Source organism: Pandoraea horticolens, assembly GCF_902459555.1.
Classification (GTDB): Bacteria; Pseudomonadota; Gammaproteobacteria; order Burkholderiales; family Burkholderiaceae; genus Pandoraea; species Pandoraea horticolens.
This window is the reverse complement of sequence record NZ_CABPSM010000007.1, coordinates 115,343-230,685: the sequence shown is the minus strand read 5'-3', so window position 1 is coordinate 230,685 and position 115,343 is coordinate 115,343. Positions and strand designations below refer to the sequence as shown.

General features: G+C 59.9%; 98 protein-coding genes and 1 tRNA gene (1 of these 99 cut by a window edge). 61 read left to right on the top strand and 38 right to left on the bottom strand.

Annotated features, from left to right (window positions below):
• Positions 1-364: the 3' portion of a hypothetical protein gene (locus PHO31112_RS13935; protein ID WP_150621044.1), read on the top strand. The gene continues 818 nt to the left of window position 1, outside the view; 364 of the gene's 1,182 nt are visible here — the last part of the coding sequence; its start codon lies off the left edge, out of view; it ends in the stop codon at positions 362-364.
• Positions 365-686: 322 nt separating this feature from the next.
• Here PHO31112_RS13935 and PHO31112_RS13930 read toward each other — a convergent pair whose 3' ends face one another.
• Genes PHO31112_RS13930 through PHO31112_RS13920 form a run of 3 tightly spaced genes read right to left on the bottom strand, consistent with a single transcriptional unit; the run spans position 687 to position 3,752 of the window.
• Positions 687-1,850, bottom strand: a complete 1,164-nt coding sequence (locus tag PHO31112_RS13930) for a hypothetical protein (protein WP_150621043.1) — start codon at positions 1,848-1,850, stop codon at positions 687-689.
• 18 nt (positions 1,851-1,868) lie between these two features.
• Positions 1,869-2,768, bottom strand: a complete 900-nt coding sequence (locus tag PHO31112_RS13925; RefSeq protein ID WP_150621042.1) for a hypothetical protein — start codon at positions 2,766-2,768, stop codon at positions 1,869-1,871.
• 51 nt (positions 2,769-2,819) lie between these two features.
• Positions 2,820-3,752, bottom strand: a complete 933-nt coding sequence (locus PHO31112_RS13920; protein ID WP_150621041.1) for a hypothetical protein — start codon at positions 3,750-3,752, stop codon at positions 2,820-2,822.
• Between the two features lie 382 nt (positions 3,753-4,134).
• On the opposite strand from PHO31112_RS13920, the gene PHO31112_RS13915 reads away from it, so the two are divergent.
• The 4 genes from PHO31112_RS13915 (at position 4,135) to PHO31112_RS13900 (ending at position 8,637) form a co-directional block, all read left to right on the top strand.
• Positions 4,135-4,299: an LD-carboxypeptidase gene (locus tag PHO31112_RS13915; protein WP_150621040.1), complete on the top strand. Its 165-nt coding sequence runs from the start codon at positions 4,135-4,137 to the stop codon at positions 4,297-4,299.
• A 487-nt stretch (positions 4,300-4,786) separates the two neighbouring features.
• Positions 4,787-5,923, top strand: a complete 1,137-nt coding sequence (locus tag PHO31112_RS13910) for a GNAT family N-acetyltransferase (protein ID WP_150621039.1) — start codon at positions 4,787-4,789, stop codon at positions 5,921-5,923.
• Between the two features lie 165 nt (positions 5,924-6,088).
• Positions 6,089-8,188, top strand: a complete 2,100-nt coding sequence (locus PHO31112_RS13905) for an NAD(+) synthase (protein ID WP_150621102.1) — start codon at positions 6,089-6,091, stop codon at positions 8,186-8,188.
• Between the two features lie 110 nt (positions 8,189-8,298).
• Positions 8,299-8,637, top strand: coding sequence for a P-II family nitrogen regulator (locus PHO31112_RS13900; RefSeq protein ID WP_010805431.1), 339 nt, complete (start codon positions 8,299-8,301; stop codon positions 8,635-8,637).
• Positions 8,638-8,741: 104 nt separating this feature from the next.
• Here PHO31112_RS13900 and PHO31112_RS13895 read toward each other — a convergent pair whose 3' ends face one another.
• From PHO31112_RS13895 to trxB, 3 genes are all read right to left on the bottom strand, one after another.
• A complete protein-coding gene (locus PHO31112_RS13895) occupies positions 8,742-9,362 on the bottom strand; it encodes a trimeric intracellular cation channel family protein (RefSeq protein WP_425495198.1) in 621 nt (206 codons plus the stop codon).
• Between the two features lie 110 nt (positions 9,363-9,472).
• Positions 9,473-10,150, bottom strand: a complete 678-nt coding sequence (locus PHO31112_RS13890; RefSeq protein ID WP_150621037.1) for a Smr/MutS family protein — start codon at positions 10,148-10,150, stop codon at positions 9,473-9,475.
• 98 nt (positions 10,151-10,248) lie between these two features.
• On the bottom strand, positions 10,249-11,205 hold the full coding sequence (trxB, locus tag PHO31112_RS13885; protein WP_150621036.1) for a thioredoxin-disulfide reductase: 957 nt from the start codon (positions 11,203-11,205) through the stop codon (positions 10,249-10,251).
• Positions 11,206-11,601: 396 nt separating this feature from the next.
• Here trxB and PHO31112_RS13880 point away from each other — a divergent pair, with 396 nt between their 5' ends.
• The 5 genes from PHO31112_RS13880 (at position 11,602) to PHO31112_RS13860 (ending at position 17,770) form a co-directional block, all read left to right on the top strand.
• On the top strand, positions 11,602-13,923 hold the full coding sequence (locus PHO31112_RS13880) for a DNA translocase FtsK (protein ID WP_150621035.1): 2,322 nt from the start codon (positions 11,602-11,604) through the stop codon (positions 13,921-13,923).
• A gap of 5 nt (positions 13,924-13,928) precedes the next feature.
• Positions 13,929-14,579: an outer membrane lipoprotein chaperone LolA gene (gene lolA / locus PHO31112_RS13875; RefSeq protein WP_150621034.1), complete on the top strand. Its 651-nt coding sequence runs from the start codon at positions 13,929-13,931 to the stop codon at positions 14,577-14,579.
• A 123-nt stretch (positions 14,580-14,702) separates the two neighbouring features.
• Positions 14,703-16,109: a replication-associated recombination protein A gene (locus PHO31112_RS13870; protein ID WP_150621101.1), complete on the top strand. Its 1,407-nt coding sequence runs from the start codon at positions 14,703-14,705 to the stop codon at positions 16,107-16,109.
• A 164-nt stretch (positions 16,110-16,273) separates the two neighbouring features.
• Complete coding sequence (gene serS, locus PHO31112_RS13865; protein WP_150621033.1) at positions 16,274-17,578, top strand: serine--tRNA ligase; 1,305 nt, start codon at positions 16,274-16,276, stop codon at positions 17,576-17,578.
• Positions 17,579-17,679: 101 nt separating this feature from the next.
• Positions 17,680-17,770 (top strand) — tRNA-Ser (locus tag PHO31112_RS13860).
• 33 nt (positions 17,771-17,803) lie between these two features.
• Here PHO31112_RS13860 and PHO31112_RS13855 read toward each other — a convergent pair.
• The 3 genes from PHO31112_RS13855 to PHO31112_RS13845 form a co-directional block, all read right to left on the bottom strand.
• Entirely contained in the window at positions 17,804-18,733 is a 930-nt protein-coding gene (locus tag PHO31112_RS13855; RefSeq protein WP_425495197.1) for a tyrosine-type recombinase/integrase, read from the bottom strand.
• Positions 18,622-18,903, bottom strand: a complete 282-nt coding sequence (locus PHO31112_RS28185; RefSeq protein ID WP_425495196.1) for a hypothetical protein — start codon at positions 18,901-18,903, stop codon at positions 18,622-18,624. The genes PHO31112_RS13855 and PHO31112_RS28185 overlap by 112 nt, the downstream gene beginning before the upstream one ends.
• Before the next feature lie 135 nt (positions 18,904-19,038).
• Positions 19,039-19,350, bottom strand: a complete 312-nt coding sequence (locus PHO31112_RS13845; protein WP_150621030.1) for a hypothetical protein — start codon at positions 19,348-19,350, stop codon at positions 19,039-19,041.
• A gap of 161 nt (positions 19,351-19,511) precedes the next feature.
• Between PHO31112_RS13845 and PHO31112_RS13840 the strand changes: the two genes are divergently transcribed.
• Positions 19,512-20,117, top strand: coding sequence for a DJ-1/PfpI family protein (locus tag PHO31112_RS13840; protein ID WP_150621029.1), 606 nt, complete (start codon positions 19,512-19,514; stop codon positions 20,115-20,117).
• 207 nt (positions 20,118-20,324) lie between these two features.
• Here the strand turns inward: PHO31112_RS13840 and PHO31112_RS13835 are convergent, their stop codons facing one another.
• Positions 20,325-20,987 (bottom strand): helix-turn-helix domain-containing protein, encoded by a 663-nt coding sequence (locus PHO31112_RS13835; protein ID WP_217427029.1) that lies wholly within the window; start codon positions 20,985-20,987, stop codon positions 20,325-20,327.
• A gap of 288 nt (positions 20,988-21,275) precedes the next feature.
• Here PHO31112_RS13835 and PHO31112_RS13830 point away from each other — a divergent pair, with 288 nt between their 5' ends.
• From PHO31112_RS13830 to PHO31112_RS13800, 7 genes are all read left to right on the top strand, one after another.
• Positions 21,276-21,920 (top strand): TonB family protein, encoded by a 645-nt coding sequence (locus PHO31112_RS13830; protein WP_150621028.1) that lies wholly within the window; start codon positions 21,276-21,278, stop codon positions 21,918-21,920.
• Between the two features lie 89 nt (positions 21,921-22,009).
• A complete protein-coding gene (locus PHO31112_RS13825; protein ID WP_150621027.1) occupies positions 22,010-22,924 on the top strand; it encodes a MotA/TolQ/ExbB proton channel family protein in 915 nt (304 codons plus the stop codon).
• A 6-nt stretch (positions 22,925-22,930) separates the two neighbouring features.
• The gene (locus PHO31112_RS13820) at positions 22,931-23,362 is read left to right on the top strand and encodes an ExbD/TolR family protein (protein ID WP_150621026.1); all 432 of its coding nucleotides are present in this window, start codon (positions 22,931-22,933) and stop codon (positions 23,360-23,362) included.
• 14 nt (positions 23,363-23,376) lie between these two features.
• Positions 23,377-23,802: an ExbD/TolR family protein gene (locus tag PHO31112_RS13815; RefSeq protein WP_150621025.1), complete on the top strand. Its 426-nt coding sequence runs from the start codon at positions 23,377-23,379 to the stop codon at positions 23,800-23,802.
• Between the two features lie 35 nt (positions 23,803-23,837).
• Positions 23,838-25,010 (top strand): tetratricopeptide repeat protein, encoded by a 1,173-nt coding sequence (locus tag PHO31112_RS13810; RefSeq protein WP_150621024.1) that lies wholly within the window; start codon positions 23,838-23,840, stop codon positions 25,008-25,010.
• A 29-nt stretch (positions 25,011-25,039) separates the two neighbouring features.
• The gene (locus PHO31112_RS13805) at positions 25,040-26,218 is read left to right on the top strand and encodes a M20 aminoacylase family protein (RefSeq protein WP_150621023.1); all 1,179 of its coding nucleotides are present in this window, start codon (positions 25,040-25,042) and stop codon (positions 26,216-26,218) included.
• 31 nt (positions 26,219-26,249) lie between these two features.
• A complete protein-coding gene (locus PHO31112_RS13800) occupies positions 26,250-27,056 on the top strand; it encodes an aminoglycoside adenylyltransferase family protein (protein WP_150621022.1) in 807 nt (268 codons plus the stop codon).
• 78 nt (positions 27,057-27,134) lie between these two features.
• On the opposite strand, the gene PHO31112_RS13795 is transcribed toward PHO31112_RS13800, so the two are convergent.
• Together PHO31112_RS13795 and PHO31112_RS13790 are read right to left on the bottom strand one after the other, a co-directional pair.
• Positions 27,135-28,070 carry an alpha/beta hydrolase gene (locus tag PHO31112_RS13795; protein ID WP_150621021.1) on the bottom strand — a complete coding sequence of 312 codons (936 nt, stop codon included), beginning with the start codon at positions 28,068-28,070 and terminating at the stop codon, positions 27,135-27,137.
• A gap of 69 nt (positions 28,071-28,139) precedes the next feature.
• Positions 28,140-29,756: a serine hydrolase domain-containing protein gene (locus PHO31112_RS13790; protein WP_150621020.1), complete on the bottom strand. Its 1,617-nt coding sequence runs from the start codon at positions 29,754-29,756 to the stop codon at positions 28,140-28,142.
• A gap of 359 nt (positions 29,757-30,115) precedes the next feature.
• Here PHO31112_RS13790 and PHO31112_RS13785 point away from each other — a divergent pair, with 359 nt between their 5' ends.
• The 5 genes from PHO31112_RS13785 (at position 30,116) to PHO31112_RS13765 (ending at position 38,889) form a co-directional block, all read left to right on the top strand.
• Positions 30,116-31,486 (top strand): MFS transporter, encoded by a 1,371-nt coding sequence (locus PHO31112_RS13785; RefSeq protein ID WP_150621019.1) that lies wholly within the window; start codon positions 30,116-30,118, stop codon positions 31,484-31,486.
• 34 nt (positions 31,487-31,520) lie between these two features.
• Positions 31,521-33,845: a TonB-dependent receptor gene (locus tag PHO31112_RS13780; protein ID WP_425495195.1), complete on the top strand. Its 2,325-nt coding sequence runs from the start codon at positions 31,521-31,523 to the stop codon at positions 33,843-33,845.
• A 140-nt stretch (positions 33,846-33,985) separates the two neighbouring features.
• On the top strand, positions 33,986-36,064 hold the full coding sequence (locus PHO31112_RS13775; protein WP_150621017.1) for a prolyl oligopeptidase family serine peptidase: 2,079 nt from the start codon (positions 33,986-33,988) through the stop codon (positions 36,062-36,064).
• 9 nt (positions 36,065-36,073) lie between these two features.
• A complete protein-coding gene (locus PHO31112_RS13770) occupies positions 36,074-37,537 on the top strand; it encodes a M81 family metallopeptidase (protein ID WP_150621016.1) in 1,464 nt (487 codons plus the stop codon).
• A 116-nt stretch (positions 37,538-37,653) separates the two neighbouring features.
• The gene (locus PHO31112_RS13765) at positions 37,654-38,889 is read left to right on the top strand and encodes an NAD(P)/FAD-dependent oxidoreductase (RefSeq protein ID WP_150621015.1); all 1,236 of its coding nucleotides are present in this window, start codon (positions 37,654-37,656) and stop codon (positions 38,887-38,889) included.
• A gap of 172 nt (positions 38,890-39,061) precedes the next feature.
• Here the strand turns inward: PHO31112_RS13765 and PHO31112_RS28180 are convergent, their stop codons facing one another.
• Complete coding sequence (locus PHO31112_RS28180; RefSeq protein ID WP_150621014.1) at positions 39,062-40,084, bottom strand: NAD-dependent epimerase/dehydratase family protein; 1,023 nt, start codon at positions 40,082-40,084, stop codon at positions 39,062-39,064.
• Between the two features lie 844 nt (positions 40,085-40,928).
• On the opposite strand from PHO31112_RS28180, the gene PHO31112_RS13755 reads away from it, so the two are divergent.
• The 3 genes from PHO31112_RS13755 (at position 40,929) to PHO31112_RS13745 (ending at position 45,543) form a co-directional block, all read left to right on the top strand.
• Complete coding sequence (locus tag PHO31112_RS13755) at positions 40,929-43,262, top strand: TonB-dependent receptor (protein ID WP_246178174.1); 2,334 nt, start codon at positions 40,929-40,931, stop codon at positions 43,260-43,262.
• Between the two features lie 13 nt (positions 43,263-43,275).
• Complete coding sequence (locus PHO31112_RS13750; RefSeq protein ID WP_150621013.1) at positions 43,276-44,745, top strand: M81 family metallopeptidase; 1,470 nt, start codon at positions 43,276-43,278, stop codon at positions 44,743-44,745.
• A 132-nt stretch (positions 44,746-44,877) separates the two neighbouring features.
• On the top strand, positions 44,878-45,543 hold the full coding sequence (locus PHO31112_RS13745) for a helix-turn-helix domain-containing protein (protein WP_150621012.1): 666 nt from the start codon (positions 44,878-44,880) through the stop codon (positions 45,541-45,543).
• Here PHO31112_RS13745 and PHO31112_RS13740 read toward each other — a convergent pair.
• Positions 45,540-46,283, bottom strand: coding sequence for an SDR family oxidoreductase (locus PHO31112_RS13740; RefSeq protein WP_150621011.1), 744 nt, complete (start codon positions 46,281-46,283; stop codon positions 45,540-45,542). The genes PHO31112_RS13745 and PHO31112_RS13740 overlap by 4 nt on opposite strands.
• A 37-nt stretch (positions 46,284-46,320) precedes the next feature.
• A complete protein-coding gene (locus PHO31112_RS13735; RefSeq protein WP_150621010.1) occupies positions 46,321-46,614 on the bottom strand; it encodes a DUF1330 domain-containing protein in 294 nt (97 codons plus the stop codon).
• A gap of 94 nt (positions 46,615-46,708) precedes the next feature.
• Between PHO31112_RS13735 and PHO31112_RS13730 the strand changes: the two genes are divergently transcribed.
• Complete coding sequence (locus PHO31112_RS13730; RefSeq protein WP_150621009.1) at positions 46,709-47,644, top strand: LysR family transcriptional regulator; 936 nt, start codon at positions 46,709-46,711, stop codon at positions 47,642-47,644.
• Positions 47,645-47,799: 155 nt separating this feature from the next.
• Here PHO31112_RS13730 and PHO31112_RS13725 read toward each other — a convergent pair whose 3' ends face one another.
• Positions 47,800-49,587 (bottom strand): ABC transporter ATP-binding protein, encoded by a 1,788-nt coding sequence (locus PHO31112_RS13725; protein WP_150621008.1) that lies wholly within the window; start codon positions 49,585-49,587, stop codon positions 47,800-47,802.
• Positions 49,588-49,641: 54 nt separating this feature from the next.
• Positions 49,642-50,628: an alpha/beta hydrolase family protein gene (locus tag PHO31112_RS13720; protein ID WP_150621007.1), complete on the bottom strand. Its 987-nt coding sequence runs from the start codon at positions 50,626-50,628 to the stop codon at positions 49,642-49,644.
• A 150-nt stretch (positions 50,629-50,778) separates the two neighbouring features.
• Between PHO31112_RS13720 and PHO31112_RS13715 the strand changes: the two genes are divergently transcribed.
• The gene (locus tag PHO31112_RS13715) at positions 50,779-51,372 is read left to right on the top strand and encodes a TetR/AcrR family transcriptional regulator (RefSeq protein ID WP_150621006.1); all 594 of its coding nucleotides are present in this window, start codon (positions 50,779-50,781) and stop codon (positions 51,370-51,372) included.
• A gap of 296 nt (positions 51,373-51,668) precedes the next feature.
• On the top strand, positions 51,669-53,303 hold the full coding sequence (locus PHO31112_RS13710) for an ABC-F family ATP-binding cassette domain-containing protein (RefSeq protein WP_150621005.1): 1,635 nt from the start codon (positions 51,669-51,671) through the stop codon (positions 53,301-53,303).
• 151 nt (positions 53,304-53,454) lie between these two features.
• On the opposite strand, the gene PHO31112_RS27625 is transcribed toward PHO31112_RS13710, so the two are convergent.
• Together PHO31112_RS27625 and PHO31112_RS28175 are read right to left on the bottom strand one after the other, a co-directional pair.
• On the bottom strand, positions 53,455-53,841 hold the full coding sequence (locus PHO31112_RS27625; protein WP_246178171.1) for a tyrosine-type recombinase/integrase: 387 nt from the start codon (positions 53,839-53,841) through the stop codon (positions 53,455-53,457).
• A complete protein-coding gene (locus PHO31112_RS28175) occupies positions 53,814-54,224 on the bottom strand; it encodes a phage integrase central domain-containing protein (protein WP_425495189.1) in 411 nt (136 codons plus the stop codon). The genes PHO31112_RS27625 and PHO31112_RS28175 overlap by 28 nt, the downstream gene beginning before the upstream one ends.
• 74 nt (positions 54,225-54,298) lie before the next feature.
• Between PHO31112_RS28175 and PHO31112_RS27620 the strand changes: the two genes are divergently transcribed.
• Positions 54,299-54,487, top strand: a complete 189-nt coding sequence (locus tag PHO31112_RS27620) for a hypothetical protein (RefSeq protein WP_246178168.1) — start codon at positions 54,299-54,301, stop codon at positions 54,485-54,487.
• Positions 54,488-54,745: 258 nt separating this feature from the next.
• Here the strand turns inward: PHO31112_RS27620 and PHO31112_RS13695 are convergent, their stop codons facing one another.
• Positions 54,746-58,276 (bottom strand): autotransporter domain-containing protein, encoded by a 3,531-nt coding sequence (locus PHO31112_RS13695; protein WP_150621004.1) that lies wholly within the window; start codon positions 58,274-58,276, stop codon positions 54,746-54,748.
• Positions 58,277-58,445: 169 nt separating this feature from the next.
• Here PHO31112_RS13695 and PHO31112_RS13690 point away from each other — a divergent pair, with 169 nt between their 5' ends.
• Positions 58,446-59,279, top strand: coding sequence for a helix-turn-helix transcriptional regulator (locus tag PHO31112_RS13690; protein WP_150621003.1), 834 nt, complete (start codon positions 58,446-58,448; stop codon positions 59,277-59,279).
• On the opposite strand, the gene PHO31112_RS27615 is transcribed toward PHO31112_RS13690, so the two are convergent.
• Positions 59,263-59,592 carry a tyrosine-type recombinase/integrase gene (locus tag PHO31112_RS27615; RefSeq protein WP_246178183.1) on the bottom strand — a complete coding sequence of 110 codons (330 nt, stop codon included), beginning with the start codon at positions 59,590-59,592 and terminating at the stop codon, positions 59,263-59,265. The genes PHO31112_RS13690 and PHO31112_RS27615 overlap by 17 nt on opposite strands.
• Before the next feature lie 101 nt (positions 59,593-59,693).
• On the opposite strand from PHO31112_RS27615, the gene PHO31112_RS13680 reads away from it, so the two are divergent.
• Positions 59,694-59,960: a DUF1214 domain-containing protein gene (locus PHO31112_RS13680; protein ID WP_343042740.1), complete on the top strand. Its 267-nt coding sequence runs from the start codon at positions 59,694-59,696 to the stop codon at positions 59,958-59,960.
• Between the two features lie 239 nt (positions 59,961-60,199).
• Here PHO31112_RS13680 and PHO31112_RS13675 read toward each other — a convergent pair whose 3' ends face one another.
• The 8 genes from PHO31112_RS13675 to PHO31112_RS13640 form a co-directional block, all read right to left on the bottom strand.
• Positions 60,200-61,846: a fatty acid--CoA ligase gene (locus PHO31112_RS13675; RefSeq protein WP_150621098.1), complete on the bottom strand. Its 1,647-nt coding sequence runs from the start codon at positions 61,844-61,846 to the stop codon at positions 60,200-60,202.
• A 146-nt stretch (positions 61,847-61,992) separates the two neighbouring features.
• Positions 61,993-62,844, bottom strand: coding sequence for a 3-hydroxybutyryl-CoA dehydrogenase (locus PHO31112_RS13670; protein WP_150621002.1), 852 nt, complete (start codon positions 62,842-62,844; stop codon positions 61,993-61,995).
• Positions 62,845-62,884: 40 nt separating this feature from the next.
• Positions 62,885-64,072: a beta-ketothiolase BktB gene (bktB, locus tag PHO31112_RS13665; protein ID WP_150621001.1), complete on the bottom strand. Its 1,188-nt coding sequence runs from the start codon at positions 64,070-64,072 to the stop codon at positions 62,885-62,887.
• A 61-nt stretch (positions 64,073-64,133) separates the two neighbouring features.
• Positions 64,134-65,810: an electron transfer flavoprotein-ubiquinone oxidoreductase gene (locus tag PHO31112_RS13660; RefSeq protein WP_174995710.1), complete on the bottom strand. Its 1,677-nt coding sequence runs from the start codon at positions 65,808-65,810 to the stop codon at positions 64,134-64,136.
• A 14-nt stretch (positions 65,811-65,824) separates the two neighbouring features.
• On the bottom strand, positions 65,825-67,630 hold the full coding sequence (locus tag PHO31112_RS13655) for an acyl-CoA dehydrogenase (protein WP_150621000.1): 1,806 nt from the start codon (positions 67,628-67,630) through the stop codon (positions 65,825-65,827).
• Positions 67,631-67,857: 227 nt separating this feature from the next.
• On the bottom strand, positions 67,858-68,889 hold the full coding sequence (locus PHO31112_RS13650) for an AraC family transcriptional regulator (RefSeq protein WP_150620999.1): 1,032 nt from the start codon (positions 68,887-68,889) through the stop codon (positions 67,858-67,860).
• 117 nt (positions 68,890-69,006) lie between these two features.
• A complete protein-coding gene (locus PHO31112_RS13645; protein ID WP_425495194.1) occupies positions 69,007-70,686 on the bottom strand; it encodes an acyl-CoA synthetase in 1,680 nt (559 codons plus the stop codon).
• Between the two features lie 385 nt (positions 70,687-71,071).
• Positions 71,072-72,760 (bottom strand): 2-isopropylmalate synthase, encoded by a 1,689-nt coding sequence (locus PHO31112_RS13640; protein ID WP_150620997.1) that lies wholly within the window; start codon positions 72,758-72,760, stop codon positions 71,072-71,074.
• A gap of 220 nt (positions 72,761-72,980) precedes the next feature.
• Here PHO31112_RS13640 and PHO31112_RS13635 point away from each other — a divergent pair, with 220 nt between their 5' ends.
• From PHO31112_RS13635 to PHO31112_RS13600, 8 genes are all read left to right on the top strand, one after another.
• A complete protein-coding gene (locus PHO31112_RS13635) occupies positions 72,981-73,850 on the top strand; it encodes an AraC family transcriptional regulator (protein ID WP_343042742.1) in 870 nt (289 codons plus the stop codon).
• Between the two features lie 122 nt (positions 73,851-73,972).
• The gene (locus PHO31112_RS13630) at positions 73,973-74,800 is read left to right on the top strand and encodes an AraC family transcriptional regulator (protein ID WP_150620996.1); all 828 of its coding nucleotides are present in this window, start codon (positions 73,973-73,975) and stop codon (positions 74,798-74,800) included.
• 76 nt (positions 74,801-74,876) lie between these two features.
• Entirely contained in the window at positions 74,877-75,302 is a 426-nt protein-coding gene (locus PHO31112_RS13625; RefSeq protein WP_150620995.1) for a cupin domain-containing protein, read from the top strand.
• Positions 75,303-75,372: 70 nt separating this feature from the next.
• The gene (locus PHO31112_RS13620) at positions 75,373-76,284 is read left to right on the top strand and encodes a LysR family transcriptional regulator (RefSeq protein WP_150620994.1); all 912 of its coding nucleotides are present in this window, start codon (positions 75,373-75,375) and stop codon (positions 76,282-76,284) included.
• A 258-nt stretch (positions 76,285-76,542) separates the two neighbouring features.
• Complete coding sequence (locus PHO31112_RS13615) at positions 76,543-77,685, top strand: porin (protein ID WP_174995709.1); 1,143 nt, start codon at positions 76,543-76,545, stop codon at positions 77,683-77,685.
• Positions 77,686-77,719: 34 nt separating this feature from the next.
• Positions 77,720-79,111 carry an MFS transporter gene (locus PHO31112_RS13610; protein ID WP_150620992.1) on the top strand — a complete coding sequence of 464 codons (1,392 nt, stop codon included), beginning with the start codon at positions 77,720-77,722 and terminating at the stop codon, positions 79,109-79,111.
• Between the two features lie 33 nt (positions 79,112-79,144).
• Entirely contained in the window at positions 79,145-79,825 is a 681-nt protein-coding gene (locus PHO31112_RS13605) for a DUF4286 family protein (RefSeq protein WP_150620991.1), read from the top strand.
• A 43-nt stretch (positions 79,826-79,868) separates the two neighbouring features.
• Entirely contained in the window at positions 79,869-80,897 is a 1,029-nt protein-coding gene (locus PHO31112_RS13600; RefSeq protein ID WP_150620990.1) for a zinc-dependent alcohol dehydrogenase, read from the top strand.
• A 152-nt stretch (positions 80,898-81,049) separates the two neighbouring features.
• Here PHO31112_RS13600 and PHO31112_RS13595 read toward each other — a convergent pair whose 3' ends face one another.
• Entirely contained in the window at positions 81,050-81,682 is a 633-nt protein-coding gene (locus tag PHO31112_RS13595) for a FadR/GntR family transcriptional regulator (RefSeq protein WP_174995708.1), read from the bottom strand.
• A gap of 310 nt (positions 81,683-81,992) precedes the next feature.
• On the opposite strand from PHO31112_RS13595, the gene PHO31112_RS13590 reads away from it, so the two are divergent.
• The 10 genes from PHO31112_RS13590 (at position 81,993) to PHO31112_RS13545 (ending at position 91,850) form a co-directional block, all read left to right on the top strand.
• On the top strand, positions 81,993-83,132 hold the full coding sequence (locus PHO31112_RS13590) for a cupin domain-containing protein (protein WP_246178167.1): 1,140 nt from the start codon (positions 81,993-81,995) through the stop codon (positions 83,130-83,132).
• 11 nt (positions 83,133-83,143) lie between these two features.
• A complete protein-coding gene (locus PHO31112_RS13585) occupies positions 83,144-84,274 on the top strand; it encodes an LVIVD repeat-containing protein (RefSeq protein ID WP_150620988.1) in 1,131 nt (376 codons plus the stop codon).
• A gap of 34 nt (positions 84,275-84,308) precedes the next feature.
• Positions 84,309-84,680: a RidA family protein gene (locus PHO31112_RS13580; RefSeq protein WP_036661961.1), complete on the top strand. Its 372-nt coding sequence runs from the start codon at positions 84,309-84,311 to the stop codon at positions 84,678-84,680.
• 47 nt (positions 84,681-84,727) lie between these two features.
• Positions 84,728-85,324, top strand: coding sequence for a glutathione S-transferase family protein (locus tag PHO31112_RS13575; RefSeq protein WP_150620987.1), 597 nt, complete (start codon positions 84,728-84,730; stop codon positions 85,322-85,324).
• A gap of 83 nt (positions 85,325-85,407) precedes the next feature.
• Positions 85,408-86,259, top strand: a complete 852-nt coding sequence (locus PHO31112_RS13570) for an ABC transporter ATP-binding protein (protein ID WP_246178164.1) — start codon at positions 85,408-85,410, stop codon at positions 86,257-86,259.
• Complete coding sequence (locus PHO31112_RS13565; protein ID WP_150620986.1) at positions 86,256-87,077, top strand: ABC transporter permease; 822 nt, start codon at positions 86,256-86,258, stop codon at positions 87,075-87,077. Before PHO31112_RS13570 ends, PHO31112_RS13565 begins: the two co-directional genes overlap by 4 nt.
• Before the next feature lie 81 nt (positions 87,078-87,158).
• The gene (locus tag PHO31112_RS13560; RefSeq protein WP_246178162.1) at positions 87,159-88,181 is read left to right on the top strand and encodes an ABC transporter substrate-binding protein; all 1,023 of its coding nucleotides are present in this window, start codon (positions 87,159-87,161) and stop codon (positions 88,179-88,181) included.
• A gap of 10 nt (positions 88,182-88,191) precedes the next feature.
• Positions 88,192-89,724 (top strand): aldehyde dehydrogenase family protein, encoded by a 1,533-nt coding sequence (locus tag PHO31112_RS13555; protein ID WP_150620985.1) that lies wholly within the window; start codon positions 88,192-88,194, stop codon positions 89,722-89,724.
• Positions 89,725-89,751: 27 nt separating this feature from the next.
• Positions 89,752-91,425: a GMC family oxidoreductase gene (locus PHO31112_RS13550; RefSeq protein WP_150620984.1), complete on the top strand. Its 1,674-nt coding sequence runs from the start codon at positions 89,752-89,754 to the stop codon at positions 91,423-91,425.
• Complete coding sequence (locus PHO31112_RS13545; protein ID WP_150620983.1) at positions 91,422-91,850, top strand: Rossmann-fold NAD(P)-binding domain-containing protein; 429 nt, start codon at positions 91,422-91,424, stop codon at positions 91,848-91,850. The genes PHO31112_RS13550 and PHO31112_RS13545 overlap by 4 nt, the downstream gene beginning before the upstream one ends.
• 59 nt (positions 91,851-91,909) lie before the next feature.
• Here the strand turns inward: PHO31112_RS13545 and PHO31112_RS13540 are convergent, their stop codons facing one another.
• Complete coding sequence (locus PHO31112_RS13540) at positions 91,910-92,644, bottom strand: aspartate/glutamate racemase family protein (protein ID WP_150620982.1); 735 nt, start codon at positions 92,642-92,644, stop codon at positions 91,910-91,912.
• A gap of 17 nt (positions 92,645-92,661) precedes the next feature.
• The gene (locus PHO31112_RS13535) at positions 92,662-93,657 is read right to left on the bottom strand and encodes an ABC transporter substrate-binding protein (protein WP_150620981.1); all 996 of its coding nucleotides are present in this window, start codon (positions 93,655-93,657) and stop codon (positions 92,662-92,664) included.
• Between the two features lie 362 nt (positions 93,658-94,019).
• Here PHO31112_RS13535 and PHO31112_RS13530 point away from each other — a divergent pair, with 362 nt between their 5' ends.
• The 8 genes from PHO31112_RS13530 to PHO31112_RS13495 all read left to right on the top strand — a co-directional run bounded on the left by PHO31112_RS13530 (position 94,020) and on the right by PHO31112_RS13495 (position 105,256).
• Positions 94,020-96,179 (top strand): hydantoinase/oxoprolinase family protein, encoded by a 2,160-nt coding sequence (locus PHO31112_RS13530; RefSeq protein ID WP_150620980.1) that lies wholly within the window; start codon positions 94,020-94,022, stop codon positions 96,177-96,179.
• Positions 96,176-97,927 (top strand): hydantoinase B/oxoprolinase family protein, encoded by a 1,752-nt coding sequence (locus PHO31112_RS13525; protein ID WP_343042739.1) that lies wholly within the window; start codon positions 96,176-96,178, stop codon positions 97,925-97,927. The genes PHO31112_RS13530 and PHO31112_RS13525 overlap by 4 nt, the downstream gene beginning before the upstream one ends.
• Before the next feature lie 121 nt (positions 97,928-98,048).
• A complete protein-coding gene (locus tag PHO31112_RS13520; RefSeq protein ID WP_425495193.1) occupies positions 98,049-99,200 on the top strand; it encodes a porin in 1,152 nt (383 codons plus the stop codon).
• 60 nt (positions 99,201-99,260) lie between these two features.
• On the top strand, positions 99,261-100,955 hold the full coding sequence (locus PHO31112_RS13515) for a thiamine pyrophosphate-dependent enzyme (protein WP_150620979.1): 1,695 nt from the start codon (positions 99,261-99,263) through the stop codon (positions 100,953-100,955).
• Positions 100,952-102,250 carry a protoporphyrinogen/coproporphyrinogen oxidase gene (locus PHO31112_RS13510; protein ID WP_174995707.1) on the top strand — a complete coding sequence of 433 codons (1,299 nt, stop codon included), beginning with the start codon at positions 100,952-100,954 and terminating at the stop codon, positions 102,248-102,250. The genes PHO31112_RS13515 and PHO31112_RS13510 overlap by 4 nt, the downstream gene beginning before the upstream one ends.
• 257 nt (positions 102,251-102,507) lie before the next feature.
• Positions 102,508-103,506 carry an ABC transporter substrate-binding protein gene (locus PHO31112_RS13505; protein ID WP_246178157.1) on the top strand — a complete coding sequence of 333 codons (999 nt, stop codon included), beginning with the start codon at positions 102,508-102,510 and terminating at the stop codon, positions 103,504-103,506.
• Positions 103,507-103,556: 50 nt separating this feature from the next.
• Positions 103,557-104,345 (top strand): ABC transporter ATP-binding protein, encoded by a 789-nt coding sequence (locus PHO31112_RS13500; RefSeq protein WP_150621090.1) that lies wholly within the window; start codon positions 103,557-103,559, stop codon positions 104,343-104,345.
• Positions 104,345-105,256 carry an ABC transporter permease gene (locus PHO31112_RS13495; protein WP_150620976.1) on the top strand — a complete coding sequence of 304 codons (912 nt, stop codon included), beginning with the start codon at positions 104,345-104,347 and terminating at the stop codon, positions 105,254-105,256. Before PHO31112_RS13500 ends, PHO31112_RS13495 begins: the two co-directional genes overlap by 1 nt.
• A gap of 90 nt (positions 105,257-105,346) precedes the next feature.
• On the opposite strand, the gene PHO31112_RS13490 is transcribed toward PHO31112_RS13495, so the two are convergent.
• Together PHO31112_RS13490 and PHO31112_RS13485 are read right to left on the bottom strand one after the other, a co-directional pair.
• Positions 105,347-105,919, bottom strand: coding sequence for a UbiX family flavin prenyltransferase (locus PHO31112_RS13490; RefSeq protein WP_150620975.1), 573 nt, complete (start codon positions 105,917-105,919; stop codon positions 105,347-105,349).
• Complete coding sequence (locus PHO31112_RS13485) at positions 105,916-107,262, bottom strand: UbiD family decarboxylase (protein WP_150620974.1); 1,347 nt, start codon at positions 107,260-107,262, stop codon at positions 105,916-105,918. Before PHO31112_RS13485 ends, PHO31112_RS13490 begins: the two co-directional genes overlap by 4 nt.
• Before the next feature lie 293 nt (positions 107,263-107,555).
• On the opposite strand from PHO31112_RS13485, the gene PHO31112_RS13480 reads away from it, so the two are divergent.
• Both PHO31112_RS13480 and PHO31112_RS13475 read left to right on the top strand, forming a co-directional pair.
• Positions 107,556-108,695: a helix-turn-helix transcriptional regulator gene (locus PHO31112_RS13480; protein WP_150620973.1), complete on the top strand. Its 1,140-nt coding sequence runs from the start codon at positions 107,556-107,558 to the stop codon at positions 108,693-108,695.
• 262 nt (positions 108,696-108,957) lie between these two features.
• A complete protein-coding gene (locus tag PHO31112_RS13475) occupies positions 108,958-110,385 on the top strand; it encodes an aldehyde dehydrogenase family protein (protein ID WP_150620972.1) in 1,428 nt (475 codons plus the stop codon).
• 88 nt (positions 110,386-110,473) lie between these two features.
• Here the strand turns inward: PHO31112_RS13475 and PHO31112_RS13470 are convergent, their stop codons facing one another.
• Genes PHO31112_RS13470 through PHO31112_RS13460 form a run of 3 tightly spaced genes read right to left on the bottom strand, consistent with a single transcriptional unit; the run spans position 110,474 to position 113,502 of the window.
• On the bottom strand, positions 110,474-110,803 hold the full coding sequence (locus PHO31112_RS13470; RefSeq protein WP_150620971.1) for an AtuA-related protein: 330 nt from the start codon (positions 110,801-110,803) through the stop codon (positions 110,474-110,476).
• Position 110,804: 1 nt separating this feature from the next.
• Positions 110,805-112,172, bottom strand: coding sequence for an acyclic terpene utilization AtuA family protein (locus PHO31112_RS13465; protein ID WP_150620970.1), 1,368 nt, complete (start codon positions 112,170-112,172; stop codon positions 110,805-110,807).
• Between the two features lie 25 nt (positions 112,173-112,197).
• On the bottom strand, positions 112,198-113,502 hold the full coding sequence (locus PHO31112_RS13460; protein ID WP_150620969.1) for a CitMHS family transporter: 1,305 nt from the start codon (positions 113,500-113,502) through the stop codon (positions 112,198-112,200).
• A 99-nt stretch (positions 113,503-113,601) separates the two neighbouring features.
• Here PHO31112_RS13460 and PHO31112_RS13455 point away from each other — a divergent pair, with 99 nt between their 5' ends.
• On the top strand, positions 113,602-114,495 hold the full coding sequence (locus PHO31112_RS13455; protein ID WP_150620968.1) for a LysR family transcriptional regulator: 894 nt from the start codon (positions 113,602-113,604) through the stop codon (positions 114,493-114,495).
• A gap of 73 nt (positions 114,496-114,568) precedes the next feature.
• Here the strand turns inward: PHO31112_RS13455 and PHO31112_RS13450 are convergent, their stop codons facing one another.
• Complete coding sequence (locus PHO31112_RS13450; protein ID WP_150620967.1) at positions 114,569-115,324, bottom strand: 4'-phosphopantetheinyl transferase family protein; 756 nt, start codon at positions 115,322-115,324, stop codon at positions 114,569-114,571.
• Positions 115,325-115,343: the final 19 nt, after the last annotated feature.

The following is a 115,343-nucleotide window of genomic DNA, read 5'->3' as shown; positions in this document are numbered from 1 at the left end:
GTTGCGGACCTGGAAGGCCCTCGGCCAAGCGGGGATTGAGGCTGCGGGCGGGCTCGACGGTGTGGCCAGGCGGGACAATGTCCCGGCCGGGGCACTGAAAAATTACCTTCGTGCCGACGGCCGCCTGACCCAGACCGGCGAAGACCGGCTCAACCCCGGTGGGAAAGCGAAGATCACCGACGCCATGTTACAGGCATGGAAGGCCTTGGGTCAGGCGGAGATTGAGGCCGCCGGTGGGCTCGACGGTGTGGCCAGGCGGGACAATGTCCCGGCTGTGGCGCTGAAACATTACCTTCGTGCCGATGGCAGCCTCACCCCGTTCGGCGAGAACCGGCTCCGCAAGGCTCGCACGCGGCCTATGTGAACGGCAATATCCCCTAGCGAATCATGTGAATGGCCTCTATGCCACCCAAGATGGGGTTTGTAACCCGTTCGGCAACCCAGTGCCTCCAGCGTTTTTTGATCCAGCAATTTGTCCTCCGAACACCGTCTCTATTGGCGTCAGATTAGCAATCGCCATGAAAACGGGCGCCCAAACGACGAAAAACTCGATGAGGCGACGTGCAGCTTCCAGATTGTGAAGTGAAATCGCGCATCACCTGCACACGACAAAGCGGCGCCGCTTTTACAGCGAGTACTTCAGCGGCCTGCCAAGCTGCCCGCCTTACCGCATTGACCAACTCCGTCTATGAGAACTCTGAGCCACCATCGACCGACACTGCCATGTTTGTTTCGTTTACGTTGCCGGTAGTGTCTGTTCCGCCGGTCGTTAGGGCCGACGCCTGGTTAATCCAAAAGAACTTCCCGACTTTTGGTGGCGTCGTGCCTGAAATAGGGTTTCTGAGGTCATCGGTATCAATGAAGAGCACTTCAACGCGCCGGCTTAGCGGGTCCACGACGTAAACATCGGTGTAGTCGTTACTTTGCTCTACGAGAGGGCTGTACGCGTGAGGTGCCGTGGCCATTTGCTTGAATACTGCCTTGCCGCTGCCATCACTCGCTGCCGTCAACACAGGGTAGTCGCCATCAGGAATCGCGGAACCATTTCCCGGCGTAAAAGTTATGGAATAACATGCCAGAATAACCCCTATTGTATTGACGTTCGAGGATTTTATGGAGTGAAAAATGCGTATATATTTCCCTCCGTAGTTGGTTTCTTTGTAAATGATAGTCGGGGAATAATGCGTGAGCGCATTGTTATATACGCTTTTTCTTGGAATTATTACCTGGCTTGTCACGGTTATGTGTGGATCGCCCTCATTGGAGGACGGAAAAGTCAGGGCAGCATAGGCAAGCTGTGGCCCAAGCACTTCTTCGGTCGTCCAAGCCATGTAAGCCTGAAGAGAGTCAATGCGCACGATACTTACAGATCCACTAACCTGCAATTGCGCATTACTATAACTAAGTGGAAAATCGACAAATACCTGTGAATTATCTGTGTCTTTGTAACAGGCGTAATAAAGAAGTCCGGACTTTTGGTATAGCAAATAAATATAACCGTTGTCAGGATAGAAAGGGGTTATGGATCCGTCGGCTGAGAAATTAAGGGGATCGTCCGTTTTTAGGATGGGGATATTTTTGCTTGTACTTATAGCTGTATACCTAAGCGCCGTTCCTTTATTTTTTTTGTTTACGTAGTAAACGTCATATCGGGAATTTCCTCTCCATAGAACCTTTGGTATGCAATCTGACCGGGGATTCCCCGGCTGCCAGACATCAAGATTCTCAAATAAATATGGTTTTCCGTATGATTGATCTGGGAGAGCAAACAAGCTTCTCTGGGTGTTGCGGTTTCTTACCTCCAGGACGCCATTTGTATCAAAATAAACCAATTTGGTATTTTGTGGCATGGTTTTCTTCTCCTGTCTTTATATCAAGAGACCCCACGGACTAGACCCTGCTGCCAAGGGAATGTCAATATTTTGTATGGCCAAGACCTTATAGGCGGAATCATCCTGGATGATTGCCATTTTAAGGTTGCGCGTAGCATCATCATTTACGTAGAATATACCGAGGATGTTGCTTGATCCCCTCTCAAGCAGTACCGTTGACGGTCCGGTATGAATATTAATTCCATCTATAGTCTTGCCATCCCTGTCCTCATATAAGCGTGGGTCACCTGGAAGCCCTCTGAAAAAATTTCGGCCGCTTTCAACAGATGGGTCCAAGGTGCTTGGCCCAAAACTCATACCATTCTGGCCAATATAGTCTCCGTCACCGAGGAAACCATTGTCGTTGAAATTAATAATTTTCAATCTATTGTTGTCATTGAAAAATAAAATTCCTGGATCGGGGCAGTAACCAATTGGACAAATCGTTCCTACATTTTCTTTGGAAATCCAATAATTTTGAGCATTAAAATTCTCATCATACTTTGTGCAGCAAATTGGATTTGGTCCGTCAATCCCGGGATAAAAAATATAAAGGTAACCATTCATAACATAAGGAGTGATGGCGTCGCGCGATCGATCGTTTAGGGTTACAGGATCAGACCAGGATGTTCCATCAAATTTCATTGCCAGTACATGGTCATCGAATCCTCGGCAAAAAAGATAGATCTTTCCTTTGTAATAAACCGCTCGTGGATCGCCGTTGTACACCAAAGGCTCTTTATCGTGCAGCGTCACACTCAGTGTAATTGGATCGCTCCAATTCATCATGACCGTATCGTAGACGCTGTAAGATGGATTGTCTGGTAAATCGTCAGACCTGAAAAAGACGTAAAGGCCAGTGAGTGCATCATTTTGGATAGGGTTATCGCCACTCATTTAGTGCTCCGCCCAAAGTTGAATGACAAGAAAATATCGGTATAATATTAATTATTGCGGTATTAAAATGGCAAAAGGGCTGCAATTATTAGGCGCCAAAGAAATTCCTGTATCCTGCTTGGATAAGACGTTAAAATATAGCCCTTTGGTAACTGCACATCGAAGGTTTCGGGTGGGATTGTTTTCCGCATAGAATACGGCAACAATTCTTTCCTGTGCGGTTTCGCTCTCAAGAAGTGCCGTTGATGGAGCGGTATAAATATTGATGCCATCTATAACATTTCCATCATCATCTTGATACAAACGCGAATCCGTTCCGGTTCCCCTAAAGAAATTTATCACGACTAGAGCATTTGCAGTGTTCGCGTCTAATGTGCTTGGCCAAAGACTTAAATTATACCCACCAATACTCCCTCCGGCGCCGGAAAAACCATTGTCATTGAAGTCAACCATAGACAAGACGCCATTCGAGTTGAAAAATACAATTTGCTGATCGAGAGAAAAACCAACGGGATAGATAGTGCTGGCCGGTTGCGGTGCGACCCACCAATTCAATTGATTAAGATTTTCATCGTACTTATTGCAGCAAATTGGATTTCCACCATCAATGCCAGGATAGAAAACATAAAGGCTATCGTTAAACACGTAAGGCATGACGGCGCTGCATGTTTTGCTAGTGCCCAAGGTAACGGGGTCTGACCAATACTGCCCATCAGCGGATGTCATCACCTGTATGCTATTATCCGGCGCGCGTCCGAAGAGATAAAGCTTGCCCTTGTAGTAAGCCGCCCGTGGATCGGAGTTGTACACACCGTTCTCTTGATCGTGCAAACTCATACTTGGCAGGGTAAAGGGGACGCTCCACATCCCCGTATTCAGGTCTAATCGGATATAGGATGGATGGGTTGGGGAGTCCGATTTCTGGAAAAATACGTAAATATCGCCAGGAACGATGGGTTTTCTGATCATATTTTTCTTGCCCATTGAATATCTCCAATTCAATTGAAGAGCTAATCTCGGATCTGGGATGCGGCAGGTGGGGGAGCATGAAGAAAGCGGTGGTGGTTGGCCGAGAATGTTGCTTTCTCACAATAATAGGCTCAGCAACCGAACTTCACCCCCACGGCAAAACGTACGCAGAAAGCGAACGACGGTCAAGCACCCAAAACAAACTATTGCCGCTATCGAGGCATATTTCTCTGGTACCGATTTGAAGGTCAGCATTCCAGATGGACTGATTCAGCCGACCTCGCCACTGGATGCGGCAAATACCGCCGAGAGCGTGTTGCCTTCATCCAGAAGGCATTGAATTCGGAATCGAAGGCGATCTGGACCATCATGGGCGGTGGTTTGGGGGACAGAACTAATGCATCTTCTCTCCAAACTCAAACGCCAGGCACGGGTCAAACCCGTTATTGGATACAGCGACGTCACCGCGCTTCATCTCTTCTTCAATCATGTTTGGAATTGGCCAACCCTGCACGGCATCGAGCTCTGCGCCAATGGTGACATCGGAGCGGGCTGGAACTAGACCCACATCGTCGAAACGCTCGATGTGCTACGTGGTCGGCAGTCACATCTGAACTATTCGCTCACCCCCCAATACGGTGGCTCGAACCACGGCAGTTCGCCAGAGCTTGCGCGTCTTAGGCGGGAATAGCCTATTGCTATCAGAGATGAACGGCACCGGCAACTTCACCCCCAACACGCGTTCGGCCATCCTGTTTATCGAGTCGGTTGCAATCAACCCGGACATGCGGTCCAGAATCCTAGACGGCTTCCTTTATCGGACTATTGGCCCGGCGAAGCCAGCACAGATGCCTCATGACCATGAAAGCGACTATTCCATGAACCGACTGATTTCCGGACTCACCCGACTTACGTGAGATGCGTGACGCAGGCCATTTTTTGTTGTCCACCTGAAAGCCTCGCCAAGTTCAGCGACAATGGCTGCCAGTTCGGTAGTTCCATACCGGCGGCCGCTGCATCGGTTCGCCGGTTCGCAGACGAGGTGTGATGTGAGCAGCGACGTGGTCATCCGTGTGGTGCAATCGATTGAAGACGTGCCGGCCGACGCGTGGGACGCGCTCGCGGGCGCCAATCCCTTTATGCAACACGCGTTCCTGAATGCCATGCATACGAGCGGATGCGCGTCGAAGCGCACTGGCTGGCAGCCGGCGTATCTGCTCATGCATGCCGGCGACGTGCTTGTGGGCGCCATGCCGCTTTACGTCAAATCGCATTCGCGCGGCGAGTACGTTTTCGATCACGCATGGGCCGACGCCTTTGCGCGCCACGGCCTTAACTATTACCCGAAGCTGCTGTGCGCCGTGCCGTTCTCGCCGGTGACGGGGCCGCGCCTGCTGGCGCGCACGCATGCCGACCGGGTTGCGCTCGCCCGAGGTGCGATTGCCTTCGCGAAACAACTCGAGCTGTCGTCGATCCACGTGCTCTTCACGCATGACGACGATCTGGCGGCGCTCACCGAAGCGGGCTACCTGCTGCGTGAGGGCGTGCAGTTCCATTGGGAGAATCCCGGCTTTGCCACGTTCGACGATTTCCTCGCGCAGATGAATCAGGAAAAGCGCAAGAAGCTCAAGCAGGACCGTCGACGTGTGCGCGATGCCGGGGTGACATACCGGTGGCTGCGCGGCACCGGGATCGACGACGCGGCGCTCGACTTCTTCTACCAGTGCTACGACAACACCTACCGCGAGCACTGGAACGCGCCGTATCTGAGCCGTGCCTTCTTCGGGCAGGTGCATGCGGCGATGCCTGACGCGTTACTGCTCGTCATGGCCGAGCGCGATGGCGCGCCGTTGGCGTGCGCACTGAATGTGGTGAGCGGCGACACGATGTACGGGCGGTATTGGGGCACCACGGATTTCGTCTCCGGCATGCACTTCGAGACCTGCTACGCGCAAGGCATCGAGTATTGCATCGCGCATGGGCTGCGCAGCTTCGAGGGTGGAGCACAGGGCGTGCACAAGATGTCGCGCGGGCTGTTGCCTACCCCAACGTGGTCCGCTCACTGGATTGCGGACCAGCGCTTCGCCGACGCCATTGCCGAGTTTCTCGATTCGGAGACCTCGGCGATGGACGAGCACATTGGCGAGCTGGAAGCGCATACCCCGTTCAAACGCCCGGCGTCCTGACGTTGCGGCAGACGTTGCGCCATCATGTACGGCCCCGGCACGGCGGGGCCTCGCGTAATATACTGGCGAATCTAACGTCCGCCGCTCGCGCCGGGCGGGCGCCAGCCCAAAGCTGCTCCGCCTGCCGACGTAACGGCACATGGGCGATGCATGGTAGCCGCCGACATGACCAACCGATTTCTCAATCTCTACAATCACGATTTCGCGCGTGTAGCCGTCGGGGTGCCGCAATGCCGCGTGGCCGATCCCGTCTACAACGCCGCCCAGACTATCGCCCTCGCGAGGCAGGCCGATGCGGCGGGGGCAGTACTCGTTGCCTTCCCCGAACTGGGTATTCCCGCCTATAGCTGCGAAGACCTGTTCCAGCAGCGCGCACTGCTCGACGCCTGCAACGTGGCGCTGGCCGACATCGTGGCCGCGAGCCGCGAGTTGGGCGCCGCGCTGATCGTCGGCATGCCGGTGCGTGTGCAACAGCGTTTGTTCAATTGTGCCGTGGTCGTCGCACGCGGACGCATTCATGGCGTCGTTCCCAAGACATACCTGCCGAACTACAGCGAGTTCTACGAAGCCCGTCAGTTCAACGCTGCCGATGACGCAGGCGTCGATACCGTGATGTTGCTCGGCGAGGACGTGCCGTTCGGCGCGCTCATCTTCGAAGCGGCCGATCAGCCGTTGCTGCGCTTTCACTGCGAGATTTGCGAAGACGTCTGGGTGCCGGTGCCGCCGTCGTCGTTCGCTGCGCTGGCCGGGGCGACGGTGCTGGTCAACCTGTCGGCATCGAACGTGGTGGTCGGCAAGTCGGCCTATCGGCATCAACTGGTCGGGCAGCAGTCGGCACGATGCCTCGCGGCGTATCTGTACACGTCTGCGGGGCAAGGGGAGTCGACCACTGACCTCGCCTGGGACGGACAGGCGCTCATCTATGAGAACGGCGACATGCTGGCCGAGTCGGCACGCTTCGCCAGCGAGTCGCATCTGATTTATGCAGACGTCGATCTCGAGCGGCTCACACGCGAGCGCATGCATCAGACGACGTTCGGCGTCTCCGTGCGTCGCCATGCCGGCGAGGTCGCTCGTTTTCGCACGATCAAGGTCGATGTCACCGTGCCGCGCGATGCCGAGCTGCCGCTTGTGCGCGCCATCGAGCGCTTCCCGTATGTGCCGTCCGACCCGCGCCGGCGCGACGAGCGCTGCCATGAGGTCTACAACATTCAGGTGCAGGCGCTGATGCAGCGTCTGGCGTCGTCGAAGATTCAGAAGGTCGTAATCGGCGTGTCCGGCGGTCTCGATTCGACACATGCGTTGCTCGTGTGTGCGAAGGTCATGGACCGGCTCGGCCTGCCGCGCACCAATATTCTGGCGTACACGATGCCAGGCTTCGCCACGAGCGAACGTACGCTGCGTCAAGCGCGCGAGTTGATGGAGGCGGTCGGATGCACGGCGCGTGAGATCGACATTCGCCCGAGTTGCATGCAGATGTTGAAGGACCTCGATCACCCGTTCGCGAAGGGCGAGGCAGTCTACGACGTCACGTTCGAAAACGTGCAGGCCGGCGAGCGCACCAATCATCTGTTCCGCTTGGCGAATCATCTGGGCGCGATCGTGATCGGCACGGGCGACTTGAGCGAACTGGCGCTGGGCTGGTGCACATACGGCGTGGGCGACCACATGTCTCACTACAACGTGAATGCCAGTGTGCCCAAGACACTCATCATGCACCTTGTGCGATGGGTGGCGGAGACGGGGCAACTGGGAGGCGCGGCGTCGGTGAAGGCCGTCAGGACGGGCAAAGAGGCGGGGGCGCGTCGCAACGTCCTCATCGATATTCTCGAGACCGAAATCAGCCCCGAGCTGGTGCCGGGCAAGGCCAACGGTGCGCCCGAGCAGCGCACCGAGCATTTCATCGGGCCGTACGAGTTGCAGGACTTCAACCTTTATTACACACTGCGCTTCGGCTATGCCCCGCGCAAGGTGGCGTTCCTCTCGTGGAGCGCGTGGCACGATGCCTCGGCGGGACGCTGGCCCGACGAAGGGCAACTCGCCCACAACGCTTACGATCTGGTCGCGATTAAACGCAACCTTCGGATTTTCCTGGACCGGTTCTTCCGCACGAGCCAGTTCAAGCGGTCGTGTATTCCGAACGCCCCGAAGGTCGGCACGGGCGGCTCGCTCTCGCCGCGCGGCGACTGGCGTGCGCCAAGCGATTCGGAGTCGGTGGTGTGGCTCGCGGATCTGGACAAGGTGCCCGACGACCCGCGCGCCTGAGCGCATCGGGGCAAGGAGGGGGGGCACGTTGTCATCGGCGTGCCGTCCCCGGCCCGGTACAATAGCCCGGCGAATTTTCAGAACAAACCAACCAAGATATCGAGGCGACAATGAAACGCGTAACTGCCATCATCAAACCCTTCAAGCTCGACGAAGTCCGCGAAGCGCTGGCCGAAGTCGGCGTGACCGGCCTGACCGTCACGGAAGTGAAGGGCTTCGGCCGTCAGAAGGGGCACACCGAGTTGTACCGGGGCGCGGAGTATGTTGTCGACTTCCTGCCGAAGATCAAGATCGAAGTCGTGGTGAGCGCGGCGCAGGCCGAGCAGGTCATCGACGCCGTGCTGGGTGCGGCGCGCACCGGCAAGATCGGCGACGGCAAGATTTTCGTGACCGACGTTGAGCGCGTGATCCGTATTCGCACAGGCGAAGAAGGCGAGCAGGCGGTCTGAGGCCGGTTCGGGCGTCGCTGCGAAAGTGGCGACGAACGGGAGGCAGGATCGGGAGGGGGCGACGGCTGCGCTAGCGGCGTCGCCCTTTGACGTTTACCGGATCGTCATGCTTTGAGCCGGACGTCGAATGCGACGGTGATCAGGCGCACGAAAATGACGGAGAACGCACTGATCGACAATGTGTAGACGGGATCGAGATCCGCGTAGGTGAGTGCGATGTAGATCCAGCCACCGATGAAGGCGCACACCGCATAGGGACGCGTGTCTCGCAACACCAACGGCACCTCATTGCAGAGGATGTCGCGCATCACGCCGCCGCCCACGCCGGTAATCACGCCCATCATTACGGACATGAACGCCGACATCTCGGTCTGCAACGCCAGCGACGTGCCCGACGCGCTGAAGAACCCCAGACCGATCGCGTCCGTAATGAGCAACACGCGCTCTGTGGCCACGCGCGAGACGAGCCGCAGCACGCCGGACGTCGATAGCGAGAGCACGAGAATGATGACCGTGTACCACTGGTGCTGCACCCAATAGAACGGGCGGTGGTCGAGCAGCACATCACGCAGCGTGCCGCCGCCGAAGGCGGTTGCGAAGGCCAGCACGAACGCGCCGACCGGGTCGAGGTGTTGCTTGCGGGCTTCGGCGAAACCGGAGATGGCGCACGACAATACGGCGATGGCCTCCATGACGGCCAGTATCGTATGCAGTTGGGCGCTCATCTCGTGAATCATCGGCGAATCCTGTCGGTGAAACGTCGTGATCCGTGGCGAAATTGGCGGTGTGAGGGCGCGCTCGTCGAAGCGATGGCGCCCCCGGAGGCAGGTGTCGATTATCCACGCGGCGCTCTCGTTTGCGCCGCCTGGAGCAATACTACCAGCGCGCCACCTCCGCCGTCGCGCCCTTGTGCCTGGGCCCACGCCAGCACTTCGTTCTTCTGAGCCAGCCAGCCTCGCACCTTGTCCTTGAGCACGGGTTCGCGATTCACCGAGCCCAGGCCTTTGCCATGAATCACCCGCACGCAACGCAGGCCACGCTTCACGGCGTCGTGCAGGAAGGCGGAGAGCGCTTCGCGGGCTTCGTCGCGGCGCATGCCGTGCAGGTCGACCTGTGCCTGAACCACCCATTCGCCGCGTTGCAGCTTGAGCACGGCGTCGTGACTGATGCCGGGGCGGCGATAGGACAGGCGATCGTCGGTGTCGAGCAACGCCTCGGGGTCGAATTCGTCGGAGAGCGATTCGAAGAGTACGGCTGCTTCGTCTTCCTGCGTCTGACGCGCGACGGGCTCGGGGGGCTGGCGCGGATGCTCGACGCGATTGGCCGCGCCCTTGCTGGATAGCGGGGCGATGTCGCCGATGCTGTCGCGGAACACGTTCGCATCGCGCTTGGCTTGCGCGGCGCGTTTGGCGGCGGCCGCGCGTTCGGCTTCGCGCGCAGCGGTTTCCTTGGCGAGCGAATCTCGCAGGCTGGCGAGATCGCCGAGGCTGAGTTTGGGGGGCTTCTTGCTCATGTTCGTGCGAACAAGGACGGTGGAGGGTCAGACGACAACGGCGCCCTGGCCGTATGAAAGCTCACACAGCGAGGGCGCCGCGGCAGGGGGCTCAGCGATTACTGATCGAGATTTTCGAGGTAACGCTGGGCATCGAGCGCGGCCATGCAGCCCGTGCCGGCGCTGGTAATGGCCTGACGGTAGACGTGATCCTGCACGTCGCCTGCAGCGAACACGCCCGGCACGCTGGTGGCCGTGGCGTTGCCGTTCAGGCCGCTGTGCGTGACGATGTAGCCGTTCTTCATTTCGAGCTGACCGTCGAAGATATCGGTGTTCGGCTTGTGGCCGATGGCGATGAACACGCCATGCAACGCGATGTCTTCGTGCGCGCCGGTCTTCACGTTCTTGATGCGCACGCCGGTTACGCCCGAGTTGTCGCCGGTCACTTCGTCGAGCACGCTGTCGTACTTGAGTTCGACCACGCCTTGCTTGGCCTTCTCCAGCAGACGGTCGATCAGGATCGGCTCGGCGCGGAACTTGTCGCGACGGTGGATCACCGTGACCTTGCTTGCGATGTTGGCGAGGTACAGCGCTTCCTCGACGGCCGTGTTACCGCCGCCGACCACGCAGACTTCCTTGCCCTTGTAGAAGAAGCCATCGCAGGTGGCGCAGGCGGACACGCCGCGCCCGGAGAATGCTTCTTCGGTCGGCAGGCCGAGGTACTGGGCCGAGGCGCCGGTGGCAATGATCAGGGCGTCGGCCGTGTATTCGCCGGAGTCGCCGATCAGACGCAACGGGCGCTCGTTCAGACGCACCGTATGAATATGATCGAAGATTATCTCGGTGTTGAAGTGCTCGGCGTGGGCCTGCATGCGGGCCATCAACTCGGGGCCTTGCACGCCGGTGGGGTCGCCAGGCCAGTTCTCGACGTCCGTGGTGGTCATCAACTGACCGCCCTGGGCAATGCCCGTGATCAGCACGGGCTTGAGGTTGGCGCGCGCGGCGTAGACGGCGGCGCTATAGCCGGCGGGGCCGGAACCGAGAATCAGGACTTTGGCATGCTTGGCAGCGGACATGGACGGACTCACCGGAAAGGGGATGGGGGCTGGCGCCGGGGCCCGCACCGCGAGAACGCAGCAGGGGGCGCATGGCGCAAACCGACATTATAAGGGGCCGACGTCGTTTCGTTGATCGAGCCTCGCAATCGACGCGATAGCCTCCGGGCAGTGCGGCCCTGCCGGGCTGGCTGCCGGCGGCGACGCCGGGACGTCTCCTAAATCTGGAGGCTCACGCGCCGGACGCACGGTGTGGCATGCCGGCCGCGCAGCGTCGCCAAAGGCGCCTGAACGAGGCCGGGAGGCCCGGCGTTACTGCTTGTCACCTTTTCGTGCATTGAGCAATGTAATAGTTGTTTACAATGGAGCCTTGCTGCGCGGCAGGCCGCCCGTCTGCCCGCCCAACCGTATGGCTTGATGACGACGAAATCTTCCTACTCTGCAGGTGCCGGATCGTCGTTGCCCAACCGGGTGACGCACCTTTTCCATGAAATCCGCTGGATGGCGCAGGTTGCGCTGATGGTGTTCCTGCTGATGGCGTTGTTCTCCTACAGCCGTCTGGACCCCAGCTGGACACATGCGGCGCACGTGGAGCGCATCGCCAACTGGGCGGGGCGTGTCGGCGCGTGGGTTGCCGATATGCTGCTGCTCATGCTCGGCGTGTCCGCCTACTGGCTGGTGGTCTTCATCGGCCGGCGCGTGATTTCGGGCTACCGCCGGATCTCGGCCAAGCGCGAAGCGCCTCCGCTGCGCGAACGGCTCGCGAGCGGCGGATGGGTGGAGATCGTCTCGTCCCTGATGGTGCTGCTCTCAAGCGCCGGCATCGAATCTCTGCGTCTTTACCGCTTCAAAGCCCAATTGCCGCGTGCTTCGGGCGGCGTGATCGGCGAGACCGTTGGCGGTTTCTTCCAGCACGCGCTTGGCTTTACGGGCGGCACGCTGGCGTTGTTGCTCATCTTTGCCTTCGGGCTGTCGCTGCTGTTCCATTTCTCGTGGCTGTCCGCGGCCGAAAAGCTTGGCACGCTGATTCTCGATACCGGCACCTTGATCCGTCGCCGCCGTGAGGCGCGTCAGGACCGACGGCTGGGCGAGGAGGCGGCCATTGCGCGCGAAGGTGCGGTGGTGCAGAACCGTGTGCGCACGGAGGTTCACGAGCCGGTGCAGATTGTGCCGCCGGTCAAGGTGGTGCCCAAGAGCGAGCGTGTGGAGAAGGAAAAGCAGGCGCCGCTCTTTGCCGATCTGCCGGATTCCATCCTTCCTCCGTTGGCGCTGCTCGATCCTGCGCCGGCTGTGGTGGAGACGGTCTCGGGCGAAACGCTTGAGTTCACGTCGCGTCTCATCGAAAAGAAGCTCAAGGACTTTGGCGTTGAAGTGAATGTCGTGGCTGCCTATCCGGGGCCGGTCATCACCCGTTACGAAATCGAACCGGCGACGGGCGTGAAGGGTAGCCAGATCGTCAATCTGGCGAAGGATCTGGCGCGGTCGCTCTCGCTCGTGTCGATTCGTGTGGTCGAGACCATTCCCGGCAAGAATTTCATGGGGCTGGAGCTGCCGAATCCGCGCCGTCAGACCGTGCGCCTGACGGAGATTCTGGGCTCGGAGATCTACAACGACTCGTCGTCGTTGCTGACGTTGGCGCTGGGTAAGGACATTGGCGGCAAGCCGGTCGTGGCCGATCTGGCGAAGATGCCTCACTTGCTGGTGGCTGGCACGACCGGCTCCGGTAAGTCGGTCGGGATCAACGCGATGATCCTGTCGTTGCTCTACAAGGCGACGGCAGAGCAGGTCCGGCTGATCCTGATCGATCCGAAGATGCTCGAAATGAGCATGTACGAAGGCATCCAGCATTTGCTGTGTCCGGTGGTGACGGACATGCGTCAGGCGGGCCATGCGCTGAATTGGGTGGTGGCCGAGATGGAGCGCCGCTACAAGCTGATGAGCAAGCTCGGTGTGCGTAATCTCGCCGGGTACAACAACAAGATCGACGAGGCCGCGAAGCGCGAAGAGCACATCCCGAATCCGTTCTCGCTCACGCCTGAGGAACCGGAGCCGTTGCAGCGTTTGCCGTACATCGTGGTGGTGATCGACGAGTTGGCCGACCTGATGATGGTGGTCGGCAAGAAGGTCGAAGAGTTGATTGCCCGTATTGCGCAGAAGGCGCGCGCGGCGGGCATTCATCTGATTCTGGCAACGCAGCGCCCGTCGGTCGACGTCATCACCGGGCTTATCAAGGCGAACGTGCCGACGCGTGTGGCGTTCCAGGTGTCGTCGAAGATCGATTCGCGGACCATTCTCGACCAGCAAGGCGCCGAAACGCTGCTGGGCATGGGCGACATGCTTTATATGCCGCCGGGCACCGGGTTGCCGCTGCGTGTGCACGGAGCGTTCGTGGCCGATGACGAAGTGCATCGCGTGGTCGAGCGGCTCAGAGAGCAGGGCGAGGCGAACTACGTCGAAGGGATTCTGGACGGTGTGACCGAAGGTGAAGACGGTGGTGTCGACGGTGCGGCCGGTGGAACTGGCGAGGGCGGTGCAGAGTCCGATCCTCTGTACGATCAGGCGGTGGCTGTGGTGCTCAAGCAGCGCCGTGCGTCGATCTCGCTTGTGCAGCGGCATTTGCGAATCGGCTATAACCGGGCGGCGCGCCTGCTTGAGCAGATGGAACAGTCCGGCGTAGTGTCGGCGATGGCGAGCAACGGTAATCGGGAAATTCTGGTGCCGAATCGCGAAGGAGAATAAGGAACATGCGGGGATTCAAGCGCGGCTTGCCGCTTATCGCGGGTGCCGTCGGCGTGACGCTGGCGGCGCTGGTCGCACCTGCTTACGCAAGTGGCACGGCGCAGCTTAAGGCTTTCGCGGCGCAGGTGAAATCGGCGCGCGGCGAGTTTGAGCAAAAGCAGGTCAAGGGGCAGCAGGACGGCGGGATGAAGGTGACGAACTCGGCATCGGGCATGTTCGAGTTTTCACGTCCGGGCCGCTTCATCTGGCGCTACGTCAAGCCTTACGACCAGTTGCTGCAGGCGGATGGCGAGACGCTGTATATCTACGACAAGGACCTGAATCAGGTGACCGAGCGCAAGCTGGGTACCTCGCTGGGCGCGAGTCCGGCGGCGATCCTGTTCGGCAGCAACGACATCGAGAAGAATTTCACGCTCAAGGATGCCGGGGTGAAGAACGGTATCGACTGGGTGGAGTTGAAGCCGAAGTCGCAGGACACGCAGTTCCAACGCGTGGGCATCGGCTTTCGCGACGGCAATCTGGCGGCGATGGAGCTGTACGACGCGTTCGGCAATGTCACATTGCTGACGTTTGACAAGATCCAGAAGAATCCGCCCATGCCGGCGGACAACTTCAAGTTCACGATGCCCAAGGGAGCAGACCTGATCAAGGGGTGAGCGCGACTCGTCCCCGTTGCTGCGCATGTGCGTTGCGGACGAGCCGGCCGTCGGGCTGGCATAATGGGGGCATCTGATTATCCGAATGTGGCCGGGGATTCCCCGGCCGCGCTGCTTGAGAACATGCCAGACGACGCCCCTCTGTCGGCTTCGGTGCCTTTGGCCGAGCGCCTGCGCCCCCATACCATTGATGACGTGATTGGCCAGCGCCACTTGCTGGGCAAGGGGAAACCTTTGCGCGTGGCGTTTGAGGCGGGACGTCCACACTCGATGATCCTGTGGGGGCCGCCGGGGGTGGGCAAGACGACGCTGGCGCGCCTGATGGCGGATGCGTTCAAAGCGTACTTCATCTCCCTGTCGGCCGTGCTCTCGGGCGTGAAGGACATTCGCGATGCCGTCGAGGCTGCGCAGATTCAGCGAGCGCAGGGCAAGCAGACACTGGTGTTCGTCGACGAGGTGCATCGTTTCAACAAGGCGCAGCAGGATGCATTTCTGCCGCACGTCGAGTCGGGGCTTTTCATTTTCGTGGGTGCGACGACGGAAAATCCGTCGTTCGAGGTGAACGGCGCATTGCTTTCGCGCGCGGCTGTCTACGTGCTCAAGAGCTTGAACGACGAAGAACTCGGCGAGATGATCACGCGGGCGTCGCGCGAGTTGGGCGATCTTGCATTCACCGACGAGGCGCGACAGGGTCTCATCGACTCGGCCGATGGCGACGGCCGTAAGTTGCTCAACAACGTGGAGATCGTCGCGCAGGCGGCGATGTCGCAAAATCTCGACACGATTGACGACGCGTTGCTTGCCAGTGTGCTTGCCGAGAACCTGCGTCGTTTCGACAAGGGGGGCGACGCGTTCTACGATCAGATCAGTGCGCTTCACAAGTCGGTACGCGGCAGTTCGCCGGACGGCGCGCTTTATTGGTTCTGTCGCATGCTCGACGGCGGTGCTGATCCGCGATATCTCGCGCGCCGGATTGTCCGGATGGCGTGGGAGGATATCGGCCTGGCTGACCCGCGTGCGGCGCGCATTGCTCTTGATGCAGCGGAGACGTACGAGCGGCTGGGCACACCGGAAGGCGAGCTGGCACTGGCGCAGGCCATTCTGTATCTCGCGGCGGCGCCCAAGTCGAACGCGGGTTACAACGCTTACAACGAGGCGCGCGCGTTTGTCGGCAAGGACAAGTCTCGGGCGGTGCCGATTCATCTGCGCAATGCGCCGACCAAGCTGATGAAGGAACTCGGCTACGGCCACGCGTATCGCTATGCGCACGACGAGCCCGATGCTTACGCGGCGGGCGAGACGTATTTCCCTGACGATATGCGGGCTCAGAGCTGGTACCGTCCGGTGCCGCGCGGCCTGGAAGGCAAGATTGGGGAAAAGCTGAACTGGCTGAAGTCGCTCGATGCCGAGTGGCGGCGCGCGAATGCGAAGGGGCGTAAGTCCGATGCACCGGCGAAGCCGTCCGGGGGCGGCGCGACGTCCTCCGGCGAGAATCCGACGGCAGAGCCTTCCGACGGCGAGACTGCCTGAGCGCGGACGTTGCCGACATCACAAACGCGTCAAATGGCGAAATCGCGGTGCGCGTTTGGTAAAATCCACGGTTTGATGCTGTATCCGGCGCCATGAGGGCGCGGGGCGGCCAGAACGAATTCCATGGTCCATGACAATGGGCCACTAACGACAGACATCCCACCATGCTCGACATTCAACTTCTTCGCAAGGATCTCGATGGCGTTGCGGCGCGACTCAAGGCGCGCGGCTACACGCTGGATGTAGCGACGTTTGCCGCACTCGAGGCGGAGCGCAAGCAGATCCAGACGCAGACCGAGGAGTTGCAAGCACGCCGCAATGCGCTCTCGAAGCAGGTCGGCATGAAGAAGGGCAAGGGGGAGGACGCCTCTGCCGAGATCGCCGAGGTTGGCGGCATTGCTGATTCGCTCAAGGCGTCGGAGGTGCGACTGGAGGAGGTGCAGGCACGTCTGTCGGATCTGTTGCTGGGTGTGCCGAATTTGCCGCATGAGAGTGTGCCGGTCGGTTCGGACGAAACGCAGAACGTGGAAGTGCGCCGTTGGGGCACGCCGCGTAAATTCGACTTCGAGGTACGTGACCACGTTGATCTTGGTGCGGCGTTGGGGTTGGACTTCGATGCAGCCGCGAAGCTCGCGGGGGCACGTTTCTCGGTGATGAAGGGGGGTATTGCACGACTGCATCGTGCGTTGGCGCAGTTCATGATCGACACGCACACGTCGGAGCATGGCTATACGGAAATGTACGTGCCGTACATCGTGAATGCGGCGTCGATGCGAGGTACGGGCCAGCTTCCGAAGTTCGAGGACGATTTGTTCAAGGTGCCGCGCAAGGTGGGCGGTGAAGAGGGCGAGCGCATCGAGAACTTCTATCTGATCCCGACGGCTGAGGTGTCGCTCACGAACATCGTGCGTGACGAGTTGCTGGCGGCTGACGCGGTGCCGATGCACATGGTGGCGCATACGCCGTGCTTCCGTTCGGAGGCGGGCAGCTATGGCAAGGACACGCGCGGCATGATTCGTCAGCATCAGTTCGACAAGGTTGAGTTGGTGCATGTGGTGCGTCCGGAGGAGTCGTACGCCACGCTGGAGATGTTGGTGGGTCACGCGGAGGCGATTCTGCAGAAGCTGAATCTGCCGTACCGGACGATTGTGTTGTGCACGGGGGACATGGGCTTCGGCAGTGCGAAGACGTATGACATGGAGGTGTGGATTCCGGCGCAGAACACGTATCGTGAGATTTCGTCGTGTTCGAACATGGAGAACTTCCAGGCGCACCGGATGCAGGCGCGTTTCCGTAATGCGCAGGGGAAGCCGGAGCTGGTGCACACGCTCAACGGTTCGGGACTGGCCGTGGGGCGCACGCTCGTGGCTGTGTTGGAAAACTATCAGAACGCCGATGGTTCGGTGACGATCCCTGACGTGCTGCGTCCGTATATGGGCGGCATCGAGTGCCTCAAGCCCGCTGCGTAAAAAATCTGGAAAAAAGGTTGGCAGCGGAAGAAATTCGGCTATAATCTCTTTCTCGCTGCTTGAGGCCACTCAGGCAGCGAACCAAAGCAGAAAGAACGCTTGGAGAGGTGGCAGAGTGGTCGAATGCGCCGGACTCGAAATCCGGTGTACGGTTATACCGTACCGTGGGTTCGAATCCCACCCTCTCCGCCAAGCACCTTGCTTTGCAAAGAAGTGCCCGCTAACTTAGCGGGCATTTTTGTTTTTGCGGTGGGGATTTTTTTGTCCTATCTTGTTCACCGCGCTTGCCAGTGAGTCGACGGCTAGGTGCGCATACCGTTGCGTGCTCCGTGTATCCCGATGCCCGAGGATACGTCCCACCGTGAATAGATCGACTCCCGCATTGACCAACGCACTGGCCGCACTGTGCCGAGGGTCATGGAAGTGCAAATGCGGCATTTCTACATCTCGTCGTGCTCGCTCGAACGCCCGTTGAATCGTGATCTTTGGCGTGGCTTGCTTCAGACTCCGCGCACAAGCTGCAATACGTGAGTGTATCGGCACAAGACGGGGTAACCCGTTTTTTGTGTCCGCGAGCCAGAATGCCTCTTCTCGGATCTCGTACCGAAGAATTTCGCCAAGCCGCATTCCTGAATAAAATGCGATGCGTATCGCCTTGCGCGCCTCCAAGTGAGAGCAGACCTTCGCGAGCCTGAGCATTTGCTCGCGCGTGACGTAGTGCTGCCGCTCGTTCCTTACGCTTGGCATCACCACACGTGCCGCCGGGTCTTCATCTCCCAAGTCATGATGACGCCAAGCGTAGCGACATGCACTCGTCAAATATCGAAGGCGGTTGCGAATGGTCGCCGGGGCCAAGCGTTCTCTTTCATCCTGCGTGTATTGACGGCAAACGTCTGCGAGGGTATCGATCGGTTTGCCGTTGTAATACTCGAGCAGAAGAGCAAGTTCTTGAGCCGCACCCTTTCCATGCTTAAGCTGAGGGACGCGCTCTTCGATATAGATCGCCACCGCTTGGTCAATTGTGGCCGGTGGCTTATCGACACCTACGACCGTCGCGTAGAGCCGGGCGCATTCTTGCTTGTCGAATTTTTCAGCTTGGGTTCGACTCCAAGCTTGCGGAAGGACCTTTCTAGCGCGGATTCGATGGCCGGATATACGACGGTCGAACTCAAACACGAAACGACCTTTTTTTCGATCTTTGTACACCGACATTCGTTAAGAAACTCCATTACATCACGTTCAGAGAAAAGTACTCGACGACCAATGCGAAAGCACGAGAGCGGGCCGGCCGGCGCGGCGAGGGCATAGATGGCGTGAACCGACATGCTCAACATTCGTGCCACGGCCGGCGCCGAAATCATGCGCACTGATTCTTTCTGCGTTTGGTTTGGCGCTTGCATCACGTCTCCCTTGTTGCCAGCCATAAACACCCCTGCCAGTCATCCCAGAACACCTGACAGTCATCCAAGTTCGCCCCCCCACGCCTCCGCCGTCTCGAACGCGAGCACGATGGCCTTTTCGGGTTCGTCGTTAAGGATGTGGGCGATAGGTTGCCGCTCAGGAACCGCGATACCCTTGCTGGTCCAATAGCGCTTTTCGTTCATCGTGTGTTCGGCAAAGTCTTTCGTGATGTACTTGCTCAGATAGGCGGCCAGTTTGTGGCGCAAGCCTTTTTGACGGAACGGGTTGGAAACTCGGACATAGCCGTTGTCCTCCCCAGCGATTGAAATCCAGATCGCGCGTAGCACGCGGTAGTTTTGGCGTCCCTTCACGGCGATGTGCAGATGCCACGCCCTACGATGAAATCCGCATATCCATGTACGTCGGACAGATTGTCGCGTCTCAAAAGCCAGTGGATGTCACCATCTTTCCTCGCGATGCAGCCAAATCCGCCTATCATTCCAACGATCATTCACAGACCTAGGGGGCGGCTATGAAGAAGAAAATCGGAATCGTGTTGTTCGAGGACTTCGAAACGCTCGATGTTTTCGGTCCAGTAGAGATGTGGGGTGACCTGCCTGACTACGAGATCACAATGGTGTCCCAGCATGGTGGTCCAGTGAAGTCGACGCAAGGCGTCACGACATGTGCATCGTATTCGTTCGACAACGCCCCGCAGTTCGACATTCTTTTGGTGCCCGGTGGCATGGGGGCGCGTCGAGAAGTCTCCAATTCTGTCTTACTGGCGTTTCTACGCGAGCAGGATGAAAGAACGGAGTGGACGACTTCCGTCTGCACGGGATCGGCCCTTCTTGCGAAAGCGGGAATTCTCTCAGGACGCCGCGCTACCTCGAACAAGCTGGCCTACGAGTTCGCGAAGCGCCAGGACGAAGGTGTGCTTTGGCAGCGAAGTGCGCGATGGGTCATAGATGGGAAATACGTTACATCCTCGGGTGTTTCTGCCGGCATCGATATGGCGCTTGCGCTGGTGGAAAAGATCTACAACCGTGAATTGACCGAGACTATCGCCCGCGAGACTGAGTATCTTTGGAACGACAACGCGTTCAATGACCCTTTTGCAAACGGAGCCTCTGACTGAGTCCGATCTGCACATTGGCTTGAAGAATCGTACTTGCAGCATCGAGCGTCAACGATACCGATTGAAAAAAATGCCCTTCACTGGGAAGGGCAAATCCACCGGGGTTTTGGCGATTCCCGATGTTGAAACGCTGGCGTGTTACCGAGGACACCGCGAAGCAGGAAGGACTGCGTGCTGCTGATAACCTGATATCGGTTTCGTCTCATGCTACGGAATTGCCGGAAGACCCAGGCCGCCCCCTGTGTGCTCGTTGGTGCAAACGCAGAGCACCTTGCAGGGCCCCTCCGATGCCTTGAGGTAGGCGTGTCCCATCATGCTATCCAAGTAGACGGAGTCGCCTGCTTTTAGCCTGGCCGGCGTGTACAAGTCTGTGTGAAGCTCCATTTCCCCCTCAAGGACGTACATGAACTCCTCGCCGGGGTGCCGCTGCAAGTCGCCGAACTCGGAGAGAAATTCATCCATCGTGGTCGCATAAATTTCACCGACCATTGGAACGAGCTTCTTTTGTAGCAATTCGACCGCCAAGTACACGTAGCCATAGCTACTGCTGTTTATCGGTAGCCCATCCCCCAGGCGTTGAATAACGCGCCGCCCTAATCCTGCGGGTTTGGCCTTCGCCTGGCTGCCGTCGGCGAGCATGCTCACGAGTTCTGAAAAGTCGATACCCAATCCGGTACTGATCGCGGACAGCCGCTCGAACGACAACGACATTTTTCCCATTTCCAGCTTCGAAAAGGTCGAAATGGGCAGGCCGGTCCTCTCGCTCGCATCCTGAAGTGTCAGCTTAAGTTTCTTACGCAAGGCCCTGAGGGCATTGCCCGGATTGTTGTCGGGGGCTGTTTGCATGGCTGATGGGAGGTCAATTTTCATGGACCGTAGTATGCCCCAGTCCTCCCACCGACAGAACGGATTGTACACATAATTTTCATTTAATTCTCTATTTTGAAAATATTTCCAAATTGAGAGATTGTGGTGTAGTGTTGAAAAAATGCACCTCCGTATTGCATCGGTACCACTTTGCTCGCGCTCGATGGATTCGCGAACAGAGTGTTTCGGTTGGCGAGGCCTTTGTTCGTAGCGAGGTAACGGACGTGCGAAAAAGCAAACCTAAAAGAGCAAGTTGTCGCGTTGGCACGCGATCGCTTGCAGGAGACATAAATGAAATACGTAGTCAGGCAGCAGCGTTCCGCGAGCCGGTACGTTGGCATTGGATTTGTGGCCCTACTGCACGCCGCCGTTGTTTACATGCTGCTCAATGGACTCGCGTCCAAGGTGGTCGACGTTATTCGGCAGCCGATCGAGACCCGGGTCATCGAGGAAGTGCAGCCGCCCCCACCGCCGCCGCCGGCGATCCCGCTACCGCCTCCCCCAAAGCTGGCCGCTCCGCCGCCCCCATTTATTCCGCCACCGGAGGTTTCGGTACAAACGCCACCGGTGGTGCAGAACACCATCACGGCGCAGTCGGCGACCGCAGAGCCGTCTACACGCGCAGCACCTTCGGCGCCCGTAGCACCGGCATCCGCGGCACCACAGTCGGCCAACGTTGGCGTCGTATGTCCGAATTCGACTCAGGTGCGGGCATCGATCAAGTATCCGCGCGAGGCGCTGCGCAACAACGTAACGGGAGAGGTTGTCGTGACTTTTACCGTGGACGTGGATGGCGCGGTGAAGGACTTGCAAGTCACGAAATCGGCGGCTCCTTCCCTAGAGCGGGCCGCGGAGAACGCAGTCAAGCAATTCAATTGCGTTGCTCAGGGGCGTGAAATGCGCGTCCAGGTGCCGTTCTCATTCAAGCTCGACTGAAATAAAAACTGGCTCCACACCATCTTTGACACGGATCGGGGAGCCTAGCAATCCAGCGCAATAGACGTTGTAGAACTCAGGAGACAAGCATGTTGAAGCAATCCCGTATGGCGGCCATGTCGGCAAGCCTCATCTTTTTCACCGCGTCGGTAACGCCCGCACTCTTGCCGCAACTTGCCCACGCGCAAGCCGCCTCGGTGGCTGCACCGCAGGCGGAGCCAAATGCAGCGATCGCACCTGCGGCGAAGGCCGAGGTCGCGCCACCGGCAGCCCTGCCGGCCATTGACGGACAAGAGAAAATCGCAAACCCCTACGGGCTGGACGCACTCTGGCGCGAAGGCGACTTCGTTTCGCGTGGCACGCTGCTCATTCTCGTGGTCATGTCTATGGTGAGCTGGTACATCATGGTCGCGAAGACCCTCGAGCAGTCGCGCTTGCAGCGCCGCGCGAAAAAAGCGGAAGCGCAATTCTGGAGCGCAACCAATCTTCGTGCCGGCGCAGCTCAGCTCGATAGTGGAAGCCCGTTCCGTTTCATTGCGGAGACAGGGTTGAACGCCAAGGATCATCACGAAGGCACGTCGCTGGAGGATGTAGATTTGAACTCGTGGGTGGCCGTTGCTATCGACCGTGCGGTGACGGCAGTATCCAACCGCTTACAGGACGGCATGGCGTTTCTCGGTACCGTAGGCTCCACAGCACCGTTCGTCGGATTGTTCGGCACCGTGTGGGGCATCTATCACGCACTCACGGCGATCGGAGTCGCGGGACAGGCATCCATCGACAAGGTCGCCGGCCCTGTGGGCGAAGCACTGATCATGACCGCGATTGGCCTCGGTGTAGCCGTGCCCGCAGTGCTCGGCTACAACGTGCTGGTCCGTAGAAACAAGTCTGTTATGGAACAGGTGCGAGGCTTCAGCGAAGAGCTTCACACGGTGATTCTGAGCGGAAAGCGCGTCGGCACCGTGGCCAGCAAGCCTGCGGTTTCTGTTGCTCGTATGGGGTGACCGACCATGGCGATGAGTGTAGGGCAAGGCGGCGACGACGACCATTCAGAGGTCATGTCTTCCATCAACACGACACCGCTGGTAGATGTGATGCTCGTGTTGTTGATCATCTTTCTGATCACGATTCCGGTGGTGTCACACACCGTACCGGTTGACCTGCCGAAGGAAAGGGTTGAGGCGTTGCAGACCACGCCGCAGAACGTGATCCTTTCTGTCACTCGAGATGGCGATGTGTACTGGGGCGAGCATCGCGTTCCCGATCGGGAGACGCTGGTCGCTCGCCTCAAGGAAGTGTCGGTCAAGAATCCACAACCTCAAGTCAATGTTCGAGGGGATCTGGGCGTGCGCTACGAGGCTGTGGGTCAGGTGATTGTGGCGGTGCAGAGAGCCGGCATCGCAAAGGTGTCGTTTATCACGCAGCCTCCGGCTCGGGGCTAAGGAAGGAGAACAACATGGCAATGACAGTGCCTGGCGGTGGTAGCAGCGAACCAGAGGTGATGACCGAGATCAACACCACGCCGTTGATCGACGTGATGCTCGTGCTGCTGATCATGTTAATCCTGACGATTCCGATTCAGACAGACGCCGTCAAGATGAACATGCCGATTGGCACACCTCCCGCGCAGCTCAAGACACCGGAAGTGGTGCAAATCGATGTCGACTTCGACGGCACGATCAGTTGGAACGGAACGGTAATCCCCGACAGGTCTGCGCTGGAATCCAAGCTCTCAGCGCTTGCCGTCCTGCAGGAGCAGCCGGAAGTGCACCTGCGCCCGAACCGGCTGGTTCCCTACAAGGCGGTCGCAGAGGTGATGGCTTCGGCGCAGCGTCTGGGTGTCGAAAAAATCGGTCTCGTGGGGAACGAGCGATTCATGTGAGTACGAGATGCATCGAGCGAAACAGGAAAACAGAGATGTCACTCAACACTGAACTGGTGAAGGGCGTGCTAGTTGCCCTGCTGGCATCCGCAGCCCTCGTGCACGCCGCGGATGCGCTACGTCCGGAGGTCAGCAAGCCGCTTCTGGCTGCGCAGAACTTGCTCAAAGCGCACAAGCCCCGCGAAGCTTTGGCAAAGGCCGTCGAAGCCGATGCAGTGCCGGGACAAACCGCGTACGAGGGCTTCATGATTGCCCAGATGCAGGCCGCGGCCGCCCAGCAGGCGGGAGCCACGGCAGCGGCAGCGACAGCCTATACGCGGTTGGTCGAGTCTGGTCGTCTGCCGGAGGCACAGCAATTGCAGACGATCGCCGCGCTGGCCGGAGCCGAGTACCAACTCCAACGCTACGACCAGGCATTGCAGTGGGCGAATCGCTATCTGAAGTCACGCGCCGGCGACGCACAAATGACGACGCTCGCAGCCCAATCGGCCTACCTGGTCGGGGATTGCCGCGCACTGGCAAACGCCGTGCAGCCTGGCCGTGTACCTGAGGCGTCTTTGCAGTTGTTGGCGAATTGCTATCAGAAGCAGGGCGACAACGCATCGTACGTTTCCGCTCTGGAACGATTGGTTTCCTATTATCCCGGGAAGGCGTACTGGCCCGCCCTGCTTTCGCGAATCGCGGCGAAGTCGGGCTTCGCCCGCGAACGCCTGGAGCTCGATGTGTATCGACTCCGGCGAGAGGTGGGAGATTTTGGTACGGCCGACGACTATATGCAAATGACACAGCTCGCATTGGCTGGTGGGTATCCCGGTGAGGCTGTACGTGTCATCAATGAGGGTTTCGCGCGAGGTGCACTCGGCACGGGGGACCAGGCACCACGCCAGCAGCGATTGCTTGCGCTTTCCAAAAATCGCCTGAGTGAGGCTGGGAAGGACGGAGGCGCGCAGGATGCCAAGGGAGCGGACGTGTTCGAGCAAGCGTTCGATGCCGTACTGAACGGGAAGCCGGAGGGCGTTTCCTGGATGGAGACGAATCTGTCGCAAGTCAACTCAAATAGGCGGGAAGACGCTCGTTTGCACTTGGGAATTGCCTACTTCCTCACCGGCCAGAAGGCGAAGGCAATTCAAACCTTCAAGTCGGTCAAGGGCAATGACGGGACTGCCGACATCGCACGGCTTTGGGCGATTCGCGCACAAGGTGCGTGACGGCACGCCAAACGCATATACGAACGAACATGTACACGGAAACACAGATCGCAGCAGAGACACGTCAGCGCATGGAGTGGTGGCGTCATGAGATTCATCAAAACCCGGAAACGGCGTTCGAAGAGCATCGGACAGCGAATATCGTCGCGAACGCACTGACGTTGATGGGCATTGCAGTTGATCGCGGGCTCGCTCGCACGGGGGTAGTGGGAACGTTGACCAACGGTCACGGCCCGACCATCGCTTTGCGCGCGGATATGGACGCGCTACACATACAGGAGCTCGGCAAGCCGGCGTATGCTTCGCGATGCGTGGGGAAAATGCACGCATGTGGGCATGATGGGCATACGGCAATGCTACTGGGCGCCGCCGAGCATCTCGCAAGACATAAACCGTTTTCGGGCACGGTGCACTTCATCTTTCAGCCGGCCGAGGAATCTGAAGGCGGCGGCAGGGTGATGGTCGAGGAAGGCTTGTTCGAGCGATTTCCTTCCGAAGCGGTGTACGGTATGCACAATTATCCACAGGTACCGCGGGGCCGATTCATGATCCGGCAGGGCACGTTCACCGCCAACTTCGACAACTTCGAAATTCACGTTGTAGGAAAGGGGGCGCACGGCGCGCTTCCCGAGACTGGTATTGACCCCATCGTTGTCGCCGCGCAACTCGTTACCGCGCTTCAAACCATTGTCAGCCGCCGGACCCGGGCGACCGATGCAGCGGTCGTCAGCGTGACACAGATCAGGGGCGGTCACACCTGGAACGTCATCCCGGAAAGCGTTCGATTGCGGGGGACTGTGCGTACGTTCGAGGGGAAGGTCAGGGACGATACTGAGGCGGCTATGCGGCAGATTTGCCGGGGAATCGCTGAAATGAGCGGCGCACAGATCGAATTGGACTATCGAACCGTGTGCCCAGCGGTGGTCAATACGCCAGCGAACACTGAGGCTGCGATCTCAGCGGCCGCCGCGCTTGTCGGCATCGACGCCGTAGATACTGAGCTTCCGCCTGTGATGGGCTCAGAGGACTTCGCGTTCATGTTGCGCAAGCGCCCGGGCGCCTACATCATGATTGGGGCCGGCGAAGGCGAGAGCGACGCCGATTTGCATAACCCATACTACGATTTCAACGACGCCATCCTTTCTTTGGGGGCAGCCTATTGGGTCGAACTCGTCAAACAGCAATTGCCTGCGAGCCGATCCACATGAAATCTATGTCGGTCGCGTTCGATTGGAAGCCATGACGTCGTTGCCCATTGAGACGCTTTCACAGCTCTCCAACGTTCGTATTGCGTTGCAGCGTTTTCTCGCCGGGAACCTGCGAACCATTCACCTATTCGGGTCGGCTGTGGACGGAGGACTTAAACCCAATAGCGATCTGGATCTGATGGTCTCTGTCTCGAGACCGATTGCGGGTGCTATGCGCGAGCATATCGCGCGTGAGCTATTGGCGCACTCTTCCCCACCCGGGAGCGCGGGCCTTTTGCGCCCGCTAGAGGTTACGATTGTTGCGCTGAGTGAGCTCGTGCCGTGGGAGTATCCGGCCATGCGCGAGATGCAGTTTGGGGAATGGCTCCGCACTTCGATCGAAGAGGGGTATATCGAACCACCGATGGTGGATCATGATCTTGCAATACTGATCACCAAGGTGCGGCAGCAAAGTGAAACCTTGTACGGGCCACGAGCCGTGGATGTTTTTGATCCGGTGCCGTCTGCCGATTTGCAGCGATCACTTCTCGACACTATTGCGCTTTGGAACATTGGACCGGATTGGGAAGGGGATGAGCGCAATGTCATCCTGGCACTTGCCCGTATTTGGTTTACTGCGTCTACAGGAGCGATTGCCTCTAAAGATGCCGCTGCACTGTGGGCGATGAGCCGGTCGCCCGTAGAGCACCGGCGCGTGTTGGCGCGTACCCTATCCTCGTATCTATATGGAGATCAGGGCAAGCTCACTGGCAATCCCACGCAAATGGCGAGCTTCGTGCGGTTCTGCAAAGCCGAAATCCAATGTCGGCTGGCCTTGGGCAGCGCAGGTTCCATCTGATTCAATTGCGCCAATCGGCGACATGTCGAACGATCCACTCTGAAGCGCGATGTGTCAGAGCGGACAGATTGCTAGCGCTCAATTCATGAAAGCGAAGTCGATCGCTCTACCAAGCGCCGGCCACGGTGAGATGGTGTGTCCTTGTTCGGGGAAGACGGCGTAGTCGGCTACAACGTATGCGCCCGATCCTCGGCACGTCTGCAACTTCGTGCACAAATCCCGTGCGTTCTCGACCATTCGCATTTCTCTGATTCGGGCTTCCAACTCCTCGCGAGTCAAGGTGATGCTGGGCGGGATTGTTTTCAAGCAATCTTCATCAGCCCCCATCGTAATGAGCACCCTCGGCGACGTGGTGCCAGCGTTCACCGCGGCGGAAAATGCGGGCTCATTGACCATGACCGCGTGGTCTCCCCACCAAAGGGCGGGGCTGGCTGCGATAAATGTTCGGTAAGCGTTCGGGTTGGTGAACAATGCGTGAACTGCCGCCAGACCACCGAGCGAATGTCCGAACAGTGCTTGATTTTTCAGATCGATAGGGGCGATGTCAGCGATTCGCGGCTTGACATCGGATTCGATCATGGCCAGAAAGTCGTCCAAACCCCCGATTTGATCCGCCTTCAACGGCAGGCCAGGAATTGCATATTTTTCGAGTTGGTCGGGCCTCATCGGTAGGCTCAAATCGAAAATGCGTTGAACCATGTACGCATGTATCTTCGCGGCTGTACCTGTCACCCCTTGAAACAGGCCGTGGGTTTCGAGCAAGCCATTCACATACTTGGGCGCTTCCGGATAGCCGATACCCACGACCACGACATCGAGTCCGGTCGCTCGAATGGCGTCGGCGGCGCTCGCGAAATACACATAGCCATCGAGTACGTACAGAACCCGGTAGCCGGCCTCAGAGGGCGGCACCCAAGGCAGAGCTACGCTAACGGAGTACTGATTTCCGTTGACCTTCGAAACGAAGTCGATGCGGCGTGAATCGGGGACGGTGACAGCTTCTACCTGCGTCATTGTTTGGGCTCACTAAAAGGCGTTTTTTCCAGCGTCGGGGAGAGACCGATCTGATGCGAATGCTGGTGTCTAGTTTGACGTTCGTCGCACGAAGCGAAGATGCCGGGTTCTAGGGGAGTTGATCTGAAAGCCAGTGATTTCACCCTCGTCATTTGCGGCAAAGCTGAGCGCGCACGACCACATCGTCAGATCTTGTCGAGCGATTGCCACGGCGTCACCAATGAACGTCAACGCGCTATTGGCTTGTCCATAAGCATCGCTGCAACGGAGCACAAGGCGTGGGCCTTCGAACTCGATGAGTGCGCGGCAGTTGGCATCATCGCTCCAATAGCTGCCAAGAACGGCGGACGCAAATGACTCACCGCCGTTGCTGTCGGTGTTAACCCTTCGATGCGCGATGGACTGTCCGCCAAAGCTGATCAGTATCCGATCGTCGGAGGCGCTGTCGAGCCCGCTGATTGTGATGTCGCTCAAGCCCAGGCTTGAGGCAACAAGCGTGCTCTCACGTTCGGGTCTTAATGGCATGCCGACGGGGAATCCGCAAAGCGTGAGACTGAGGGCGTTGTTCTCTTCGACAAGGCTGTACACCATGCCGGATTCCGGAGACCACCAATCCCCCAGCAAGCCTGGAAATTCTTCTGCGGAAGCGGTGGGAGCGTTCGGCCCAAGTTTGTCATCGATCAATGCATCGAGCGCCTTGAGTGCGAGTTTCGCGGGATCGCAGCCGGGAGCTCCATTGGAAAAAATGACGATGTCGATTTCGTGATCTGGGACGGTAAGCATTTGGCTCGAACCGCCAATGACGCCCCCAGGATGATGAACGACACGCACGCCCCGGTAGGTTTGGGTAACAAGTCCGAGTGCGTATGCACTAACGTCTCCATCGGCGTAGGATTCCAGCGCGGTCAGTTCCGACCAAGTCCTCGATGAGCCGAAACGATGCCGATCGCGAAGGTGTGCGGCCCATGTAAGCATGTCGTCGATAGTCGAGACGATAGCTCCTTCGCCTCGAACCTCTTCACTGGGGAACATCCCACGGCGCCAACGTCCGTCGGCCGTTGGTAGGTGAAGTGTGGCAATGCGCGGGGTGATTTCGAAATCGGATGGAACCGACGCGGTGTCGAGCATGCCCACCGGATCGAACAGGCGATCCTTTAGCTGCCTCTCAAACGGCGCGCCGCCGGCACGTTCAATCGCTATGGACACGAGGTGGTACCCGCCATTGTTGTAAATCATGGCCGTTCCCGGCGGGAAGTTTCGATCAGCTTGCCGCACTTGAACGCGCTGGGCCTCGCCTAGAGGCGGCAATGCCATGCCATGTGACAGAAAACCGATATCGAGGAAGCAACGAGATCCGCCACGATGTTGAAGAAGCTGTCGGACCGTTGGGTCTCCGCCGGGGCCTGTGAGTTCAGGGAGATAGCGTCGGATCGGGGCGTCCAGATCCATTCGGTTCTCTTCGGCAAGCAATAGGGCCAGCAACGCAGTGAAGTGCTTGCTAGTAGACCCGATTCTCATGCGTGTCGCAGGTGTATTGGCGACGCCGTGCTCGAGACTAGCCAGACCGAAAGCCTTGCGATAGATCGTTTGGCCGTGCTTGGCGACACCGACCACCAAGCCAGGCGCGTCGCTGCGATTGAACGGCTGAAAGAGTTCATCAAGTTCTACGACCGATGTGGAACCCATTGTTTCCTGTCTCCAAAGGACCTTGTGCCGCCTTGGCACAACGACGATCAGTATAATTAAATTCTCAAAATAGAGAAATATTTTCAATTTCTATCTGACGGATCAACTGGTGGCATGACTCAGCCTGCAGGTTTCCGCCGTCTTGCGGAAGTTAAGAATCTTCTGCATTTCTAGTTGGTTGGCGTATCTCCATCAATCGAAGATACCGGTCCACAAGACATCGTAATGAGCGTTTTCCCTAGAAACAAATTTTCTATTTGGAGAAATATTTTCTATGTGTCATATTCTCCGCACTTCGGAAGCTCGTGCCGACGTTGGCTGGGTTATCCGCTTCATCGAATGCCCAACAGGAAATTGGTATGTCAAACACGTTGAATACCCATCAAGGCATTGGCCCGATGCGCCTTAGCGGGTTTGGTGCGGGCAGCTTTGCCGCGGCGCTCGCCACCATGCTGCCGCCAATGCTCTTGCTCTATTTCCTAACGGAGTATGTGCGTCTCGATCCGTGGCTTGCGGGCGTGGTTCTGGCGATACCCAAGCTTTGGGATGTGGTCGCCGATATGCCGATTGGCCGGTATTCCGATCAACTAGCGGCGAAGCTCGGTAGCCGCCTACGCGTCGCGATCTGGAGCGGCCTCGCATTGGCGATTCTTCTGCCGCTTACCTTCTATCATCCGCCGTTGTCCTCGAAGGCGTTGCTGGCAGCCTTCTATGTGGTGATCCAGATACTTCAGGCGATCGCATTCACCATCTTCGGCGTGACCAATCTGGCAATGGCGGGTGACCTGGCTGCCGACGCTGTGGAACGGAACAAGTTGCTCACAATGTCGGCACTTGGCGGGAGTATCGCAGGCGTTGCACTAGTGATCGGTGTGCCCGTCATGGTCAAGGCAGGTGGGGGCGGAGAACGGGGATACGTCAGCATGACGCTGATGGTCGCCGCAGTGATGGTCGTCATCTACACCTTTTATTTCAGTTCGGTACGAGGCATGACGCGCCATGCCGCTACCGACTCCGGTCACTCATCTGGCATGTCGCTGCGCCAAGGCATCGCCGACATGCTGCGTAACAAGGCATTCGTCGCAGTGGTCATCGCCGTCGTCGCAGTGGGAACTGCCGGCGGATGCCTCTATGCGCTTCTAGCCTACGAGAATCAGTATTTGCTGGGACGACCTGCCGAAGACCTTCTCATCGTCATGGGGCCGACGCTACTTGGGAACGTCCTTGGATTGCCACTTGCCGTACCTCTTATGCGACGTCTAGGGGATCGCGGTGCGCTTCGCGTCAGCCTGGTAGTTGCCGTCATCACGTTTGCCTCCTATTGGCTAGGGCTCGTTTGCGCATGGACGCCGGTCACGGTGATCGGGGGCGCGCTATTCGGTATCACAAACGGGGTCATCGTCGTGTCGGCCATGGCATGGGTGCTCGATTCTGCCAAGGCGTCGCACGGAGGCGCTTCCGTCGGACTGCATCTTGGCATGTTTCTCTCCGGTCAAAAGTTGGGCCTTTCTCTCGGTGGCGTTATTTCGGGGGGGCTCCTATCACTTATCGGCTATCACGCCGGCGCGCCAGCGACCCCGGAGCTGAAGCAAGGCATTGCGTTGGCGGGGCTGGTGGGGCCGCTGGCGCCGTTGCTCATCGCATGTGTCGTCGTCTATCTGCCTGGGGGGCGGACGGCGACGTCACCGCGTACGGAAAAGGGCACTGGTCCGTACGCAAACAATTCCTAAGCAATCACAAGAACATATGTACGGAGACTATACGGTGATTCACAACCGCAGAAGCAAGGCGTTGAACTTCCGTTCGCGCGGATGTGCGGCTATCGGCACACGTCCGGTGGCTCGATATGGCGTGCTACTTGCCGGGCCGGCACTGGGGCTGACGGTGCTTTGCGCACATGCGCAAACCGCGGCGCCCGCAGTGGATGTCCAGGCAGCCGAAGTGGCGATACCCAAGCCGGTTGACAAAGGTGCGTCGTCGGCCGCAACGGCCACGCTCAACACCGTTGAAATCACGGCAAACCGACGCCGTGAGCCCGCGCGGGAAGTACCGATGCAGGTGAATGCCTTGAGCGCGGAAGAACTCGAGCGCAAGGGTGATAAGTCGATGGGTGATTACTTGTCGAAGGAGCCCGGCGTGAGTTTCACTTCGGAAGGTGCGGGTAAGGCGCAGGTCAGTATGCGTGGTGTCACGATGGGCGCGGATACGTCGCCGACGATCGGGGTGTACATCGACGACGTTCCTTTCGGCTCGAGCACCATCTACGGCAGCGGCGCGTCGCTCGCGCTGGACATGGGGCTGCTCGACCTAAACCACATCGAGTTGCTGCGTGGGCCGCAGGGGACGCTATACGGGGCCGGGGCGATGGGCGGCCTTCTCAAGTACGTGACCAACGAACCCGATACCGAAGGTGGCTTCAGCGGTCGCGTTGGGCTGGGGTTGTCGGGTAACCGTGGTGGAGGACTCAGCCACACTGAAAATGCCGTGCTCAATGTCCCCATCAAAGAGGATGTCGCGGCATTGCGTGTGAGTGCATTCAATCAGAAGGATGGCGGGTACATCAATCGCATTGGTAGCAGTCCAGAGTCCGGTGTTAATGGGTCGAGCAAACAAGGCGGGCGTGCGTCGCTGCTTTTGACGCCGACCAAAGATCTCACGGTGCGACTCACCGCGACAGGGCAGTACGTCAAGCGCGATGGCACGGGATACGTCGACTATGGCTATCTCACCAAGCAGCCGCTATACGGCGATTTAACGCAAAGTCGACTGGTGGACGAACCATTCAACCAGACGGTGCAGGTGTACTCTGCCGGCATCGAGTATGACTTTGGGTGGGCACGTTTAAACTCCGTGACCGCCTATCAGACCATTCGTACCGACTCCGGTCAGGACGACTCGGCGTTAGCGTCTGCGGCCAACATGATGGCAGGCGCGCCACTCTTTACGCGGGGTGGCAGCAATCAGTTGGTAAACACAAAGAAGTTCACGCAAGAATTCCGATTGACGTCGCCCTCGAGTCGTAGCCTTGAGTGGGTCGCAGGGCTCTTCTATACCAATGAGCGAAGCTCAAATTCGCAGCGAGCGACATTGACGGGGCCGAACGCAGCGGTCAATTGGTATTCCGCAGATATGCCCTCGACCTACAAGGAATATGCAGCGTACGGGGATCTAACGTACCGCTTCACGAGTCGCCTGTCTGCGACGGCTGGCCTGCGCGTAGCGCACAATCGGCAAGACTTTTCTCAGGAGCTTTCCGGCATCGCTGCGGGTGGCTCGCGCACGCTGGCATCCCAGTCGTCGGATACGAGTAAGACTTTCCTCTTCGCGCTCAATTACCTGGTGACGAACGACAGCAGTGTCTTTGGTCGTATCGCAAGTGGTTACCGCCCGGGCGGGCCGCAGCCGAGCCTGTTTAACCCCATCACCGCGCAAGCGACTCCGTCAACGTTCAAGCCTGACACGTTGATCAGCTACGAGCTTGGCTACAAAGCCGACTTCTTCGATAAGCGCGCATCGACATCGGTGTCTGTCTTCAACATCGAATGGAAGGACGTTCAGCTCTTTGACGTGGTCAATAGCGTTGGCGTGATTTCGAACGGCGGTCAGGCACGTTCCCGGGGGGTGGAGTTCTTTGGTTCGCTTGCACCTACGCCGCAGTGGCGCCTTAGTGCCGCGTTGACGTACACCGATGCACGATTGACTCAGGATGTGCCGGGCGTTCAGGCGAAATCGGGAGATCGTATGCCCAATACGCCGACCCTCTCGGCGTCGGCCAACCTTGACTACTACTTCACCGTCGCGTCGTATAAGGCTTTCGTCGGTGCCACGGCAACGTACGTGGGGCCACGCGACTCCGGCTTCCCCGGCAGTATCGCGGCACCCGACTTCAAGATGCCCGGCTACTTCAAGGCGGATTTGAGGGCTGGCATCGATTTTCGTAAGGCCAATGTGTCCCTCTTCATTCAGAACCTGTTTGATAAGCGTGGTATCCAGTCTGTCCAAACGGTGAAGGTTCCGTACGGTGGTCCGGCGCAAGTGGCGGTGATTCGCCCGCGCACGTTCGGTATGCAGGTAGATGTTCCATTCTGATTGGAACAGGAATGTCGGGCCGCTTGGACACGGCCTGTATTGCTGCTCACGTCACCTGAAGATGCGCTACGCGACTTCGGGTTGCTTCCCAATGGAAAGGCGAATGCCTTTCCATTCTTCTCTCCAATCTCAAACGACATATGGTCATTTCTTCCCCTCCTGTCAGCCGGACCTGCGATCAGTTTGAAGAGCTCGGCGGTCTTCGCTTTCCCGATCCGTACCGCTGGCTAGAGGACTCGACCGAAGAAGTCGAACAGTGGCAATACCTGCAAAATGAGCTAGCGACGGACGTGGTAAAGCACTGGCCACACCTCGACGCGTTGAAGGCTCGTATCGAACATTTCCACGTTAGTAGAGTCTCCAGCACCTCTCGACAGGCAGGCGATAGATCGTTTCAGCTTGCCACAGAGGGGGCTTGCGCCGGATGCATTTTGGTACGCGTACCGAGTGAGCCGTCTGCGCGAGTGCTGTTCGACCCAAAGCAGGAGAGCGGGACGTCGCCGCCTGTCATCTCCTGGTTCTCGCCGTCGCCGGACGGGAAGACGCTTGCGTTGGGTGCATGCACCGACGGGAGCGAGAACAATACTGTTCGTCTGATTGACGTCGACACTGGAGAGCGCCTGTCAAACGAGCCATCGCAAGTGCTGATGGACGCCTGGATGGGCGGCGCTCATTGGTTGCCGGATTCCAGCGGTTTTTTCTATACGGCGCTTACGGGTCTCGCGGAGGATTTCACACAGGAGGTGTTCCTTCATCGCATTGGAGAAGCGCCGCCGCAAAGCCCCGAGGCCATTCCTTTTCCAACGGGCAGTCGAGACTACCGTGCGGTGACGATTTCTCGCTGCGGTCGCTGGGCTGTGGCGAATTTCGGGATGCTCCTCACTCGTCCCGTCGCGTTGTTGGATCTGCACGCGAAGGAGCCGTGCTGGCGGCCATTCGTCAACGAGTTTGACTGCTTGCTGGCGGGCCACGTCGTCGGCGAGCAATTCGTTGCCGTTACCGATGTAAATGCGCCGCTGGGCAGGGTGGTGGCGATAGCACTGAATTCGGTCACTGCCAATGACCCGAGCACCTGGGATGAGTTGATCTGCGAGTCCCATGTCGCGATTCGTTCAGTGTTTCCCATTGGGAATGAGCTCTACGTCACAGGACATGTAGATACGTATTCAAGCGTGCGTCGCTTCCCGATGTCCGGCCGAGATCCAGTTGCTATTCCGCTGCCGTGGAAAGGGGCGATACTTGAGGCGCCGTTCCCATTGATGAGAGTAGTTTCCTTTCAACCGACAGACGCGTATGTCTTCGGATTCTCGTCATTGACCGAATCCCGAGGCATCTACCGATATCGCTCCGGGACCGATCATTTCGAAACACTCGCTGCTCCCGTAGTTTGCCTGGATGGCGCGGTTGTTGATGATCACTGGGCCGTCGCAAACGACGGTGAGCGGGTTGCGTACCATTGCGTTCGACGTGCGGATGTCGATATGACGCGCCCTCATCCGACGCTGATCATCGGATACGGTGCATATGGCGTCACCTTCGAACCGCAGTATCCGGGAGTGCTGGCCGCGTTTGTCGAGGCTGGTGGAATCCTTGTCCACTCGCATCTTCGCGGCGGTGGGGAGTTCGGGCGAGATTGGTGGCACGGGGGCGCACGCGAAAACAAGCAACAAAGCTATGACGACCTGTTTTCTGTTGCCGAGGACGTGATTCGACGCGGACTGTCCACGCCTGCCTTGCTCGGCGTCATGGGCGGATCGAGCGGTGGGCTCATGGCGGCCGTTGCTGTGGTTCAGCGTCCAGAGCTCTGGCGTGTCTCAGTGCCATGCGTTCCCATTCTGGATCTGATAGGCGCGATGCGCACACGCTATGGGCAGGTGGTGTGGGACTTCGAGTTTGGCGATCCCACCGAAGCTTCCGTCGTTCGACGTGTCGCCGCATTCTCCCCGTATCAGGCCGTAACCGACGGGAAGAAATATCCCGCCACATACCTGAGCGCCGGGGAAAATGATCCTCGCTGTCCTGCATGGCATGCTCGCAAGTTCGCTGCGCGTCTGCAGGCGGCGCAAGGCGGTGAAGCTCCGATCGTTTTGCACGTCTGGGGCGATGCCGGTCATGGTTGGGCAACGCCAAGGCGGGTCGAGTTGGCACAACAAACTGAGATGCTCGCATTCGTCATGCAGACGCTTGGTCTTGTGCCTCGCGGCGCAAGCGCTCTCTGAGAGGTGGACGTGAAGATATTTGCAGCTGCGCTTCTGACCGAGACCAACACCTTTGCTCCGAGCCCCACGGGGTTAGATGGATTTGCCGCTTACGGAATCTTCCGAGGGAATGCGAGTCGCGTCGCACCAGACACCATGCTCGGGACGGCGCTTCGTGAATTGCATTCGTTGGCCAACACCGACGGCCACGAGGTTGTCGAGAGTCTCGCCGCCATGGCGCAGCCATCTGGGCGAACGGTGCGGCAGGTCTACGAACGCTTTCGCGACGAAATTCTCGAGGACCTAAGGGCGTCACTGCCCGTCGATGCCGTGGTGCTAGTGCTTCATGGCGCGATGGTGGCTGAAGACTGCGATGATTGCGAAGGGGACTTGATTGCCAACGTTCGGCGCATCGTCGGTGAAGGAATTCCTATCGGCGTGGAATTGGATCTTCATTGTCATTTCACCGAGAAGATGCGCGTGAGCGCCGACATTATTGTTTGCTACAAGGAATATCCGCATACAGACGTTATCGATCGTTTGCGAGAGGTCTACGCGCTGACAACGTCTGTCGCCAAAGGAGAAGTACGTCCCGTGACCGCAGTTTGCGATTGCCGGATGGTTGGCGTGTGGCATACGACGAAAGAGCCCATGGCGGGATTCGTCAAACGAATGCAGGCGTTGGAGGGGAAGAACGGCGTCTTGTCCGTATCGTTTGGGCATGGGTTCCCTTGGGGCGACGTTCCCGACTCGGGGGCTAAGGTTTGGGTGATTGCCAACGGAGACGAGGATAGGGCGAGGGGCGTAGCGGAGCAGCTATTTCACGAGTTGTGGGATATGCGTGAAGCCACGCGGCCTGCCGAGCTCTCCATCGATGGCGCTTTGGATAAGGCCGAAGCTGGCAACGGGCTGCCGGTCGTGCTTGCTGACGTAGCCGACAACCCCGGAGGTGGGGCACCTTGCGACAGCACCTTCATCCTCCAACGTCTCGTCTCACGTGGCATTCGGAATGCGGCGCTTGGTTGTTTTTACGACATTGGCGCTGTACAGGTTTGCCGAGAGGCTGGTGTTGGCACGCGGCTGACTTTGCGTGTTGGCGGGAAGCTTGGCAAGAGCTCCGGCGATCCCATCGACCTCAAAGTCACGGTCCGCGCCCTCAAGGACGATCATCATCAAACGATGAACGGCGCACTATTCGACTTTGGCGCCGCCGCGTGGGTGTCGACGGATGACGATGTCGACATCGTGCTGGTGAGCCGACGAGAGCAGACATTCTCGCCCACGGCCTTCACCGGGGTTGGCATTGACCTGGCAAAAAAGAACATCGTTGTGGTGAAGTCGACCCAGCATTTTCACGCCGGCTTCGCGCCGATTGCGCATGAGGTTATCTACGTGTCAGCTCCGGGTGCGATCACGCTGGACTTCGCGAGTATTCCCTATCAGTTCCGCAACAAGCGCTATTGGCCGCGAGTTGAGAATCCATTTTCAATGTGAGAGTGATGGCCGGGCTGCGAAGCCACTGTGGCATAGGCGGTAGCGATCCGGCATAGTTTTCACGTGAGTGGCAGAGTTCTCGGAATGTCTCCGTGGCTTGCCGTTACAACAACAAAATGACGAAATTTGATGCTGTAGTACTTGGTGGTGGGATCGTTGGTGTGTCGGCGGCCATACATCTCCAGCGGCGGGGGGTGAGTGTTGCTCTTGTCGACAAACGGGAACCGGGGCGTGAAACGTCGTTCGGAAACGCGGGGCTGATTCAGCGAGAAGGTGTGTATCCCTATGCGTTTCCTCGCGGCATGAAGGCGATGTTGAAGTACGCTGCGAATCGTTCCCCTGACGTGCGCTACCACTTTTCGGCGTTGCCTAGTATCGCGCCATTTCTGTCTCGCTATTGGTATCACTCTGCGCCTCATCGTCACGCCGAGATCGCGCGTCAATACAGTGCGATCATTGAGCATTGTGTCGACGAGCATCGTTCACTGGTCGATCTTTCCGGAGCGACGGCGCTGTTGCGTGATGGTGGTTGGTTGAAGGTGTTCCGATCGGCTGCGACGTTCAATGCATCAGTGCAGGAAGCGACCAAGTGGCGGCAGGAGTTTGACGTGCCGTTCGAGCTACTCGATGCGAAGCAACTTCGAGCCAGTGAACCGTCATTGAGTCACGATCTATTCGGCGCCGTGCGGTATACCTCTGCAAAATCGCTCAGCGATCCGGGGGCACTTGTCGAAAAATTTTGCGACTACTTTTCGTCGATCGGTGGGAGAGTGTTCCTCGGCGATGCCAGGACGCTATCACCGGGGTGGTCTGTCGAGACACGGGAAGGCACGATTCAAGGTCGGCATGTCGTGCTTGCTGCGGGGCCGTGGTCGAGCGTCATCACCGATATGTTGGGCTATCGATTGCCACTGGCGGTAAAGCGCGGCTACCACAGGCACTACACGCTAAAGCAAGGTGCACGACTGAATCAGCCGGTCCTGGATCAGGAGCGCGGCTTTCTCCTCGCACCTATGACCCGTGGTGTACGGCTAACGACGGGGGTGGAGTTCGGTCTGCGCGATGCTCGGCACACGCCGGTTCAGCTTGCCGCCGTCGAACCGATGGCGCGCAGTATGCTCCCCATGGGGGAGCCGATCGAGAGTGAGCCATGGATGGGATGTCGTCCGTGTACGCCGGATATGAAGCCGGTCATTGGGCCCGCCCCAAAGCACAAAGACATGTGGTTTGCGTTCGGTCATGCGCACCACGGTTTGACACTGGGTCCCGTCACCGGTCGATTGATCGCGGAAATGATCACTGGAGAACGCACGCTACTGGATCCAACGCCCTTTAGTGCGGACAGGTTTTGAAAGTCTTGGCTTCGGCACGAGGATATTAGGAATGGATAAGGAGGCGGCAACCAAATCGACGGAGGTGCGCACGCGTGAACAGATTTTCCGTCAGCTCCGGGCCGATTCCGGCCAGACGGACCTCTTTAGACAAGTATCACCTAGCCGAAATAGATGCCGCGCCAGTCTGGCACTACTTATAGATTGCCAGTGGCACTGCTCCAGATAGTCGACAGGCACGTTCATCGGCTTCATAGTCAAACTGAGGCGTGGGGTATGCCGAAAGTTGCGGTAAGCGCACATGCCAATTGTCGTTGCGAACATGTTCTACGAGCCATTTGACCGCTGGGCCGACAGATTGCGCGTAGGTTGTTCGCATGCCTCCGGCACTCGAGAGTATCAAGGGGCGCGGAATAGACCACGGTGAAGCTCCCAACGTTGGTGGGTAACATGGTGTGCTAGGCAAGCCGATCAGTTCGGCATGAACGCCGATAACTTCCATGATCGCTTGTCCGATCTGGGCAACGGTGGGACAGTCAGCGTCGGAAACGTTGACGATTGCGGGTAAATCTCCTGCCATAGCACGGACGACTGCATCGACAATTGCCGCCACGGATGTTGTCTGAAAACGGCTAAGGCCGCCGAAAGCCAAGGGTATCTTTGATCGGCCGTCCAGCAACCTTTTCACAAACCACCATTCGCGAGCATGTTTGCTCTCGGGGCCATGAATGGCGCAGGGTCTTAGGATCGTCACGGGACACGTTGCCTGACTCAACAGCGTGTCCTCCATCGCGACTTTTCTCGTTGAGTAGGTCGCTGGCCCAGGAGCAACCGTCGGACTACGCTCGCTCAACGGTAGCGAAAAATGGGGGAACCCGCACGCGGGAGCCTCATCAAGCGTACGGCCTTCAGCATCACAGTAGACGCTCGCGCTTGAGATCGCCACGATACGACCAACTCCGCGTCCTGCCTGAGCAAGACACTGTGCATCGGTTGGTTCAAAGGCCACACACGACAAAAGAAGGTCGGTATCGCAGTCAATTGTGGCCAACAATGCTTCAACATCGCGTGCATCGGCTGCAATGGAGCAATAGCCTGAGGGCAACGGCTTGGGATTCCGGCTTACGACTGTTATGTTCCAGCCCGCCTGGACCAGGTGACTAGCCGCAGCAAGGCCAATCTGTCCAGTTCCTCCGAGAATAACTGCCTTCGGCATCGCCAAAATTCCCCCTGCTAAATCCGATTGCGAGCGGTAACGAGGTCCCAATGACCTCAGCGAGTTCTTGGCGCTCGCAGTGTCTCGGCGATCCTGGCTCCGAATTCGGAAAAGCACAAAGAGTTCGCCGGCGCGGTCGATTCAATGTTGCCGAACTGGCAGTGTGATACCAAAGCGCAAAACCTTCAGACAGGGCACGGGAGGCGCATGTCTGGACCAGTCTGATAGGAAGTCCCTTTCGCCGCGCAGCAATTGCCAGCAAATCGCGAGAGGCAACTGACGTCTACCGAAGCGTCACGTGACGGTCCCATCACCTTACATCTAAACATCGACGTTCGGCCGCCGCTTCTCAAACCTCCTGTCGAAGTCCCGGAATTCGCTCTATGGCTGGTGTAGCACAAGCTGCGGAAAACCGCTTCCGCGCATAGTTGGCTGCGCTGCGAGACTGCCGATGTGGCAGACAGTATTCGCTACGAAACGTGCCTTCACTGGTCGGTGGCCGGTGGCGCTAAGTAGTGATGCCTTGCGCCAATTGTTGCCTTTTCGGTATTGCTGTTTTCGCCGCGTCTGAACGTACGCACCAGCCTCATCCTTCGCATTTCACCATAGGCGCATTGGCATAGCGCCTTTCCGTTTGTGCCGTTCCCGACACCTCCGTCGCTACCGGCTGCACTTTTTGTGGTCAAATGAAAAATAATTCATTTTGGATAAAATTTTCAAATTAGAGAAAATATTTTCTTTTTGGGTTGTATTTTTGCTATCTTTCGATCCAGTAGTGCTGCAAAAAGGGGGAGGCAAGCTCGCGGCCTGAGCCCCAGAGAGCGAAGAAAAACACTAAGGAGACATGGAAGTGCGCACCAAACTCGATCTGGGCAGGGAGTGTCGGCAGAGGCGTACCACCGGACCTTCGGACTTGCTCCGTGGGCGATACGTGTCGCTGATTGTTGGACCGGCGATTGGCCTCACCGCTTTATGTTCGCACGCGCAGTCGCTTGGGGACGCGCAGGTCGGAGCAAGTGCGCCGTTGGCAGCAAAGGATATGAAAGGTGGGCAGAAGAATGCGTCTCCAACGGATACAACAACGCTGAACACTATTGAGATCACCGCGAATCGGCGCCGCGAACCTGCGCGTGAGGTTCCTATGCAAGTGAATGCGCTAAGTGCACAGGATTTGGAGCGTAAGGGCAACCAATCGATGCGGGACTACCTGACGACCGAGCCAGGCGTGTCCATGAGTACGCAAGGGGCAGGCCAGTCCCAAATCAGTATGCGAGGGATCACCACCGGCACGGACATTTCACCTACGGTTGGTGTCTATGTTGACGAGGTTCCGTTTGGCTCGAGCACTGTGTATGGCGGTGGCGCCGCATTGGCGCTTGATATGGGGCTGCTCGACCTAAACCACATCGAGTTGCTGCGTGGGCCGCAGGGGACGCTATACGGGGCCGGGGCGATGGGCGGCCTTCTCAAGTACGTGACCAACGAACCCGATACCGAAGGAGGGCTGAGCGGGCGTGCGGGAGTGATGTTCTCAGGCACTCGGTATGGTGGCTTGAACCATACGGAAAACGCCGTCGTCAACGTCCCCATTAAGGAGGGCGTTGCCGCGCTTCGTGTGAGTGCCTTCAATCAAAATGACGGTGGCTTCATTAACCGAATTGGCGGTGATCCACAGAGGGGAGTCAATGGGGCCACTACGCGAGGTGGTCGTGCTTCCCTGCTGCTCACGCCGGGTCGGGATTTGACCATTCGCCTGACTGCGACGACCCAGAAGATCAAACGCGACGGCACTGCATACGTCGACTACAATTTTGCCACCAGGCAGCCTCTGTATGGTGACCTTGAGCAGAACAGGAAGGTGAACGAGCCGTTCGATCAGTCAATTCAACTGTATTCGGCGAACATTGAATACGACTTCGGCTGGGGCAGACTCAACGCGGTTTCCGCCTATCAGTCGCTACGCACAACAGCGACTCTTGACCAATCCACTTCCTATGTCCCGCTTCTAAACGGGATGTTTGGTGCCCCCGTTTACTCGACGGGCTACAGTCAGCAACATATCGCGACAAAGAAGTTCACACAGGAATTCCGACTAACTTCCCCAGGAAAGCAAACGCTTGAGTGGGTCGCAGGTTTGTTTTACACAAACGAGCGTAGCACCAACAACCAGAACGTCACGTTGTCCGGTCCAGGCGTGTCGACCAGCTTGCTCTCGGCGACCCTGCCTTCGACATACAAGGAATATGCGGCATACGGGGATTTGACCTATCACTTGTCCTCCCGATTGGCTGCAACTGTAGGGCTACGCGTTGCCCACAATCGGCAGGAATTCAATCAAACAACATCAGGGTTGCTGGCGGGGTCGAAGAGTCTTTCCGCACAGTCGTCTGATACAAGCAAGACGTTTCTCTTTACGCTCAACTATCTGCTGACTCCGAATAGCAGTGTGTACGGGCGTATTGCCAGCGGATATCGGCCTGGCGGGCCTCAGCCGAGTCTGCTAGATTTGACGACCGGCACGATGACACCGTCCACGTTCAAGCCCGACACCCTGACGAGCTACGAGCTTGGCTACAAAGCGGATTTCCTGGACAAGCGCGCATCGCTGTCCGTCTCGCTCTTTGACATCGAGTGGAAGGACATTCAACTTCATGACGCGGTAAATGGCCTTGGTGTGATTACCAATGGTGGGAAGGCTCGGTCAAGAGGGATGGAACTCTTCGGTTCGCTGACGCCAACACCGCAGTGGCGTTTCAGTATGGGTATGACGTACTCGGATGGACGCCTCACCCAGGACGTCCCCGGGATCCAGGCAAGGTCCGGCGATCGCATGCCTAACACCCCGACGTTCGCGGGCTCCGCCAATGCCGATTATTTTTTCGATGTCGCGTCGTATCGAGCATACGTTGGTGCAACGGTTTCCTACGTCGGCCAGCGCAACTCCAGCTTCCCCAACACCAAGGTGACACCGAACTTCAACTTGCCCTCCTATGTACGGACGGATTTGCGGGCAGGGATCGACCTGCGCAAAGCTCGTGTAGCGATGTTCGTGCACAACCTATTTGACAGGAGAGGAATGCAATCGGCAGCGACAGACTATGTCCCGCTTGGCGGGGCAGCGCAAGTTGCATTCATCCAACCGCGCACTGTCGGTGTGCAGCTTGACGCGCCGTTCTAAGTAGGGGGCAGCCTTGAAAATATTCGCCGCTACTCTCATTACAGAGACAAACACTTTTTCGCCGGGGCCGACAGGCCTCGGCAACTATGCCTCGTACGGCATTTACCATGGGGACGCTAGTCAGGTTGCGCCCAATGGGATGCTCGGTGTCGGTATGGTGGAGCTGCGAAGGCTCGCCGAAATGGGCGGACATGAGGTCGTCGAAAGTCTGTCAACTATGGCGCAGCCGGCTGGACGCACCGTCAGACACGTGTATGAGCGCTTTCGCGACGAGATTCTCGCCGATCTGAAGCGGGCTGTGCCGGTCGACGCAGTTGTTCTCCTCCTGCATGGTGCGATGGTGGCCGAAGGCTACGATGATTGCGAAGGCGATCTGATCGAAGCTGTTCGCGAAGTGGTCGGGACGTCAGTGCCGATCGGTGTCGAACTCGACTTGCACTGTCACTTCACCGAGAAGATGCGCAGGAATGCGGAAATCATCATCAGCTACAAGGAGTATCCGCATACGGACGGGATTGATCGTCTACGTGAAGTGTACGCGCTGACAATGGCGACCGCACAAGGTCGAATTCGGCCAGTGATAGCCGTACATGACTGCCGCATGGTAGGAATCTGGCATACCACGAAAGAGCCGATGGCTGGGTTTGTCAAACACATGCAGTCATTGGAGGGAAAGAACGGCATCTTGTCCGTGTCATTCGGACATGGGTTTCCATGGGGTGACGTTCCGGAGTCGGGGGCTAAGGTTTGGGTGGTCGGCGATGAGGATAAGGCGCTCGCGCAGAGTGCCGCAGATCAGTTGGGGAAGGCGCTTTGGGAAATGCGCGAAGCTGCACGCCCAACGGTGACGTCGATAGATGACGCACTCCACAAAGCAGAGCCGAAAAGCGGTGCGCCGATTGTCCTGGCAGACATCGCCGACAACCCGGGGGGCGGGGCCCCGGGCGACAGTACCTTCATCCTACAGCGTCTGACCGAGCGCAGAGTTGGCAACGTTGCTCTCGGCTGTCTCTACGACGTAGGGGCTGTTCAGATGTGTCGAGAGGCCGGTGTTGGCGCGCGGCTCACGCTTCGGATTGGCGGCAAGTCTGGGCCGTCTTCCGGTGTGCCGGTGGACTTGGCCGTCACGGTTCGTGGTCTGTTGGATGAGCATAGCCAAAGTCTTGCCGGCATGACATGCAAGTTCGGTTCATCCGCCTGGGTGTCAACAAACGACAATATCGACATTGTGTTGGTGAGTGTCAGGGAGCAGACATTCTCGCTTTCGGCCTTCACCGGAATAGGTGTTGATTTGCTCTCGAAGCACATCGTTGTTGTGAAGTCGACTCAGCATTTTCACGCGGAATTCGCGCCGATTGCGAGCGAGGTGATCTATGTTTCTACGCCTGGTGCTCTGACCCCGGATTTCATCAACATTCCTTATCGTGCCCGCGATCTCAACTATTGGCCACGAGTCGCCGATCCTTTCGGTGGACGACTGTAGCGGTGCAATGCATGGGCGCCCAGTCTCGTCATCGAATGTGGTCCAGCCTGACCGGGCTGCGCTATTGCCTGAAGCGGCATGAATTGCTTGCGGTGCGGCGCGTCTACTTCTTTGAGGTAAAAGGCTACTCACATGAAAGAACAATCCACTTCTGTTTCGATGCAGCCCGGCAAGGCGTTGCGGGCCTTGCGTACCAAGCTGGGAATGACGTTGCATGAGGTCAGCGAGCGAACCGGGCTTTCCGTGTCGACTGTTTCAAAGCTTGAAATGGGCAGGGCGTCACTATCGTTTGAGAAGCTCTTTGCGATGAGCGAAGGACTTGGTGTCGAAATGTCGGAACTGCTGGGGGCTTTGGCAAGTACTTCGAAAGGTGCCGCATCCCCGGCGCCGATTGGTCGGCGTGTCATTCAACGAGCCGGGGATGGATTGCCATTGAAGACGGTTCCCTACGGACAGTTGTACCCGGCGGTCGAGCGCCTGCACAAGCAATTGATTCCTATCGTCGCCGACGTCTATGCCACGACAATCGAAGAGTTCGTGGCGGCGTTTGGCGACCTCACGCGACATGCCGGCGAGGAGTTCGCCTATGTTCTGGATGGAGAGGTAGAGTTCCATTCGGAACTCTACGCTCCGGTACGGCTGAAGAAGGGGGAATCGATCTATTTCGACAGCAGCATGGGGCACGCCTATCTCAAGGCGTCTGATGCGCCCTGTCGGGTGCTTTGCGTCTGTACAAACGCTGGAGATCGTGAGGCGTCCCCAGGGCACCTCAAGAGGAAAGAGCGTTCGTCAATTTAGAGAGTGCTTCTATTCAGCCCTCCGTCGATCACGAGATTCTGGCCGACGAGGAAGCTCACACTTGAGCCGCACAGGAACGCGCATGCTGCGCCAAACTCCTCAGGCGTGCCCGCTCGGCCAGCAGGAACTTCCTCAATCATCTTTTCGGCCACGGGCCCGAGTTCTCTGAGCCGGTTCGTAAAAATGGTACCGGGTAGCAGGTTGTTTATTGTGACGTTGAATTTTGCCACCTGCCTGGAGACAGATGCCACGTAACCGGTGAGTGCCATGCGTGATGCGGTGGACAATTCAAGGTGCTCGACAGGTTTCTTTACTGCCACAGACGTGACATTGACAATCCGTCCAAACCGGCGCTCGATCATGCCCGGTAATACCCCCTGGATAAGGTCAACGGCGGACAGGAAATTCAGTTCCAAGGCTCGATGCCAAAGAGCGATATTGATATCCGGATACGGAATTGCCGGTGGACCGCCGGCATTGGTCACCAAAATATCAACGATCGGACTCGATTCCAGTACTGCGGAGCGCTCGTCGGGGCGGGAAAGATCGGCAGCCAACCATTCCACTCCTTGATTGGGACTTGCCGAAAGTATTTCCGCCGCCAGGCGCAGCTTATTTTCGTCACGAGATACTAGCGTCACATGAGCACCTTCAGCACATAGAGCTCTCGCACACGCGAAACCGAGCCCCGTCGATGCTCCGCAGACCAATGCACGACGTCCAGCAATTTCCAGATCCATCTATAGCTCCGCTTAACCGCTTAACCGCTTAACCGCTCTACGCGGACGCCCCGGCAACAATCACAAACTCTGCTTCAGACGCGGTGGCCCGAATCGCCTTGGCAGACTGGTACGCTTCCGAATCATAGAACGCTCTCGCGCTGGCCATATCCGGGAACTCCACGACCACCACTCGACGATCCTCTTCAGGGCCTTCAAGCGTAATCGGCGGCGCTCCTCGCGACAGAAACTGGCCGCCATACGCTTTCACGATAGAGGGAGTCAGCGCGGTGTAATCGGCGTATACGTCAGGATTGGCGACCATTACGCGTGCAATCAGATAGGCTGGCATTGACGTTGTTCGTTGGCATCCATTCGGCGAATGCCTTCAGTTATGAGTTGTATCTATAATAAATGCCAAACCGACTACCAGATGGTGAGTCAAAGTGGTATCTGATATTGGAATTTCTTATAACTGGTCTCTTGGCGAACTTCGCGCGTTTTGCCTCATATGTGACTGTCGAAACCTGAGCCAAGTGGCGCTTCGGCTGGACATGAGTCAATCGGCCGTCTCACTCATGGTTCAGCGATGGCGTGAGGCAGTAGGTCAACCGCTTTTCGTTCGCGCACGTTACGGCGTGGTCCCGACGGACGCTGCGATTGTGCTTCGCGCGAAACTCGAGCCGTTGCTGGAGGGAATTTCCCTCGCACTCGCGAATGTGCAAGGTTTCGATCCTCGGACGTCGAAGCGCACGTTCCGGGTGCATATGACCGACATCGGTCAAATGGTTTTCCTGCCCACGCTGAATGGCTTTCTGACAGGCCATGCACCGGGAGTTCGGCTGGAGGTGCGCAATCTCGCATGGGAGGCACTTGAGGCTGGACTCGGTACCGGCGAAGTGGATATCGCAATTGGCTCGCTACCCATGATTCGAGGAAGAGTGCATTCCCGCGTGCTTCGGCGCGAGCCCTACGTCACAACAATGCGCCGAGGCCATCCGCTCACTCGGGCCAATCTTGACCTGGAAACCTATTCCGCTGCAGCGCATTTGGTTGTCGATGCGACTAGTAGTGGACATGCCCTCGTTGAGAGTGCGCTGCATTCAAAGGGTATTCGTCGGAGAATCGGGCTGTCGATCCCTCACTTTCTGGCCGCCGAACGAATTTTGCTTAACAGCGACTACTTGCTGACGGTTCCCGAGGTGGCGGTGATGTCGTTTCGAGATGCCTCGGCGTTTCAACTCTTGCCGACCCCAGTTCATCTCCCTACGTTTGACATTCGGCTCCACTGGCATGAAAGAAGTCGTGAAGACGAAGGGGGGCGCTGGCTCAGGGCGTCGATTGCGGACTTGCTTGGAAAGTCTGACGCCGATGACGTTTAGCGCTGGGGATGACGACACGCCGTTCGCGACGGAATTGCTGCACTTTCACGGACAGGTCAGATGGCCGATATTTCACCGTAGGTGCAAATAGAATACGTTTGGTATGGTTGCGGAGACCGGATATAGCCTCCGCAACCATGTCGCTTTTTGCCGCATCAAGCCGCCGACTTTGCGAGCTCTGCATAAACACCTTTTGCGTTGATCAGTGTGTCGTGTGTTCCAACTTCGACGATGCGTCCTCGTTGGAGAACGACGATCTGATCGGCTCGTCGAATCGTGGACAGGCGGTGGGCGATGGTGATGGTCGTTCGTCCTCGCGACAGATTGGCAAGTGCCGCTTCCATTGCGCGTTCGGTTTTTGTATCGAGCGCACTTGTTGCTTCGTCCAGAAGTAGCACCGGCGGATTTCGCAATATCGTGCGGGCAAGCGCGAGGCGCTGCTTTTCACCGCCTGAAAAGCGATAGCCACGGTCACCAACTAGCGTGTTATACCCGTCAGGTAATGCTGCAAGGCTCTCATGAATCTGCGCAATCTTGGCGGCCTCGACAAGTTCTTCATCTGTTGCGTCCGGCTTCGCGAATCGAAGATTCTCCGCAACGGAAGCATAGAGCAGGTAGGGCTCCTGGGTGACAACACCGAGCATATCCGTGAGCGTCTCAAAGCTTAGGTTGCGAACGTCGATTCCGTCATAACGAATCGCTCCGTCGTCGACGTCGTACAGACGCGCCAGAAGATAGCCGAGCGTAGTCTTTCCCGAGCCTGTGCTACCGACGATGGCGACACTGGTGCCCGCTCGAACGTTGACGGAAATATCGGAAAGCGTGGGCCGGGATGTGCCTGGATACGTAAACTGGACATTCTCAAGTCGAATTTCTCCCTGCATTTCGGACCGTGACAAGTGCACTGGGTTCGTTGCCTCGGAAATCTCGACAGGCTTGTCGAGATATTCAAAAACTCGAGCAAATAGTGCTCGCGTGGTGCGCATTTCCCGGCCAATGACAAGTAGATCTTCCAAGGGCCACAACAACTGCTCCTGCAGCGCGATCATCGCGACCAGCGTGCCAATCGTTGCTGGGGCGCTGGAGTTCAGGAGCAGTCCGCCTAGCAACAACGTCAATGCAGGAAGCGTGGCAAGCAGCAAATAGATCATCTGCCACTGCCACTCACCCGTGGTGTGCGATCGAATTTCCAACTTCGCGACGTCGTGGGATGTTCTTGCGAAGCGCCTGATGAGGTGCTCTGCGCGTCCCATCGTGCGCGAAAGAATAATGCCCGAGATGGAAAGCGATTCCTGGACGGCGGCCGACATATCCCCCAAGCGAACTTGTTGTTCGTGGGTGATGGTCTCTCGCAACTTTCCTACGCGATCACTGAGGAAAATTGAGCATGGCACCACGATCATTGAGAACAACGCGAGGCGCCAATCGAGAGCGAACATCGCAATAGCCGTCATGATGACAATGCTGGTATTTCTCGCGAGCTCGTTCGCAGTGTTGGTCACCAGTGCTTGCAGACCTCCGATATCGCTCGCAATTCGCGACTGGATTTCGCCAGAGCGCGTGGCGGCAAAGAACGAGAGGGGTAACGACTGCAAATGGGAGTACAGGCGAACGCGAAGGTCGTGCATGATCGACTGACCGATCTTCGACGACATGACGACTTGCACCGTGTTTAGCGCGGCGGAAAGTGCAGCAATGCCGACGAGGCCACCTGCGAGATACATCAAAAGGGTAACGTCCCTATTGGGAAGGGCATCATCGATGATCGCGCGCAGCATGAACGGTGAAGCCATACCAACGGCCGAACTGATCACCAGCAGGCATACTACCCATGCGATCTGGGCTGAGTACGGCTTGAACAGTGCGATGATCCGATTGGCAGACACATGTTTATCTGCCAATTCGCGATATGCGTCTATCTTTGTGGTTTCCGATTCACTCATGATTCATTGACTTTGGAGGCCTTGAATTCGCCAATTTCGTAACACTCAATTGCCTCATTGCGCCTTGATCCAAGTGGCGATCAGCTTCAATGCTCCGGGCTCATAGGCGTGTCGCCCGAGGCACATGAACAGCGCGATTTTCCATTTGGGCCATTCCGATTCGAGTTGGTAGTCAAACCAACGGCCTCGCAGCAACGCGTGAGTTGCGTCTGGAATCTGAACAACCCTTCGACCGGTGTGTCCGGCAAAGGCGCGCTTATAATCGTTGGCGTCCTCGATAGGGTCGACGTTCCTATCCAGCGATCCCCAAATGGCGAGTACAGGCCCACGCATCGTTTTGAGCGCTTCCGCGGAGTCCTCCGAATAGTTGCGAGCAATGAAGTTGAAGCGACGAGGTTCGATATCGGGGCGAGTCGCGGGGATCGCGGGCTGCCCTGGGCGTGCAAAGACGGCGTCGTTGGACTTCAACTCCTCGGAGATCGCGGTATCGATGCTGGCAGGCAAAACTCCTTGGGCTTGCATTCGTTGGCGCGTCAGATAGACGCCCTGCCTGCGCCAATTGACAGCGCCACCGACGATAACCGAAAAGGCGGGGCGAACCTCGTTGGCGACACGCGGGATGACCCATCCGCCTTGGGAGAACCCGAGCAAGCCGATCTTGTTGCCGGGGCCTACGGTTTGACGCACGCGAGAAATAGCCGCAACGGCTTCGTCTGCTCGATCCTCCATCGACTGTGCCAACCAGTCGCCGCGACTTTCACCGACGCCGGCCTTGTCCCAGGTGAACACGCCGATGCCTGCGTTCAGAAGTGCGTTGATGAGCGGCAGATAGCCACTGTCGGAAAATCGATCACGCGGGCCGTCCCCATGGATGAGCAGAGCGATCGGCGCGTCAGGCGCGTTCTTAGGCATTACGAGGGTGCCTGAAAGGTCCGCGCCACCGGCATGAAAAGTCAACGTCGAACTGTTCCCGTTTTCAAGTTCGAAATCCGACAGGTTGGCAAGGGCAAAGGCGCCCAATGCACAAAGCAGCGCGAGCATGACGGCGCCGGTAGCTACTAGGGGGCTGATTCGCTTCTTCAATGGTCTTCTCTCTGGACGAGGCGCGCCTTGACACGCGAGGCTGTGTGTTTAATAATAGATCGAGTAGTCAGTCTATTAAATAATTTTGCGTACGTCTAGGGGGAATGCGTGAGAAAGGTTGATCCGGAAAAGGTAGAAGCCAAGCGGCGGCAGATACTGGACGCTGCTATCGACTGCTTTGCTCGACAGGGCTTTCACGGTACTTCGACGGCGTCGATTTGTGCCGCTGCTGGTATGAGCCCGGGGAATCTCTTTCATTATTTCCCGACCAAGGCGTCGATCATTGAAGCAATCGCTCAGGATGAGCAGTTGGCGACCGCCGAAATATTTGAAAAATGGTCGGGGGCCGAAGACGCACTGACGGCAATTGAAGAGATAGTTGTTGAATGGATGCGACTTGCCAGTGAACCAACGTATGCACGAATCAGTATCGAGGTAGGAGCAGAGGCTTCACGTAACCCTGACATCAAAGCGTTGTTTTTGGTCAACGACCAACGGGTGAAGGGGCGGATGATCACGCTGATTGAGAGAGGAATTCGTCAGGGTGCAATCGATGCGGCGCTAGCCCCGGATCTGCTCGCTTCGTGGTTGATTGCTCTCGCTGAAGGCGCCGTTGGACGCGTCGTCTTCGAATCAAAATTTGACTTGAGCGCCCATGAACCCGTGTTTCGACGCATTGTTCGACGCACATTGCAAAAGTAGTGGGCGCGAGACATGGAGACCGGACTGCCCGCCGGAGCGGAAACGTGGGCGTGGACGCTGTATCCATATGCGCTTGCGTCTCGGGGCCGAAAATGCAAGGCCGCAGTGGCGATTTGAGGCATGCAATTTCGGACAAGTCGTTTTGCCCGTGTGTGAAAAAAAGTGCGTACTATTCGGCAATAGTTACTGAATACTGAGGGCTTTGCCATGCGCCATTGATGCCGCCGTCTTCATGACGGCCAGTCTCCACCTACCCCCGCGAGCAGGGGGAGTTCTTGGCATCTTCGGAACAACGTATGACGAATTCCTATCTCACGCTGGAAGGCGTGTCTTATGTTCTGCCTGACGGCCGAACCCTTTTCTCCGACCTGAACGAGCAGTTCGACGCGCGACCTACTGGCCTCGTCGGCCGCAACGGCGCCGGCAAGTCCGTGCTCGCTCGCGTGCTTTCCGGACAGGTTTCTCCGACAACCGGACGTTGTGCCCGCTTGGGCACTGTCTACTACCTCGCGCAGCAGATTGCCCCTCGCGCAGGCGCGACCGTGGCCGATCTGGCCAACGTCCGAGACACGCTCGATGCCCTCGCACGCGTTGAAGCCGGTAGCACAGCGCCTGAAGATTTCGACGCCGTGGGCGAACGCTGGGACGTACGCCGGCAGCTCGACAGCGAACTGACACGCCACGGCCTTGCCCATCTCGACGCCGCAACACCCGCTAGCGAGTTGAGCGGCGGAGAGGTCATGCGTGTGAGCCTGATCGGGGCACTGTTGTCCGCAGCCGACTTTCTCATCCTCGACGAGCCGACCAATCATCTTGACCGTGACGCGCGCAGCGCGCTCATCGAGCAACTCCGCCAATGGCCGCGTGGCCTGCTGATCGTGAGTCACGACCGCCGGCTGCTGGAACACATGACGCGCATCGTGGAACTCTCACCGCTGGGCTTGCAAAGCTACGGCGGCGGCTATCGTTTCTATGCACAATGCAAGGCGGAAGAACGGGCGAATGCGTTGCAAACGCTGGAGCAGCGAAAGTTGGAACGCGATCGCGAGGCCCGGTCACTGCGCGAGCAGCAGGAACGGCTGGCACGGCGACAGGCGCGCGGTAACCGTCATGGGCATGAGGCCAATCAGGCAAAGATCCTGCTGGGACGTCAGAAAGAGCGCAGTGAGGGGAGTGCAGGAAAGCTCCGCGCGCAGCATGCGCAGACGCGCGAGGCGCTCAATGCACGAGTGCACGAAGCCGCGCAGCAAGTCGAGGACGAGGCAAGCATCGTGATGCGTGCCTCTGCGCTTGCGGGGACGTCGACGGCGGCGCGGCGACGTGTCGCGCAACTGGATGCGGTATCGCTGCCCCATGTGCCGCCCGCCACACGCCACATCGACCTGACGCTGACCGGCCAGCAGCGCGTCGGTGTTATCGGTCCTAATGGTTGCGGCAAGTCCACACTGCTCAAGGTGCTGGCAGGAACGATCGCGCCCGAGGGCGGCGTCTGCGATGTCCCGGTGCAGTGTCTGTATCTGGATCAGGGGCTGGCGAACCTGTCGCCTGAGCGCCCCGTGCTGGACCAACTGATGGAAGTGAATCGGACGCAAACGCAGGGAGAACTTCGCACGCGTCTCGCGCAACTCGGACTGGACGCGCAGACCATCATGGCACCGAGCGGCACGCTCAGCGGGGGAGAGCGCCTGAAAGCGGCGCTGGCCTGCGCATTTTACGCCGACCAACCGGCGCAGCTTCTGTTGCTCGACGAACCCAGCAATCATCTGGACCTGCCGTCGCGACAGGCGCTGGAGACGTTGCTGCGCAGTTACTCGGGTGCGCTCGTCGTCGTGTCACACGACGACGCATTTCTGGAGGCGTTGGGCCTGACGCATCATCTTGCAGCGACTGAAAACGGATGGGGGATGGATGCGTGTCAGCCATCCACCTAAGTGGGCCCGGCATCGCTCTTTTGCGAGCGAGCGACCGACGTTGGAGGTCCGGAACGGCTCCCGTGTCGCAAGCCATTCCGGATCCCTGCGTTTGCTCCTGGAGCCGCTTGGCCAAAGGCTTCGTGTCAAACTGACGCGGACAGGTCCTAGGCTAAGTAGTAAGACAAAATCGTCCCCAATCCTGCATCAATAGTGTCCGCTTCACCAACAAATCACCTCGTTGATACGCGGCTTCGACCCCGTCGGCGAGTTGATGTGCCAACGCGTGTTCACAAACTTCACGGGGATATGAGGTTGTCTCTCTCGCACAGTCGCGGAACGTTGAACGAAAACCATGCTGAGTCAAATCTGGGTGTCCCATACGGCGCAAGACTGAAGTCAGCGCCATATCCGAAAACATGCCACCTTTCGGCGCTGAGAATACGTAGTCGCAGTCGGCGATCCGAGGCATTTGCTTGAGAACATGAATTGCCTCGTCGGACAGCGGAACGCGATGCTCTCGTCGTGCCTTCATCCGATGCGCTGGGACTGTCCACACGCGAGCCGAAAAGTCGATCTCGTCCCACGTCGCTCCGCGGACCTCCGCGGACCTCCCCGGACCTCCCCGGACCTCGCTGCCGTGAAAATGGAGAATTCGAGCGCGCGTGCCGATACCCCGTCCCGACTGCGTAGCTCTTTCATGAACGACGCCACTTGTCGATATGGCAACGCCGCGTGATGCTTCACCTTTTGAATTTTGCTTCGGGCCGGAAGTTCGTGCTCGAGGTGGCCTGTCCAACGCGCGGGGTTCTCCCCCTCTCTATATCCCCTGAACGATGCCCAATCTAGAACGGACTCGATTCGCCCACGCACTCGACTGGCTGTTTCGGTTTTGGCGTGCCACAAGGGCGCCACTCCATCTCCGTCCTTAACCTCCTGCATCAAAACGGCAAGTACGCGATCTGTGTCAATGGAGCTGACGGGAAGGGACCCGCCTGAGCGACCGACACCGACGTATGGAGGTCACCGGCCTGACGATCAACAAGTTTCCGAACGTGCGCCGGAAGTTTATCGATCGCATTCGCGGCGCTCTCAATGCTTGGGAGCGCAACGGTTACGCGAAGACTCAGCAGGGTTGGCAGGATCGAATCGCGGCCTCGGAAAACCTGCCGGTCGATCAAAAACCTTGGAAACGTCAGTATTGATCGGGCGGTGCCGCCGAACTGAAAAACGTGCTCTGGGGCGAGTTGCTGTAGCTGCGCATGGTCCGCGGGAAGGATGACCTGATCTACACCCGGCTTGCGGAACGCTACAACGCACAGGTTGCAAAGGAGCAAGCCGCTGGATCGTTCACCGCGTCTGTGCTGATCGCACATGCGTTGCTTCGGGTGGAGCAGTGCACTTTATTAGGCGCAGGCGGTATGTCTCGTCAACTGTTCAATTGCGGCAAACAAAGCAGAGCGTCAAAATCGGTGATTGACCCGAACGTACGCCGACTGCGCCGACACATGGCTCGTGTTGATCAGTGCATCCATGCCCAGCGATACGGCGGTCGTCTTCGAGGCCCGCCAGCTCACGCTGGCACCCGTGGTCAGGAACGAGCGCGGCAGATCGGTGCCCGAGGCGGCGAACATGGTGCCATCCTGGCTCTGCACCTGCACAACGCGGCCGCCACTCAGCACTTCGCGCGCATATCCGAGGCGCAATTGCACAGTGACGGGGCGTGCGGCATCGCCAAACGCCTTGTCCAGTGTCATGCCCACGTACGGTTGCAGGCTGCGTGCGTTGTCAGCGCCCACTTGCAGATTCTGGCCGTTGGCACCGTCTTCGGTGAAGCCGCTGCCGCGCACATAAGCGTAGCGCAGCCCAACGTGCGGGGCAAGCGTGAAGCCGGCCACCTGCACCGGCAGGCTGGCCTGCGTGGCGGCGGTGAATTCATGGCCGATGTGGTCGCCTTCTGCGGTGCCCATGCTGCCGAACGGACGCTTCTGCGAGAGGAAGTTAAGCCCGTAGCCCAGCGTGCCCGATACGTTGATCGCGCCCACGGGCTGGTTGCCATAGAGCGCCAGGCGCAGCGTGTCGATGGCGCCCGATGCGCCCGTGCCATCTTCGCCGAGCGTCGTGTGAGTGTAGCCGCCGGCCGCGCCCACCGTGGCGTTGCCGAGCTGGCGGTCTGCCCCGGCCAGGAAACCGTATTCGTGCGTCAGGAAGCCCGGCGCGCTGCCAGTGCCGCCCACCTTCGTGCTGGTGCCGGTGGCGGTAGCCCACGCGTCGGTTGACGTGACCAGGCCCGATTGCAGATTGCCCAATCGGCCCAGCAGTGCCGCGTTGGCGCCCTGGGCCTGCAGCAGAGCGGTCGTGCCGACGGCCGTGTAGATCGACGTGTTGGTGGGGGCGACCACCAGCGGATCGGCCGACGAGCCGGCTGCCGCAGCCAGCGTCAGGTCTACCTCATTGGCGCCGTAGTTGACGGACGACTGCAGTGTGCCCAGATTGGCGCCTGCCGTGGTCGTGTTGGTTACGTTGCCAAAGCGGCCCGTCACACCGTTGGCAGCAGTCAACAGCGTGTACTGGCGTGCTGTGTACGTGCCCGGGTCGTACACGATGGCCAGCGTGCCGCCTAGTGCCGCTGCCCCACCCACCCGCAATTGCGAACCCTGCGTCGGGCTAACTTCGATCGACAGCGTGCCGGTGGCCGCCTGCGCGTAGTTACCGCTCACGGCCAGCGTGCCGATGGAGCCGCCGGGTGCCACCACGCCGCTGTTGTTCACGTTGCCCGACACCGTGCCATGGCCACGCAGCGTACCTTGCGTGCTCACCTGCACGTTGCCGCCCAGCATTGCGCTGGCGCTGGCCGCATCGCCCACGGCCACGGTGCCGTCCGATATGGTGGTAGTGCCGGTAAACGCGCTGCTGATGCCATTGAGCGTGAGCGTACCAGTGCCCTGTTTCACCAGGCTGCCGCTGCCTGTCAGGCTGCCTCCGAAGGTTTGCGATGTGTTGTCCGTCAGCGTGAGTATGTTGGCGCCCAGGGCCACCCGGCTGCCCGATACCCCCGAGAGATGCGCCACCGACTGGTTGCCGCCGGCCGACAGATCCAGCGTCGCCCCAGACCCCGCCAGCGACACTGTTGTTGCCTCTGACAGATTGCCCGCGCCCGCCAATGCCAGCGTGCCCGCGTTGACCGTCGTGGCGCCGGTATAGGCGTTCACGCCAGACAGCGTTTGCGTGCCGCCGTTGAGCGTGAGGCCGCCCGTGCCGGCAATGCCGCCGCTGAACGTGCCGCTGGCGTTGCTGAGGGTGAGTGTCTGGCCACCCAGCGCGACAGTGCCGGTGCCGGACAGCGTCGTCACCGTGGTGCCGCCCGCCGTGCCGGAAATATCGAAGATGCCGTTGTTGATCAGGCCGCTGGCGTTCGCGATGCTGCCCCCGCCCGTCAGGGCCAGCGTACCGGCGCTGATGGTCGTGGTGCCGGTGTATGCGTTGGCGCCGGCCAGCGTTTGCGTGCCGGTGCCCGCGAGCGTCACGCCACCCGTACCGGTGATTGATCCACCGAATGTGCCGTTGGTGTTGGCTGTGACGGTCAGTGCGTTGCTGCCCAGATTCACGGTCGACCCGGCCACTCCTAGCAACGCCCCGATCGTTTGCGCGCCGCCCCCGCTGATGCTGAACTGCGTGCCCGCATTCGCCAGATCGACCGAGCTGGTCGATGCCAGACTGCCGCCGGTGCCAAGCGCCAGCGTGCCGTTGGTGATGGTCGTGCCGCCGGTATAGCCGTTGGTGCTCGTCAGCGTGAGCGTGCCGGCGCCGCTCTTCGTCAGGCCGCCCGCGCCGCTGATGCCGCTGGCCAGCGTCACGTTGTTGCCATTGGTATCGAGCGTGCCGCCGTTCGCGCCCAGCGCAGTCAACCGGCTGGAAATGTCCGTCGTGTTTCCGGTGGCCCACTGCAGGCCGCCGCCGTCCAACGTGACATTGCCCGAACCTAGATTGCCGCCGCTGGTGAAATTGATCAGGCCCGCGTTGACGGTCGTGCCGCCGGTGTACAGGTTGGCGCCAGTCAGGAACGTCGTGCCGCTGCCGTTCTGCACCACCTTGCCGGTGCCGGCAATGTTCGTGGAGAACGTGTACGAGGCGTCGGACTGGTTGAAGTTGATCGTGCCTGCATTGTTGATGCTGCCGACCAGACCGGTGACCGTGCCGGCGGTCGCGCCGTTGGCTGTGGCGTTGCCGATATTGAGCGTGCCACTGCCGTTGATGGTGAAGGCGCCGCCGGTCAGGTTGAGCGTGCTGCCATCGCCCAGGTTGAGGATACCCGCACCGCCGGCACCGCCGTTGCCGGAGCAGCCGCAGTTGCCGCCCGTGCCGCCCAAACCGCCAAGATAGAGCTGCGTGCCGACCGTGATGGTGGCGCCCCCTGTGGCCGTGAGCGTACCGCTGCCGCCCGTGCCGCCATTGCCTCCGCGCGTGCTACCGGCGCCGCCCGAGCCCCCACCGCCGCCCGCTCCGCCGATCAGCAGCGTGTTGGTTACGCTCAGTGCCGTCCCGGTGAGGTTGAGGACACCAGCGCCTCCGGTGCCGCCGTTGATGCCGCCCAGGTTGCCGCCGTCCCCGCCGCCGGCGCCGCCCCCGATCCCCATGTAGTCGTAGGTTGACAAGGGAAGGCCGCCGCCGGTGGCCGTGCCGGGAATCACCTGCGTTGGGCTCGGAATGCTGGCAGCACCGCCGGAGCCCGGCAGGAAGAAATCCTGTGCGCCGTTGCCGCCGGCGATGCTGCCGTTACCACCGTCACCGCCACCCAGGCCGCCAGTCCCCACCAGCAGCACATCGATCGCGTGCGCAAGCGGTGTCGCCAGCCCCAGCGACAGCGTCATCACCGCACTGGCCGCCACACGCCGCCGCAGTCCTGCGCCCTTGGTGTGCGAGGCGGCCAGCTCCGACACGGCCTGCCAGATCCCCAGCGCTCCATTCCAGACCACCCGGTAAGCGTGATTCATCCCGTCAACCCTCGGTTTCTTTATTGGATTCGGCTACATAGCTGTAGCCACGTTACCTGAAATACCGGCCAGAACGCAGCTCCAGGCGGCGCAATGGGGCTCCCAGCACTTCAGAAAAAGCCAATGTAAAATTTGTGCCCGGAAGATTCCATTACCCGGAAGAGTAGTCATGCACACCGACACCGTTTTGCTGCAGGAAATTGTCCGTCTCTATGAAGCCGAGGCCGATCTGATGACGTTGCCCGGCATCCTGTTTGATGGCGTGACACGGTTGACAGGCGCCGACGTGGCGACCTGGACAGAGGTGCACCACCGCTCGGGAGAACTGCGCGCACTGCTGTCGGTGGAAGATGATCCGGCCCGGCGCCAGGCCGCCTTCGAAGGCTATGCCCGCCATGCGGCCAGCCACCCCTTCTGGCAGAAAGACCTCGCCTTCTTTGGCGAGCGCGCGGTCCGCGAGTCGGATGTCTTTACCGACGACGAATTCATGACGCTCCCGATGGCGCAGGAGGTGTTTCTCCCCTCCAACGCGCGCCGCATCATGGGGATCGTGATGCTGCATGGCGAATACTTCATGGAACTGAGCGCGCATCGCGTGATGGGCCAGCCCGCCTATAGCGATGCCGAACGTGATCGCCTCCAGGCCTATCGGCCGCACGTGCTGCGAGCCTACCGCCAGGCACAGCAGCGCACCGTCGACGAGCTCCCGCCGGCGGATCGCCTGCGCTACGCCTTTCCGGAGTTGACGCAGCGGCAGGTGGAAGTGGCGGTGTGGGTGGCGCAGGGCAACTCGAACGAGGCCATCGCCACCGTCATGAACATCAGCTTGGATACCGTCAAGGCGCACCTCAAAGCCATCTTCAGCAAGATCGGCACTGACAGCCGCCTCGCGCTGGCCAAGCTGGTGCATACCGTGCCGCCGTTCTCGCAGATGCCGCCGCTGTGGAAACTTCCGTTGGAAACATGGGGTACACAAACGCCGCCTGTTAGCCAATCCGGTTGATTCGGATTTCAAGAGAATGCCATCCACCCATCTTCATTAGCGTTTGCAGCGGCGTTCCGTTCCGGACATGCCAACTTACCCAAGTGTGACGCAGGTGATGGAATCGAAAATCTTTGATCCCGGCCCTCTTGCATGCGCCTTTCCATTGCACGTTGTCCAGACACTCAAGCGGTTCGCCATTGCGCACGAAGACGTGCGTCTGGGGCTCCCCAATTTGGCGGCGAATCACTTCGACGGCCTCATCGTTAAGGGGCACTCCGATAGGCTTGCCTGCCTTCGCCTGATCTGGATGAATCCACGCGCGACGCTTCACCAAATCGACCTGCGACCATTCCAGACCGAAAATACCCCTCGGCGTAATCCGGTCGAGACAAGAACGATGGCACCACGATCTACAAGCTCAATGTCAGGGACGTGCCGGTCGATGGCTTCTGGTCGGTCAGCGTCTACAACGCGGAAGGCTACTATGAGCCCAACGACCTCAATGCTTATTCACTGAGCAGCATCACGGCGAAGAAGGGCGGCGACGGCACCGTCGCGATTCAATTCGGTGGTTGCAACGGCAAAATCGCCAACTGCCTTCCGATCGCGAAGGGGTGGAACTACATGGTCCGCCTCTATCGGCCGCGCGCGGCGATCCTCAACGGCGCTTGGAAGTTTCCCGAAGCCTCGCCGCAGTGAATTGAGCCGGTAGGCATTTCACCTGTGCGCGGAAGCGTGGCGCTTCACTGTGCTCTTGTGTTTGCCGCCTCGGGAAGGGCCCGCCTCACAGAATGCCATCCCCGATATGATCGTTCTGAGTAAAACAGTGTAGATGTAACGTGCATCCTTATCGGTCGTGGCTGACCAAGTAAGAAAAAAGCCCTTGAATTTCAAGGGCTTTTTTGTTTTGTGACTGTCGTCCGCCTGACACTGATCGGTCAGACGAACTGTTCGCGCATCGCCTTCTTGTTCAACTTGCCGACACTGGTCCTTTGCAGCGAGTCGACGAACCTGATGATTTGCGGCACCGCGTATTTTGAGATTTCTCCAGTCGCGACAATCGCAAGCAGGTGTCGCCTGATCTCTTCATCGTCGACGGGGCCCGCGTCCTTCTTCAATACGACCAGCGCGACCGGCCGCTCACCCCACTTCTCGTCCTTGATGCCGAACACCGCCACCTCGGAGACCGCAGGGTGCCGAGAGATCAGGTTTTCGATTTCAAGCGACGACACCCATTCACCGCCTGACTTGATCACGTCCTTCAGTCGATCGGTAATCTGCACGTAGCCAGCCGGGTCGATGCTGGCGATATCCTGGGTATGCAGATACCCGCCCTCCCATAGCTGCTCCGATGCTTCCGGATTGTGAAGGTAACTTTGCGTGAGCCATGGCGCGCGCACCACCACTTCGCCGAAGGCCTTGCCATCGTGCGGGAGGTCTGCCATCGCGTCATCGACAATCCGCAGATCGACCAGAGGAACGGGAAGGCCGGTTTTGCAGCGCAGACGAATCTCCTCGTCCGCATCGAGTGGGCCAAGGTCGGGCTTGATCTGCGCCAGCGTGAGGATGGGGCCGGTTTCCGACATGCCGTAGCCCGTAAAGACATCGATGCCACGCTCGAACGCGGCCCTCGCCAGGCCTTGTGTCAATGCACTTCCGCCAACGATGACTTTCCAGCGGCTGAAGTCGACCGTCTTCGCTTCGGGGCAGTTCAGCAGCATGTGCAGGATCGTGCCGACGCAGTGCGAAAAAGTCACGCCCTCGTCACGGATGAGCCCCACCAGCCGGTCGGGCGCATAGCGTCCCGGGTAGATCTGCTTCAGCCCCATGACCGTTGCGACGTAGGGTATGCCCCACGCATGGACATGGAACATGGGGGTGATTGGCATGTAGACATCGCCACGATGAAGCCGTTGACCGGAGGCCGGACTTGCCAACCCGGCCATCACGCTGATCGTGTGAAGTACCAGTTGCCGATGAGAAAAATGCACCCCCTTGGGCTGCCCCGTGGTTCCGGTCGTGTAAAACGTGGTGGCGCGCGTGTTTTCGTCGAAATCCGGGAACGAATAATGCGTATCGCTCGCCGCGAGCATGCGCTCATACTCCGTCGTGAACGGAATCGTGTGTGTCGTGGGGGCGTCGTCGTCTTCGTCGATGAGAACGAAGGTGCGGACGGATTTCAATTGATCTTTGATCGCATCGATCACCGGCAGGAAATCGGTATGGACCAGAAGCACTTCGGCGCCGGCGTGATTGATCGTGAACGCGATTTCCGCGTTGGACAGTCGTACATTGACCGTCTGCAGCACCGCTCCCATCATCGGGATGGCGAAATAACATTCCAGATAGCGATGGCTATCCCAGTCCATTACGCCGACGGTACTGCCATGCCGGACGCCTAGCCCGGCAAGGGCGTTAGCGAGTCTGGAGATTCGCTCGTTCATCGTCCGGTAAGTCATTCGCTGCTGCCCCCGGTAAACGATCTCCTGCTCCGGGGCGTGAGCCAGCGGCGTATGCAAAAGCTGCTTGATCAGCAGGGGATAGGCGTATGCCGAGGGGGTGCCGTTCGTCAACTCGTCCTGCATCATTGTCTCCTGAATCTGATGTTGGTTTTATCCCATCTCGTCCCAGTCTACCAAGCCAGCGATGATCGATTCGCGCCTGGCTGCCCATTCGGCAAAGGCGTCGGACTTGCCATCCAACGGGCACCCTCCTGATGCCCGTTCGATACTCAGTCGTAACGATAGACACCCTGACCTGTCTTGCGCCCGAGCCGTCCCGCCGCCACGAACTCGCGCAGCAGCGGAGCCGGCCGATACTTCGGGTCTCCGAAGTCGTTCAGAAACACTTCCATGACGGACAGGCAGACGTCGAGTCCGACCAGATCCGCGAGCGCGAGCGGGCCGATCGGCTGATTCGCGCCAAGCTTCATTCCCGCGTCGATCTCGTCGGCGCTTGCAATGCCTTCGGCAAGTACGAAGAAGGCCTCGTTGATCATCGGCACAAGGATTCGGTTCACCACGAACCCGGGCGAATTCCTGACGACAATCGGCGTCTTTCCGAGACGTTTTGTCAGCTCGCTAATCGCTTCAGCGGTGGTGTCGCTCGTCTGCAGCCCGCGAATGATCTCGACGAGCGGCATCAGCGGCGCCGGGTTGAAGAAGTGCATTCCGATGAAGCGCGAAGCGTCGCTCAGACTCGCCGCCAACGCCGTCACCGAGATAGACGAGGTATTCGTCGCAATGATGGCGCCAGGACGCGCCACCGATTCGATCTGCCCCAGAATCCGGTGCTTGAGGGCGACATTTTCCGTTGCGGCTTCGATGACGAGATCAGCGTCCGAGAGTTGCTGATAGTCCGTCGAGAACCTGACTCGCGCGAGCGCAGCCCCCCGGGCTTCCGAGTCGAGTTTGTCTTTCGCGACAAGCCGATCGAGATTGCTTTTCAGCAGTGCGAGCCCGTTCGTCAGGGCCGACTCGGCGACATCGATCACGATGACATTCAATCCGGCGGTAGCGGCAGTCTGCGCGATGCCATTGCCCATCGTACCCGCACCGACAATTCCTATCGTCCCAATTTCCATAATGGCTCTCAGTGGCTGGCGTTGCTGTTTCGTGCGCAACTCATTGAAGACTCTCAAAGATTGCGGCGATACCCTGGCCTCCGCCAATACACATCGTGACGAGTGCATAGCGTCCGCTCACGCGCCTGAGTTCATGCAGTGCCTTGACAGTAATCAGTGCGCCTGTCGCGCCGATCGGATGGCCCAGAGAGATGCCCGAGCCGTTCGGATTCACTTTCGCCGGATCGAACCCAAGCTCCTGTGCCACCGCGCAGGCCTGTGCGGCAAAGGCCTCGTTGGCTTCTATCACGTCGAGATCGCCTACGGTGAGTCCCGCGCGCTCGAGCGCGATGCGCGTCGCGGGTACGGGGCCAATGCCCATGAAGAGCGGGTCGACGCCGGCATGCGCGTAGGACACCAGACGCGCCAGCGGCTTCAAACCTCGCGCCTCCGCCGTCTTGCGTTCCATCAACAGGACGGCCGCAGCGGCGTCATTGATGCCGGAAGCGTTGCCAGCCGTCACCGTTCCGTTTTCCTTCTGGAATATCGGGCGCAGTTCCGCAAGCTCGGTCTGTTCGACGTCCTGACGAACATGTTCATCGGTATCGAATACGACCTCCTTGCCTCTCACGCGTCGAGTCACCGGAACAATCTGCTCCTCGAAGCGGCCCTCGGCGATGGCGCGCGAGGCGCGGCGGTGCGATTCGACCGCGAGGGCATCCTGTTGCTCTCGCGTGATGCTGTACTTTCGCGCGACGTTCTCTGCGGTGACTCCCATATGCACCCGTTGGAACGGATCGTGCAACGCGCCCAACATCATGTCGATCAGTTTCGCGTCGCCCATGCGAGCGCCGAAGCGCGCGTCGGGCGTAATGTATGGTGCCCGGCTCATGTTCTCGGCGCCGCCACCGATTGCGATGTCGGCGTCACCCAGCAGAATGGACTGCGCAGCGCAGACGACTGCCTGCAGCCCGGACCCGCAGAGGCGGTTGACATTGAAAGCAGGCGTCGCTTCGGAGATACCGCCATCGAGTGCCGCGACTCGCGCCAGATACAGGTCTCTCGGCTCAGTGGTGACAACGTTGCCGAACACGACGTGGCCGACGTCGGCGCCCGCCACTTTCGATCGCGCCAATACCTCTCGCACCACGATCGCACCCAGTTCGGTCGGTGAGAGGTCTTTCAGACTACCGCCGAACTTGCCGATAGCCGTACGAACGCCACCGACGACAACGACTTCTCTTTGCATTGCTGTGTCTCCCAATAGACGCCGGATGTGCTTCACGCTATGAAGCACGCTCCGGGTTCAATTACATGTTCGAATAGTTGGGGCCGCCGCCCCCCTCAGGTGCGACCCAAACGATGTTCTGGCTTGGATCCTTGATGTCGCATGTTTTGCAGTGGAGGCAGTTCTGCGCGTTGATGACGAGCTGCTCGTTACCGCTGTCCTGCTTCACATACTCGTAGACGCCAGCAGGGCAGTAGCGCGATTCGGGCCCCGCATAAGTCCGCCAATTCACGTTCAGCGCAACCGCCGGGTCCTTCAGCGTCAGATGCGCCGGCTGATTCTCTTCGTGATTGGTGTTGGAGATGAACACCGAGGACAATCTGTCGAACGTGAGCTTGCCGTCGGGTTTCGGATAGTCGATCGGCTTGCACCGCGAGGCCGGTTTCAGCGTCTCGTGATCCGAATGCTGGTGGTGCAGCGTCCATGGGACGTTACCGCGCAGCACCTTTTGCTCGATGCCGACCATCAGCGTGCCCAGGCACAGACCTTTGCTCATCCATTGCTTGAAATTCCGGGCGCGGTGCAGCTCGGTGTACAGCCAGGAATTCTTGAACGCCTCGGGATAGGCCGTAAGCTCATCGCCTTGACGCCCTGCCTGCAATGCCTCAAATGCCGCTTCGGCAGCCAACATGCCCGACTTGATCGCTGCATGTGATCCCTTGATACGCGATGCGTTCAGGAAGCCCGCGTCGTCACCGGCGAGCGCGCCCCCGGAGAACACCAGCTTCGGCAAGGACATCAGGCCGCCCGCAGTCATCGCACGCGCGCCGTAAGACAGGCGTCTCCCGCCTTCGAGCACTTTGCGGATTTCCGGATGCGTCTTGTATCGCTGGAACTCCTCGAATGGCGACAGATACGGATTCGAATATCCCAGGCCCACGACGAAGCCGACTACCACCTGGCGATCGTCCATGTGGTAGAGAAACGAGCCGCCGTACGTGTCGTTCTCGAGTGGCCAGCCGGCCGTGTGCATGACCAGGCCCGGTGTATGCTTCGACGGTTCGATCTCCCACACTTCCTTGATGCCGATGCCATAGACCTGAGGATCGGCGCTATTGCTCAGCTTGAACTTCTCGTTCAGTTGACGGCCCAGGTGCCCGCGTGCGCCCTCACAGAAGAGCGTGTATTTCGCGTGTAACTCCATGCCGAGCTGGAAGTTCTCAGTCGGCTTGCCGTCCTTGCCGATACCCAGGTTGCCGGTCGCAACGCCTTTGACTGCCCCGTCGTCACCGAAAAGCACTTCGGCGGCCGCAAAGCCGGCGAAGATCTCGACACCGAGCCCTTCCGCCTGTTGCCCGAGCCACCGCGTCACATTGGCCAACGAAACGACATAGTTGCCGTGATTCTTGAAGTTGTCCGGAAGTGCCCAGACGGGTACTCGCTTCGAACCGGCTTCCGTGAGAAACAGGAACTTGTCCTCGGTGACCTCCACCGATAGTGGAGCCCCTTTCTCCTTCCAGCCGGGGATGAGTTCGGTCAAGGCGCGCGGGTCCATGACGGCGCCGGACAGGATGTGAGCCCCGATCTCCGATCCCTTCTCCAGAACACACACGGACAACTCGACGCCGTTCTCGGCAGACAACTGCTTGAGGCGGATCGCCGCGGACAGTCCGGCCGGCCCACCGCCGACAATCACGACGTCATAATCCATCGACTCGCGTGCGCCAGCCTGTTCGATCGGGCTTGCTGTGCTGAGCATGTCCAACCCCTGCGTCAGAACTGGTCGTCGGTCAACGCCAACGCACCTTCGTTGCCGTCGTGGGCGCCAACGATGGCGGCTTCCAGCGCAGTCGCGAGCGGCAGGATCTGCGTCGCGAAACAATGGGCGGTTGCCACCTTGGCGTCATAGAACGACGGATCGTCATTGCGCTTGTCAGTGGCGACGAGCAACGCACGGGCAAACTGCCATCCGGATAGCACGATGCCGGCCAGCTTCAGATACGCCACGCTGCCGGCAAATACGGCGTTGGGATCGTCCTTGGCGTGCGTGAGTACATAGTCGACCACGTTCGCGAGCGATTCGCGCCCGGCCCCGAGTCGCTTGTGGAGCGCCTGAAACGCCGCGCTCGATTCGTACGACTTGTGCTCCCACAATGCCGCGAGGGTCTCGTCGATTTTTGCGAGCAGCACCTTGACGACAGCACCGCCGTCACGCAACGTCTTCCGGCCGACGAGATCGTTGGCCTGGATCGCCGTTGTGCCTTCATAAATGGCGAGGATTCGCGCGTCGCGAAGATGCTGCGCAGCCCCCGTTTCCTCGATATAGCCCATGCCGCCATGCACCTGCACGCCAAGGCTGGCGACCTCGTTTGCCAACTCGGTGCTCCACCCCTTCACCACTGGCACGAGGTATTCGTAGATTGCCTGATGGTCGGCACGTACCGACGCATCGGTATGACGGTGACCGATGTCACTGTGCGCTGCCGCGACGTAGGCGAGCGCCCGGGCACCTTCCGTGAGCGCACGCATGGTTGCGAGCATCCGACGCACGTCAGGGTGTTTGATGATGCTCAGTGGCGCCTTCGACGAGCCGTCTACGGCGCGCCCTTGCACGCGGTCTTTCGCATAGGCCACGGCCCGCTGATAAGCGCGGTCGGCCACGGCAATGCCCTGCACGCCGACACCGAAACGTGCCGCATTCATCATGATGAACATGTATTCGAGGCCACGGTTGGCTTCCCCGACCCGATAGCCGATGGCTCCGCCGTGGTCGCCGAACTGGAGCACCGCCGTCGGACTCGCCTTGATGCCCAGCTTGTGCTCGATGGACACGCAATGCACGTCGTTACGGGCACCCAGCGAGCCGTCTTCGTTGACGACGAATTTCGGCACGATGAAAAGCGACAAGCCTTTTACGCCCTCGGGGGCGCCGGGCAGGCGAGCGAGTACGAGATGCACGATGTTGCCGGCCATGTCGTGCTCGCCCCACGAGATGAAGATTTTCGTGCCGAAGATATGGTAGTTGCCGTCGCCGATAGGTTCGGCACGCGTGCGAACCAACGCGAGGTCCGAACCTGCCTGCGGCTCCGTCAGGTTCATCGTGCCGGTCCATTCACCCGAAATCAGCTTGGGCACGTAGCGTTCCTTCTGCGCCTGGCTGCCGGCAATGAGCAACGCCTCGATGGCCCCGTCGGTCAGCACCGGGCACAACGCCAGCGACAGGTTCGCGGCATTGAGCATTTCAACGCAGGGGGTCGCGATCAGTTTGGGCAGCCCCTGACCGCCGTACTCGGCCGGGTGGACAACGCCCTGCCAGCCACCATTCACGAACTGAGAAAAGGCTTCCTTGAAGCCGGGCGTCGCGGTGACAATGCCGTCCTTAAAACTACTGGGGTTGACGTCACCCTCGACGTTCAGCGGTGCGATGACGTTGGCGTTGAAGCGGGCCGCCTCGTCGAGCACGGCCTGGGCGCTGTCCGGCCCGGCGTCCTCGAAGCCGGGAAGCGCTGCCACGCGCTCGAGATCGGCCAGTTCCTGCATGGCAAAGAGCATTTCCTTGACGGGTGCGATATAGCTCATTCTGGTGCTTTTCCAGTGGACGGTAGTGAAGAGGCCTGCCATGACACCGGAACGCTGAGGTCCTGCACGGCGACTATCGAGCAGATCGTAGCGGCGATCGTCGAGAATCCCGATAACCAAACCGGACCATCTATTGACAATTTCGGCCACGAGTCGACCGGGGAGGGCTCTCCGGCAGGACCGGAATATGGGGGGGAGTCAGCTGTCCCGCCGGCGACTGCCGTCGATCAGGCCCTGGGCGGGCGGGCCGCAACGGGCCTATGTGCAGCGTGCCGATACTCGCCCGGCGTGCTGCCGGTCCACTGACGGAACGCGCGATGGAACGCAGTGGGGTCATCAAATCCGACATCGGCGGCGATTGCCGCAATCGCATCCTGGGTTTCGGTGAGACGCTGGATCGCAATATCCCGTCGCAACTCATTCTTGAGCGTCTGGAACGCCGAGCCTTCGGCGGACAGCCGCCGGCAAAGCGTGCGCACCGAGCAGTTGAGGACTTGAGCAACGTCATCGATGGACGGCATATCGGGAAGTCGCGAGGCAAGACAATCCCTGACCCGATGGCTCGTGAGTTGCTCGTTGAAGGCCACGAATATCCAATCCTCTGGCGCTCGCGCGAGAAACTTGCGCAGGTCGGCCTTACGCTGACGCACGCGCATATCGAAATAGGAAGCGCTGAAGCGCATGCGTGTCTGTTTGCAGTCGAATTGCGCCGGTCCCGGGAAGAGATAAAGGTAATCGACGGCGTGAGGAGGCCGCTCAAACGCGAATTCCACCTGCAGAAGGGGGATCTTTTGACCGATGAGCCACGACCCCACGCCATGCGCCAGCTTCAGCATCAACTGCTGGCCGAGGGCGCTGACGCCGGCGGGCCCCGCCCGCAACGCAATTTCGGCCACAGGCCCGACTCGAGACGACTCAAACCGAAAGTCGTCGAGAATCAGATGCATGAACTGGCCGAAGCGGTGCATTGCCGTTTCGAGGTTGGGAGCGTCGAGCAAGCTGAGACACAGATATTTCAGGGTGCCATTACGCAGAGGACGCTCGAAGATACCCGGCATTTCATCGTCGAACTCGATCGCAAGGGCGCGGTAAAGCGTTGAGAATTGCGATTCCGTGACACGCGCCCCGGGCTCGGTCAGCAGGGCGTCGGAGATACCTGCCGCTTCGAGGTATTGCCTGACGACATCCGGCGGCGCGCCTACGCCGTCGAGGAAGCCCCGAACGAGTGAGATGGGTACGGTAGCGCTCAGTGAATGCATTGCCGTGATGTGGTTGATGTCGCGTGCGCGCGACTCTCGCCTAAATCGGGCACAGAGGAAACCGGCCGGAGTCGTTAGGGGCTCAGGCCGGTTTTTTTGCGGTGAAGATCCGCTGTGTCAAACCTTGCTGTCAGACGAGGTACGCGGCATTCCGGTGGCACTGTCGCCGGCAAGATCGATCGCGGACGCAGATTGGACGCGTGCACGCAATTCGTACTTCTGGATCTTCCCTGTCGACGTTTTTGGCAGTTCGCCAAACGCCACCCGTTTCGGCACCTTGAAGGCTGCCAGGTGCTCTCTGCAGTGCTTGATGATGTCCTCGGTTGTCGCCGTTGCGCCTGCTTTGAGTTCGACGAATGCGCAAGGAACTTCGCCCCACTTTGCATCGGGCATTGCAACGACTGCCGCGACGGAAACGGAAGGGTGGCGGTAAAGCACGTCCTCAACCTCTATGCTGGAGATGTTCTCCCCGCCGGAAATGATGATGTCTTTGCTTCGGTCTCTAATGCGTATATAGCCGTCCGGAGACATGACGCCGAGGTCTCCTGTATGAAACCATCCGCCGAAAAATGCTTCGTCGGTGGCTTTCGGGTTCTTCAGATACCCTTTCATGCAGATGTTGCCGCGGAACATGATTTCGCCAATGGTCTCCCCGTCCGGAGGGACCACCTCCAACGTGGCGGGGTCACGTACCGTTACAGCGGCTTGCAGGTGATACCGTACGCCTTGCCGGGCATTGAGCGCCGCTTGGGTATCGTCGTCCAGTGCCGACCACGACTCTTGCTTTGCGCATACCGACGCCGGACCATAGACCTCGGTCAGTCCGTAGACATGCGTCACGTCGACCCCGATGTCGTTGAGCTTTCCTATCACCGCCGGTGACGGCGGCGCGCCGGCGACCATCGTCGCGACGCGATGGCCGATACCGTGCCGAAGTTCCGCCGGCGCGTTTGCGAGCGAACTCTGAACGATCGGCGCACCGCAATAGTGGGTCACCTTCTCGCGGCGTATCAACTCGAAAACTTGATTTACATCAAATCTTCTCAAGCAAACGTTGACACCTGCACGTGCAGCGATGGTCCAGGGAAAGCACCAACCGTTGCAGTGGAACATCGGCAGCGTCCACAAATAGACGGCGTGCTTCGGGAGATCCCATTCGAGGATGTTCGAAACGGCATTCAGATACGCGCCGCGATGGTGGTACACGACGCCTTTGGGATCTCCGGTGGTTCCGGACGTGTAGTTGAGCGCAATCGCGTCCCACTCGTCCGCAGGCGGAGACCAGGCAAAATCCGGGTCGCCCCCGTCCAGGAAAGCCGGGTAGTCGACGGCAGAGGCGAACGCCGAGGGGTCCGCCGGCATGGCATCCGCAACGCTGACGATGCGCAGCGCAGGAAACGCTGCTGCTGCGGCCTGTGCGACTTGCGAGTATTCGGTGTCGACGATCAGCACCTTCGCCTCGCCGTGTCGCAACATGAACAGGATTGTCTGCACATCCAGCCGGGTGTTCAGCGTATTCAGCACCGCTCCTGCCATCGGCACGCCGAAATGGACCTCGACCATCTCGGGAATATTGGGAAGGAGCGCGGCCACCGTATCGCCGGTTCCGATCCCGGCGCGCTGCAGCGCGCTGGCGAGGCGTCGGGTCCGCGCATACGTTTCGGCCCATGTGCGACGAGTGTCGCCATACACCACGGCGAGCCTGTCACCGTACACATCAGCGGCTCTGGCGATGAAATCAATCGGAGTCAGGGGGACGTAGTTTGCTTCTCTGCGCGCAAGGCCTGTGTCGTACATTGTTGCCATTCGGTGTCTTCTCCACTGGTATCAGTGCCCGCTATGCAGGCGTGATCGTTGCGTTTTCTTGTACTGGATTCGCTAGGATTGAGCGTAGCACATGAGACATATGGGTTGCCATGCGGTGGATTGGCGCTTTTCGGGATTGCCCGACGTTGCGTCGGGCACCGATGACGGCATCGCGCCCGCAACGTATCAGGTGGCGGTGTTGAAGCGGGGCACGGGCTCGACGTGGATGCGCGCCTTGCGGTGGGCGTGGAATCGCTCTACGACGGTACGCGCGGCGACTGCGGCATGTGTTCGACGGGAATGGGACGCAGACGGACCTGTGCAAGGGCGCGAAGATGCGAGTAACGACAGTCTGCGTCCTGACCGACACCGTCGATCAGGAATGCCCCTCCATTTCAAGCTCAGGCGCTTTGGAGAATCTCGCGGTAGCGCTCAGTACCGCAAGTACCGACGCGGTAACGATGTTCCGATGCTTTCCCACGCCGAAGCGGGAACCCGGCACACCAGGCCAAACCGTTTCCACGATCGCCATTGCCAGAGCATCCGCACCCGTGCTGAGGCTGCGCTCCTCGTAGCTGTCGATGCGCAACGGCAGGCCAAGGGCCGCGACCGTTGCCGCGATGGGACCATTGCCGACGCCTTGGCGCGTAAGCACAGTCCCGTCCGGTGACACCAGTTCCAGTTCAATGCCCTGGCCCTGCGGCGTATCGAACAGGCGATGATGCCGATAGGCATGACCGGCGCTGTCGTCGTCATGAACAAGATAGGTTGTCTCGAAGACGGCCCAGATCTGCTCGCTGGTCAGCTCGGTTTCGCTGGTATCGGCCAGTTCCTGAACGATGGCGCTGAATTCGATCTGCATGCGGCGAGGCATCACCACGCCGTAATCGCGTTGCAGGAGAAACGCAATGCCGCCTTTGCCCGACTGGCTGTTGACGCGCACGATGCTGTCGTAGGTGCGTCCGAGGTCGTGCGGATCGAGCGGCAGATAAGGAACACGCCAGATCCCGTCGGGGTTCTGCGCGGCAAAGCCCTTGGCAATGGCATCCTGATGCGAGCCGGAAAACGCGGTAAACACCAGATCGCCGACGTAGGGATGGCGCGGGTGAATCGGCAAGGCGGTGCATTCCTCGGCGATGCGCGCCAGCGCAGCAATGTCGGAAAAATCCAGTCCCGGCGCTATGCCCTGCGTGTACAGGTTCAGTGCCAGCGTGACGACATCCAGGTTACCGCTGCGCTCGCCGTTGCCGAACAGGCAGCCCTCGACCCGCTGCGCACCCGCCAGCATCGCCTGTTCGGCGCATGCGATACCTGTTCCGCGGTCGTTATGCGGATGCACAGACAGCACGACATGCTCACGCCGCTCCAACCGGCGATGCATCCATTCGATCTGATCTGCAAAGACATTGGGCGTGGAAACTTCGACCGTCGTGGGGAGATTGACGATCATGGGCCGTTGCGGCCCGGCATCCCATGCGCGGATGGCGGCATTGCACACGGCGAGCGACACGTCCAATTCCGCCATGCAGAAAGTCTCGGGAGAATACTGGAGCACCCATTCCGTTTGCGGATGTTGGGCGATCAGCTTCCCGAACAAGGCGATATGGTGCTCAACCATCTCGATGATCTGCGGCACGCTCATGCCGAAGACGATTTCGCGCCAAGCCGGAGCGATGGCATTGTAGAAATGGACAATCACCCGGCGCGTGCCCTGAACACTGCGTACGGTTTCCTCGATCAGGTCTTCTCGCAATTGCGTCATGACCATTGGGGTCACGTCATCCGGTATGAGACTGGCGTCGATCAAATGACGCACGACCTCGAAGTCGGTTCTGGACGCCGCAGGGAAGCCCACCTCGATTTCCTTGAAACCGATGCGCACCAGTTCGTTGAACAAGCGCAGTTTGCGCTCGCGATTCATCGGCTCGAACAACGCCTGATTGCCGTCTCGCAGATCGGTCGAAAGCCAGATGGGGGCTTGGGTCAGCGCGCGCGATGGCCACTGCCGATCCGGCATGTCGATGACCGGAAACGCACGATACTTTGAGGAAGGATTTGCCAACATAAAAACCTCGAAGAAGGAATCGGGAACACCTGATTCCCCTGCTTGGAGGAAGCTGGCCGAGGTCGGGGTCAGGGGGAATCAGGATGGGTCATGACGCAGGTGAATGCGTCCAGACCCCGACCGGGTGTCAGACGTAGTAGCTGTCGCGGAAGCAGTAGGAAAGCGCACATGAGCTTGTCTTAAAACATGATCTCCTGATGGAAATATAGGCTTGACCGCGATGTCCATCTACAGAACAATGGACATATTCTTTATCAAAATGGACATGCGTCTCGAAATGGGGTTTGCTTCTCCGTCAGAAGGTGCCAGGGCGCTCGACCTCGGCGATCACGAGTCTTCCGATTTGCCCATTACCGGCGTAGTCACCCGATACCCGGCGGGCCATGTCGTGCCTGAGCATTCCCACCGCCGGGGACATCTGCTTTATGCCGCCGACGGTGTCCTGCTGATCGAGGCTGCCACGGGACGCTGGCTGGTCCCCCCGACCACTGCCGTCTGGTTGCGGCCTGGCATACCCCATCGTCTGGTCATACCCGCGCCTGCCGCGGTCCATGGCATCTTTATCCACGAAGCTGCAGCGGTGCGCCTGCCGGCGCAGGACTGCGTTCTCCATGTCTCCCCCTTGTTGCGGGAGCTGATCGGCGCATTGACGTCCCTGGATCTCAAATCCGCTCATTCGAAACGCGAAAAACTTCTGGGGGACTTGCTCCTGGAGGAATTGGGCTTACAGCCCCCGCTGCCATTTCATCTGCCCTGGCCATCCGATGCGCAAATTCGGCGGGTGTGCGACGCGCTGGTTAGCGATCCCGCGCATCCTGCTATGGCAGACGATTGGGCCGCAACATTGGCCATGAGCACCAAGACATTCCATCGTCGCTTTCAGAAATGCACGGGACTGACATTTGGGCGGTGGCGCCAACAGACGCGACTGATGTCTTCCATGACCCTTCTCCTCGACGGTGCGCCTATCACGCAGGTCGCGTTAAACAGCGGATATGAAAGTCATAGTGCCTATGCCGTTGCCTTCAAAAAACACTTCGGGCGGCCACCATCCGAATTTTTCGTTTCGATTCATCGTCCGGGATCGTGAGGGTGTCTTTGGGACCCTTCTTCAACGACGAATTCCACGCGGCAATCAGCGACGGCGGACCGGCTGCGACTGAGCGAGTCGTGCCTCAATGCGACATTTCCGGCCAACCAGGGAAATACATCATGAACCGACAAGCGCTGCGCTCATCCTCCGACTGGGTGAGACGTGCCGAACCGATAGAAGGCGTCGAGCGGATCGAGGCGTGGTTTCATGGCAAGGCGTATGCCATGCACCGCCATGACACCTATGCGATTGGCCGCACGCTCGCGGGTGTCCAGAGTTTCAGCTATCGGCGCAGCGGGCGAAACAGCTTGCCCGGCAACACGATCGTATTGCACCCAGACGAAGCTCACGATGGCCAGGCGGGCACTGACGAAGGGTTCCGGTACCGGATGATCTACGTTGAACCCGCGCTCTTTCAGGACGTGCTCGGTGGACGCGCGCTGCCGTTCGTCGATGGCGGCGTGACAACCGATCCGCGCCTTGCGGCGGCAACCGCGACGTTGTTGCAGCACGTCGGCTTTACGCTCGAGCCGCTCGAACAGAGCGATGCGCTCGCCGAACTGGCGCATGCGCTTGTCGCCATTGCCGGCATGCCCGCCCGACGCCCGAAAGGCGACTTCCTTGCGGCGCGGCGCGCACGCGACTATCTGCATACGAACTGCGCGCGCGTTGTCACGCTCGACGAACTCGAAACGGCGACGGGCCGCGATCGCTGGAGTCTGTCGCACGACTTTCGCGCGTTCTACGGCACGAGCCCATACCGTTATCTGACGATGCGGCGCCTCGATGCGGTGCGCCGCATGCTGCTCGGCGGCACTTCGCTCGCTCATGCCGCTGCGGCTGCGGGTTTTGCCGATCAGAGCCACATGACGCGACATTTCGCGAGGACATTCGGGCTGACGCCGGGGCGCTGGCTTCACATTGCGGGCGGCGTCAAGCGTTGCTAAACACCCACGATCGTTCAATACGGCCGCAATTTGCATGTGTATCGTTCGGGGCATCAACCCTTGAACGGAGAGAACGATGTCCCAATCCCCGAACCCCATCGCCGTGCCGGCCGAGCGAGGCCAAGGCCAGACCATTGACCTGATCGGCAAGCTCGCGCAGATCGACGGTCATTGGCAACCGCGCGTTGTCGCTGAAATGAACGACTATCAGTTTAAGGTCGTGAAGGTCGAGGGCGATTTCCTGTGGCACCGGCATGCCGACACCGACGAAACCTTCATCGTGCTCGAAGGCGAGTTGCGCATCGATTTTCGCGCAGGGCCGTCGGGCGACAGCTCCATTGTGCTGCGTGCGGGTCAGATGGCGGTGGTGCCAAAAGATGTCGAACACAGAACTTGTGCAGACGCAGAAGCGAAGCTGCTGCTGGTCGAACCGCGAGGTGTGGTGAACACGGGAGACGGTCCGACGGGCGGGCGTACCGTCGAGAACGACCAGTGGATCTAAAGTAAGTTCTGTTGCCCGGGCGCCGCCCTCGATACAATTCATCTCCATCAGCGCAAAGAGGTGGGGAGCGATGGATAGTGTAGAAAACGTGCGAGCTTTCCTCGCCGTGGTCGAGATGGGCAGCTTTACGGCGGCGGCGCGCCGGCTCGACGTCTCAGCGCCGGTGGTGACAAAGCGGGTCAGTGCGCTGGAAAAGGAATTCGATGTCCTGCTCTTTCAACGCACCACGCGCAGCCTGACGCTCACAGCCTCCGGGCGGGACATGCTGGGTAGCGCCCGCGACTTCCTGGGCGCTTACGAACGCCTTGCCGAGCGCGCCGCGGTCGATGACCGCTCGCTTGGCGGCCGTTTGCGCGTCAAGGCCCCGGCATCGTTCACTAATCATTTCCTCGGCAGGCTACTTAACGAGTTTTTCCTCTCCCATCCCAAGGCCAGCATCGAGCTTCAACTGGCGAACCGCGCCGTCGACCCGGTGCTGGAGAACTTCGACTTCGTCATCACCGGCTTGCCTGTCACCTACGACGGCGTCGAAGAATTTCCGCTGTGTCCGTTCAAGCGTCATGTCTACGCGTCGCCCGACTATCTGACGCAGCACGGCACGCCCGGGCACCCTTCGGACCTGCCGGGTCATCGGTGTCTGCTCTATTCGTATCAAAGCACCGTGCGTACATGGACGTTTACCGACGCCCGTGCGGGCGACATTCAGGTGAGCGTCGATGGGGGGTTTGCGACCAACGATATCGACGCCATGCACAACGCTTGCCTGGACGGCATGGGCGTGGCGATTCTCCCGCGCTATCGGGCCAATGACAGCGTGCAGGCAGGGCACCTCGTGCAACTGCTTCCCGGGTTCGGGTTGCCCGACTACTGGATCAAAGTGCTGCGTCCGGCCAATCATCACAACCCCAAGCTGTTTCACGCGCTGCTGGATTTCCTCGTCGCCGGACTCGCCAGACTCGAACAGCAGGGCACTTACCTGTGACTTGCACTTGGGCGGTTGCGATTGTCGAACCGTCGCAAACGTTCGGCACCGAAATTTCACGATTATTTCTGAATCGCGTGTTCTGAACTTCCACTTCGCCCCTATATCGCGGGGCCGCGTTCGCCCATTATTCTCGCCAGCCGATGCGCGGTATGTCAGACGCCCGGCACCAAGGAGAGACCGCCCGCTGCGTCAGTGCTCAGGACAGACACGCCGGGCGCGAACAAACAAAGAACAAAAGAGATACAGGAGACAACCGTGAAGCACTGGATCGCCTGCCTGCCGCTTGCGGCATGCTCGCTGAGCGCGTTCGCGCAAAGCAACGTGACTATCTACGGCGCCGTCGACGCCGCCATGACCTACGTTAACAACAGCGGCGGAAAGTCGGCCTGGCAGGCTGCCAGCGGCGGGCGCGCAGGCGACAAGTTCGGGTTTAGCGGTGTAGAGGATCTCGGCGGCGGCTTATCGGCGATCTTCACGCTCGAAGCCGGCTTCAACATCATGAACGGCGTTGCACAACCGGCGAACACGCTGTTCGGCCGGCAGGCGTTCGTCGGCGTGTCAGACAAACGGCTGGGCACGCTGACGATTGGCCACCAGTATTCGATGACCAACGACTACTTCGTGCCGCTGTCGACCTCGTTCATGTTTGCGGGGGGACTCGGCGCGACGTTGGGCGACATCGACGGCTCGTGGAATTACAACAAGATCAACAACGTCATCAAGTACGAGAGCCAGACCTATGGTGGGTTGAAGTTCAGCACGATGTTCTCGTTCGGCAACGTTGCAGGCAACTTCGCGCAAGACCGGACTTACGGCGTTGGCGCCTCGTACACGAGCGGCGGGCTGCAAATCGCCGGCGCCTACATGAATATGCGTACGCCAGGCACGTCGATCTTCGGCGCGGCAACCACGGCGCGGCCGGGGGCCGCCTATTCGAACCCGGTCACCAACCCGATCTTCCAGAACTACGTCACGGCCACGAGCCAGCAGGTCGTCGGTGGCGGCGCGAAATACACGTGGGGTAGCTCACAGGTATCGGTCATGTATGAGAACGTGCGTTTTCTCGATATCGTGCGCACCGCAGCCAACCCGTTGGCGCCGCCCAACGCCGTCTTCAACAACTACCAGATCAACTACGGATACTCGTTCTCCGCCCGCACGATGGCGGGTGTCGGCTACCAATACAGCTTCGCGCCGGGCGGACACTATCAGTCTGTCGAAGGCGGGGCCGCCTACAATTTCTCGAAGACGACGTACCTCTACGGCATTCTCGTCTGGCAACACGCGAGCGGGCGCGACTCGACGGGCAATGTGGCCGTGGCCGACATCTTTGGCCTGACGGCGTCCACTACCCCCAACCAGTTGGCCGTGCGCGTGGGTTTGCGCAAGGTGTTCTGAGCCTCATCGACACATCGACGGAACCTGAACTCGCATGCCAAACACTCTCGCATCTCCGAACGCTCCGGCGTCGCTGGATCTGCAATCCTTTCTCGACGGGCGCCGGATGTCGGGCCTACAGTGGCGCGTCGTCGTGCTGTGCTTTCTGATTGTTGCCATTGACGGCATCGACATCGGGCTGGCGGCATATATCGCGCCCGCCGTGCGCCGTGAGTGGGGTCTGTCGGTCGCGGAACTCTCGCCGATTTTCGTCTCTGCGCTGCTGGGCATGATGGCCGGCTCGCTCCTGTTCGGGCCGCTGGCCGACCGGCGCGGGCGCCGCTTCGTGTTGCTGGCGTCGGTTGCCACGTTCGGTCTCGCGACACTCGCTACTCTGTTCGCGACCAACGTCACCGAACTCTCGATCCTGCGCTTTATCGCCGGTGCGGGTATCGGCGGCGCTTCACCGGCGTCCGTCACGCTCACGGCCGAGTACGCGTCGGGCAAGCGCAAGCTATCCATCATCACGCTGATGATGTGTGGCAATTCGATGGGCTCTGCCTTCGGTGGCGTGGTCGCCTCGCAGATCATCGAACGGCACGGCTGGCACGCCATGGTGCTCGTGGGCGGGGTGCTGCCGCTGTTGCTCTTGCCTGTCCTGTGGATGCTGCTGCCCGAGTCGATGCGTTTTCTTGCGCTGCGCCGTCCTCATGAGCAGAATCGCCTGCGCGCATTGGGGCGCCAGATCGCCCCGGATGTCGTCACGTCGCAGACCACGTTCGCCGCGCGTGAGACGAAGCAAAGCCGCTCGCCCGTACGCGAACTGATGGTGGCACCCTACGCACGCGGTACCTTGCTGCTGTGGGCGGCCTTCTTCATGGGGCTTTCGGTGCTGTACCTGATGGCCAGTTGGCTGCCGACCATCATTACGAATTCCGGTGGCTCGATGCGCAACGCCGCACTCGTTACTGCGCTATGGTCCATTGGCGGCACGACGGGGGGGCTGTTGCTGGGGCGCGTGATGGACAGTGCGCGACCGGCATGGGTGCTGGGCGCGGCATACGCCGTGGCCTTCGTGACCGTGATCTGTATTGGCCGCGCCTTCGGCAACGCCACTGTGCTGGCACCGCTCGTGTACATCGCCGGTGTGTGCATCAGCGGCACGCAGGTCGGTCTCAATGGTCTGGCGGCGACGTACTACCCCACGGCGAATCGGGCCACAGGCGTAGCGTGGGCGACCGGCATCGGCCGCTTCGGCTCGATACTCGGCTCCAGCATCGGTGGCGTACTGCTTGGCTCGGGCATGGCCTATCCGGTACTGTTTCTGATCGTCGGTGTGCCCGCGTTGCTTGCCGCTTTGTGCATGTTTGCGATGCCTGCGTCCCGACGCGAACCGGCATCGGCGCTGGCGCCGGCGTTGACGCCTGGAAACTCCGGTACCCGCTGAACGCTCCTCTCTCGACTACTGGATAAACGACTCATGGCATTTCCCGGACCGGCGTTTCTCGCGCTCTGGAATGACGTCACGCCGCAGCATGCGAAGGAATACAACCGCTGGCATACCCGCGAGCATGTGCCGGAGCGCGTCGGCATCGACGGCTTCATCGAAGGGCGCCGCTATCGGCATGCCCGGCCGGGGCAGCGGGAGTATTTCACGGCTTACGGCGCGGTGTCGCCCGAAGTGTTCCGCTCGCTGGCTTATCTGAACGTGATCGACACGCCGACGCCATGGTCCGCCAATATGCGCTCGACGTTGACCCATGTGCTGCGCGCGCCGTGCCGGACGCTGGCGTCGACCGGAGGAGGCACCGGCGGTGCACTCGCGTGCGTGCGGATCCATGCTTCGACCACCGCAGCGGTTGCGGCATTGCCGTTAGTTCAAACATGTGCTGCGCTTGAGGGGGCCGTAGCTGCCCATCTGGGCGAGGTCTTCGAGGCACAGCCAAGCGCATTTGCGCACTGGAAGGCATCGGATATGCCCACGCACGTACTGCTCGTCGAGACGGAGGACATTGCGGCAGCAGGCGCGCTGAGCGAGCGCATCGCATCGCTCGTTGCCGATGCCCTGCCGGTCTCCTCGCCACCCGATATCGACGTGTATTCACTGATCTTCGCGATCGGTCACGACGACGTCGATGTTTCGCTGCGCCGTACACCATAACCGCGCGCACCGACGCGACAACACAAGATTACCGGAGCCCCCGATGAAAGCACTTCAGAAAACCACCGCTGCCTTCGGCCTCGAATGGCGCGATGTCCCCGAACCCGGGCAACCCGGCGCGCACGATGTGATCGTGGAAGTGACTGCCGCCGGCATTTGCGGCAGCGACGTGCATATCTACGATTGGTCGGGCGGCTATGACTTCTTGCGAGCGGCGTTCCCGGTGACGCTGGGCCATGAATTTGCGGGCCGTGTCGCAACGCTTGGCGCTGAGGTCAGCACGCTCCAGCGCGGCGATGCCGTTGTCGTCATCCCCTCGGTCGAGTGCGGCGTGTGCGAGTACTGCGTTTCCGGGCGCGTCGATGAGTGCCGCGACCGCCGGGGCATTGGCATGATGCGCGATGGCGCATTTGCCAGCCGTGTGCGCGTGCCTGCCCGCAATTGCCTGACGCTGCCCCCCGGCATGGACGCGGGTATCGCGTCGCTGGCGGAGCCGCTGTCCATCGGTATGTCCGCCGTCAAGACGGCAGACGTGCGCGCAGGAGATCGCGTGCTGGTGATGGGGCCGGGCACGATTGGTCAGGCCATTGCGGTGCTGGCGAAGGCGCGCGGCGCCCGGGTGGCGCTGGTCGGGCACAACGATGCCGAGCGTCTCGCGACGGCGCGCGCACTGGGTATCGACGCCACGCTGGACCTCGACGGTGCCCCGGACGGGGCAATGTGTACGCTCCTGGGCGAGAACGAATACGACATCGTCATTGAGGCGACGGGCGCCGGCGCGGCGGTTCAGGCCGGGCTCGACGTGCTGCGTCCTTCGGGCGTGTTCGTGGTGTGCGGCATTCATGGCAAGCCCATCAGCTTCGATGGTGCGAAGCTCGTGCGCTTGCGCCACCAAATTCGCGGCACCTACCGCGCAACACGCGCGACGTGGCAGGAAGTGCGCGATTTTCTGGTGGAGAATCACGCGGCGCTCGAGCCGATGGTCACGCACCGGTTACCGCTCGCGCAGGCCATCGAGGGCTTCGAGATGGCGCGCAACAAGATCGGATCGAAGATCGTGCTGGTTCCGTGACATCAGATGACCGAAGCCGACGACCGGCAGACCGGTCGTCGCGGCGGCGGTGCTCAGGGAAAAGCCACGGCAACTTCGGCAGGCGGATCGCGGTTCGATTCCTCGGACAGACGAGCGTAGATCGGGCCTTGCGGGGCAAAGCACTTTGCCGGTCAGTTCTGGCTACCGGGCACCATCCGCGCCATGATCTGCTCTCGCACACGGATCAAATGTTCGCGCATCGCCGTTTCCGCAAGGTCGGGGGCGCGATTCCGAATGGCTTGCGCAATCGCCTGGTGTTCCTGGTCGCGCTGCCGGATGCGTTCCGGGCAGTGGGGTACGGGTTGCGGCACATGTAAGCGGATGTCCGAGCCGACTCGCCGGATGATCTGATAGATATCGGCGGCAAGTGCGTTACCCGATGCGGCAGCGACGGCACGGTGAAAGGCGAGGTCGGTCGAGCCTCGGTCGGCACCGGGCGACGTCGTTGCTGCGCGCTCGATGCGCGTAATCTCGACCGGTGTCGCCCTGACCGCCGCCAGGCGCGCAAGGAACGGCTCCAGCGCCAGCCGAAGTTCGATCACCTCCAGCGCATTCGTGTGCCCGGCCAATATCTCACCGTTGCGCCTGGATTGCCCCTCGCTGCGTCCGCGCGGAGTCTCCAATTCGCCCTCGTCGCGCAGCACCTTCAATGCATTGCGCAACTGATGGCGCTTCACCCCCAGTTCGTCTGCCAATTGCCGCTCTGCCGGCAACGCGTCGCCGTTGGCAAGACGGCTTCGCAAACTCTCAACCAAGTCGACCATAACTTCTCTCTCCCTTCCGCAACCAAGGCATTTGGTTGCGTGCCAAAAGCACATCGAGGCAGCATGATAGCGGATTTTACAACCATCGGCTAACTCGATGGATGCTTTGCTAATTCGCCGTCGAGCTTTGTAATTAGCGCCTGTGTAGGACCTCTATGCCTCCCAATACAGTGGTTTGGTTCAACCAAAAATTCAACCAAAGTATATCAACCATAACGACCAATAACATTTTTGGTTGACATAAAAAATTTGTCTTGATCTACTCGTTTGCATCAGCGGTTCGTGAAACCCCACTCGGAGGTAGCGCAGCATGATGCAAGCCACGCAGGACGCCGCAGTTCGCACTAGCGAGCAGGAGACTCGGCAGATGTATGAGGAGATCGGCAACGCGCATCTGTTCCCGTTCTGGGCCAGAAGCTCGGATGTCGAGCACGATGAGATCAAGCAATTGATGCAGGGCCAGCGTGCAGTGCCCTATATCTGGCGTTACAAGGAAGTGCTCGAGCCGCTGTTGCAGCAGTCCGCCCGCCTCATTTCCACCGCCGACTCCGATCGTCGCTCATTGATCCTGACCAACCCGGGACTCAAGCCGAGGCGGGCCACGGTGACCACCATGTATACGGCGTACCGGCTCAACGATCCGAACGAGATCATGCCGCCGCATCGTCATACCGCGAGTGCCATCCGGCTCGGTTTGACCGGCTCGCAGAACTTCACCGGCGTGGAGGGCGAGGACGTCGTGTTCGGACCGGGCGACATGGTCCTTACGCCGCGCGACACCTGGCATAACCACGGCAATGTCGGCAACGAGCCGGCCATCAACCTTTCGGTGCTCGATTACCCGCTGGTCGAGACGCTCAACGCGCTCTCGTTCGATCACGACTACAGCGAAGGCGGCGCCGTCATGCGCAAGCAATCCGCGCGCTTCCCCGCTGATTACTCCGCGATCACTTACGGGGCAGGTGGCCTGATGCCTCGCTTTGTCGACCATCGACGCGGAGCCAACGGCTCGTCGCCGATGTTCATCTATCGATACGAAGCCGTGCGCGAACTGCTGGAAAAGCACCGGGAGTGGGCTGAAAACCCATACGAGGGGCTACGTATCGAGTACGTCGATCCGCTGCGGGGCGGCCCGGTCTACAAGACGATGACGTTCTTCATGCAGATGCTGCGCCCCGGCGAGCGCACGCTGCCGATGAAGCAGACGGCAAGTCTGCTGGTGTCGCCGCTGGAGGGCGAGGTGCGCGCCGTTCTCGACGGCGAAGCCTTCGAGACGAAGCCATTCGATACGCTCGCGGTACCTGGCGGGACGTGGGCCGAATACGAGAACACCAGCGCCACGCAGCCGGCCATCGTATTCATTGCGAGCGATGAGCCGGCACTTCGCGCATTCGGATTGCTGCAACGCTGGGGCAAGACCGCTGGCGGCGACGTCATGCTTCTCGACTAAGGGGCGCCTCCATGGCCAAGGCATGGAATACGCGGCTCGTGAGCCACATCGATTGCCCCGGCGGCGGACAGGTGTGGGTCGATCGCAACATCCTGTATGTCTCGCACATGCGTCCGCCAGCCGGCACGTCGATTTATGACGTTTCCGACCCCAAGCATCCGCGCTTGCTGGCGACGCTCGAAGTGCCGATGGGCTGGCATTCGCACAAGGTTCGCGTGCAGGACGGCGTGATGCTCGTGAACTACGAAAAATTCCGTGAGGGCGCACCGGACTTTGGCGGCGGTCTTGGCATATTCGACATCACGCGCCCGTCCGAGCCACGACTGATCTCGCGCTGGTACTCCGGCGGCGAGGCTGGTGGGGTGCACCGCTATGACTTCGACGGCCGCTTCGCATATATCTCGCCAACGGCTGAAGGTTTCGTCGGGAACATCGTCAAGATTCTCGATCTGGCGCAACCCGAGCGACCCGAGGAAGTCGGCCGCTGGTGGATTCCGGGGCAGAACGTCGGTGCGGGAGAGGAATACCCGTGGGACGACTACGTCCGCCCGCGATGCCATCACCCGCTGCGCATGGGCGATCGTCTTTACGTGTCCTATTGGCACCACGGCTTTTTCATTCTCGACATCTCGGACATGTCGTCGCCGAAGCTGATCTCGGGGATCAACAGCGGCCCGGCACATCCGCACCCGACGCATACCGCCTTACCGATTCCCGGCCTTGTCAAAGGGCGTCGCGTCATGGTGGTGGCCGACGAAGATGTCGCGAAACTGCGGCCGTCGCCGCCGTCGTTCGCCTGGGTGTACGACATTACCGACGAACGCCAGCCGATGCCGATATCGACGTTTCAGGTCGCCGGTGTCGACCCCGACGGATCGCCGCGCGAACCGATGTCGGGTTGTCACCAGCCCTCGGAGCGCTTTGTGGGAACGACGTTGCCGTTCGCCTGGTTCGCCAAGGGCATGCGGCTTGTCGATCTCTCCGATCCGTTTGCGCCCAAGGAGATCGCTTTCTACGAGCCAGACGCCCCCGCCGGCTGTGAGCGCGCGTCGTCCAACGACGTCACGATCGACGATCGGGGGCTCGTGTACCTGCTCGACCGGCAACAGGGGATCGACATCATCGAATGTTTCCCGGGATGACGTTTCGACGCCAACGAAGACAAAGAGGACGGCAATGACGATTTCGGTACATGGCAAGAAAAACCCCAACCTGCCGTTTCATCCGGCGGTTCGGGCGGGGGACTACGTGTTCGTCTCGGGCCAGGTTGCCAAAGACGAAGATGGGCGGATGGTCAGCGGCACGATCGAGGACGAAACACGCGCCACGATCCTCGCCGTGCAGCGCGCACTGCGCGAGGCGGGGTGCGATCTGGCCGACGTGGTCAAGGCGACGGTCTACCTCGAAGACGCCCGCGACTTCGGGCGTTACAACGGCGTATTCAAGGAATTCTTCCCGGACGGCAGGCTCGCACGGACCACCGTCGAGGCACGTGCCGTGATTACGACACGCATCGAGATCGAATGCATCGCTTACCGGCCGCTGTGAATCGCTTGTATCGGCCAAGACATTGAACATCATCTGAGGACATCGACATGCTGAAGCTCTACGGACGTGCCACATCCGGCAACGTGCAGAAAGTCATCTTCCTTCTCGAAGAACTGGGCAAGTCCTACGAGCGGCTCGACTATGGCCGCCAGTTCGGCAACACCGGCACTCCGGAATACCTCGCGATGAACCCGACCAACAAGGTGCCCACGCTGGCGGATGGCGACCTCGTCATCTGGGAATCGCACACGATCCTGCGCTACCTCGCCAGCCAGCAGGGCACGTCGTTGTATCCGGACGATCCCGCGCAGCGCACATTTGTCGAGCGCTGGATGGACTGGGCGCTGGCATCGCTCAACCCCGTCTACCTCGCGGGATTCAAGGACGCGAAGAAGTCGAAGGACGAACAGTCTGCCGATACGGGGCCGAACCTCGCCGCCGAACTGACGATTCTGGACACTCACCTGTGTGAGGTTCCGTGGTGTGCCGGTCAGTCGTTCAGTCTCGCGGACGTGGCGTTGGCGCCGCTGGTCAAGCGCTGCGTGAACTTCCCGTTCGCGTTGCCCGAATTGCGTGGCATCGCGGCGTGGCTGGCTCGCATCGAAGAGCGCCCGGCATTCGCGAAGGCCACGAGCGCGGGCTGAACGGACATTGAGACAGACGCGCTCGCCGCGCGCTCGCTGAGACGCGGCGATATTCCAAAAAAACGCAAGACTGGAGCATCCCTATGGCAAGTCTCGATCGGCCGGATATGCCGCAGATGGCCGTCTCGACGGCGACGACATCGTCTGAGCCGTACATCAGCGTCAGCGGTCTTTGCGTCGACTTCGAGACGCACGGCCGTATCAATCGCGTGCTGAACGACATTCATCTGTCGGTCGAACGCGGCGGATTCACCTCGCTGGTGGGGCCGTCAGGTTGTGGCAAGAGCACATTACTCAAGGTGCTTGCGGGATTGCAGGCGCCCACGCAGGGACGGGTGAGCGTGGGCGGTATGACGCCGTCCGAGGCGGTTCGGCAGCGTCGCATCGGCCTGGTGTTTCAGGAGGCGGCGCTCATGCCGTGGAAGAGCGCGTTCGATAACGTGTGTCTGTTGATGGAGCTGGTCGGCACGCTGCGCGACAAGGACGCCATTCGCACGCGTGCGCTTGAGTTGCTGAACATCGTTGGCCTCGGGCATGCCGTGGATCGCAAGCCGTCGCAGTTGTCCGGGGGAATGCGTCAGCGCGTCTCGATCGCGCGTGCTTTGGCGCTTGATCCGGAGGTGCTGATGATGGACGAGCCGTTCGGTGCGCTCGACGCCATCACCCGCGAAGAGATGAGCGACTTTCTGCTCGATCTCTGGCAGCGCACGGGCAAGACGATCGTCTTCGTGACGCATTCGATCGACGAAGCCGTGTTCCTGTCGCGCGAAGTCACCGTCATGGCGACCGGACCCGCACGCATTCTCGAATGCCTGACAGTACCGCTGGCGTATCCCCGCAACGAGGACAGCTACGCCACGCAGGCATTTGCCCAGACGGCCTCGCATCTGCGAAAGCGTCTCAAAGAAGGCCATCGGGCCGGGAGGACATCATGAGTGCATCGCCTACCGACGTCGTGCCGGCCGGCGCGCGCGGGCGCGCCGCCCCGAAACCGTTTCGCGGTCTGTGGCGTGCAGGGCCCGGTGTGGTGCTGACGATCGTGCTGCTGGTGTTGTGGGAGGCGGGGCTACGCCTGTTCGACGTGCCGGCATTCGTGCTGCCGACGCCGACACAGATCGCCGGGGCGTTGGTGGCGAAGCAGCCGGAACTCGCCGCCGCGGCGTGGGTGACCGCTCGCGAGGTCCTGTACGGATTCGTACTGTCCTCTGTGGTGGGTGCCGCACTTGCCATTTGCATTGCACGTTTCGAGCGATTGGGCAGCGCGGTCTATCCGCTGATGGTGGTTTTCCAGAACGTGCCCAAGATCGCGCTCGCCCCGATATTCGTGCTCTGGTTCGGTTACGACCTGATGCCCAAGATTCTCCTCATCGTCGTGATGGCGTTTTTCCCGGTGGCCTTGAACATGCTGGTGGGGCTGCGCTCGGCCGATCCGAATCTGGTGGCGCTGCTCAAGTCGGTGGGCGCCACGCGAAGCCAGATTCTGATGCGCGTACAGATTCCACACTCGTTGCCGGCGTTGATGGCGGGTATCAAGGTCGCGATCACGCTGAGCGTCATCGGCGCCATCGTCGGTGAATTTGCCGGCGCCTCGGCCGGGCTGGGCTACGTGATTCAGTTTGCCTCGACGCAAATGCAGATGCCGCTGGTCTTTGCGGCACTCGTCGAGGTCTCGCTGCTCGGCGTGCTTTTCTACTACGCCGTCGAGTGGTTCGAATACCGCTTCATTACCTGGGGAGGCGAAGCGCGTCACTGAACGCCATGTCGCCATTTAGCCACTTAGCCGGGTAGTCGTCGTGTTCTCTTTCTTAGCGTTTCTTCTTGCAGGAGCACCAGCGTGAGCAGATTGAGCAAACTGTTTTCGGTTCTTCTCGTTTCGGTATCGTTGCTGGGCGCTGCAGCGCCGGCGTCGGCAGCCGACGACGTCATCGTCCAACTCGACTGGGTCGTGCGCGGCAACCACGCGATGTTCTTCGTGGCGCGCGACAAGGGGATGTTCGCGAAGCAGGGGATCAACGTGACGGCGATCCGCAAGGGCACCGGCTCGGTGGATGCGCTGCGCATGGTGGCCAATGGCAGCGCGCAGTTCGGCTTCGGAGACCTCTCCACGCTGTTGGTCGCCCGCACGCAGGGCGTGTCGAATACTGCGCTGGTGGCCGTGAATCAGAAGAGCCCTCTGGCGATGGTGTCGGTCAAGGCGCGCAAGCCGCTCAATTCGGCCAAGGATCTCAAGGGCATGAATGTCGGCGTGCATCCCGCCGGTTCGACCTACGTGTTTCTGAAAGCCTTCCTCAGCAAGAACGGCATGTCGCTCGCCGACATCAAGCAAAGCACGGTGGCGCCGCCTTATGAGAATTACCTCGTAATGGGCCGTGTCGATGCCGTGCCGGGGTACATCGACGCCGAGGTGCCGCTGCTCGAAGAGAAGACGGGCGGTCCGGGGTCGCTTTCGATACTCCAGGCCGCCGATCACGGGTTGAACGTCTACGGATCGGGCATGTTCACTTCGGACAAGATGATTGCCGCGAATCCGCAACTCGTTCAGCGCTTCGTGAACGCGTACACGGAGGCGTTCGGATATGTCGTCGCCCATCCCGACGAGGCGGTTGCCGCCATCGTGAAGGCTAACCCTGAGTACAAGGGCCAGGAAAAGATCCTCGCCGAGCAACTCGACGCGGACTTCAAGCACACGATGTACTCGGGCGATACCGCGGCCAATGGCATGGGTTGGATTGAGGGCAAGCGCTGGGGTGACATGTTCGACGTCCTCCAGAAAGAGGGCTCGATTGACGCGAGCGCAAAGGCGAGCGGCGGCTTCGATATGAAATTCCTGACAGCGGCCAAGCCGCTGCGCAAGTGAGGAGGTCGAGATGAGCGTCATCCTGTCCGAAAACTCGCGGGCTTCCGAGTCTTCTCAATGGCAAGGCTGCGGTGCCGGGCTGACGTTGCCTGCCCATGATGGCCTGTACTACGGCGGCGCGTGGCATGCCCCGCGCTCGGGCCGTTATGGCGACGTCTACAGCCCCGGTGACGGGTCTCGGATCGGCAGGGTCGCCGTGGGTGACGCGAGCGATGTCGATGCCGCCGTCGCCGCTGCCCGGCAGGGGTTCGCCGTATGGCGCGATACGCCGCCGCTCGAGCGGGCACGGATTCTCCGGGCCGCCGCCGTCGAGATGCGCAAACACGCCGCCGATCTGGCCTTGCTGGATGCTGCCGACTGCGGCAATCCGGTCGCTGAAATGACGGGGGACGTGATGGTTGCTGCGGCGCTGTTCGAGTTCTTCGCGGGGCTGGTCACGGAAATGAAAGGGGCTTCGATTCCGATGGGCCCCGAAGCGATCAACTTCACCGTACGCGAGCCCGTGGGCGTAGTCGCCAGAATCGTGGCGTTCAACCATCCCTTCATGTTCGCGGCAGGCAAGATGGCGGCACCGCTCGCGGCAGGCAACGCGGTTATCGTCAAACCCCCCGAGCAGGCCCCGTTGTCCTCGTTGCGGCTCGCAGAGATCGTCGGTGGTCTGTTCCCGCCGGGGGTGGTGTCGATTCTCAATGGCGGGCGCGATGTCGGGGAGTCGCTCGTGTCGCATCCCGATGTTGCCATGCTGGGGTTGGTGGGCAGCGTTCCGACCGGACGTGCGGTGGCGCGTGGCGCCGCAGAGCGCATCAAGCCGATGCTGTTGGAGCTGGGCGGGAAAAACGCCCTGATTGCCTATCCCGACGTCGACCCCGATGCGCTGGCGGCCGGTGCGGTTGCCGGCATGAACTTCACATGGTGCGGCCAGTCGTGCGGCTCCACCAGCCGCCTGTTTTTGCATGCGAGCTTGTACGACGCCGTGGTCGAACGCATTGCCGAGCGATGCAAAGCCTTCGTGCCAGGCTTGCCGACGGATCCGAAAACCAGCATGGGCGCCGTCATCAGTCAGGCACAGCATGCGCGAGTTCTCGCGTTCATCGCCTCGGCGCATGAAGAAGGGGCGAGGCTCGTGTATGGCGGCAAGGTGCCCGACGATCCGGCGCTGGCAAACGGCTACTACATCGAGCCGACGGTGTTTGCCGATGTTCAGCCGCAGATGCGTATCGCGCGGGAGGAGATCTTCGGCCCTGTGCTGTCGATCATCAAATGGCACGACGAGGCGCAGATGCTGGCCGATGTGAATGCACTCGACTACGGGTTGACGTGTGCCATCTGGACGAACGATCTCGAGAAAGGCATGCGCACGGCGTCGCGGGTCAATGCGGGGTTCGTATGGATCAACGAGGTCGGCAAACATTTTCTTGGCGCGCCGTTCGGCGGGATGAAGCAGTCGGGCATGGGCCGGGAGGAGTGTCTCGGCGAGATGCTGTCGTTCACGCAGGAAAAGAACATTCATGTGAGCCTGCGCCGCGTTGCCACGCAGCGCTGACCCGTCAACCGATCGCAGGACCCAGGCATGCAAACCACTTTTGATTACATCATCGTTGGCGCGGGCTCGGCGGGCTGTACGCTCGCCAATCGTCTGACCGAGGACCGCGACGTCCGGGTTCTCGTGCTGGAGGCCGGGGGATGGGATCGCGACCCCTGGATTCACATCCCGCTCGGTTGGGGCAAAATCCTCACGAAGCGGTTGCATGACTGGATGTACGACTGCGAGCCGGAAGAAAATGTTGGCGGACGAAGCGTGGAATGTGCGCGCGGCAAGGTGATCGGCGGTTCGTCGTCGGTCAACGCCATGGCGCATGTGCGCGGCAATCGCGCTGATTTCGAGCGATGGGTGCGCGATTACGGGCTGCGCGACTGGTCCTACGACGCCGTGCTGCCGTACTTTCAAAAGCAGGAGCGTTGGGAGGAGGGCGGAGGCGCCTTTCGCGGTGCCGACGGGCCGTTGAACGTGCAGCGATGCCGCTATGAAGACTCGTTGCTCGGTGCTTTCGCCGAGGCATCGACGTCCGCCGGGCATCGTTGGGTCGACGACTACAACGGTGCGACGCAGGCGGGTTTCAGCCGCCTTCAGATGACGATTCGCAACGGACGCCGTTGCAGTGCCGCAAGCGCCTATCTGCACCCGGCGCGCGCTCGCGCGGGCCTGCGGGTCGAGGTGAATGCGCTCGCGTCTCGCGTGCTGCTCGAAGGCGACAAGGCGGTCGGGGTCGAGTACTGGCAGAACGGCGTGAAACATGTGGCGATGGCCAGTCGAGAAGTCTTGCTGTCGGGCGGGGTAATCAATACCCCCCAGTTGCTCATGCTCTCGGGCATTGGCGATCCGCAGCAGCTATCGCAGATCGGCGTACCGGCGTTGGTGGCGAGCCCTGGGGTCGGCCGTAATCTTCAGGACCATCCCTCGGTGATCGTGATGTATCGCCGTGCAATGCCGGGGCCGTTCCACCGGATGATGCGCCTTGACCGTATTGGCGTTCAACTGATTCGCGCGTATCTGACCGGAAACGGGTTCGCGTCGGATGTGCCGGGCGGCGTGGTCGGTTTCATGCACAGCGGCGAAGCCCCCGATTCGAGCGAGGCCCCCGACTTGCAACTGCTGCTGACGGCGGCCCCGCTGGGAGCCTGGCCGTATTTCAAGCCATTCAAACAACCCTTCAACGACGGCTTTGCGTGCCGCACCGTCTTGCTGCATCCGGAGAGTCGCGGCGAAGTCCGGCTCACTTCGAGCGATCCGTCCCAGAAAGCGCGCATCCACCAGAATTTCCTGTCTACGCCTTACGACTGGGCGGCGTTACGCTCGTCGGTGCGGATCGTGCGCGAGTTGGCCGCGCAACCGAGTCTGGCGCCATACATCGGTGCCGAGATTGCGCCGGGACCGTCGAGTTCGTCGGATGCGCAAATCGATGCCTTTATCCGGAAGACGGCGATTACGGTCCACCACCCGGCGGGCACGTGCCGGATGGGAACCAACGACGACCCGATGGCTGTGGTCGACAGCGAACTGCGCGTCAAGGGGGTGCGTGGGCTGCGGGTGGTCGACGCATCGGTCATGCCCGACCTGACGTCGGGCAACATCAACGCGCCGGTCATCATGATTGCCGAACGCGCCGCCGATATGATTCGCGGGCGCGTTCCGATGCATGCGGCTGAGCCGGCGCACGCCGGCGGCGAAGCGGTGGCGGTATGAAGCTCGCCCTTGCCGGGCTGCGCCGGCACCGCGTGGTTGTCACGCAGCCGCTGGACGATGCCGCCATCGAACGTCTCGACCGATTTTTCGACGTGGCGTTGTGCAGCCACGCCGGGCAGATGACGCGTGCCGCGCTGATCGAACAGCTTCGCCCGGCGGCGGCGGCGCTTGTGGGCGAGGGGGATGTCATCGACGCGCAGATGCTCGATGGTCTCGACGTGCTCCAAGCCGTGTGCTGCCTCACGCCGAGCGAACCGCGCATGGATATCGAGGCGATGACTCGCGCGGGGGTGCGGGCGATGTCGTCGCCCGATGCCGGGCGCGCGGTCGAGAATCTGGTCGCCGCCTTTGGCTTCGGTAGACTCGGTGGGCACCCGCCGGATCTCCTCAATCCGGAACTGCTTTGCGACTGTTGCAGTTTTTAGCGCGTTTGCGCGGCGTTACGCGCTAAATGGACTGTGAGTGTCTACGAAACGATGGTTGGTCAAAATGTGTGAAACCGCCGAGGACGCAGACCCTGGTGGAACCACTCGATCATGGAGACGATGTCGAACACCGGCATATTCAGGGCGTCGGCGAGCGCGGCCGAGTAGGGGGAGAAATTCGTGCATTCGCTGACGATCGCGCCGACATCCGGGTGCTCTGTGAGCAATTCCTGAGCGCAGCCAAGCAGATCGGCGAAGTTCCGCGCGGGATCTACCGACGCGGCATTGTGCAACTGGCTGATAAAGAAGTGTGACGTCTCATGCAGGCCCGCGACGGGCAAGTCGGGCGGTGCACCCACCTGCGTCAAGTGAGCGGGCGTCATTGCCTCTCGCCGCGCCGTCAATACACCGACGCGCTTCCCGAACGGCAGCATCCTCGAAATCATCGGGATTTGCAGCAGACTTGACGTTGCGATCGGCACGGGACATCTCGCCTGCAACTCACTCTGGTATGCCGCCAGAAACCCGCAGCTCGTCGTGATCCCGTCGACCCCCAACGCCACGAGATCATGCGCCGCCGTGACGAACAAGTCGAGACTGCCGCCCGCACCCGGCGACATGACCTGCGGCCCCGTCACGCCGCTGACCAAAGCGTACTGAACGGGAAAATCCCATGTCGATGCGTGGCCAATATCGCCGGGTAGTCGCTCGAAGCCGGTATCGAGCATCAAGATGCCCAGCGTTACGCCATGCACGACCCGTTGGCGAACTTGCCGATCCGGATTGATTTCCATCGCGAGGCGCTCTCCGGCTATTGGGGATCGACGAAGCACTTGCAGTCCCGCATTTCGGGAGGAATCGTCAGGCCAAGTTGCTCAAGCTTTTTTCGATTTACCAACGCCAGATAGTCGCCGGGCTGAGGGCGATAGACCGCCAGTTCCGAGGGCTTCTTGCCGTTCATGAGCGCTAGAGCGAGATCAGCAGCGTGCGCCCCCTGCGATTCGTATGAAGGCGCGTAGGCAACCGCAATCAGGTTCCCCTTGCGAATGAGTTCGTGCTCGGCCGACAGAATTGGCATTTTGAGTCGATCGGTGACGCTGGCAACTGCGGGAAGCGAAGACTGCACGAGATTTGAGCCAATGGCATAGAAAAAGTCGAGCCCCTTCATCGTTCCCGTGCGCTGCGGGACATCGATGGTCGTATCGACGCTGGTCGCGACCATCTTCATGCCGGCTTTTTCCGCAGCCACCCCCAGACTCTTGATGGCGGCAACGTCGTTGACTTCCCCTGCGTTGTAGAGAACGCCAAAAGATTTCGCGCGCGGGAATATCTTCTTCGCAAATGCCAGTACCGCATCGTAGTCGGTCACGCTTGCCGTGCCGACAATGCGCTCGCTCCCATGCTCCCAATCGGGCACCAGCCCGGCCGCAATGGGATTCGTGACTTGAGAGAATACGAGTGGAATTCGTGCGTCGGACACGTTGCGAACGGCAGCCTGCGCCACGGGGGTCGTCACCGTCAAAATCACCTTGGGGCGCTGCGAGACGATCTGAGCCAAAGTTTGAGGAATGAGGCCTGGCGTGAAGTTGGCGTCGCTATAGGCATAGGTGACTGTTTTACCTTCAATGAACCCATGTTTTGCCAATTGCTCCTTAAAGCCGGAAATGGTCCTCGACAGTGCCGGGTGGGGACCAAAATTGGCGATCCCGATGACGGCCGTTTCTGCATTGGCGACAACGGAACTCGCCATCAGCGAGCACATCAAGGTGACGCTGGACAGTCGCTTGGCAAAGAGTTTGGGGAGCATGGGCGTCCTCGGTAAGCGGTGAAGGAAGAGACCGTCGCCGATTCGCTTTGCTTCGGCGAGGGAGTACGTTCGCAAGTACATCCTCGCTTCATTTTGGCGAATACCAAAATTCGTAGCGCGGCAGGTTGAAAATGAGGCCCGATATCCTATTTCATTCGTCCGACACCGAAAATCGCCCGCATCGCAGGCGGATATCGGCGCAGCACGTACGGGTTATCCCCCGCTAAGGGCGGTCAGGGATGATGCGCTACCGAATCAGTACGTCATAGTTCCGATATCCAACGCGAATCGCTGGCGAGTTCCGTAACTTATTGGCTGATCGTCGCAATGCGCGGCGCCCTGTTCCTTGTTACGGAGCGACCATGTCTTCTCTTCGCGCCTCCCCGCTGCCTCGCATCGGTATCGACATCGGCGGCACCTTTACCGATTTCGTGCTCGAGCTTGGCGACGAACGGCACACCCACAAATGTCTGTCGACGCCGAAGGCGCCTGAACAGGCGGTAATCGCGGGAGTTACCCACCTTCTGCAACTGACCGGCACCCCGGCCAGCGCCCTTGGGGCAGTGCTTCACGGCACGACTCTGGCGACCAACGCCGTGATCGAGCGGCGCGGTGCCAAGACGGCTCTGGTGACAACCGCAGGTTTTCGGGACGTCATCGAAACCGGGTGTGAGGCGCGCGCGGATCAATACGATCTTCGGGTCAGAAAGCCGGAACCGCTTGTGCCCCGAGACCTCAGGTTTACCGTTGTCGAACGTATGGGGGCAAAGGGACAAATACTGCTCTGTCTCGACGAGGCAAGCGTAGATCGTGTCGCTGACGCGCTTGCTGCGCAAGAGGTGCAGAGTGTCGCAATCGCGTTCATGCACAGTTACGCGAATGCCGACCATGAAAAGCGAACGGCCGAACGACTCATGAGGCGGCTGCCCGACTTGTCGTTCAGCCTGTCGTCAGACGTGTCCCCGGAGATTCGTGAGTTCGAGCGCTTCTCGACCACCTGCGTCAATGCCTACGTCCTGCCGCTGATGGCCTCCTATTTGCAGCGCTTGTCGGAGGCGCTCAAATCGATGGGCATCGATGTTCCCCTATTGATGATGACCTCGGACGGCGGGTTGTGCGATGTTGATACCGCACGCCGCTATCCCGTCCGGCTACTTGAGTCGGGCCCCGCAGGAGGGGCGCTGCTGGCGTCTTACGTAAGTCGGACGCTCGGTCTCGATCGCGTGCTTTCCTTGGATATCGGGGGTACCACGGCAAAGTTATGCTTCATCGACGACGGGAGCCCGCAAATGTCGCGCGCGCTGGAAGTGGCACGACTCTATCGCTTCAAGCCCGGCAGCGGAATTCCGCTTCGGATCCCCGTTGTCGAACTGTGCGAGATAGGCGCGGGCGGCGGGTCCATTGCCGGCATCGATATGCTCGGCCGCGTTAAGGTTGGCCCGACTAGCGCGGGGTCACAACCGGGGCCTGCCTGCTATGGCCTAGGAGGCGCGGACGCGACACTGACCGACACGCATCTGGTGGCCGGACGCCTGGACCCCGAGTATTTCGCAGCGGGGTCACTGTCGCTCGATACGGATGCCGCGCTCGAAGCGCTGGATCGCGCTATCGCCTCGCCGTTGGGCGTCGGCCAGGAGACTGCGGCCTACGCGGTTGCGGAAGTCGCAGACGAGGCGATGGCGGGGGCCGCACGTGAGCATGCCATTGAGCTTGGAAAAACGTTGGCGGGGAGAACGTTAATCGCGTTCGGTGGGTCCGCACCACTGCATGCCGCGCGGTTGGCCGAGAAGTTGGGGATCGACAGAGTCGTCGTGCCGGTCGCGGCGGGTGTGGGCTCGGCATACGGGTTTCTCGTGGCGCCCATTTCTTTCGAGGCGGCCCGAAGTCTCTATCAAACGCTCAGCGAGTTGGATGCATCGCTGATCAACGAGTTGCTTCAAGAACTACGGAATGAAGCCACAAACGTTATCGGCCATGCCAGCCCGGCGCCGGCCGCCGACAACGAAACACAAGCGTTTGCGTATATGCGCTATCGCGGCCAGGGCCATGAAATACAGGTTCCGATTCGCGACCTGTCGATCGATCAAACGAACATCGTCGCGCTGCGGGCCGAATTCGAACGCCAGTACCAAGAGCGATTCGGTCGTTTGATCGCGCATGCGGATATCGAGATACTCAGTTGGAGCGTGCGTGTATCGCACACGCCGCCCATACCCACGAACGAGGTGCACTCGCTCGCGTCGCCCGACGCTCGAATGTCGGAGACAAAGGCGCCCTTGCCAGTGGATGTGCGATCGGTGCTGGATCAATCGTCCAAGACGCGTGTCGACGCTGCATTCCATCGCCGCCATACCCTCTTGGAAGGCACTGTGATTCTGGGGCCCGCAGTGATTGTCGACGATGAGACGACGATCGTCGTGCCGCCGGAATTCAGTGCACGTTGCGTGCCTTCGGGGCACCTCGTGCTTGAACGGCAGCGTTCCTCGGCCGGGTTTCAGATGTCACGAGAGGTATATCAATGATGGGCCACAGTGAACCTGCCACTGACGCGCTGCCTGATGATCCGTCATCCAACCAAGCGATCCGCCTTCAGATCATTTGGACTCGTCTGATTTCGGTGGTGGAGGAACAGGCACGATTACTCATGCGCACCGCGTTCAGTCCAACCGTACGAGAAGCCGGTGACTTGTCGGCGGGCGTCTTCGATACGCGTGCCCGACTGGTGGCGCAGGCCGTCACCGGGACGCCCGGTCACGTCAATTCGATGGCCGCCGCGGTCGGACACTTTCTGGATGCGTTTCCGATCGACACCATGCGCCCCGGCGATCACTTCATCACGAACGATCCGTGGCTTGCCTCCGGCCATCTGCATGACGTGACCGTGGTTTCGCCGGCGTTTCGCAACGACTCGGTTATCGCGCTATTTGCCTGCACCTGCCATCAGGTCGATATCGGCGGGTTGGGGCAAGGCCCCGATGGCCGTTCGGTGTTCGAGGAAGGGCTCTGTATTCCGCGCTTGCCACTGGCCCGCGCCGGAGAGGTGAATCAGGATCTGCTGGATATTATCCGCGCCAACGTGCGCCAGCCAGACGAAGTGATTGGTGACATTCTGTCTTACATAGGCGCCAACGAGGCCAGTGCACGGCGGCTCATCGCCATGCTGGACGAGTTCGGCGAGATCGGGCTCGACGACATTGCGAACGACATCATTGATCGATCGAGCGCCGCGATGCAGCGCGCGATTGCGCGATTGCCTCGGGGCCGGTATCGCTATGCCATGCGAATCGACGGCTTTGATTCACCCGTCGATCTGGAGGCAGAACTGGAAGTCGGCGAAGGACGCATTCGTGTCGACTTCGAGGGATCGTCGGCTGCCAGTCATCGCGGGATCAATGTGGTACTCAACTACACCCGCGCCTACACAGCGTTCGGGGTGCGGGCCGCCATTGCGCCTGAGGTGCCTAACAACGCTGGCTCACTGGAGCCGATCGATATCACGGCCCCCGTGGGGTCGATCCTCAATGTCGAACGTCCGTGGCCGGTGTGCGCGCGCCACATCATTGGGCAATTTCTCCCCGACGTGGTCTTTGGCGCCTTGGCGGCCATTCTTCCGGAGGAAGTCCCCGCGGAGGGTGCCTCTTGCATCTGGGGGGCGCAATTGCGCGGGGGCGCCGTCGCCGCCATGGCTGCCGGGGAAGGCGCCGAACGTGCGGGACAGAGCTTCGAGACGCTTTTCTTCAACAGCGGCGGCGCTGGCGCGCGTGTCGGCGAAGACGGCATGTCCGGCACTGCCTTCCCAAGCGGTGTGAAGTCGATTGCCGCGGAGATCGTGGAGTCGAACTATCCGGTGGTGATCTGGCGTAAGGAACTGCGGTGCGATAGCGGTGGTGCAGGTCGCTGGCGCGGCGGTCTTGGACAGAGCCTCGAAATCGGGACGGCGGACGGTGCGCCTTTTCAATTCTTCGGAATGTTCGATCGCGTGAGGCACCCGGCGCGCGGGCGCGACGGGGCGTTCGATGGACTGGCCGGGCGAGTGGCGCTCGACGATGGGACTCACATGGCAGGAATGGGGTTGCAAACCGTACCGCGTGGGCGTCGCCTGTGTCTGGATCTGCCGGGTGGCGCAGGGATCGGACTGGCCACTGAGCGGAAGCGGGAAAGCGTCGAGGCTGACGTGCGGCTCGGTTATATCAGCGAGGGCTCTGCGGCAAGTGATTATGGGTTCGACGCAGGGCAGGCGTTGCTGTGTCGGAAAACAGATCAAGGTTAAGCGATTTCGGTTCTTCTTATTTTGGCGGCGTTGGTCTGGTGAGGGCGTTTTCTTACGCTGCATTCGACGATGCACGACACACATTAATCGTCTCTCACTTTCGTCAATCACGGAATCGACCATGAAAAAATGCCTCTATACCCTGGTGCCGTTGATGTTGCCATTTGTCCTTTGCTCGCCCGTCCGGGCGCAGCAGAGTAGCGTCACGTTATACGGTGTGCTGATGGGCGGCGCCATCTACGCCAACAATTCGCTGGGAGGGAAGTCCGTTGGCCCGGCGAACGGGCCGAGCCGATGGGGGTTTAAAGGCGCTGAGGATCTTGGGGGGGGCACCAAGGCGATCTTCACGCTCGAGGGCGGTTTCAATCCGAATACCGGAACTTCTGCGCAAGGGGGCCGTGAGTTTGGACGGCAGGCATTCGTTGGTTTGCAAAATGAACGATGGGGCACGCTGACGACGGGGCGCCAATATGACTTGACGCAGGACTGGCTGGCGCAATACTCGGCACCCGTGCGTTGGAACGGCTATACGGCGCACGTGGGCGACAACGACAATTTCAACTATCAGTTCCGCGCAAACAATACGCTCAAGTACGTGTCGCCGCGCTTGGCCGGTGTTCAATTTGGCGCAATGTACAGTTTTGGCGGCCAAGCCGGGAGCTTCAATAATCAGAGCGGGGTGAGCTTCGGCGCGAACTACGTTGGTGGCCCGGTTTCCGTGTCTGCGGCGTACATGCGCCTGAATCGGCCATCGACAGCGGCCAGCGAGGGGATCTGGAATACGGCCCTGTTCCCGTCGATTTCCGCTCAGTCGCCCACGTTCTCGTATAGCGTATCCCCGACGAGCATGGAAATTTGGGGCGCGGGTGGGTCGTACGCATTCAGCGACTCGACGAATGCTGCCCTGATCTGGTCTCACAGCCGGTATGAAAATCTGGGCGTTACCCAACTGGGGCTGGGCGGCGCGCGAGCCGATTTTGACAATATCGAGGCAAACGTCAGTCATTTCCTGACGCTCGCCAATCAGATCAACTTCGCCTACACATACACACGAGGGAAGATATCCACTACCGGCTTCACGCCCCAGTACCATCAGTTCAGCCTCATCGACAACTATTTTCTTTCGAAGCGAACCGCCTTGTTCGTCGTCGGCATTTTCCAACTGGCCGCTGGCGATGCCAAGCATGCCAATATCGAATATGCGTCCGGTGGAGGGGCTTCCACGACGACCCGGCAAGTTGCTGTCACCGCCGGCATTTTTCATCGTTTCTGAAAACCATGGGAGTGCTGCGCCGATTGCGCCGCACGCCATCAATATCTGGAGAGTCGCCGCATGACGAACACGCGCTCCGGCGCTGACATCCTTGCCGATACGCTGGCCGAATTCGGCGTGCGCGTAGTTACTCACGTACCGGGGGAGGGCATTCTCGAAATCCTCGATGCATTGGCATCTCGTACGCCGCAAATACGGCTGGCGAGTTTTCGACACGAAGCGGGTATGGCCTTTGCCGCCCAGGCAATAGGGCAACTCAGTGGCATGCCCGGGGTTTGCCTTGCAGCTCGCGCGCCGGGGGCATTGAATACCTGTCTTGCGCTGCATACGGCCGATACAGATAGCGCACCGATGATTCTGATTGTCGGCCAGGCATCCACCGAGGTGGCTGAGCGCGAAGCATTTCTGGGCAATGAGTTTCATGTGGCGTTCGGCCCGCTCGTGAAGTGGGTCGCTCAAATTCCGGATGCGGCTCGCATTCCCGAGTTCGTAAGCCGTGCATGGCATACCGCAATCAGCGGAAAACCCGGGCCCGTCGTGCTGATCCTCCCCGAGGATGTGGCGTTGCAGCAGAGGGCCGCGCCTTCACTCGGCGCACCACGGCGTGCCGGAACCTCCATCGACATGGGAGATGCGTATGCGATTGCGGAAGCGTTGCGTCGCGCGGCGAGACCGATCTTGTGGGTTGGCGGAACAGGCTGGTCGTCTGAGGGCCTCGGGGATCTGGTCAAAGTGGCCGAGCGATATCAGGTGCCGGTTGTCACCTCGTATCGCCGTCGCGATCTGCTGGACAACGGGCATCCCAATTTCTGCGGAGAAACCGGAATTGGCATATCGGCCGCGCTCGCGCGTCGTTTCGAAGCGGCGGACCTTGTGCTGGTTCTCGGCGCACGAATGGGCGAACTCAATACGTTCGGTGCCGACGTTTTCAAGGGGTTTTCTCTGTTGCGGCCGCCGAAGCCGGCTTGCAAGCTGATTCATGTCCATCCTGGCCAAGCGGAACTCAACAATGCCTACCAGGCAGATATTGCGGTATGTGCCCGACCCGAAGCGGTACTCGCGGCGCTGGCTCGCATTGCCGATGGTCAACGAAAGCATGATGGTTCCTGCACCTCGATGCCAGAGGCGATGGGGGCCGCGCGCTTGCCCTGGGTCGAGTCGATCCGTCGCGAGCGGGAGCAGTTCGTGAGCACCGGCGTGTGTCCCGGCCCCGTCGACCTGCGCGTGATCTACGCCCGCCTTCGCAAGATGCTGCCGGACGATACGGTGGTGGCTGCCGGTGCGGGTGCCTACGCCATGTGGCCGCAACGTTACTTCCCGCATCGGCGGCCAAACACGCAACTCGGCCCCAAGAGTGGCGCGATGGGATATGGGTTGGCTGCCGCCATTGGCGCTGCCTTGCACGGTGGCTGCGACAGACCCGTCGCGATTGCCGGTGACGGCTGTTTTCTCATGCATGCGGAAGAACTGGAGTCCGCTGTGAGATTGGGGCTGCGTTTGCTGGTTCTGGTGGCAAACAATCGCTCCTACGGCGCCATTCGCGCTTCGCAACAACGCACGTTCGGCCGAGAGGTCGGCACGCGTTTGGGCAACGTCGACTTTGTTTCCTATGCGTCCTCGTTCGGCGCCAAGGCATGGCGCGTAACCTCGACCGATGAGTTCGCGCCCGCGCTCGATGCCGCGCTTTCCCACGACGGTGTTTCGCTGATCGAACTCGCCCTTCCCGACACATTGACCAAGCCAGTTCAACCGTGACTTCCACCATCATTGTCGGCGCCGGTATTGCCGGATTGAGTGCGGCTTGGGAACTACAGGCTGCTGGGGTTTCGGTGCGTGTCTTCGAAGCGGCTTCCGTGGTGGGAGGGCGCATGGGAGACCGATTCGAGAATGGCATCGCCTATAACAGTGGTGCGCGACTGATCTATCCCTTCAGCAAGGATCTTCATCGCATCATCGCGGCTGCGGGCGTTACATCTTCACTTGTGCCGCTAAGGCGCCTTAGCGCGCTTTGCACGAGCCCTGGCGGGCCGTACTCTATTGAGCTCATGCCCTCGTCGAGGGCCTTGTTCACACCCGGCTTGCCGTTTGGTGAGCGGTGCCGCCTGATACGCGCGGCGCTTACCCTGCGCGCGCGCAAACGACAGGTCGATCCCGATTGGGCTGTGTCTGCACTGGAGTGGGACGAGATTACCCTGGCCGAGTGCATACGGGAGGAGATCGGCGATGGTGTTCTCAAGCGCATGATCGAGCCGGTGTTTCGCGGCACACGTAGTTTCGATGCCGACACCATCTCGGCGTTGTTCTATCAAAGCACGATGCCTCATTTGGTCGGCGAAGACACCGTGTTTACCTTGGCTGGAGGTATGGGGCGATTGTGCACGGCGTTGGCCGACAGGTTGCCGGTCGAGACAGGTGTCGCGGTGACGGCAGTCGAACCGCATGCCGATCGATGTATCGTGACGCTGGCTGATGGGCGCGAGCTTTCAGCGGATTATGTGGTGATCGCGACGGAGGGGGCACGAATCGCGCCTTTGCTGGTTCGGCCCTCGCTGGAAGAGCGCGAAATGCTTGCGGCGATTCGCTACAACGCGTTGGGCATCACGCATTTCGCCGTCGCCGGATCGCTTGAGCCAGGTATCGAATTTGCCATGCGGGATTCCCCTACCCGTATCGCAACGTATCAGCAACTCAATGCTGCCCCTCATCAGGGGCGCCCGAACGCACAGGTGTACTGCCAACTGACGCCGGAGGCCATTCGGCAAGTACAGGCGCAGTGCGCCACGGATCGTCTTGATGAGTGGGTCATTGACGAAGTCAGGGCGCGTATTCCCGACTTCGACCAGCGGCGCTTGTCTACCGTGAATCAGTGGATTGCGCACAAGATTCCAATTTTTTATCCCGGCTATGGGCATGTGCTTCGCCGCTTCCTCGATTGGCAGGACGCGGGGAAGTCGCGCATACGCTACTGCGGGGATTGGATATCTCAAGCCCTGCTCGGCGGCGCCTGCGCAAGCGGCGTGCGGGTGGCGGCTCAGATTGCCGGCAATTGAGGCCAGCGTGGTCGGGTCGATTAGCGTATGGCGGCAGCTTTTAGTGGAAAAGATTGGGTGAGACGCCACAAAAGTTAGGTTTTCGGCACAGACGCAGACCTCAATATGTTTGCTGCCATGTTCGGTGCTAAAAAGACGGTCAGACGTCTGCACCGTTTCGGCTGAGATGGACACAGATTCCCTGGGATTTCCTGGATTCATGAAGAGTGCGCTCTCGATACCACCGAGCCCGACGCGCCGCATTGGAGATGTCACGCATGAGAGCAAGATCCCGCAGGACGTTTCTTTCCCTTACGATTGTCACGGCGCTGGGCGTAGGCCTGTCCGGTGAGGCGACGTCGCAAACCGCTATCGCGCAGACGGTCATTGGCATTGCCAACCTGGGACCTCACCCGTCACTCACGCGAACGATCGCCGGATTCAAGGAGGAGATGGCAAAGGCTGGCTATATCGATGGAAAGAACACCCGTTATGCCTACAGCGACGCGAACTTCACGCAAGCGTTGATGCCGCAGATGTTCTCCCAGATTCTGACCAAGAAGCCGGCCCTTATCCTGACGTTGACAACGTCGGTCTCGCAGGTCGCTCGTTCTGCCGTTTCGGACCGAAGCATCCCGTTGATCTTCGCGGAAGTTACCGATCCTGTCGCCGCAGGCCTTGTACCGAATTGGACGCATGGTAGTGATCGCTTTACCGGCGCGTCGGATCTTCAGGATTTCGATGCCATGCTGGTGTTTGCGAAGCGCCTATTCCCCGGATTGACGTCATTCGGTGTGTTGTATAGCCCAGGCGAGGCTAACGATGTCGTGACGAACCAAGCGCTTGAAGCTGCGGCCAGACGTGCCGGGCTTACCTTCAAGGCGGTGAGCGTCGATGCGGTAAACGATCTGGCACAGCGCGCACAACTGCTCAAGGGTGTTGGATTCGTCTATCTCACCGGGTCGAATCTCGTGCAATCCGCGATTCCGACCGTTGCGGCATCGATGGCGCGCCTGCGCGTGCCGATCATCAGTTCCGAAACCGAGGCGATCAAGCAGGGCATGGCGACTGCTTCGTTTGCGGTGTCGCTCGAATCGGTTGGCGCTAACGCTGCGCGTCTTGCCGTACGTGCGCTGAAGGGGGAGGCGACGAATTTGCTGCCAGTGGCCAAGCCCGCATCAACCGATTACGTCACGTCGATCAGCCGGCGTGAGTTTGCCAAACTCGGGTTGCAGGTCCCGTCATCCTTCGAGAATTGCCAATGCTTTATCAATTGAATCCAAAACGCAATCGGGCAGGAGATAACGTGAATCAGGACGCATTGCCCATGCTGTCGGTCTCGGGTGTCAGCAAGACGTTTCACGCGGGCACGGTCGATGAGCGCGTCGCGCTGACCGATGTCTCGCTGGAACTCAATGCAGGCGACTTCGCTGTTGTCGTCGGTGGCAACGGTGCGGGTAAATCGACGTTTTTGAATCTACTCGCGGGCGAAGTCGAGTCGGATACCGGAACCATTAGCGTCAACGGGCGCGACGTGACATCGCTGCCCACGCATCGGCGAGCCGAATTTATTGCGCGCGTGTTTCAGGACCCCTCCGTTGGTACCGCGGCGGCCTTGAGTCTTGAAGAAAACCTGGCCGTGGCTGCACTTCGCGGGCAACGCCGCACTTTCGGTAGAGGTCTCACGAGCACGCAAATGAGCCACTTCGAGGCGCGTATCGCCTCGTTCAACCTCGGTCTCGAAAAGCGATTGAAGGCGAAAGCGTCGTTGCTCTCGGGGGGACAGCGGCAGGCACTGTCGCTACTTATGGCGGTGCTGCGTCGCCCCCAATTGCTGCTGCTCGACGAGCATACCGCCGCGCTTGACCCGCGCACCGCGGAGATCGTCATGCAGGTAACCGAGCAAGTCGTCCGCGAACAGCAACTCACGACGCTAATGGTCACGCATAACATGCAACACGCGTTGGACTATGGCAATCGACTCATCATGATGTCGGATGGGCAAGTCGTGGGCAATTTGACGGGAGAGGCGAAGCGCCGCATGACGATGGAGAAACTGATCGCAACGTTCCACGAAACCGCTGAGCAGGAGGCGCCGCAAACGGCGAATATCTGATGAATTTGATTTCGGGATTCCTCGACCTGGTGCCTGTCGGCATTCTCCAGGGGCTGACGTATGCGTTGATTGCCATCGCGATCATGATTCCGTTCCGGATACTGAATTTTGCGGACATGACCGGCGAAGGATCATTCCCCTTCGGCGCGTGCGTTTGCGCGAAATTCCTCATGCTGGGCCTCGACCCCGTAACGTCGCTGCTTGCTGGGGCATTGGCGGGTTTTCTGGCTGGCCTGCTCACGGGATTTATTCACGAGAAGGTGAAGATAAACACGCTTCTGTGCGGGATTCTCGTGCTCTCGATGCTCTACTCCGTCGATATTCGGGTGATGGGGCAACCCAATGCGGCATTGTTCACCTTTGCCAGCATCTTCTCTGCACTTCCCGGTGATGGCAGCGGCTATCTGCCGCGGATTGTCATGCTCGGTGCGATCGATATTGCGATCGCGGGGCTGGTGATCTGGTTCCTGGGAACCCAGCATGGCATGGCGATGCGGGCCATTGGATCGAGTGCGGCGATGGCGAAGGCTCAGGGTATCAACGTGAAGGTGTACACGTTGTGCGGTCTCGGGCTGGCGAATCTGTTTGCTTCCATGGGAGGGGCGGTGCTTGCCCAAAACCAGGGCTTTGCCGACGTGAATATGGGGTTCGGGGTGCTTGTCAACGGATTGGCGGCGTTGCTGCTCGGTGAAGCGCTCATCGGGAATCGTTCGATGACCCGGCAGGTGATCGCCCCCGTGATTGGCTCGATCGTGTACTTCCAGTTGATCTCCGTCGTTCTGACGTTGGGTTTCCAGCCGTCGGATCTCAAGCTCGTCACGGCCGTTTTCGTATTGGCCACCCTGCTGGCCATGGCAGCACGCAAGCGTAAGGGCGCACCGTCCCGCAAGCTCAAGCCTGTGACGCCTTGACACAGAGTGGTATCGCGGGAAATCGCATTCGCGAGAAGTCCGAAGGTTACGCCGCCCGGTCTCCAAACTAGCCGGGTGGCGTTTTTTTCTCTAGCGGGTGAATCCGTTCCAGCGAGAGTAGGCATCTTCCGCGTTGAGACCAAACTGGTCCAGCATTCGATTGACCGTGTACCCGACCATGTCCTCCACCGTTCTTGGCTTTGCATAGAAAGCAGGCAAAGGCGGCATGACCACTCCTCCCATCTGAGTGATCATCGTCATGTTCTGCAGATGCGCCAGCGTCAGTGGCGTTTCGCGTGCGAGCATCAGGAGCTTGCGACGTTCCTTTAGCGTCACGTCGGCGGCGCGCGTGATCAGGTTGTCGTCGAATCCGTGGGCGACTGCCGCCAGCGTTTTCATCGAGCACGGTGCGATGGCCATGCCGTCGTGAACGAATGATCCGCTCGCGAGTGTTGCGCCTACGTCGTTGATATCGTGCATGACGCTCGACGCATGCTTCATGTCCGCTTTGCCGAGATTCATCTCGTCATGCAGTGTCATCCATCCGGCACGAGAGACCACCAGATGCGATTCGACCTTCCTCTCGCGCAGGGCGGCGAGTAGGCGTACGCCATAGATGGCGCCCGTGGCGCCCGTTATCGCAACAACGATTCGGCGTGTCATTGCGCCAGCCCCTCACCGGCCAATTGCGGCAGGTAGTCGAGCAGATCGAGCGTTGTCGTACCGGGAATTGACTTGCGTTCGAACTCGGCTTCACGTCCCCACGGTTTCGTGGCGTCGATGGCAAGCCGTCCCCAGTGGTCCTTATGCGGATCGCGGTAGAAACCCGGTACGCCGGGAAGGACCAATGTGCGGGTGTCCGCCCGCCCTCGGGTGAGAAAAGCCCATATGACCTCGTCCAGGTTGTAGATATCGATATCGTTATCGACGACGATACACAGCTTGCTGTAATCAAGGTGCGCACCCATGGCCGCCAGCAGGACGTGTTGCGCATGTCCGTCATATTGTTTGTCGATCTTGATGATTGTATTCATCACTGTCGGCTGGCATGACACGTCAATGATGCCCCGAACCTGCGATGCGACCGATTTGTAGATCCGCGCAGCAGTGGCCGCTTCCAATGGCCTCAGGTCCTCGTTCGAGCCGCATATCAGTCCGTGGAACACCGCGTTCTTGCGCCAGCCGACATGAGTGACTTCAAAAACGTGGTTGTCGCCGATGTCGACGTAGTAGCCCATGAACTCACCGAACGGGCCTTCCGGGCGTCTCACGTTGGGCAAGATGCGACCTTCTATCACAATGTCTGCCGCGACGGGCACGTCGAGGCCGATCGTATGTCCACGTCGCATGGCGATCGGCCCACCCCGCATCGCCGACGCCAGTGCGATCTCGTCGCCATCGGGGGGTAACGATACGCATGCCGCCATAAAGAGTTCGGGCGCCGCGCTGATCAGAATGGCCGCTTCTAGCGCTTCGCCTCGTGATTCTGCGGCATGCTGATAGCGGGCCAGATCATGCGAGCTACCGAGTCTGATGCGCAGCTCGTTGTCGGATATGACCATCGAACGGTGGAACGATAGATTGGGAATGCCGGTGTTCGGGTCTTTGGCCAGGAACAGCCCGGAGGTAATGTAAGGCGCGCCATCGCGTTCGTGATACGTGAGAATTGGAAGATCCGAGAGCTTGCCCGTTTCCCAGTCGTCGGGTTGTGTCACGAACTCGACGGACTTCTCCAGCGTTGAGGCAAGCGTGATCTCCTTGTCTAGGCGAGCGCAAAACGTTTCGTCGTCGGAGCACCGGATAATCTCGCGAAGGCGCTGATGATCGCTATATAGATTCATCACTACCGGCAGCGCCGAGCCTCTTACCCGTTTGAATAGAACCGGCCGGTTGGTCACCGTTTGGAGGCGACGCGCCACCGCAGCGGCTTCGAAGCGCGGATCCACCTCGCGTTCGACGGTCAGGAGTTCGCCGCGTGAGTGCAGCCTGGCGAGGAAGTGTCTCATGCAAAAGCCTCAATAGCGTTATGGAAACGGTTGCTAGCGCACTGACGTGGGACTGGCAGCCATTCGTCTGAAGACAGGGGTATGCCGAACCGTGTTGCGCTTGTTCGAGGCACGTCTGAGATATATCGCAGGGCAGGAGAGGGGATGTTGGGGAAGCGTATGCAGAGTTAGGGATCGCGATTTTTTTAAGATTCCGGCACTCGAATTCGAGGGAATTTGGGGGGAACCAGAATATCGATCCGCCAACGGCCCCTTCTATAATCGGTGAACGTGTTACGGACTGGCAGGGACCTATGACTCACGCACAGATATCTGTTTCCACCCCCGAGGCCATCGCGTCATCGCCCTGCTCAGGGTTGTTTCGCACGGCGCTTGCCGGCACGGGTTCCCGCTTGACGGAAGCGTTTCATCGGGTGCGGGCGGCCTCTGATTGTGTGGTTGCACCTGAACTGGGTCTTTATGGCCGTACCGTGCAGGTGCCAGGGGAGGCCGAGGAGGGCACCTGGAAGATGATCAGCGTGCGAGACGAGATATTCATTGTGGTGTCGGATTGCCACTATGCTCACGCCCGCTCGGAAATGGTTCCTCCGGAGGGGTTTGTGGAGTTCCACTATCTCGTATCCGGACCGGCGGAAGTGGATCTCAGCGAGACGGGACACGTTCATGTCAGCGCGCCGAACCTGATGATTTGCTATCAGGGCGCTGATCTGCGATACCAGGTCACGTGCGCTGCGGGTGTCTGGCGTGCGATTGGTATGTACGTGTCGCGGAAATACTTCGACAGGGTGTTGCGTTCGTTGGGAGAGGAGGCCGATGGCATTCGAGCGAAACTTGCGTCGGTGACCAGCGACCAGATCTATCACTCTCAAATGCGGCTAAGCATGGAAGCGCTCCATGTCGTGGAGCATTTGCTGGCGAGTCCCTACCACGGTGCTCGGGAGTTGATATACGTGGAGGCGAAGTGCGCAGAAATACTCTGCGCGAGTATCGGCATGTGGATTGGCAGTCTCGACGTCAGTCAGTCCGGTGAGATATTGTCGTCGCGCGATTTGCGCCTGATTGGACGCGCACGCGAGCTTATCGTGGCGGATCTGCAGAAGACCATGACGATTCCTGAGTTGGCTCGTGCGGTGGGGACTAATGCTTCAAAGCTGAAACGCGGCTTCAAGTTTCTCTACGGTGTGACGATTTTCGAATACAGCCAACGGTGCCGTATGCATGAAGCCCTCAGATTGCTGGTGCAAGAGCGCTTACCGGTCGGACAGGTGGCGTTGGCGGTCGGCTATCAGCATCAGACGAGTTTCACTACCTCATTTCGCGATTTTTTCGGCTTCTCTCCCAAGGACGCTCGCCGTCTCAACGGCCCGGAGGGTACCGCTTCCGCCCGAGAAGTTTCGGACGAAGACAACGTTCCCGAACGCCCCATCGGCTAACAACGTTATCTCCGCCGGAAACAGTTAAATCGGCGCGAAAGCGACCACGGTATTGGTACATGAGCGCCGCACGACCACGATAGCGTCGGCAACGCGAAGTATTCGACTCACGCATTTAGAAATAGGAAATCGGTCCCTTCGCTATCTCCCTTGTTTTTACCCGCTGATTGCCTTGTTACGATGAAAGGAAGGTTTGCCGTGCCGATGCCGAGAGCTTCGCGCCGAGCATGCTTCTTCTGAAATTTGCTTAAATGAGGCGATCATGTCAGCAATGGAAGTTCGCAATCCGCGGACGGGGCAATATGACTATTTTTTTAACGCTGCAACGGCTGAGGAAGTCGGCGAAATGGCCGATCGCGCTCGCGCAGCGCAACGGCAGTGGGCCGAACGCGGCCTTGAGTATCGTACGCAAATTCTGATGGCTTGGGCCGATGCGCTAAAGATGCAAGGGACCAATATTGTGGCTGCACTGTCGGTCGATACGGCTCGCACGCGCATCTCCGAGGAAGAACTCGGCGCTGTCATTCATTTCATCCACGGATTTTGTGAGGCTGCGTCCGAGGTGCTCGCGACGCCTTTTCGTAAGGTTGCATCGCACCCGGATGTGGTTTTCAAAGTAACTTACGTTCCATATTCGCTCGTTGGTGTCATCAGCCCGTGGAACTTCCCGTTGGTTCTGTCTTTTATCGACGCGATTCCGGCGTTGGTGGCCGGTTCGGCGGTCATTATCAAACCGAGCGAAGTCACGCCGCGATTCGTCGAACCGCTTCGCAAGACAATTGAGGCCATTCCGGGACTGAAGGACGTACTACAACTGGTTCAGGGCGGCGCCGACACTGGGCAGGCTTTAGTCGCGAAGTCCGACGCGGTGGTGTTTACGGGCAGCATTCCGACCGGACGAAAAATCGCTGTCGCGGCGGCCGAAGCGTTCATTCCTGCGTTTCTGGAGCTTGGGGGCAAGGATGCCGCCGTCGTGCTCGAGGGCGCGGATGTAGAGCGCGCCGCCACCAGCATTTTGCGCTCGGCACTCTACAACTCGGGGCAGGTGTGTTATGCCATCGAGCGAGTCTACGCACACGCTTCACTGCACGATCGGCTGGTCGATGCGATGGTTCGGCAGGCTGCGACCCTTAAGCGTAGTCTGGCAGCGGGGGATGGCGGGCATTACGGTCCGATGATTTTTTCGCGGCAAGGCGCGATCATCGATGCCCAACTCGACGATGCTGTGGCAAAAGGAGCCCGCATCGTATCGGGCGGCAAGAGTCAGATGGTTGACGGTGCCGTTTGGATTGATCCGACCATTGTCATCGGTGTGAGTCATGACATGACGTTGATGACGGAAGAAACATTCGGTCCGATCGTACCGGTGATGAAATTCTCATCGGAGGACGAAGCCGAACGCCTGATGAACGATAGTCAATTTGGGTTGTCGGGTGCCGTATTTGGTCCGGATTCTCATGTTGCAGGGAATTTCGCACTGAAGATGGAGGCCGGCGGGGTCAGCATCAACGACACCGAGTTGCCGCGCGTGATGATGTTTGATGGCGAAAAGATGGCGTTCAAGCAGTCGGGCATGGGGGGGTCTCGCTACGGCGCGACCAGCTTGTTGCGATACGTGCGCAAGCGCGCGTTGCTGGCCAATGAGGGCCCTGTTCCTCCGCTGTCGAAATTGGAAGAGACGCCGTTGTAAGGCGACGTGGCGGCGCTTCAATGTCTCGGTTCGCGGAGGGTGGCTTTTGCTACGTATGTTCTGCGATAGACCACCCTCCAGCCTGCACTCAGCGCCTCGTGGCATCCTGATCAGGCGCCACAACCTCAAGATCGAGCAACGCTGAACTTAGCGATTTTCCATGCGCGTCCAATGCGAGTGAACGTGTCACGCCACCCCCCAGGGCCTTACCCAATACGAAGTTGAAAGCCGCCAGATGGGGAAGCTCGTAGCGCACGACATCTCCGAGCACGACATCCGCCAGGAATGCCTTGACCCGCTCAGTCGTGACTTCGGCGCGAAGGTGTTCGTAATGTTGTGCGTCGTAACAGATGAGTGAGACATTGAGCGTGTTGCCTTTGTCTCCCGTGCGCGAATGCGCGAGTTCTCGCAACTTCATCTCAAATCTCCACAAGGGTGAACGCGGGCCTCGCGTGCTCGCGTGGCAACAGCACCGATTGGACCGCCAGCACTTCGCGCACCGACTTCGTCGCGCCGCCACCGCCGGCCGGGCCATTCGTGTACAACGTCTCAACTTCGTTGCCGATGCGCACGGCCTGTTCGGCCGATGTCGTACGTCCTGCCACGCGTACGCGAACCTCGTGCGGCTCTGCGTTCAGTGAACTCAATGTCTTGCCGTACAGCGAATCCACGCCGATCACGTCAAAACGTAGTTCGCTTGTCTGTACGCCGGTCAAGGCCAGGCGCTTACGCACGATCTCGATAGCAAGCCGTGCGCGCGCAAGCGCGCCGGGGCCACCATAGGAGATCTGTCCTTCCCCGATGAATCCGTCGACATAACCGACGGACACCTTGAGCGTGTCGGTACGGGGCGTTCCGCGTCCACCCGTGACTCGGACCCGGTCGGGCGCTTCCTCCACCACGCGGACTTCAGAGAAATCGGCGACGACGTCCGGCTGAAGGTATCGGCGCGGATCGTGAATTTCGTACAGCAACTGCTCTTTACAAGTGGCTTGCGTGACACGTCCCCCCGCTTGCGGGACTTTCGTGATGACGACCGAGCCATCGGCCGCCACCTCCCCAATCGGAAAGCCGAGCTTTGCGAGCTCAGGCACGTCTTTGTAGCCGGGATCGGCGAAGTAGCCGCCCGTGACCTGTCCCGCACACTCCAGCAGATGCCCGACAACGGTGGCTTGACCCAGCCTGTCCCAGTCGTCCATGCGCCAGCCGAACTCATGGATCAGCGGCGCGGCAAACAGTGAGGGGTCCGCCACGCGTCCGGTCAATACGATCTGCGCCTCCCCGGCCAATGCGTCGACGATGGCGCTTGCCCCGAGATAGGCGTTCGCCGACACGATTCGCTTTCGGTAGGACGCGACGCTCTCGCCGGTTTCCTCGAACTTCGCATCGCTTTGCAGCACCACGTCGAGCACGTCGTCGCCGGTGACGGCGGCGATTTTCACATCGCCTAGTCCCAACCTGCGAGCGATCTCGGCCGTCTTGCGCGCCGCAGCAAGCGGATTCGCCGCGCCCATGTTCGAGACGATCCGTACGCCATTGCGCATCGCGGCCGGCAGTACGGCGGTCATCCGTGCTTCGAGCAGTGGGTCGTAGCCAGCTTGCGGGTCTTTGCGGCGTGCCTGTTGCGCGATGGCAATCGTGCGCTCCGCGAGGCATTCGAAAACCAGATAATCGAGTGCCCCGTGCGCTGCGAGTTCGGCCGCAGGTTCGATACGGTCGCCGGAATACCCAGCGCCCGCACCGATTCGAATGCGTCGCGGGGCCGGGTGGGTTGGCTTGCCTGTCATGCGGGTTGAGTCCGTTCGGTAGGGCTTAGAGAGGGAAGACGCCGAGCACGACGGCCGCGATCGTCATGACGATCGATGCGCCGAAGAGCAGCGGAAACGTGAATTTCTGGTGATCGGCCAGATCGATGCGGCACAGACCGACCACGAGGAAGGTGGCCGGCGTGAGCGGGCTCACCGGGAAGCCCGTGGTCATTTGGCCCAGCAACGCGGCCTGACCGACTTGCACCGCCGGCACGCCCAGTTGTCCGGCCACTTCGGCAATGACCGGCAGAACGCCGAAATAGAACGAATCGGGATCGAAGAGCATGCTAAGCGGCATCGACACCAACCCGAGTGCGACCGGAATGTGGCCCGCCATGCCTTGCGGCACGAAGCCGACGGCACCCTGCGCCATTGCCTTGAGCATCCCGCTGCCTTGCATCACCCCGGTGAACACACCCGCAGCAAGCAGAATGCCCGCCATCATCAACGCCGCACGAGCATGCGCGTCGATGCGTTTGCGCTGCATGTCGACGTTTGGATAATTCACCATCAACGCCACGCACAGACCCACCATGAACATGATCGCGGGCGGAATCTTCTCGCCCATCACGACCATGGTGCCAAGCACGATCAGCGTGAGCACGATGTTGAACCAGAAGAGCTTCGGGCGGCGCAGCGCCTGCTCTTCCGGCGACAACTCACGTTTCGGCATGGGGATCGCGCCACTGGCGGCGGTGAGTCCGAGACGCTTCTCTTCGCGACGCCCCAGCCAGTAAGCCATGCCGAACACGAAGACCAGTCCGATGGCCTGCACCGGAATCAGCGGATTGAACAGGCTCGACACGGGCAAGTGCAGCGACGCCGAGGCCCGGATCATCGGCCCGGTCCACGGCAGGAAGTTGATGCCTGCGGCCATCGATACGGCAGCCGCGAGCACTCGCCGGTCCATGCCGAGGCGGTCGTAGAGCGGCAGCATTGCGGGAATCGTGACGAGGAAGCAAACCGCGCCGGAGCCGTCGAGATGGATGAGCAATGCCAGCAGCGTTGTGCCCACGACGATACGTGTCGGCCGTGTGCCGACCGCTTTCAGAATGCGGTCGATGATCGGATCGAGCGTGCCTGCATCGGTAATGGTGCCGAAGTAGAGGATCGCGAAGACGAACATGCCAACGACCGGCGCAAGACTCTTGAGCCCGTCGATCACGAATTTGCTCGTTTGAAAGCCAAATCCACCGATCAACGACGCCGCAATCGGCACGATGATGAGCGCCACCAGTGGCGACATGCGTTTTGACAGAATCGCGCCGAGCAGCACGACGATAGTGGCCAGCCCCAGTAATGGCAGCATGTGCTTGTCTCCAATATTGTCTTTTAGTGCGTTGGAGCGTAAGTTCCGTGGATTGATAAATCAATTGAAATGATTTGATTGCAGTAATCAAAAAATATAATGGATCTGAATCTACGAGACATTCGGGCATTCCTTGCCGTGGCGCAGAGCGGTAGCTTTACGCGTGCCGCGGGGGGGCTGCATCTGTCGCAACCGGCCTTGACCGTACAGATTCGCCGGCTGGAGGAGACCGTCGGCGTGCGATTATTCGATCGCAATAGCCGCAACGTGGCGTTGACCCCGGCAGGGCGTGCGCTGTTGCCGTTGCTGCAAAAGTCGCTGCACGACATGGAGCAAGTGTTGATCGACGCACGCGCCTTGGGCGACGGGTCGAGCGGCATGGTGCGCATCGCCTGCCTGCCAACGTTTGCGGCGAGCGTATTGCCGGAGTTGATTCAGCAGATGAAGGCCAGCGTACCGCGCGCGGGCTTTCATGTGCGTGACGCCGTGGCCGGGGTGGTCGACTCGCTGGTGCGCAGTGAGGAGGTCGATATCGGACTGACGGGCGGGGAGACGACCGGCTCCGAGTTCGACGTGCTGTATTCTGGCGGCGATCACCTGGTGGCGGTGCTGCCTGCGCGTCACAAGCTCGCACGGCGCAAACACCTTGGCCTCGCGGATCTTGCCAGCGTGCCGTTGGTGCTGACGGCGCAGAACACCAGTGTCCGGGCAGTCGTGGACGGCGCATTTGCGCGCGGCGGCTACACGCTGGAGATAGCGTGTGAGCCAACCTACATGATGACGGCCGTCGCCATGGTCAGGGCGGGACTCGGCGTGACGATCCTGCCCGAATCTGCCCGGGAGGTCAGGGCGGAACCGGAGTTGCTGATTCGCCCGGTGGATCATGACGCATTCTTGCGCCCCATCGCCTTGATAAAGAAACGGGGGCGGACTTTGCCCCCCATCACGCAAACGTTCGTGTCGATGCTGCTGGAAAGACTGGCTCCCGCATGACGGATGGGGATGGGGGCAATGTCTTCGTATGTGTGGCACTGCCATTCGTGTCGGACGTGGCGCGACGCTGGCGCTAAGGTTCGATGCGTTGGAGCGCGACGATCCCGGAACTTGCCACCGTGCCGGTGACCCTCAGTCCAGGGTCTAGCCAGTCCGTCATTGCCCATACCCCGTGTGCGACACGCCGCTGCCATGCGCGAAGCGGTACCTCGCTCATGGGCAGACCGGACATATCGACGCGATTCATTGTGTCCAGCGTTGTCTCACCGACCTTGACGAGACTTTCCTTGCGCGTCCACAGCCGCAACCAGGCAAGTGCGCGCGGCGATGGTGCGAAATGCGTGTGCGCGACGCTTGCGAACGCAGCCAGACGCATACGCTCGCGTTCGTTCAATCCAGGCAAATCCGGATCGGCGGCTATCGCCTGATCCCAATGTTCGATGTCGATCCCAATGGGCGCGATCGCGCACGCTGCCGCCACGGTGCCCCGGGTGTGACTCAGGCTGACGTGCAGTCCGGGGTGCGCCGGCAAATGCGGGCGCCCGTGGGCGCCGCCACAGCGTTCGCAGCGCTGCATGAGCCCATAGGTGCGGGCTTCCGGGCCCGGGATGTCCGAGGTGCCGATGACGCGCGCGGCGGCAACGCGCGCCAGGATGTGCGCCGCAACATAATCCTCCCGATCGGCCGGTCGGGAAAACGCGTCGGCGCGCTTCCATTCCTCCGTGCTCAGGTGGGCGGTCCACCGCCCGAATCTTGTCAGTACTCCACGGGATTCGCCGTACAGCGCAAGCCCCGTCCCCGTCAGTCCAACGTTATTGGAGTGCGTCATGGTGAGTCGTGCGCCTGAC

What these genes read in the sequence shown, in the direction of transcription:
- PHO31112_RS13765 (WP_150621015.1), top strand. Translation starts at nt 37,654, where the DNA reads ATGACGAAATTTGATGCTGTAGTACTTGGTGGTGGGATCGTTGGTGTG.
- PHO31112_RS13590 (WP_246178167.1), top strand. Translation starts at nt 81,993, where the DNA reads ATGATGCAAGCCACGCAGGACGCCGCAGTTCGCACTAGCGAGCAGGAG.
- PHO31112_RS13870 (WP_150621101.1), top strand. Translation starts at nt 14,703, where the DNA reads ATGCCAGACGACGCCCCTCTGTCGGCTTCGGTGCCTTTGGCCGAGCGC.
- PHO31112_RS13450 (WP_150620967.1), bottom strand. Translation starts at nt 115,324, where the DNA reads ATGACGCACTCCAATAACGTTGGACTGACGGGGACGGGGCTTGCGCTG.
- PHO31112_RS13880 (WP_150621035.1), top strand. Translation starts at nt 11,602, where the DNA reads ATGACGACGAAATCTTCCTACTCTGCAGGTGCCGGATCGTCGTTGCCC.
- PHO31112_RS13500 (WP_150621090.1), top strand. Translation starts at nt 103,557, where the DNA reads ATGCTGTCGGTCTCGGGTGTCAGCAAGACGTTTCACGCGGGCACGGTC.
- PHO31112_RS13790 (WP_150621020.1), bottom strand. Translation starts at nt 29,756, where the DNA reads ATGGGTTCCACATCGGTCGTAGAACTTGATGAACTCTTTCAGCCGTTC.
- PHO31112_RS13515 (WP_150620979.1), top strand. Translation starts at nt 99,261, where the DNA reads ATGACGAACACGCGCTCCGGCGCTGACATCCTTGCCGATACGCTGGCC.
- PHO31112_RS13900 (WP_010805431.1), top strand. Translation starts at nt 8,299, where the DNA reads ATGAAACGCGTAACTGCCATCATCAAACCCTTCAAGCTCGACGAAGTC.
- PHO31112_RS13460 (WP_150620969.1), bottom strand. Translation starts at nt 113,502, where the DNA reads ATGCTGCCATTACTGGGGCTGGCCACTATCGTCGTGCTGCTCGGCGCG.
- PHO31112_RS13690 (WP_150621003.1), top strand. Translation starts at nt 58,446, where the DNA reads ATGCACACCGACACCGTTTTGCTGCAGGAAATTGTCCGTCTCTATGAA.
- PHO31112_RS13785 (WP_150621019.1), top strand. Translation starts at nt 30,116, where the DNA reads ATGTCAAACACGTTGAATACCCATCAAGGCATTGGCCCGATGCGCCTT.
- PHO31112_RS13670 (WP_150621002.1), bottom strand. Translation starts at nt 62,844, where the DNA reads ATGGAAATTGGGACGATAGGAATTGTCGGTGCGGGTACGATGGGCAAT.
- PHO31112_RS13610 (WP_150620992.1), top strand. Translation starts at nt 77,720, where the DNA reads ATGCCAAACACTCTCGCATCTCCGAACGCTCCGGCGTCGCTGGATCTG.
- PHO31112_RS13475 (WP_150620972.1), top strand. Translation starts at nt 108,958, where the DNA reads ATGTCAGCAATGGAAGTTCGCAATCCGCGGACGGGGCAATATGACTAT.
- PHO31112_RS13840 (WP_150621029.1), top strand. Translation starts at nt 19,512, where the DNA reads ATGAAGAAGAAAATCGGAATCGTGTTGTTCGAGGACTTCGAAACGCTC.
- PHO31112_RS13595 (WP_174995708.1), bottom strand. Translation starts at nt 81,682, where the DNA reads ATGGTCGACTTGGTTGAGAGTTTGCGAAGCCGTCTTGCCAACGGCGAC.
- PHO31112_RS13485 (WP_150620974.1), bottom strand. Translation starts at nt 107,262, where the DNA reads ATGAGACACTTCCTCGCCAGGCTGCACTCACGCGGCGAACTCCTGACC.
- PHO31112_RS13640 (WP_150620997.1), bottom strand. Translation starts at nt 72,760, where the DNA reads ATGTTGGCAAATCCTTCCTCAAAGTATCGTGCGTTTCCGGTCATCGAC.
- PHO31112_RS13465 (WP_150620970.1), bottom strand. Translation starts at nt 112,172, where the DNA reads ATGACAGGCAAGCCAACCCACCCGGCCCCGCGACGCATTCGAATCGGT.
- PHO31112_RS13635 (WP_343042742.1), top strand. Translation starts at nt 72,981, where the DNA reads ATGTCCATCTACAGAACAATGGACATATTCTTTATCAAAATGGACATG.
- PHO31112_RS13755 (WP_246178174.1), top strand. Translation starts at nt 40,929, where the DNA reads ATGGAAGTGCGCACCAAACTCGATCTGGGCAGGGAGTGTCGGCAGAGG.
- PHO31112_RS13740 (WP_150621011.1), bottom strand. Translation starts at nt 46,283, where the DNA reads ATGGATCTGGAAATTGCTGGACGTCGTGCATTGGTCTGCGGAGCATCG.
- PHO31112_RS13720 (WP_150621007.1), bottom strand. Translation starts at nt 50,628, where the DNA reads ATGCTCGCGCTGCTTTGTGCATTGGGCGCCTTTGCCCTTGCCAACCTG.
- PHO31112_RS13795 (WP_150621021.1), bottom strand. Translation starts at nt 28,070, where the DNA reads ATGACGCAGGTAGAAGCTGTCACCGTCCCCGATTCACGCCGCATCGAC.
- PHO31112_RS13645 (WP_425495194.1), bottom strand. Translation starts at nt 70,686, where the DNA reads ATGTACGACACAGGCCTTGCGCGCAGAGAAGCAAACTACGTCCCCCTG.
- bktB (WP_150621001.1), bottom strand. Translation starts at nt 64,072, where the DNA reads ATGCAAAGAGAAGTCGTTGTCGTCGGTGGCGTTCGTACGGCTATCGGC.
- PHO31112_RS13480 (WP_150620973.1), top strand. Translation starts at nt 107,556, where the DNA reads ATGACTCACGCACAGATATCTGTTTCCACCCCCGAGGCCATCGCGTCA.
- PHO31112_RS13490 (WP_150620975.1), bottom strand. Translation starts at nt 105,919, where the DNA reads ATGACACGCCGAATCGTTGTTGCGATAACGGGCGCCACGGGCGCCATC.
- PHO31112_RS13905 (WP_150621102.1), top strand. Translation starts at nt 6,089, where the DNA reads ATGACCAACCGATTTCTCAATCTCTACAATCACGATTTCGCGCGTGTA.
- PHO31112_RS13830 (WP_150621028.1), top strand. Translation starts at nt 21,276, where the DNA reads ATGAAATACGTAGTCAGGCAGCAGCGTTCCGCGAGCCGGTACGTTGGC.
- PHO31112_RS13675 (WP_150621098.1), bottom strand. Translation starts at nt 61,846, where the DNA reads ATGCAGGACGAGTTGACGAACGGCACCCCCTCGGCATACGCCTATCCC.
- lolA (WP_150621034.1), top strand. Translation starts at nt 13,929, where the DNA reads ATGCGGGGATTCAAGCGCGGCTTGCCGCTTATCGCGGGTGCCGTCGGC.
- PHO31112_RS13505 (WP_246178157.1), top strand. Translation starts at nt 102,508, where the DNA reads ATGAGAGCAAGATCCCGCAGGACGTTTCTTTCCCTTACGATTGTCACG.
- PHO31112_RS13805 (WP_150621023.1), top strand. Translation starts at nt 25,040, where the DNA reads ATGTACACGGAAACACAGATCGCAGCAGAGACACGTCAGCGCATGGAG.
- PHO31112_RS13545 (WP_150620983.1), top strand. Translation starts at nt 91,422, where the DNA reads ATGAAGCTCGCCCTTGCCGGGCTGCGCCGGCACCGCGTGGTTGTCACG.
- PHO31112_RS13580 (WP_036661961.1), top strand. Translation starts at nt 84,309, where the DNA reads ATGACGATTTCGGTACATGGCAAGAAAAACCCCAACCTGCCGTTTCAT.
- PHO31112_RS13710 (WP_150621005.1), top strand. Translation starts at nt 51,669, where the DNA reads ATGACGAATTCCTATCTCACGCTGGAAGGCGTGTCTTATGTTCTGCCT.
- PHO31112_RS13570 (WP_246178164.1), top strand. Translation starts at nt 85,408, where the DNA reads ATGGCAAGTCTCGATCGGCCGGATATGCCGCAGATGGCCGTCTCGACG.
- PHO31112_RS13550 (WP_150620984.1), top strand. Translation starts at nt 89,752, where the DNA reads ATGCAAACCACTTTTGATTACATCATCGTTGGCGCGGGCTCGGCGGGC.
- PHO31112_RS13575 (WP_150620987.1), top strand. Translation starts at nt 84,728, where the DNA reads ATGCTGAAGCTCTACGGACGTGCCACATCCGGCAACGTGCAGAAAGTC.
- PHO31112_RS13890 (WP_150621037.1), bottom strand. Translation starts at nt 10,150, where the DNA reads ATGAGCAAGAAGCCCCCCAAACTCAGCCTCGGCGATCTCGCCAGCCTG.
- PHO31112_RS13735 (WP_150621010.1), bottom strand. Translation starts at nt 46,614, where the DNA reads ATGCCAGCCTATCTGATTGCACGCGTAATGGTCGCCAATCCTGACGTA.
- PHO31112_RS13620 (WP_150620994.1), top strand. Translation starts at nt 75,373, where the DNA reads ATGGATAGTGTAGAAAACGTGCGAGCTTTCCTCGCCGTGGTCGAGATG.
- PHO31112_RS13655 (WP_150621000.1), bottom strand. Translation starts at nt 67,630, where the DNA reads ATGAGCTATATCGCACCCGTCAAGGAAATGCTCTTTGCCATGCAGGAA.
- PHO31112_RS13540 (WP_150620982.1), bottom strand. Translation starts at nt 92,644, where the DNA reads ATGGAAATCAATCCGGATCGGCAAGTTCGCCAACGGGTCGTGCATGGC.
- PHO31112_RS13835 (WP_217427029.1), bottom strand. Translation starts at nt 20,987, where the DNA reads ATGAAAATTGACCTCCCATCAGCCATGCAAACAGCCCCCGACAACAAT.
- PHO31112_RS27620 (WP_246178168.1), top strand. Translation starts at nt 54,299, where the DNA reads ATGGAGGTCACCGGCCTGACGATCAACAAGTTTCCGAACGTGCGCCGG.
- PHO31112_RS13470 (WP_150620971.1), bottom strand. Translation starts at nt 110,803, where the DNA reads ATGAAGTTGCGAGAACTCGCGCATTCGCGCACGGGAGACAAAGGCAAC.
- PHO31112_RS13585 (WP_150620988.1), top strand. Translation starts at nt 83,144, where the DNA reads ATGGCCAAGGCATGGAATACGCGGCTCGTGAGCCACATCGATTGCCCC.
- PHO31112_RS13800 (WP_150621022.1), top strand. Translation starts at nt 26,250, where the DNA reads ATGACGTCGTTGCCCATTGAGACGCTTTCACAGCTCTCCAACGTTCGT.
- PHO31112_RS13520 (WP_425495193.1), top strand. Translation starts at nt 98,049, where the DNA reads ATGAAAAAATGCCTCTATACCCTGGTGCCGTTGATGTTGCCATTTGTC.
- PHO31112_RS13825 (WP_150621027.1), top strand. Translation starts at nt 22,010, where the DNA reads ATGTTGAAGCAATCCCGTATGGCGGCCATGTCGGCAAGCCTCATCTTT.
- PHO31112_RS13660 (WP_174995710.1), bottom strand. Translation starts at nt 65,810, where the DNA reads ATGCTCAGCACAGCAAGCCCGATCGAACAGGCTGGCGCACGCGAGTCG.
- PHO31112_RS28175 (WP_425495189.1), bottom strand. Translation starts at nt 54,224, where the DNA reads ATGCAGGAGGTTAAGGACGGAGATGGAGTGGCGCCCTTGTGGCACGCC.
- serS (WP_150621033.1), top strand. Translation starts at nt 16,274, where the DNA reads ATGCTCGACATTCAACTTCTTCGCAAGGATCTCGATGGCGTTGCGGCG.
- PHO31112_RS13530 (WP_150620980.1), top strand. Translation starts at nt 94,020, where the DNA reads ATGTCTTCTCTTCGCGCCTCCCCGCTGCCTCGCATCGGTATCGACATC.
- PHO31112_RS13625 (WP_150620995.1), top strand. Translation starts at nt 74,877, where the DNA reads ATGTCCCAATCCCCGAACCCCATCGCCGTGCCGGCCGAGCGAGGCCAA.
- PHO31112_RS13535 (WP_150620981.1), bottom strand. Translation starts at nt 93,657, where the DNA reads ATGCTCCCCAAACTCTTTGCCAAGCGACTGTCCAGCGTCACCTTGATG.
- PHO31112_RS13920 (WP_150621041.1), bottom strand. Translation starts at nt 3,752, where the DNA reads ATGGGCAAGAAAAATATGATCAGAAAACCCATCGTTCCTGGCGATATT.
- PHO31112_RS13650 (WP_150620999.1), bottom strand. Translation starts at nt 68,889, where the DNA reads ATGCATTCACTGAGCGCTACCGTACCCATCTCACTCGTTCGGGGCTTC.
- PHO31112_RS13915 (WP_150621040.1), top strand. Translation starts at nt 4,135, where the DNA reads ATGCATCTTCTCTCCAAACTCAAACGCCAGGCACGGGTCAAACCCGTT.
- PHO31112_RS13925 (WP_150621042.1), bottom strand. Translation starts at nt 2,768, where the DNA reads ATGAGTGGCGATAACCCTATCCAAAATGATGCACTCACTGGCCTTTAC.
- PHO31112_RS13605 (WP_150620991.1), top strand. Translation starts at nt 79,145, where the DNA reads ATGGCATTTCCCGGACCGGCGTTTCTCGCGCTCTGGAATGACGTCACG.
- PHO31112_RS13630 (WP_150620996.1), top strand. Translation starts at nt 73,973, where the DNA reads ATGAACCGACAAGCGCTGCGCTCATCCTCCGACTGGGTGAGACGTGCC.
- PHO31112_RS13495 (WP_150620976.1), top strand. Translation starts at nt 104,345, where the DNA reads ATGAATTTGATTTCGGGATTCCTCGACCTGGTGCCTGTCGGCATTCTC.
- PHO31112_RS13745 (WP_150621012.1), top strand. Translation starts at nt 44,878, where the DNA reads ATGAAAGAACAATCCACTTCTGTTTCGATGCAGCCCGGCAAGGCGTTG.
- PHO31112_RS13455 (WP_150620968.1), top strand. Translation starts at nt 113,602, where the DNA reads ATGGATCTGAATCTACGAGACATTCGGGCATTCCTTGCCGTGGCGCAG.
- trxB (WP_150621036.1), bottom strand. Translation starts at nt 11,205, where the DNA reads ATGTCCGCTGCCAAGCATGCCAAAGTCCTGATTCTCGGTTCCGGCCCC.
- PHO31112_RS28185 (WP_425495196.1), bottom strand. Translation starts at nt 18,903, where the DNA reads ATGTCGGTTCACGCCATCTATGCCCTCGCCGCGCCGGCCGGCCCGCTC.
- PHO31112_RS13725 (WP_150621008.1), bottom strand. Translation starts at nt 49,587, where the DNA reads ATGAGTGAATCGGAAACCACAAAGATAGACGCATATCGCGAATTGGCA.
- PHO31112_RS13810 (WP_150621024.1), top strand. Translation starts at nt 23,838, where the DNA reads ATGTCACTCAACACTGAACTGGTGAAGGGCGTGCTAGTTGCCCTGCTG.
- PHO31112_RS13895 (WP_425495198.1), bottom strand. Translation starts at nt 9,362, where the DNA reads ATGAGCGCCCAACTGCATACGATACTGGCCGTCATGGAGGCCATCGCC.
- PHO31112_RS13695 (WP_150621004.1), bottom strand. Translation starts at nt 58,276, where the DNA reads ATGAATCACGCTTACCGGGTGGTCTGGAATGGAGCGCTGGGGATCTGG.
- PHO31112_RS13930 (WP_150621043.1), bottom strand. Translation starts at nt 1,850, where the DNA reads ATGCCACAAAATACCAAATTGGTTTATTTTGATACAAATGGCGTCCTG.
- PHO31112_RS13815 (WP_150621025.1), top strand. Translation starts at nt 23,377, where the DNA reads ATGGCAATGACAGTGCCTGGCGGTGGTAGCAGCGAACCAGAGGTGATG.
- PHO31112_RS28180 (WP_150621014.1), bottom strand. Translation starts at nt 40,084, where the DNA reads ATGCCGAAGGCAGTTATTCTCGGAGGAACTGGACAGATTGGCCTTGCT.
- PHO31112_RS13600 (WP_150620990.1), top strand. Translation starts at nt 79,869, where the DNA reads ATGAAAGCACTTCAGAAAACCACCGCTGCCTTCGGCCTCGAATGGCGC.
- PHO31112_RS13565 (WP_150620986.1), top strand. Translation starts at nt 86,256, where the DNA reads ATGAGTGCATCGCCTACCGACGTCGTGCCGGCCGGCGCGCGCGGGCGC.
- PHO31112_RS13820 (WP_150621026.1), top strand. Translation starts at nt 22,931, where the DNA reads ATGGCGATGAGTGTAGGGCAAGGCGGCGACGACGACCATTCAGAGGTC.
- PHO31112_RS13525 (WP_343042739.1), top strand. Translation starts at nt 96,176, where the DNA reads ATGATGGGCCACAGTGAACCTGCCACTGACGCGCTGCCTGATGATCCG.
- PHO31112_RS13775 (WP_150621017.1), top strand. Translation starts at nt 33,986, where the DNA reads ATGGTCATTTCTTCCCCTCCTGTCAGCCGGACCTGCGATCAGTTTGAA.
- PHO31112_RS13555 (WP_150620985.1), top strand. Translation starts at nt 88,192, where the DNA reads ATGAGCGTCATCCTGTCCGAAAACTCGCGGGCTTCCGAGTCTTCTCAA.